Annotated in this window: 82 protein-coding genes, 4 tRNA genes and 6 rRNA genes (1 of these 92 only partly in view); 46 read left to right on the top strand and 46 right to left on the bottom strand. The window is 64.5% G+C overall.

The window, feature by feature from the left end:
* The first annotated feature begins 124 nt into the window (after positions 1 to 124).
* The gene (gene ybeY, locus N4261_RS23800; protein WP_261757713.1) at positions 125 to 571 is read left to right on the top strand and encodes an rRNA maturation RNase YbeY; all 447 of its coding nucleotides are present in this window, start codon (positions 125 to 127) and stop codon (positions 569 to 571) included.
* A gap of 46 nt (positions 572 to 617) precedes the next feature.
* Here ybeY and N4261_RS23795 read toward each other — a convergent pair whose 3' ends face one another.
* Positions 618 to 1,706 carry a magnesium transporter CorA family protein gene (locus N4261_RS23795; protein ID WP_261757711.1) on the bottom strand — a complete coding sequence of 363 codons (1,089 nt, stop codon included), beginning with the start codon at positions 1,704 to 1,706 and terminating at the stop codon, positions 618 to 620.
* A gap of 14 nt (positions 1,707 to 1,720) precedes the next feature.
* Positions 1,721 to 2,725, bottom strand: coding sequence for a porphobilinogen synthase (hemB, locus tag N4261_RS23790; RefSeq protein WP_261757710.1), 1,005 nt, complete (start codon positions 2,723 to 2,725; stop codon positions 1,721 to 1,723).
* Between the two features lie 232 nt (positions 2,726 to 2,957).
* On the opposite strand from hemB, the gene N4261_RS23785 reads away from it, so the two are divergent.
* From N4261_RS23785 to N4261_RS23755, 7 genes are all read left to right on the top strand, one after another.
* Positions 2,958 to 3,386: a CopD family protein gene (locus tag N4261_RS23785; RefSeq protein WP_261757709.1), complete on the top strand. Its 429-nt coding sequence runs from the start codon at positions 2,958 to 2,960 to the stop codon at positions 3,384 to 3,386.
* 7 nt (positions 3,387 to 3,393) lie between these two features.
* Complete coding sequence (locus N4261_RS23780; RefSeq protein ID WP_261757708.1) at positions 3,394 to 4,707, top strand: VanZ family protein; 1,314 nt, start codon at positions 3,394 to 3,396, stop codon at positions 4,705 to 4,707.
* Positions 4,704 to 5,027 carry a (2Fe-2S) ferredoxin domain-containing protein gene (locus N4261_RS23775; protein ID WP_261757707.1) on the top strand — a complete coding sequence of 108 codons (324 nt, stop codon included), beginning with the start codon at positions 4,704 to 4,706 and terminating at the stop codon, positions 5,025 to 5,027. The genes N4261_RS23780 and N4261_RS23775 overlap by 4 nt, the downstream gene beginning before the upstream one ends.
* Before the next feature lie 171 nt (positions 5,028 to 5,198).
* Complete coding sequence (locus N4261_RS23770; RefSeq protein ID WP_261757706.1) at positions 5,199 to 5,834, top strand: alpha/beta hydrolase; 636 nt, start codon at positions 5,199 to 5,201, stop codon at positions 5,832 to 5,834.
* A gap of 14 nt (positions 5,835 to 5,848) precedes the next feature.
* Positions 5,849 to 7,012 (top strand): D-alanyl-D-alanine carboxypeptidase family protein, encoded by a 1,164-nt coding sequence (locus N4261_RS23765; protein WP_261757705.1) that lies wholly within the window; start codon positions 5,849 to 5,851, stop codon positions 7,010 to 7,012.
* A 119-nt stretch (positions 7,013 to 7,131) separates the two neighbouring features.
* Positions 7,132 to 8,013 carry an aminotransferase class IV gene (locus N4261_RS23760; protein ID WP_261757704.1) on the top strand — a complete coding sequence of 294 codons (882 nt, stop codon included), beginning with the start codon at positions 7,132 to 7,134 and terminating at the stop codon, positions 8,011 to 8,013.
* A 22-nt stretch (positions 8,014 to 8,035) separates the two neighbouring features.
* Positions 8,036 to 8,326, top strand: a complete 291-nt coding sequence (locus N4261_RS23755) for a YbeD family protein (protein ID WP_261757703.1) — start codon at positions 8,036 to 8,038, stop codon at positions 8,324 to 8,326.
* Positions 8,327 to 8,561: 235 nt separating this feature from the next.
* On the opposite strand, the gene N4261_RS23750 is transcribed toward N4261_RS23755, so the two are convergent.
* Entirely contained in the window at positions 8,562 to 9,284 is a 723-nt protein-coding gene (locus N4261_RS23750; RefSeq protein ID WP_261760834.1) for a tetratricopeptide repeat protein, read from the bottom strand.
* A 233-nt stretch (positions 9,285 to 9,517) separates the two neighbouring features.
* Between N4261_RS23750 and lipB the strand changes: the two genes are divergently transcribed.
* The 3 genes from lipB (at position 9,518) to N4261_RS23735 (ending at position 12,090) form a co-directional block, all read left to right on the top strand.
* Entirely contained in the window at positions 9,518 to 10,186 is a 669-nt protein-coding gene (gene lipB, locus N4261_RS23745) for a lipoyl(octanoyl) transferase LipB (protein ID WP_261757702.1), read from the top strand.
* 23 nt (positions 10,187 to 10,209) lie between these two features.
* Entirely contained in the window at positions 10,210 to 11,229 is a 1,020-nt protein-coding gene (gene lipA / locus N4261_RS23740) for a lipoyl synthase (RefSeq protein ID WP_261757701.1), read from the top strand.
* A 72-nt stretch (positions 11,230 to 11,301) separates the two neighbouring features.
* Positions 11,302 to 12,090, top strand: a complete 789-nt coding sequence (locus tag N4261_RS23735) for a hypothetical protein (RefSeq protein ID WP_261757700.1) — start codon at positions 11,302 to 11,304, stop codon at positions 12,088 to 12,090.
* 196 nt (positions 12,091 to 12,286) lie between these two features.
* Here the strand turns inward: N4261_RS23735 and N4261_RS23730 are convergent, their stop codons facing one another.
* From N4261_RS23730 to N4261_RS23695, 8 genes are all read right to left on the bottom strand, one after another.
* Positions 12,287 to 13,687 (bottom strand): efflux transporter outer membrane subunit, encoded by a 1,401-nt coding sequence (locus tag N4261_RS23730; protein ID WP_261757699.1) that lies wholly within the window; start codon positions 13,685 to 13,687, stop codon positions 12,287 to 12,289.
* Between the two features lie 156 nt (positions 13,688 to 13,843).
* The gene (locus tag N4261_RS23725; RefSeq protein ID WP_261757698.1) at positions 13,844 to 17,032 is read right to left on the bottom strand and encodes a multidrug efflux RND transporter permease subunit; all 3,189 of its coding nucleotides are present in this window, start codon (positions 17,030 to 17,032) and stop codon (positions 13,844 to 13,846) included.
* Positions 17,029 to 20,205, bottom strand: coding sequence for an MdtB/MuxB family multidrug efflux RND transporter permease subunit (locus N4261_RS23720; RefSeq protein WP_261757697.1), 3,177 nt, complete (start codon positions 20,203 to 20,205; stop codon positions 17,029 to 17,031). The genes N4261_RS23725 and N4261_RS23720 overlap by 4 nt, the downstream gene beginning before the upstream one ends.
* Positions 20,206 to 20,221: 16 nt before the next feature.
* Positions 20,222 to 21,637, bottom strand: a complete 1,416-nt coding sequence (locus N4261_RS23715) for an MdtA/MuxA family multidrug efflux RND transporter periplasmic adaptor subunit (RefSeq protein ID WP_261757696.1) — start codon at positions 21,635 to 21,637, stop codon at positions 20,222 to 20,224.
* 1,258 nt (positions 21,638 to 22,895) lie between these two features.
* Positions 22,896 to 23,408, bottom strand: a complete 513-nt coding sequence (locus N4261_RS23710) for a TlpA disulfide reductase family protein (RefSeq protein WP_261757695.1) — start codon at positions 23,406 to 23,408, stop codon at positions 22,896 to 22,898.
* 150 nt (positions 23,409 to 23,558) lie between these two features.
* Positions 23,559 to 24,716 carry an ATP-binding protein gene (locus N4261_RS23705; RefSeq protein ID WP_261757694.1) on the bottom strand — a complete coding sequence of 386 codons (1,158 nt, stop codon included), beginning with the start codon at positions 24,714 to 24,716 and terminating at the stop codon, positions 23,559 to 23,561.
* Positions 24,717 to 25,112: 396 nt separating this feature from the next.
* Positions 25,113 to 25,889: an alpha/beta fold hydrolase gene (locus tag N4261_RS23700; protein WP_261757693.1), complete on the bottom strand. Its 777-nt coding sequence runs from the start codon at positions 25,887 to 25,889 to the stop codon at positions 25,113 to 25,115.
* Positions 25,886 to 27,151 (bottom strand): CaiB/BaiF CoA transferase family protein, encoded by a 1,266-nt coding sequence (locus tag N4261_RS23695; protein WP_261757692.1) that lies wholly within the window; start codon positions 27,149 to 27,151, stop codon positions 25,886 to 25,888. The genes N4261_RS23700 and N4261_RS23695 overlap by 4 nt, the downstream gene beginning before the upstream one ends.
* 145 nt (positions 27,152 to 27,296) lie before the next feature.
* Here N4261_RS23695 and N4261_RS23690 point away from each other — a divergent pair, with 145 nt between their 5' ends.
* The 3 genes from N4261_RS23690 to N4261_RS23680 all read left to right on the top strand — a co-directional run bounded on the left by N4261_RS23690 (position 27,297) and on the right by N4261_RS23680 (position 28,657).
* Positions 27,297 to 27,893 (top strand): hypothetical protein, encoded by a 597-nt coding sequence (locus N4261_RS23690; protein WP_261757690.1) that lies wholly within the window; start codon positions 27,297 to 27,299, stop codon positions 27,891 to 27,893.
* 87 nt (positions 27,894 to 27,980) lie between these two features.
* Complete coding sequence (locus tag N4261_RS23685; protein ID WP_261757689.1) at positions 27,981 to 28,391, top strand: PTS sugar transporter subunit IIA; 411 nt, start codon at positions 27,981 to 27,983, stop codon at positions 28,389 to 28,391.
* Positions 28,388 to 28,657, top strand: a complete 270-nt coding sequence (locus tag N4261_RS23680) for an HPr family phosphocarrier protein (protein WP_261757688.1) — start codon at positions 28,388 to 28,390, stop codon at positions 28,655 to 28,657. The genes N4261_RS23685 and N4261_RS23680 overlap by 4 nt, the downstream gene beginning before the upstream one ends.
* A 149-nt stretch (positions 28,658 to 28,806) precedes the next feature.
* On the opposite strand, the gene N4261_RS23675 is transcribed toward N4261_RS23680, so the two are convergent.
* The gene (locus N4261_RS23675) at positions 28,807 to 29,652 is read right to left on the bottom strand and encodes a GNAT family N-acetyltransferase (protein ID WP_261757687.1); all 846 of its coding nucleotides are present in this window, start codon (positions 29,650 to 29,652) and stop codon (positions 28,807 to 28,809) included.
* 175 nt (positions 29,653 to 29,827) lie between these two features.
* Between N4261_RS23675 and ptsP the strand changes: the two genes are divergently transcribed.
* From ptsP to rrf (N4261_RS23620), 11 genes are all read left to right on the top strand, one after another.
* The gene (ptsP, locus tag N4261_RS23670; protein ID WP_261757686.1) at positions 29,828 to 31,606 is read left to right on the top strand and encodes a phosphoenolpyruvate--protein phosphotransferase; all 1,779 of its coding nucleotides are present in this window, start codon (positions 29,828 to 29,830) and stop codon (positions 31,604 to 31,606) included.
* A 490-nt stretch (positions 31,607 to 32,096) separates the two neighbouring features.
* Positions 32,097 to 33,625: ribosomal RNA gene (locus tag N4261_RS23665) — 16S ribosomal RNA — on the top strand.
* Between the two features lie 180 nt (positions 33,626 to 33,805).
* Positions 33,806 to 33,882, top strand: a tRNA-Ile gene (locus N4261_RS23660).
* Between the two features lie 32 nt (positions 33,883 to 33,914).
* Positions 33,915 to 33,990: transfer RNA gene (locus tag N4261_RS23655), tRNA-Ala, on the top strand.
* A 318-nt stretch (positions 33,991 to 34,308) separates the two neighbouring features.
* Positions 34,309 to 37,188 (top strand): 23S ribosomal RNA (locus tag N4261_RS23650).
* 175 nt (positions 37,189 to 37,363) lie between these two features.
* Positions 37,364 to 37,476: ribosomal RNA gene (gene rrf, locus N4261_RS23645) — 5S ribosomal RNA — on the top strand.
* 370 nt (positions 37,477 to 37,846) lie between these two features.
* Positions 37,847 to 39,375: ribosomal RNA gene (locus N4261_RS23640) — 16S ribosomal RNA — on the top strand.
* Positions 39,376 to 39,555: 180 nt separating this feature from the next.
* A tRNA-Ile gene (locus N4261_RS23635) sits at positions 39,556 to 39,632 on the top strand.
* A 32-nt stretch (positions 39,633 to 39,664) separates the two neighbouring features.
* Positions 39,665 to 39,740 (top strand) — tRNA-Ala (locus tag N4261_RS23630).
* Positions 39,741 to 40,058: 318 nt separating this feature from the next.
* Positions 40,059 to 42,938, top strand: a 23S ribosomal RNA gene (locus tag N4261_RS23625).
* 175 nt (positions 42,939 to 43,113) lie between these two features.
* A 5S ribosomal RNA gene (gene rrf, locus N4261_RS23620) occupies positions 43,114 to 43,226 on the top strand.
* Together the 16S, 23S and 5S rRNA genes with 4 tRNA genes alongside form the textbook arrangement of a ribosomal RNA operon.
* Positions 43,227 to 43,633: 407 nt before the next feature.
* Here rrf (N4261_RS23620) and N4261_RS23615 read toward each other — a convergent pair.
* On the bottom strand, positions 43,634 to 45,328 hold the full coding sequence (locus N4261_RS23615; protein WP_261757685.1) for a long-chain-fatty-acid--CoA ligase: 1,695 nt from the start codon (positions 45,326 to 45,328) through the stop codon (positions 43,634 to 43,636).
* A gap of 430 nt (positions 45,329 to 45,758) precedes the next feature.
* Here N4261_RS23615 and N4261_RS23610 point away from each other — a divergent pair, with 430 nt between their 5' ends.
* Complete coding sequence (locus N4261_RS23610; RefSeq protein ID WP_261757684.1) at positions 45,759 to 46,457, top strand: esterase/lipase family protein; 699 nt, start codon at positions 45,759 to 45,761, stop codon at positions 46,455 to 46,457.
* Between the two features lie 150 nt (positions 46,458 to 46,607).
* Here the strand turns inward: N4261_RS23610 and hppD are convergent, their stop codons facing one another.
* Positions 46,608 to 47,732, bottom strand: a complete 1,125-nt coding sequence (hppD, locus tag N4261_RS23605) for a 4-hydroxyphenylpyruvate dioxygenase (protein WP_261757683.1) — start codon at positions 47,730 to 47,732, stop codon at positions 46,608 to 46,610.
* Between the two features lie 130 nt (positions 47,733 to 47,862).
* Between hppD and N4261_RS23600 the strand changes: the two genes are divergently transcribed.
* Positions 47,863 to 48,345: an Lrp/AsnC family transcriptional regulator gene (locus N4261_RS23600; protein ID WP_261757681.1), complete on the top strand. Its 483-nt coding sequence runs from the start codon at positions 47,863 to 47,865 to the stop codon at positions 48,343 to 48,345.
* A 79-nt stretch (positions 48,346 to 48,424) separates the two neighbouring features.
* Here N4261_RS23600 and N4261_RS23595 read toward each other — a convergent pair whose 3' ends face one another.
* From N4261_RS23595 to N4261_RS23575, 5 genes are all read right to left on the bottom strand, one after another.
* Positions 48,425 to 49,036 (bottom strand): TPMT family class I SAM-dependent methyltransferase, encoded by a 612-nt coding sequence (locus N4261_RS23595; protein ID WP_261757680.1) that lies wholly within the window; start codon positions 49,034 to 49,036, stop codon positions 48,425 to 48,427.
* A complete protein-coding gene (locus N4261_RS23590) occupies positions 49,036 to 49,911 on the bottom strand; it encodes an HDOD domain-containing protein (protein WP_261757679.1) in 876 nt (291 codons plus the stop codon). The genes N4261_RS23595 and N4261_RS23590 overlap by 1 nt, the downstream gene beginning before the upstream one ends.
* Before the next feature lie 120 nt (positions 49,912 to 50,031).
* Positions 50,032 to 50,292, bottom strand: a complete 261-nt coding sequence (locus N4261_RS23585) for a hypothetical protein (RefSeq protein WP_261757678.1) — start codon at positions 50,290 to 50,292, stop codon at positions 50,032 to 50,034.
* A gap of 1,025 nt (positions 50,293 to 51,317) precedes the next feature.
* A complete protein-coding gene (locus N4261_RS23580) occupies positions 51,318 to 51,893 on the bottom strand; it encodes a DUF6998 domain-containing protein (RefSeq protein WP_261757677.1) in 576 nt (191 codons plus the stop codon).
* Positions 51,894 to 51,961: 68 nt separating this feature from the next.
* Complete coding sequence (locus N4261_RS23575) at positions 51,962 to 54,193, bottom strand: CHAT domain-containing protein (protein WP_261757676.1); 2,232 nt, start codon at positions 54,191 to 54,193, stop codon at positions 51,962 to 51,964.
* Positions 54,194 to 54,577: 384 nt separating this feature from the next.
* Between N4261_RS23575 and N4261_RS23570 the strand changes: the two genes are divergently transcribed.
* Positions 54,578 to 54,976 (top strand): TIGR02391 family protein, encoded by a 399-nt coding sequence (locus N4261_RS23570; protein ID WP_261757675.1) that lies wholly within the window; start codon positions 54,578 to 54,580, stop codon positions 54,974 to 54,976.
* A gap of 861 nt (positions 54,977 to 55,837) precedes the next feature.
* Here the strand turns inward: N4261_RS23570 and N4261_RS26180 are convergent.
* The 6 genes from N4261_RS26180 to N4261_RS23550 all read right to left on the bottom strand — a co-directional run bounded on the left by N4261_RS26180 (position 55,838) and on the right by N4261_RS23550 (position 61,652).
* Positions 55,838 to 56,689 carry a TniQ family protein gene (locus N4261_RS26180; RefSeq protein ID WP_354005416.1) on the bottom strand — a complete coding sequence of 284 codons (852 nt, stop codon included), beginning with the start codon at positions 56,687 to 56,689 and terminating at the stop codon, positions 55,838 to 55,840.
* A gap of 77 nt (positions 56,690 to 56,766) precedes the next feature.
* Positions 56,767 to 57,705 carry a TniQ family protein gene (locus N4261_RS26175; RefSeq protein WP_354005383.1) on the bottom strand — a complete coding sequence of 313 codons (939 nt, stop codon included), beginning with the start codon at positions 57,703 to 57,705 and terminating at the stop codon, positions 56,767 to 56,769.
* The gene (locus N4261_RS23565; RefSeq protein ID WP_261757674.1) at positions 57,702 to 58,652 is read right to left on the bottom strand and encodes an AAA family ATPase; all 951 of its coding nucleotides are present in this window, start codon (positions 58,650 to 58,652) and stop codon (positions 57,702 to 57,704) included. Before N4261_RS23565 ends, N4261_RS26175 begins: the two co-directional genes overlap by 4 nt.
* A complete protein-coding gene (locus N4261_RS23560) occupies positions 58,642 to 60,654 on the bottom strand; it encodes a transposase family protein (protein ID WP_261757673.1) in 2,013 nt (670 codons plus the stop codon). The genes N4261_RS23565 and N4261_RS23560 overlap by 11 nt, the downstream gene beginning before the upstream one ends.
* Positions 60,590 to 61,267 carry a Tn7 transposase TnsA N-terminal domain-containing protein gene (locus N4261_RS23555; RefSeq protein ID WP_261757672.1) on the bottom strand — a complete coding sequence of 226 codons (678 nt, stop codon included), beginning with the start codon at positions 61,265 to 61,267 and terminating at the stop codon, positions 60,590 to 60,592. The genes N4261_RS23560 and N4261_RS23555 overlap by 65 nt, the downstream gene beginning before the upstream one ends.
* Before the next feature lie 145 nt (positions 61,268 to 61,412).
* Positions 61,413 to 61,652: a helix-turn-helix domain-containing protein gene (locus tag N4261_RS23550; RefSeq protein WP_261757671.1), complete on the bottom strand. Its 240-nt coding sequence runs from the start codon at positions 61,650 to 61,652 to the stop codon at positions 61,413 to 61,415.
* 304 nt (positions 61,653 to 61,956) lie between these two features.
* Between N4261_RS23550 and N4261_RS23545 the strand changes: the two genes are divergently transcribed.
* Both N4261_RS23545 and N4261_RS23540 read left to right on the top strand, forming a co-directional pair.
* Positions 61,957 to 62,742 carry a hypothetical protein gene (locus N4261_RS23545; protein WP_261757670.1) on the top strand — a complete coding sequence of 262 codons (786 nt, stop codon included), beginning with the start codon at positions 61,957 to 61,959 and terminating at the stop codon, positions 62,740 to 62,742.
* A 204-nt stretch (positions 62,743 to 62,946) separates the two neighbouring features.
* On the top strand, positions 62,947 to 65,028 hold the full coding sequence (locus N4261_RS23540; RefSeq protein WP_261757669.1) for a hypothetical protein: 2,082 nt from the start codon (positions 62,947 to 62,949) through the stop codon (positions 65,026 to 65,028).
* Positions 65,029 to 65,144: 116 nt separating this feature from the next.
* Here the strand turns inward: N4261_RS23540 and N4261_RS23535 are convergent, their stop codons facing one another.
* From N4261_RS23535 to N4261_RS23525, 3 genes are all read right to left on the bottom strand, one after another.
* A complete protein-coding gene (locus tag N4261_RS23535) occupies positions 65,145 to 65,378 on the bottom strand; it encodes a hypothetical protein (protein ID WP_261757668.1) in 234 nt (77 codons plus the stop codon).
* A complete protein-coding gene (locus N4261_RS23530; protein ID WP_067070534.1) occupies positions 65,375 to 65,752 on the bottom strand; it encodes a Tse2 family ADP-ribosyltransferase toxin in 378 nt (125 codons plus the stop codon). Before N4261_RS23530 ends, N4261_RS23535 begins: the two co-directional genes overlap by 4 nt.
* A 280-nt stretch (positions 65,753 to 66,032) precedes the next feature.
* A complete protein-coding gene (locus N4261_RS23525; protein ID WP_261757667.1) occupies positions 66,033 to 67,022 on the bottom strand; it encodes a lysozyme inhibitor LprI family protein in 990 nt (329 codons plus the stop codon).
* Positions 67,023 to 67,130: 108 nt separating this feature from the next.
* Here N4261_RS23525 and N4261_RS23520 point away from each other — a divergent pair, with 108 nt between their 5' ends.
* Positions 67,131 to 68,054, top strand: a complete 924-nt coding sequence (locus N4261_RS23520) for an IS30 family transposase (RefSeq protein ID WP_261757666.1) — start codon at positions 67,131 to 67,133, stop codon at positions 68,052 to 68,054.
* A gap of 721 nt (positions 68,055 to 68,775) precedes the next feature.
* On the opposite strand, the gene N4261_RS23515 is transcribed toward N4261_RS23520, so the two are convergent.
* The 5 genes from N4261_RS23515 to fusA all read right to left on the bottom strand — a co-directional run bounded on the left by N4261_RS23515 (position 68,776) and on the right by fusA (position 79,018).
* Positions 68,776 to 69,345 (bottom strand): LemA family protein, encoded by a 570-nt coding sequence (locus tag N4261_RS23515; RefSeq protein WP_261757665.1) that lies wholly within the window; start codon positions 69,343 to 69,345, stop codon positions 68,776 to 68,778.
* Between the two features lie 55 nt (positions 69,346 to 69,400).
* The gene (locus N4261_RS23510) at positions 69,401 to 72,370 is read right to left on the bottom strand and encodes a glycoside hydrolase family 48 protein (RefSeq protein WP_261757664.1); all 2,970 of its coding nucleotides are present in this window, start codon (positions 72,368 to 72,370) and stop codon (positions 69,401 to 69,403) included.
* An 88-nt stretch (positions 72,371 to 72,458) separates the two neighbouring features.
* Positions 72,459 to 75,419: a glycoside hydrolase family 9 protein gene (locus N4261_RS23505; RefSeq protein WP_261757663.1), complete on the bottom strand. Its 2,961-nt coding sequence runs from the start codon at positions 75,417 to 75,419 to the stop codon at positions 72,459 to 72,461.
* A 763-nt stretch (positions 75,420 to 76,182) separates the two neighbouring features.
* Positions 76,183 to 76,773: a hypothetical protein gene (locus N4261_RS23500; protein WP_261757662.1), complete on the bottom strand. Its 591-nt coding sequence runs from the start codon at positions 76,771 to 76,773 to the stop codon at positions 76,183 to 76,185.
* A 178-nt stretch (positions 76,774 to 76,951) separates the two neighbouring features.
* Positions 76,952 to 79,018, bottom strand: coding sequence for an elongation factor G (gene fusA, locus N4261_RS23495; protein ID WP_261760833.1), 2,067 nt, complete (start codon positions 79,016 to 79,018; stop codon positions 76,952 to 76,954).
* Positions 79,019 to 79,270: 252 nt separating this feature from the next.
* Here fusA and N4261_RS23490 point away from each other — a divergent pair, with 252 nt between their 5' ends.
* Positions 79,271 to 80,530 carry a PQQ-dependent sugar dehydrogenase gene (locus N4261_RS23490; protein WP_261757661.1) on the top strand — a complete coding sequence of 420 codons (1,260 nt, stop codon included), beginning with the start codon at positions 79,271 to 79,273 and terminating at the stop codon, positions 80,528 to 80,530.
* Between the two features lie 219 nt (positions 80,531 to 80,749).
* Here the strand turns inward: N4261_RS23490 and N4261_RS23485 are convergent, their stop codons facing one another.
* A complete protein-coding gene (locus tag N4261_RS23485; RefSeq protein ID WP_261757659.1) occupies positions 80,750 to 81,274 on the bottom strand; it encodes a GNAT family N-acetyltransferase in 525 nt (174 codons plus the stop codon).
* A complete protein-coding gene (locus N4261_RS23480; RefSeq protein WP_261757658.1) occupies positions 81,271 to 81,783 on the bottom strand; it encodes a GNAT family N-acetyltransferase in 513 nt (170 codons plus the stop codon). Before N4261_RS23480 ends, N4261_RS23485 begins: the two co-directional genes overlap by 4 nt.
* 55 nt (positions 81,784 to 81,838) lie before the next feature.
* On the opposite strand from N4261_RS23480, the gene N4261_RS23475 reads away from it, so the two are divergent.
* A complete protein-coding gene (locus tag N4261_RS23475; protein ID WP_261757657.1) occupies positions 81,839 to 82,585 on the top strand; it encodes a TetR/AcrR family transcriptional regulator in 747 nt (248 codons plus the stop codon).
* Positions 82,586 to 82,740: 155 nt separating this feature from the next.
* Here N4261_RS23475 and N4261_RS23470 read toward each other — a convergent pair whose 3' ends face one another.
* The 5 genes from N4261_RS23470 to N4261_RS23450 form a co-directional block, all read right to left on the bottom strand.
* A complete protein-coding gene (locus N4261_RS23470; RefSeq protein ID WP_261757656.1) occupies positions 82,741 to 83,373 on the bottom strand; it encodes a GNAT family N-acetyltransferase in 633 nt (210 codons plus the stop codon).
* 191 nt (positions 83,374 to 83,564) lie between these two features.
* Positions 83,565 to 84,746 (bottom strand): GGDEF domain-containing protein, encoded by a 1,182-nt coding sequence (locus N4261_RS23465; RefSeq protein ID WP_261757655.1) that lies wholly within the window; start codon positions 84,744 to 84,746, stop codon positions 83,565 to 83,567.
* Positions 84,747 to 84,970: 224 nt separating this feature from the next.
* A complete protein-coding gene (locus N4261_RS23460) occupies positions 84,971 to 85,498 on the bottom strand; it encodes a CreA family protein (protein ID WP_261757654.1) in 528 nt (175 codons plus the stop codon).
* Between the two features lie 194 nt (positions 85,499 to 85,692).
* Complete coding sequence (locus N4261_RS23455; protein ID WP_261757653.1) at positions 85,693 to 86,040, bottom strand: antibiotic biosynthesis monooxygenase family protein; 348 nt, start codon at positions 86,038 to 86,040, stop codon at positions 85,693 to 85,695.
* Positions 86,037 to 87,089 (bottom strand): cytochrome P450, encoded by a 1,053-nt coding sequence (locus N4261_RS23450; protein WP_261757652.1) that lies wholly within the window; start codon positions 87,087 to 87,089, stop codon positions 86,037 to 86,039. Before N4261_RS23450 ends, N4261_RS23455 begins: the two co-directional genes overlap by 4 nt.
* Before the next feature lie 73 nt (positions 87,090 to 87,162).
* Here N4261_RS23450 and N4261_RS23445 point away from each other — a divergent pair, with 73 nt between their 5' ends.
* The 4 genes from N4261_RS23445 (at position 87,163) to N4261_RS23430 (ending at position 91,595) form a co-directional block, all read left to right on the top strand.
* Positions 87,163 to 87,936 carry an ArsR/SmtB family transcription factor gene (locus N4261_RS23445; RefSeq protein ID WP_261757651.1) on the top strand — a complete coding sequence of 258 codons (774 nt, stop codon included), beginning with the start codon at positions 87,163 to 87,165 and terminating at the stop codon, positions 87,934 to 87,936.
* Positions 87,933 to 88,730, top strand: coding sequence for a DUF72 domain-containing protein (locus N4261_RS23440; protein ID WP_261757650.1), 798 nt, complete (start codon positions 87,933 to 87,935; stop codon positions 88,728 to 88,730). The genes N4261_RS23445 and N4261_RS23440 overlap by 4 nt, the downstream gene beginning before the upstream one ends.
* Positions 88,731 to 89,089: 359 nt before the next feature.
* A complete protein-coding gene (locus N4261_RS23435) occupies positions 89,090 to 90,301 on the top strand; it encodes a GGDEF domain-containing protein (RefSeq protein ID WP_261757649.1) in 1,212 nt (403 codons plus the stop codon).
* Between the two features lie 181 nt (positions 90,302 to 90,482).
* Complete coding sequence (locus N4261_RS23430) at positions 90,483 to 91,595, top strand: calcium:cation antiporter (RefSeq protein WP_261757648.1); 1,113 nt, start codon at positions 90,483 to 90,485, stop codon at positions 91,593 to 91,595.
* A gap of 1,118 nt (positions 91,596 to 92,713) precedes the next feature.
* Here the strand turns inward: N4261_RS23430 and N4261_RS26120 are convergent.
* From N4261_RS26120 to N4261_RS23405, 4 genes are all read right to left on the bottom strand, one after another.
* Positions 92,714 to 94,261: a methyl-accepting chemotaxis protein gene (locus N4261_RS26120; RefSeq protein WP_290428841.1), complete on the bottom strand. Its 1,548-nt coding sequence runs from the start codon at positions 94,259 to 94,261 to the stop codon at positions 92,714 to 92,716.
* Between the two features lie 87 nt (positions 94,262 to 94,348).
* Positions 94,349 to 95,563 carry a hypothetical protein gene (locus N4261_RS23415; protein WP_261757647.1) on the bottom strand — a complete coding sequence of 405 codons (1,215 nt, stop codon included), beginning with the start codon at positions 95,561 to 95,563 and terminating at the stop codon, positions 94,349 to 94,351.
* Between the two features lie 110 nt (positions 95,564 to 95,673).
* Positions 95,674 to 99,042 carry a fused isobutyryl-CoA mutase/GTPase IcmF gene (gene icmF, locus N4261_RS23410; RefSeq protein ID WP_261757646.1) on the bottom strand — a complete coding sequence of 1,123 codons (3,369 nt, stop codon included), beginning with the start codon at positions 99,040 to 99,042 and terminating at the stop codon, positions 95,674 to 95,676.
* Positions 99,043 to 99,286: 244 nt separating this feature from the next.
* Positions 99,287 to 100,570, bottom strand: coding sequence for a PEP-CTERM sorting domain-containing protein (locus tag N4261_RS23405; protein WP_261757645.1), 1,284 nt, complete (start codon positions 100,568 to 100,570; stop codon positions 99,287 to 99,289).
* Here N4261_RS23405 and N4261_RS23400 point away from each other — a divergent pair.
* The 8 genes from N4261_RS23400 to cobA all read left to right on the top strand — a co-directional run bounded on the left by N4261_RS23400 (position 100,569) and on the right by cobA (position 111,799).
* Complete coding sequence (locus N4261_RS23400) at positions 100,569 to 101,216, top strand: ANTAR domain-containing response regulator (protein ID WP_261757644.1); 648 nt, start codon at positions 100,569 to 100,571, stop codon at positions 101,214 to 101,216. The two genes, N4261_RS23405 and N4261_RS23400, sit on opposite strands and share 2 nt — an antisense overlap.
* Before the next feature lie 389 nt (positions 101,217 to 101,605).
* A complete protein-coding gene (locus tag N4261_RS23395) occupies positions 101,606 to 102,826 on the top strand; it encodes a CmpA/NrtA family ABC transporter substrate-binding protein (RefSeq protein WP_261757643.1) in 1,221 nt (406 codons plus the stop codon).
* Positions 102,827 to 102,862: 36 nt separating this feature from the next.
* Complete coding sequence (gene ntrB / locus N4261_RS23390) at positions 102,863 to 103,780, top strand: nitrate ABC transporter permease (RefSeq protein WP_261757642.1); 918 nt, start codon at positions 102,863 to 102,865, stop codon at positions 103,778 to 103,780.
* A gap of 415 nt (positions 103,781 to 104,195) precedes the next feature.
* Positions 104,196 to 104,996, top strand: a complete 801-nt coding sequence (locus N4261_RS23385) for an ABC transporter ATP-binding protein (protein ID WP_261757641.1) — start codon at positions 104,196 to 104,198, stop codon at positions 104,994 to 104,996.
* A 70-nt stretch (positions 104,997 to 105,066) separates the two neighbouring features.
* On the top strand, positions 105,067 to 107,562 hold the full coding sequence (gene nirB / locus N4261_RS23380) for a nitrite reductase large subunit NirB (protein WP_261757640.1): 2,496 nt from the start codon (positions 105,067 to 105,069) through the stop codon (positions 107,560 to 107,562).
* A gap of 8 nt (positions 107,563 to 107,570) precedes the next feature.
* Positions 107,571 to 107,951, top strand: a complete 381-nt coding sequence (gene nirD, locus N4261_RS23375; RefSeq protein ID WP_261757638.1) for a nitrite reductase small subunit NirD — start codon at positions 107,571 to 107,573, stop codon at positions 107,949 to 107,951.
* A gap of 18 nt (positions 107,952 to 107,969) precedes the next feature.
* Complete coding sequence (locus tag N4261_RS23370) at positions 107,970 to 110,921, top strand: nitrate reductase (RefSeq protein ID WP_435531974.1); 2,952 nt, start codon at positions 107,970 to 107,972, stop codon at positions 110,919 to 110,921.
* A complete protein-coding gene (gene cobA / locus N4261_RS23365; protein ID WP_261757637.1) occupies positions 110,918 to 111,799 on the top strand; it encodes a uroporphyrinogen-III C-methyltransferase in 882 nt (293 codons plus the stop codon). Before N4261_RS23370 ends, cobA begins: the two co-directional genes overlap by 4 nt.
* A gap of 244 nt (positions 111,800 to 112,043) precedes the next feature.
* Here the strand turns inward: cobA and N4261_RS26115 are convergent, their stop codons facing one another.
* Positions 112,044 to 114,017 (bottom strand): methyl-accepting chemotaxis protein, encoded by a 1,974-nt coding sequence (locus N4261_RS26115; RefSeq protein WP_290428840.1) that lies wholly within the window; start codon positions 114,015 to 114,017, stop codon positions 112,044 to 112,046.
* 162 nt (positions 114,018 to 114,179) lie between these two features.
* Here N4261_RS26115 and N4261_RS23350 point away from each other — a divergent pair, with 162 nt between their 5' ends.
* On the top strand, positions 114,180 to 114,959 hold the full coding sequence (locus N4261_RS23350) for a type III pantothenate kinase (protein WP_261757636.1): 780 nt from the start codon (positions 114,180 to 114,182) through the stop codon (positions 114,957 to 114,959).
* A gap of 296 nt (positions 114,960 to 115,255) precedes the next feature.
* Here N4261_RS23350 and N4261_RS23345 read toward each other — a convergent pair whose 3' ends face one another.
* Positions 115,256 to 115,343: the end of a nucleotidyltransferase domain-containing protein gene (locus N4261_RS23345; RefSeq protein WP_261757635.1), read on the bottom strand. Its footprint extends 704 nt past the window's final position; 88 of the gene's 792 nt are visible here — the last part of the coding sequence; its start codon lies off the right edge, out of view; its stop codon occupies positions 115,256 to 115,258.

Genomic DNA, 115,343 nt, shown 5'->3' with positions numbered 1-115,343 from the left:
GGACCTCAGGTCAGAAGACAGCTTCGGTCTCTTCAACGGCCGTCCGCTCGGGCCAACGGCCCCGCCAATCGGCGGTCGGGGCGCCTGCCCGTCGCAGCAAACCTACCGCCAAGGGAGCGGCTTGATGAGCCAGCCCGATCTCACGCTTTCATTGCAATTTGCCGACCCCCGTCACAAGGCCCTGCTGCCACGCCACAAGGTGATCCGCTGGATGCGTGCCGCGCTGGAGCGGCCTGGCGAGATCACGGTGCGCATCGTGGATGCCGAGGAAGGCCGCAGCCTCAACCACGACTTCCGCCAGAAGGACTATGCGACCAACGTCCTGACCTTCGACTACAGCCATGAGCCGGTGGTCGCGGCGGACCTGGTGATCTGTGCCGAAGTGGTCGAGCGTGAGGCCCGCGAGATGGGCCTGGACCTGGTCGCTCACTACGCCCACATGCTGATCCATGGCACCTTGCATGCGCAGGGCTATGACCATGAAGAGGACGACGAAGCCGCCGCCATGGAAGCACGCGAAAGCGAGATCATGCGCGACCTCGGTTTCGGCGATCCGTATCTGCGCCACTGACGGCGCGCCCGCTCGCCGAGCTCCCGTTTCTGGGCGAGCCGCCCAGCTACTGATGCGTGCTCAGGTAGCGCTTGCGCCAGAAGAAGCCGCCCAGGCCCAGCGCAATCATCACCATCAGGGCGACGGCGATCCAGAAGCCGGTATCCCGATGAATCAGCGGCAGGGTGTCGAAGTTCATGCCGAAGATCCCGGTGATCAGGTTCAGCGGCAGGAAGATCGCGGTGAGCACGGTGAGCGTGCGCATGATGTTGTTGGCGCGCTCGCCGGTCAGCGAGAAGTGCATCTGCACCACGCTCTCCGCCGAGGACTCCAGCCGCCGCACATGGGTCAGCACCCGTTCGATGTGTTCCAGCACATCGCGTGAGCGCACCCGCAGGAGTTCGCGCTCGCGCTCGGCATGCTCATCGCCGATCGGCCATTCGCCCAGGGCGTCGATCCATTCCTGCACGGCGCTGCGCTGATCCTCGCAGGTGTCCTCCAGCTTGGACAGCGCATCCCGGGCCACCAGCACCACCGCCCAGTCGCGGAACTGGCTGTGCCGGTCCAGCAGCAGTTGCTGCAGCGTGGTCAGCTGGCGGGTGAGTAGCCGGCGCAGGTCCAGGTAGCTGTCCACCATGTGATTCACCATGCGCAGCATCAGCTCCGCTGGGCTGGTGGGCAGCCGGGCGCTGCCGCGCAGGTCGCGGCCTTCCTGCTGCGCGCCGAGCTTGGTCGCGAAATAGTCGCGCAGGGTGCATTCGCCCGGATGGACGGTGATCAGCACCCGATCGAACACCGCAAAGCCCACCGGGCTGGTGTCGATCGCCTTGAGTGCGCGATCCACCACCGCCGCGGTGCGCGGCTCATCGTCGCCCGGCGTGGTGCCGGGCAGCGCGGCCAGGCGCCGGAACACCATCAGGTCGTACAGGCTGGTGTAGTCGAAGTGCGACGGCAACTGCTGGTTCATCAGGTCCGACACATGCAGGTCGAGCAACTGGGCACCGGTCCAGCGCAGCAGCCGCTGCTGCACGGTGCCCAGGTGCAGCTCGAACTCGCGGCGCGGCAGGCCGATCCAGAGAAAGCCGTCCGCCGGCATCGATTCCGGCAACTCGGAGAGCTCCTGGTAGCGGCTCTCGCTCAGATGAAAGATGCGCATGGGCCGGCCTGCGATCAGGCGTCCTTGAGCAGGCGCGCAGCCTCGAGCGCGAAGTAGGTCAGGATGCCGTCGGCCCCGGCGCGCTTGAAGGCGAGCAGCGATTCCAGCATCACCGCGTCATGGTCGAGCCAGCCATTGGCGGCGGCGGCCTTGACCATCGCATATTCGCCGCTGACCTGGTAGGCGAAGGTGGGCACGCGGAATTCATCTTTCACGCGGCGCACGATGTCCAGGTAGGGCAGGCCGGGCTTGACCATGACCATGTCCGCGCCCTCGGCCAGGTCCAGGCCGACTTCGCGCAGCGCTTCGTCGCTGTTGCCCGGATCCATCTGGTAGGTCTTCTTGTCCGCCTTGCCGAGGTTGCTGCGCGAACCGACGGCGTCGCGGAACGGGCCGTAGAAGGCGCTGGCGTACTTGGCGCTGTAGGCCATGATGCGGGTGTGGATGTGCGCGCCTTCTTCCAGCGCCTGACGGATCGCGCCGATGCGGCCGTCCATCATGTCGCTCGGCGCGACGATGTCCACGCCCGCGCCGGCCTGCACCAGCGCCTGCTGGCGCAGCAGTTCGACGGTGCGGTCGTTCAGGATGTAGCCGGCCTCGTCCAGCACGCCGTCCTGGCCGTGGCTGGTGTAGGGATCGAGCGCGACATCGGTCAGCACGCCCAGTTCGGGCACCTGTTCCTTCAAGGCCCGGACGACGCGCGGCACCAGGCCGTTCGGATTGGTCGCCTCGATGCCGTCAGGGGTTTTCAGTGACGCATCGATCACCGGAAACAGCGCGATCACCGGAATGCCCAATGCGACACATTCCTTGGCCACCGGGATCAGCCGGTCCAGGCTCAGCCGGGACACGCCAGGCATGGAGGCCACCGGCTCGACGCGGTTCTCGCCCTCATGCACGAAGACCGGGAGGATCAGGTCGTTGGCATGCAGGCGATGCTCGCGGACCAGGGCGCGGGTGAAGGCGTCACGGCGCAGGCGGCGGGGACGGCTGGCGGGGAAGGGGGCGGGCAACTGCATGGTTCTTCACGTATTCCGAGAAATGCCACCGAATTAAGGGGGGCTCTGCGGCAAATGAGCTGTGGATCGAAATTCGGCAGATCTGTTAAAGTCGCTCCTGAATGATAGCCGCTCGGTTGTCATTCCCTGCTTTTCCTCCCTGAGCAGGAGCCTTAACGTGATGACAGCGATAAGGCTTTCCAACCCCGGCTGTGAAGCCGGGGTTTTTTTTCGCCGCGTCGATAATGCACGAATGCTCTGGATCAAAGCGTTTCACATCATCTTCGTGTCGGCGTGGTTCGCCGGTTTGTTCTATCTGCCGCGGATCTTCGTGAACCTGGCCATGGTGCCGGCAGACAGCCATGCGGAACGTGAGCGCCTGTTGCTCATGGGGCATCGGCTCTACCGCTTCAGCACCGGCCTGATGCTGATTGCACTCGTGTTCGGCCTGACGCTGTGGCTGCATTACGGCATCGGTCGCGGCACGGGCAATGGGTGGATGCATGCCAAGCTGGCGCTGGTGGTGGCCGCGATCGGCTATCACCATGTGTGCCGCGCCACCCTGCGCCGCTTCGAGGTGATGGCCAACCGCCGCAGCCACCGCTGGTTCCGGGTGTTCAACGAGGTCTCGGTGCTGCTGTTCGCAGCCATCGTGATCCTGGTCGTGGTCAAACCGTTCTGATCTGACGATGGAGCGGCGCAGTTCCGCCACCTGGCTGGCCCTGTGCTACGGCCTGCTGGTGGTCTATGCCAGCCTGTATCCCTTCTGGCCCTGGCGCGTGCCGCCCAGCCTGCCGTGGCCCGGCATGGTGGGGCTGCCGTGGCCGCGCTACTGGGGACGGTTTGACCTCTGGGCCAATGCGCTGGGCTACTGGCCGCTCGGCTTGCTGGCGTTCGCAGCGGTCATCCGCAGCGGGGGCCGGACCGCCGGCGCGCTGCTGCTGTCGATGGTGGGCCTGCCGCTGCTGTCGTTCTCCATGGAGACGCTGCAGTACTTCCTGCCCGGCCGGGTGCCCTCGCTGGCTGACTTCCTGCTCAACAGCGCCGGTGCCTGGATCGGGGCACTCTGCGCCTGGGGCCTGCATCGTTTCGGCGGCCTGGCCCGCTGGACCGGCTGGCGCGAGCGCTGGTTCGTGCCTCACAGCGCGGGCGCGCTGGCCTTGCTGGCGCTGTGGCCGATCGGCTTGCTGTATCCCGCGCCGGTGCCGCTCGGCCTGGGCCAGTTGCTGCCGCGATTGCGTGAGCTCGCCGGCGCGATGCTCGAGAACACACCCTGGCAGATGACCGCCGACGAGGTGCCGCTCGATCTCCCGTTGCCGCCCGGCCTGGAGGCCATCGCCATTGCGATGGGCGTGCTGGCGCCGTGCCTGCTGGCGCTGTCCGTCGCGCGGCCCGGCAAGCGCCGGCTGGCGCTGGTGGTGGGGGCGGCCGCGCTTGGCATGCTCGGCACCGCCTGGTCGACGCTGCTGAATTTCGGTCCCGATCATGTCTGGGCCTGGCTGACCCCCGCCACCGGACCCGGCCTTGGCGCGGGCGTGGCATTGGCCTTGATGGCGGCCTGGATGTCGCGACGCGCCAATGCGGCCTGGGGTCTGGTGGTGCTGACCGCGCTCATCGCGCTGGTGGCCGAAGCGCCGGCGGATCCTTATCTGTTGGAGAACCTGCAAGCCTGGGAGCAGGGGCGCTTCGTCAATCTCTATGGATTGGCCCAATGGATCGGCTGGCTCTGGCCCTTTGCCGCGTTGGCCTGGCTGCTGTACGGTGTGACCCAGAGCGATCGGCCCCGCCAGGTGTTTCACTCGGTGCAGGACGTTCTGCCTGAGGACCTGCCGGAGCGCCTCCCCAAGCCCCTGTCCGAGGGGATGCACGATGACCGAGGCACCCCGGCGGTCACCCCCGGTGACTTCCACCCAGGCATGCCGATCGCCGAGCGCGTCGAGCCGCGTGACAGATCGCACACGCCGACCGTCGGTGAAAACCCCGAACCTACAATCAAGCCATGAGCTATTACCAGCGCCACATCTTCTTCTGTCTGAACCAGCGGGAAGGGGAGAACGCCTGCGCGCAGCATGATGCGCAAGCCTCCTTCGATCACTGCAAGAAGCGCGTCAAGGCCGAAGGCCTGGCCGGCAAGGGCGGTGTCCGGGTGAACAAGGCGGGTTGCCTGGATCGCTGCGCGGGCGGGCCGGTGGCGGTGGTGTATCCGGACGCGGTCTGGTACAGCTTCGTCGACCAGAGCGACATCGACGAGATCGTCGAGCGGCACCTCAAGCACGGTGAAGTCGTGGATCGGCTGGTGCTGCCGGATGCGGTCGGCCGCTGAAGGAGCGGTGCTGCTGCTCTCCGCGGATCAGGATCGCGCTCGCCGGCATGCGGGCATGCGCACCGTGCGCTGTCAAAAGGGGAGGCCGTTCGCTGCAGAGGGCCTCGTCCACCCTGCATTGCCCGATGATGCGGGCCTGATCGTCTCGTCTACTCTGCCCAAGACTTCCCCATGAACGCACACACTGAGCGCCGGCAGATCGCCGGCCCCGTCGGCGAGATCGAATGCGCCATCGATGAGCCAGCGGTCGATGCCGGCCCGAGGCGCGGCGTGGTGGTGATCTGCCATCCGAACCCCACCCAGGGCGGGACGATGGACAACAAGGTGGTGCAGACCATCGCCCGCGGCTTCGTTCAGCTCGGCTATCGCGCGGTGCGCTTCAATTTCCGCGGCATCGGCCAGTCGCAAGGCGGTTGGGACGAAGGCCGCGGCGAAGTCGACGATGCCCTGGCCGTGGTCGAGGCCTTCCGCGATCCGGCCCTGCCGCTGGCGCTGGCGGGCTTTTCCTTCGGCGGCTTCGTGGCCTCGCAGGCCGCGCTGCGACTGGCGGAGCCGGCCGAGCGGCTGCTGCTGGTCGGCCCGGCGGCCAGCCGCTTCGGCGTGGCCACCGTGCCCGCCGACACCGTGGTCATCCACGGTGAACAAGACGATGTGGTGCCGCTGACGGCGGTGCTGGACTGGGCGCGCCCACAGGCGTTGCCGGTCATCGTGGTGCCCGGTGTCGGGCATTTCTTCCATGGGCAGTTGCCGCTGCTCAAGAACCTGGTGCTGCGCAGCTGGCATTCCGCCGGCTCGGCGCGGGCCTGAGGAACTCCTCCGAAATGAAACGACTCTTCTCCCACGTGCTGGTCCTGGGCGCGGGCCTGCTGTTGTCCGTGGCTGCGCAGGCCCAGGCGCTGCAACCGCCCGAGATCGCGGCGCGCAACTATGTCCTGCTGGATCTGACCACGCATCAGACCCTGGCCGAACGCGAGGCCGATGTGCCGCAGGATCCCGCCTCGCTGACCAAGCTGATGACCGCCTACATCGTCTTCGATGCGCTCAAGGCCAAGCGCCTGACGCTGGAGCAGACGCTGACCGTGTCCAAGCGGGCCTGGGACGAGCGCAAGGGCGATCCGTCGCTGATGTTCATCGACACCACGATGACGCCCAAGGTGGATGAGCTGCTGCGCGGCATGATCATCCAGTCGGGCAATGACGCGTCGGTGGCGCTGGCCGAGGGCGTCGGCGGCACGGTCGAGCAATTCGTGTCGATGATGAATCGCCAGGCGCAGGCCTGGGGCCTGAAGAACACCAGCTTCAAGAACGTGACCGGCATCACCGAGCCCGGACACAAGACCAGCGCCCGCGACATCGCCGTGGTCTTCGCGCATGTCATCCAGGACTTTCCTCAGTACTACGCGGATTACTACTCCAAGCGCGACTACACCTACAACAAGATCCGCCAGCCCAACCGCAACCTGCTGCTGTCCCGCGATCCGAGCGTGGACGGCGGCAAGACCGGCTTCACCGACGCGGCCGGCTATTGCCTGGCCGCCAGCGCCCAGCGCGACGTGCCCAACGGCAAGCGCCGCCTGCTGAGCGTGGTGATGGGCACCGCCTCCAAGGAAGCCCGTGCGACCGAAAGCCAGAAGCTGCTGAACTGGGGCTATGCCGCCTTCGACGCGGTGAAGCTGTTCGAACAGGGGCAGGCCATCACCACCGCCAAGGTCTGGAAGGGCACCAGCGACGAAGCCAAGCTGGGCGCCGCCGGGCCGGTGTTTGTGGCGGTGCCGCGCGGCGAGGGCAGCAAGCTCAAGACCGAGGTGCAGCGCACCGACCCGCTGGTCGCGCCGCTGGCGCTGGGCCAGCGCGTGGGCACGCTCAAGGTCACGACCGCCGGAGGTGCGGCGGTGACCGAGGTGCCACTGGTGGTGCAGCAGGAGGTGCCGCTGGCCGGCATCTTCGGCCGCGCCTGGGATGCGATGCGCCTCTGGATCAAATAAGCGCTCGCTTCGTCGACATTCCAATCCGGCATGACCTGCGGCGGCTTAGGGCCGCCGCAGGGTGATCCCCAGGGCGCGGGGCGGCGTACAGTCGGCCTGTCGCTGTGCGGGAGATGCCGATGACCAGTTCCTGGAACGACTTGCCCTGCTACCTGAACGGGCACCTGAGCCGCCTCGGCGAAGCGCAGGTGTCGGTGATGGATCGGGGCTTCCTCTTCGGTGACGGGGTCTATGAGCTGATTCCGGTCTACGGCCGGCGGCTGTTCCGGGTGAGCGACCACCTCAACCGGCTGGCCCGCAGCCTCAAGGCGCTGCGCATAGAGGATCCGTACGAGCGAGAGGCCTGGCTGGATCTCCTGCGCAGCCTGGTGCAGCATCTGCCCGATGCCGAGGACCAGTGGATCTACCTGCAGGTGACTCGGGGCGTGGCGCCCCGCAACCATGTGATGCCGCGCGACCTCGAACCCACCGTGCTGGCCTACACCTCGCCGCAGCAGGCACTGACGACCGAGCAACGGCACCAGGGCCTGGCCTGCACCACGGCTCGCGATTTCCGCTGGCAGCGCGGCGACATCAAGAGCATCTCCTTGCTGGGCAACGTGCTGGCGCGGCAGATGTCTGCCGACCAAGGCGCCGACGAGACCTTGCTGATCCGCGACGGCTTCCTGACCGAGGCCTCATCCAGCAATGTGTGGATCGTGCGGGACGGTGCGCTGTTGGCGCCTGCGCCCGGCGAGCTGCTGCTGGAGGGCGTTCGCATCGAACTGATGCGCGAGCTGTGCGAGGAACTGGACATCGCCTACAACCTGTGCCCCATAGCCGAAACCGAGCTCGCCACCGCCGACGAGATCTTGCTGACCTCCGCGACCAAGGAGGTCGTCGCCGTCACCCGGCTGGATCACGAACCGGTCGGCCACGGGTCGCTGCGCGGCAAGCCCGGCCCGGTGTATGCCCGGCTCTATGAGGGCTACCAGCGCGCCAAACTCTTGCAAAGCATCTGACCATCTCCATCTGGCTTCCATCATGACCACCGCCTTCAATGCCCCGATTCCGCCCGATCAGTCGCTGATCGAATACCCGTCACGCTTCCCGATCAAGGTGATGGGCAAGCATGTGGAGGGCTTCCCGGCGGCCATCGTCGCGGTGGCGCGTCAGTTCGACCCGACCTTCGATGAATCAACGGTCGAGCACCGGCCCAGCAGCGGCGGCAACTACCTGAGCATCACCATCACCATCACGGCCACCAGCCGCGAGCAGTTGGATGAGCTCTACCGCACGCTGACCTCGCATCCGATGGTGCGGGTGGTGTTCTGAGGCTGTCTGCGGCGGGGCGCTGAGGCGCCTCGGTGTGACCGGACACGGCCAGTCTCACGACGATCCTCGCGAGGACCCTCACGTCAGGTCCATCGCACACGACGGGCGCCTTCGGGCGCCCGTTTCGTTGTCTGCGATCTCTGCGTTCTCTGCGTTGTCTGCGCGGTCCGTCCTGGCGCGGCGTCCTTGCTGTCGGTGCTGACCGCTCGCCGCCTGGGACCTGCGTTCTGCCCGATCACACCGTGCCGGCCGCCTCCGCCAACGCGGCGTCCACAGCCTTCAGCTTGGCCGCCGCGGCGATATCGCCGTTGCGCGCCGCCGCCTCGTACCAATAGCGAGCCAGCCGGAGGTCGCGGTCCACGCCCAGCCCCGTCTCGTACATCGAGGCCATGAGGTACTGCGCACCGACATCCCCGCCGTTGGCAGCTTCGCGATACCAACGTGCGGCCTGGGTCATGTCGAGCGCCGCACCGCGTCCCAGATAGAAGGCCGTGCCCACGGCGACCTGGGCGTCCACGCTGCCATGGGCGGCCGCCTTCAAGTACCACTGCTGGGCCTGGACCAGGTCCGGCGCGCCGCCTTCCCCTTGTTCATGGAACTGGCCGAGCGTGAGTTCCGCGCGGACCAATCCGCGGGACGCGGCGCGTTCCAGCAACATGCGGGCGGTCTGCTTGTCCGGGTGCGGCACTTCGTCTCTCAGATGCATCATCGCCAGGTTGTAGTCACCCAGCGCGAGGCCTTGGCGGGACAGCAGCCGGAATTGCCGCTCTGCGCCGCGCAGGTCGCCGCGCTCGTAGGCGTTCAAGGCGGTGGCCAGCGTGACGCGCGCGATCGGTGAGGCGACCGACCCACGTGCCGCCGCCGCAGGGCCCGAGGCAGCGGCCGATGCGGTAGCGGGTGCGCGGCCCGCGGTGTCGGCTGCGGTGGCGGGGGCTGGGACACCCAGCACCGTTCCCACTGCCAGCAAGAGGGCGGCGATCGGTGGCCGCGCCCGGAGGTCGTGACCGCCGCGCCTTCGATGTGCGCGGCGACCGGCAGGGGCAGCGGCCGGGGCAAGCGCCGGGGCAAACGCCGAGGCGGAGGCAGCGTGCGACGATCCCACAGGCGACAACGTGATTTCGGACGGCATGACAGTGCTCCGGAATGTCCCGACAGCGCTCATCCTAGGCCCATCGCCGCTAGCATGCCGACATGTTGATCAAGACCTTGGGCCGTGTCGATTACGCGGCCACCCTGGAGGCCATGCGCGCCTTCACCGACCAACGCGGGCCGGACACGCCCGATGAGCTGTGGCTGTGCGAATTCGATCCGGTCTACACCCAGGGCCTGGCCGGGCAGGCGGACCATGTGCTGGACGCCGGCGGCATCCCGGTGGTGCAGACCAACCGCGGCGGCCAGGTGACCTATCACGGGCCCGGGCAGGTGGTGGCCTATCCGCTGGTCGATCTCAAACGGCTGGGGATCTTCGTCAAGGAATACGTCTTCCGCCTGGAGACGGCGGTCATCCAGACGCTGGAGAGTTTCGGCATCACCGGCCACCGAGTCGCGGGTGCGCCCGGGATTTATGTGCGGTTGGATGATCCAGGTGCGCATGCCGCCCTGACCGGGCCGACCGATCCGGCCGATCCCTTCAGGGGCCTGGGCAAGGTGGCGGCGCTGGGCATCAAGATCAGCCGGCACTGCACCTATCACGGGGTGGCGCTCAATGTGGACATGGACCTGAAGCCCTTCCAGGGCATCAATCCCTGCGGCTATGCGGGGCTGGAGACGGTGGACCTCGGTACACTCGGGGTTTTCACGCAATGGGCCATGGTGGCCCGGCGGTTCGGCGAGCGTCTCGACGCCCAACTGAGCCCCTGAGCCTGCGACGGAGCACGCCTGCGATGGCAACCGAGAACATCACTCACGAAGCAAAGAGCGCGGCGGACTACGACGCCACCGCCAAGCAGAAGGCCCAGGCCAAGACCGCACGCATCCCCATCAAGATCGTGCCGGCGGAGCAGTTGAAGAAGCCCGACTGGATTCGCGTCAAGGCGGGTTCGCCCAGCACCCGCTTCTACGAGATCAAGCAGATCCTGCGTGAGCACAAGCTGCACACCGTCTGCGAGGAAGCCTCCTGCCCCAACATCGGCGAATGCTTCGGCAAGGGCACGGCCACCTTCATGATCATGGGCGACAAGTGCACCCGGCGCTGCCCGTTCTGCGATGTGGGCCACGGCCGACCGGATCCGCTGGATGCCGAGGAGCCGCTCAACCTGGCCAAGACCATCGCCGCGCTCAAGCTGAACTACGTGGTGATCACCAGCGTGGATCGCGACGATCTGCGCGACGGCGGTGCCGGCCATTTCGCCGAGTGCATCCGCCAGGTGCGGGCGCTGAGCCCCCGCACCCAGATCGAGGTGCTGGTGCCCGATTTCCGCGGCCGCATGGACCGCGCGCTGGACATCCTCAAGGCCGCCCCGCCCGATGTGATGAACCACAACCTGGAAACCGCGCCCCGGCTCTACAAGGAAGCGCGTCCGGGCTCGGACTACCAGTTCAGCCTGAACCTGCTCAAGCGCTTCAAGGAAGCGGTGCCCGGCGTGCCGACCAAGAGCGGCATCATGGTGGGTCTGGGCGAGACGGATGAAGAGATCCTGCAGGTCATGCGCGACATGCGGGCGCATCAGATCGACATGCTGACCATCGGCCAGTACCTGGCGCCGTCCGGCCACCATCTGCCGGTCCGCCGCTACGTTCACCCCGACACCTTCAAGATGTTCGAGGAAGAGGCCTACAAGATGGGCTTCACCCACGCCGCCGTGGGCGCCATGGTGCGCAGCAGCTACCACGCCGACCAGCAGGCCCATGCCGCGCTGGAGAAGGCCGGCCACGCTGAAGGTCAGGCCACCGCCGCCATCTGACGCGGGTCGGCCACGGCACGGATCGCCGATACCGGCGATCCGGCCACCGAGAACCACCGAGAACGCCCCACCTTGCAACGGCCCTTCACGGGCCGTTGGCTTTTGTCTTTTGGCTTTTGTCTTTTGGCGGGCGCCATTCTGGATGCGGGGCATACCGAACGCCCGAGGGGTGCCCACCAACTGACGGGCTTCGTCCCTCTCGCCCATGTTCAGATCATGTTCTCTCTGGACCGCTTCAACGCCACTGCCACCCACGCCATGTTCGTCGGGGAATCAGATGGCCCCGACCCGTTCTCGGACCCTCGACCATTGCTCGACAACCTTCAGCGCTGGCTGCAGGAGCCTCAAACGCAGGATGAAGGGCGCGAAATGGCGGCCGAAATCATCGAAGCCGCTTGGCGAAAGCAAATGAAGACGTTGGGCTTGCAGTGTGTGAACGTGAGCAACTTGCCGCGCCTGCCCGGCTTCGGGCATCTGGAGGACATTTATCTCAATGGGAACACCCTTCAACATTTTCCCGATGTGGAGGCCCCTCAGCTGGTGCGTGTCTGGGTGAGCGGGGCCTGCAATCGCGGCCTCGCCCATTGCCCATTGCCGCCCTCTTGGGAGGCCCTGCGCCAGAGAGGACGCTTGCAGATTGATGGAAACAGCTACCTGCTGAGGTCGGCACGCCCAGCCCACTCACGGACAAGCGTCGAGAGCCATGTCCGTCGCGTCAACACGATCGTGCGCAACGGCAGGCCCTTGGAGTGGTGTGTGGAACAATCCATTCCCCTTCATCCGGCCCTCATTGGCCAAGTCGTCGCTGCACGGCGCAGGCCTGAACCTGCGGCCACATCGGGTCAAGGGGGCGCACAGTGACCGAGGCCGCAAGGCGCCGGCGGGAACGGCGCGCGAACGTCGCGCGAGTGGCGCGGGCTGCGGAATCAGACTCGCGTGACGGTCGGCGCCGCCGTGCGCCGGCCCCGATCACGTCGGCGGGACACGCCGCCAAGGCGGGAGGTTCGTGCCGGTGTGGTGCCTGTCCGCTGCCCGGATCTCACTGCGATCCCCCGGATCATGCCGGCGTCCATCGCCCCGCGATGTTCTTCAGCAGCATGTTCACCGCAGCGAGCTGCCGGTTGCGCACCGACAGCAACGACGCCTCGGTGGTGAGGGCGCTGTTCTGGGCAGTGGTCACTTCCAGGAAGCTGACCGTGCCTGCACGGTATTGGTCGGTCACCAGCTCGACATTCCGACGTGCAGAAACCAGCGCTTCCTGCTGCAGCTCGGCCTCGCGGGCCAGGCGGTCGGCCAGGATCAGGTTGTCCTCGACCTCCTGCAGCGCGGTGAGTACCGCCTGCCGGTAGGTCGCCGTGGCCTGGTCGGCGCTGGCCCGGGCCTGCGCGCTGGCCAGACGCCGACTGCCGCCATCGAAGATCGAGGCCGCCAGCGACGGTCCGATCGACCAGAACAGGTTGGGCGCGCTCACCAGGTTCGACAGGGTGCTGCTGCGATAGCCACCGCTGCCCGAAAGCGTGAGCGACGGAAAGAAGGCCGCATCCGTGACGCCGATCTGCGCGTAGGCGGACGCCACGCGGCGTTGGGCCGCTGCAATGTCCGGCCGGCGCTCCAACAGTTCGGACGGCAGCATCGGCGGCACGGCCGGCGCCTGCGGCAGCACGGCCTGGCGCGTGAGATCCAGGGCGGACGGCGGCAAGCCGAGCAGCACCGCGATCGCATGCGCCAACTGGGCGCGGCTGGCCTGGGTTTCCAGCAACTGCGCCTGGGCGGATCGCAACTGGGTCTGCGCCTGCAGCACATCGCTGCGGGCCGACACGCCGCCCTGGTAGCGCGCCTCGGTCAGCGCCAGCGAGCGTTCGTAGGCTTGCACGCTGCGCTCATAGAGCTGTTCCTGCGCCTCGGCGGTGCGCAGCGAGAAATAGGTCTGCGCCAGCGTGGCCTGCGCGGACAGACGAGCTGCCGCCAGATCGTCCGCGCTGGCCTGCAAGGTGGCTTGCGCGCCCTCGCTGGCCAGTCGCAGCCGGCCCCACAGATCGGCTTCCCAACTGGCATTGAGCGAGAGCGACACGCTGTTGGTCGCCCCGCGGCTGATCGAGCCGCCGCTCACATTGCCGTCCGGACTGGCGCTGCGGGTGCCGGAGAACCCGGCCGAGAGGGTCGGGAACATCACCGTTCGACTCGCGTCGACCGCCGCCCGCGCACTGGCCACCTGCGCGATCGAAGCCTTCAGATTCTCGTTGCCGATCACCAGCCGCTGCTGCAGATCATCCAGCACCGGGTCGTTGAACAAGGTCCACCACTGGTCCGGCACGGTGGCCGGCGCGGTGCCCGGCTGTGCCTTGCGCCACAGGTCGTCCTGCTTGAAGGCGGTCGGCGCGGTCACCGCCGGGGGCGGGTCCTGGCGGGTGACGGCGCAGCCGCTCAGCGCGCCGAGCAGCACGACGGCCAACGCCATGGCGGCGCTGGACCGGGACCGCAGGGGCGCGCCGGGGTCGGTGCGGCAGCCAGTCCCTGGGGCGGTCCGTGAGCCGGTGAGGGCAGCGAGGTCGGCGAGCGCGCCGGTACGCCGTGCGGGAGGCAGATCAAAACAAGAACGAGGGATCGACATGGCTCAGCCCTGCGGAGAGTTCATCGGCGAGCCGGAGGCCGCCGGCGACGCAGCGGTCGGGGCGATTCCGGTGTCCGTGGGAGACGTGGTGGCCTTGGCCTTGGCCGCATGGCGACGACGCTGCGCACGCAGCCGCAGCCGCTCCATCAGCACGAAGACCACCGGCGTGGTGTAGAGCGTCAGCAACTGGCTCAGGATCAGCCCGCCAACGATGGCGATGCCCAGCGGCTGCCGAAGCTCGGCGCCGTCACCGCTGCCCAGGGCCAGCGGCACCGCGCCGAAGATGGCGGCGAAGGTGGTCATCAGGATCGGCCGCAGCCGCAGCTTGGCGGCGCGGAAGATGGCCGCACCGGCGGTCAGTCGGGCATCGGTGCGCTGCCGGGCGATGGCGAAGTCGATCATCATGATCGCGTTCTTCTTCACGATGCCGATCAGCAGGATCACGCCGATCAACGCAATGATCGAGAACTCGGTGTTGAACATCATCAACGCCAGCAAGGCGCCCACGCCGGCCGACGGCAGTGTCGAGAGAATGGTCACCGGATGCACCAGGCTCTCATACAGCATGCCCAGCACCAGGTAGATGGCGATGATGGCTGCCCCGATCAACAGCGGCTGCGACTTCAGGGCGTCCTGGAAGGCATTGGCGGTGCCGGCAAAACTGCCGCGCACCGAGACCGGCACGCCCAGTTCCGCCATGGCGTTATGGATGGCGTCGGTGGCTTGCGACAGCGACACCCCTTCTGGCAGGTTGAAACTGATCGTCGACGCCGGTGCGCCGCCCTGGTGGTTCACCGACAACGGCGTGTTGGTCGTCTCCACCCGGGTGAAGGCCGAGAGCGGAATCTGGGTGCCGCCGCTGCCGATCACATAGAGCTTGCTCAGCGTCTGCGGCCCTTGCAGATATTCAGGCGACAGCTCCATCACCACCCGGTACTGGTTCAGCGGGTTGTAGATCACGCCCACCTGGCGTTGGCCGAAGGCATTGTTCAAGGTGGTGTCGATGGTGCTGACAGTCACGCCCAGCCGGGCAGCCGCATCACGGTCGATCACCAGCGAGGTCTGCACGCCCTTGTCCTGCTGGTCGGTGTTGACGTCGGTCAGCTCCGGCAGTTGCGACAGCGCACTGCGCACCCGCGGTTCCCAGGTGCGCAGGTCGTTGAGGTCGTCCGCCTGCAGGGTGAATTGATACTGGGCATTGGCCTGACGGCCGCCGATGCGGATGTCCTGCACCGGCACCAGGAACAGGTTGGCGCCGGGCTCGTGCGACATCTTCTCGCGCAGCCGGTTCACCACGCCGTCGGCCGAGATCCGGCGTTCGGCCAGCGGCTTGAGCGTGATGTAGAAATTGGCCGAGTTGCGCTGGCCGCCGCCGGTGTTGCCGTTGACGTTCTGCACCGCCGGGTCGGAGAGGATGATCTCCATGAAGCGGTCCACCCGCGCCTTCATCATGTCGAAGGAGCTGCCCTGATCGGCCTGCACCCCGCCGATCAGCACGCCGGTGTCCTGCTGCGGGAAGAAGGTCTTGGGGATCGCACCGTACAGATGGACATTGAGCGCCACCACCGCAACCAGCGAGGCGATCGCCACCGGCTGATGACGCAGCGTCCACATCAGCGAGCGCCGGTAGCCCCGCACCAGGCCGCGATTGAAGCGGTGGGCCTGGCGCGTGATCCAGCCCGGGCGCTGGGCGCTGCCGGGTTCGGGTTCGCGACGGGGTTTCAGCACCCGGGAGGCCATCATCGGCGTGGTCGTCAGCGACACCACCATCGACACCAGGATCGCCGACGACAGCACCACCGCGAACTCGCGAAACAGCCGTCCCACCACGCCGCCCATCAGCAGAATGGGAATGAACACCGCCACCAGCGACAGGCTGATCGACACCACGGTGAAGCCGATCTCCCGAGCGCCTCGCAAGGCGGCCTCGCGCGGCGTGGCGCCTTGTTCGATGTAGCGGGTGATGTTCTCCAGCACCACGATGGCGTCGTCCACCACGAAGCCGGTGGCCACCGTCAGCGCCATGGCCGAGAGGTTGTCCAGGCTGTAGCCGCACAAATACATGACGCCGAAGGTGCCCGCCAACGAGACCGGTACGGCCACCGCCGGCAGCAGCGTGGCGCGCCAGCTGCGCAGGAACAGCAGCACCACCAGGATCACCAGCCCGACAGCGATCGCCATCGCCCGCTCCACTTCCTCCAGCGAGGCGCGGATGGTGGGCGTGCGGTCGCTGATGACCTTGAGCTCGATCGCAGGCGGCACCGACGCCTGCAGCCGCGGCAACAGCTCACGGATGCGCCCCACCGTCTCGATGATGTTGGCGCCGGGCTCTTTCTGGATGAACAGCAGGATCGCCGGCTGACCGTTCGATGCCCCGTAGTTGCGCACATCCTGGACCGAGTCCACCACCTGGGCCACATCGCGCAACCGCAGGGCGGCGCCGTCGCGGTAGCTCAGCACCACCGGCGCATAGTCCGCCGCGGTGCGGGCCTGGTCGTTGGCACCGATCTGCCAGTAACGGCCGCTTTGCTCCACCGAGCCCTTCGGGCGGTTGGCATTGGTGTTGGCGATCGCTTGACGCACCGTGTCCAGCGCAATGCCGTTGGCCGCCAGCTTGTCGGGATTGAGTTCCACCCGTACCGCCGGCAGCGCGCCGCCGCCCACATTCACCTGGCCCACGCCGCTCACCTGCGCCAGGCGCTGGGCCAGCACGGTGGAGGCGGCGTCGTACATCTGGCCGCGCGTCAGGGTCTGCGAGGTCAGCGCCAGGATCATGATCGGCGCATCGGCCGGGTTGACCTTGCGGTAGGTCGGATTGCTGGGCATGCCGCTGGGCAGCAGCGTGCGGGCGGCATTGATGGCGGCCTGCACATCGCGGGCCGCGCCGTCGATGTCGCGGCTCAGGTCGAACTGCAGAGTGACATTGGACGAGCCTTGCGATGACCGCGAGGTGATCTCGGTCACGCCGGCGATGCTGCCCAGGGCGCGTTCCAGCGGCGTGGCCACGGTGGCGGCCATCGTGTCCGGGCTGGCGCCCGGCAACGACGCCGACACCGAGATGGTCGGGAAGTCCACCTGCGGCAGCGGCGCGATCGGCAGCAGCCGATAAGCCAGCAGGCCGGCCAGCGCAATGCCGATGGTGATCAGCGTGGTCGCGACCGGCCGGTTGATGAAGGGGGCCGAGATGTTCATGGCCGTTCCGCGACGTCCGGCTCAACCGTGCGCGCGCTGTCCGACGGCACGCCCTGGCGGCGTTGCTGTCGCTCGCGCCAGCGTTGCGAGAGTCGGGCAAAGCCCAGGTAGATGACCGGCGTGGTGAACAGTGTCAGCAGCTGGCTCACGATCAGACCGCCGACCATGGTCACCCCCAGCGGATGCCGCAGCTCATGGCCGACGCCGGTGCCCAGCATCAGCGGCAGGGCGCCCAGCAGGGCGGCCATCGTCGTCATGAGGATCGGGCGGAAGCGCAGCAGGCTGGCCTGATGGATGGCGGCGCGCGGTTCCAGGCCTTGCTCGCGTTCGGCTTCGAGCGCGAAGTCGATCATCATGATCGCGTTCTTCTTCACGATGCCGATCAACAGCACGATGCCGATGATCGCGATGATCCCCAGATCCAGCCCGCCCACCAGCAGCGCCAGCAAGGCGCCGACCCCGGCCGACGGCAGCGTCGACAGGATGGTCACCGGATGGATGTAGCTCTCATACAGCACGCCCAGCACGATGTACATCGTGACCACCGCGGCCAGGATCAGGAACAGCGTGCTCGACAGCGAATTACCGAAGGCCTCGGCCGCGCCCTGGAAGCTGGTTTCCACGCTGGCCGGCAGATCCAGCTTCGCCTGCTCCGCCTTGATCGCGTCCACCGCGTCACCCAGCGCCACGCCGGGGGGCAGGTTGAAGGAGAGGGTGGCGGCGGGGAACTGCGCCACATGGTTGATGGCCAGCGCGGTCGGGCGCTCGCTCACCTCCGCCACCGAATTCAGCGGCACCTGCACCGTGGTGGTGGTGCTCGTGCCGTTGGCATTGGTGGTGGTCGTGCTGCCGGGCACATACAGCCCTTCGAGCGCGCGCGGACCGGTGCGGAATTCGGCACCGGCCTCCAGCACCACCCGGTACTGGCTGGACTGGGTGTAGATGGTCGAGATCAGCCGCTGCCCGAAAGCGTTGTAGAGCGCGGTGTCGATGGCGGCCACAGTGACGCCCAGGCGGCCGGCGGCCTCCCGGTCGATCTGCACCCAGGCCTGCAGACCCTGGTTCTGCAGGTCGCTGGCGACATCGGTGAGCTGCGGCAAGGTGCGCAGCCGCGCCAGCAGCGCTTCGTTGGCCTGGGCCAGGTCGGTGGCATCCGGCGAGCTGAGCAGGAACTGGTACTGCGTCTTGGACACCCGGTCCTCGATCGTCAGGTCCTGCACCGGTTGCATGTAGGCGGTGATGCCGGCGACCTGGCGGTTGGCCTCGGTCAGCCGGGCAATGATCTCGGTGGCGGAGCTGTGCCGGGTGGCAAAGGGCTTGAGCGTGATCTGCATCCGGCCGGTGTTGAGCGACGCATTGGCCCCGTCCACGCCGATGAACGAGGCGATGTGGTCCACGTCCGGGTCCTGCAGGAAGACCTCGGCCAGCTGGCGCTGGCGCTCGCCCATCGCATCGAACGAGGTGCTCTGGGTGGCTTCGGTGATGACCTGCACCAGCCCGGTGTCCTGCACCGGGAAGAAGCCCTTGGGCACGAAGACATACAGCAGCGCCGTCAGGCCCAGCGTCGCTGCGAAGCCCAGCAGGGTGAGCACCGGTCGGTCCAGCACCCAGTCCAGGCCGCGGCCGTAGGCCTGGATCATCCGATCGAAACGGTCGCCGAACCAGGCGCCCAGGCGTGAATGCGATTGCTCCGCTTCCGGCTTGAGCAGCCGCGCGCTCATCATCGGGGTCAAGGTCAGCGACACGAAGGCCGAGATCAGGATGGCCACCGCCAGCGTGATCGCGAACTCATGGAACAGCCGGCCGACCACATCGCCCATGAACAGCAGGGGAATCAGCACCGCGATCAGCGAAACCGTCAGCGAGATGATGGTGAAGCCGATCTGCTTGGAGCCCTTGAAGGCCGCCTCCATCGGCGAGTCTCCTTCCTCCACATAGCGGGCGATGTTCTCGATCATCACGATGGCGTCGTCCACCACGAACCCGGTCGAGATGGTCAGCGCCATCAGCGTCAGGTTGTTGATCGAGAAGCCGGCCATGTACATCACGCCGAAGGTGCCCACCAGCGACAGCGGCACCGCCACACTGGGAATCAGCGTGGCGCGGGCGCTGCGCAGGAAAACGAAGATCACCGCCACCACCAGCGCGATGGCCAGCAGCAGTTCGATCTGGGTGTCGTCGACCGAGGCCCGGATGGTGGTGGTCCGGTCGGCCAGCACCTGCACATCAACCGAGGCCGGCAGGGTGGCCTGCAACTGAGGCAGCAGGGCCTGGACGCGGTTGACCGTCTGGATCACGTTCGCGCCGGGCTGGCGCTGCACATTCAGGATCACGCCGGGCGTGGTGTCGGCCCAGGCGGCCAGGCGCAGGTTCTCGGCATCGTCGACGATCTCGGCCACATCCTTGAGCCGCAGCGGATTGCCGTTCTTCCACGCAATGATCAGGTTCTGATATTCGGCGGCGGACTTGAGCTGATCGTTGGCATCGATGGTGGAGGCGCGCTGGGCGCCGTCGAAGCTGCCCTTGGCCTGGTTCACGTTGGCCGACGCAATGGCGCTGCGCACATCGTCCAGCGACAGGCCCAGGGCCGCGAGCGTGCGCGGATTGGCCTGGATGCGCACGGCCGGACGGCGTCCGCCCGCAATGCTCACCAGACCCACCCCGTCGACCTGCGACAGCTTGGGCGCCAGCCGGTTCTCGACCAGGTCATGCACCTTGATCACCGGCAGCGACGGCGAGGTGATGGCGATGGTCAGCACCGGGGCATCGGCCGGATTCACCTTGCTGTAGACCGGCGGCATGGGCAGGTCGCTGGGCAGCAGATTGGAGCCGGCATTGATGGCGGCCTGCACCTCCTGCTCGCCCACGTCCAGGGACAGTCCCAGCGAGAAGCGCAAGGTGATGACCGAGGCACCGCCGGAACTGCTGGAGGTCATCTGGCTCAGCCCCGGCATCTGGCCGAACTGGCGTTCCAGCGGCGCGGTGACGGTGGTGGAGATCACTTCCGGGCTGGCACCCGGATACAGCGTGGTGACCTGGATGGTGGGGTAATCCACCTCCGGCAGGGCCGACAGCGGCAGCAGCCGATAGGCCAGCAGGCCCGCCAGCAGGATGGCCAGCATGAGCAGCGAGGTCGCGACCGGCCGCTCGATAAAGGGACGTGAGGGATTCATCGCCTGGGGTCCCGGCTCAGTTGCCGCCGCCCGAGGCGCCGGCGCCCGGCGCGCTGGCGCCGCGGCCGCGTCGACCGGCCGGCGCATTGGCGCCCGCACGTTGCTTCGGATCTGCGGCGATCACCTCCACCTTGGCGCCTTCGCGCAGGCGGTCCACGCCGTCGATCACCACCCGTTCGCCAGCCTTCACCGGGCCGGTGATGGCCATCCAGTCGCCATCCACCGCACCGGGCGTGACCACCCGGGTGGCGACACTGCTGTCGTCATTCACCACATACACATAGAAGCCTTGCGAGCCGCGCAGCACGGCTGCGGCGGGCACCGAGAGCTGGCGGTCCAGCGTGGCGAGCTGCAGGCGCACGCTGACCGACTGGTTCGGGAACAGGGCGTCGTCGTCGTTCTGGAACAGCGCCTTGAGTTTGATGGTGTCGGTGCTGACGTCGATGGCGTTGTCGGTGGTGGCGACCTTGCCGGTGGCCAGCCGGGTCTTGCCATCCCGGCTCCAGGCCTCGACCGTCATCGGCGCGTTGCCGCGCAGGCTGGCAGAGATCTGCGGCAGCAGCGCCGAGGGCACCGCAAAGGTCAACGCGATCGGACGGGTCTGGGTGATCGACACCACGCCATTGGTGTCGCTGGTCTGCACCACATTGCCGATATCCGCCTGTTTGAGGCCGACGCGACCGCTGATCGGCGCGATCACCCGGGTGTAGGTCAATTGCAGCCGTGCGCTGTCGACCGTCGCCTGATCGGCCTTCACCGTGCCTTCGAGCTGGCGCACCAGGGCTTCCTGCGTATCCAGCTGCTGCCGGGCGACGGCGTCCTTGGCGACCAGGTCCTTGTAGCGTGTCAGGTCGATGCGGGCGTTGTCCAGGGTGGCCTTGTCCCGAGCGAGCTGGCCCTCCGCCTGGCCCAGCGTGGCCTGAAAGGCGCGCGGATCGATCTGCGCCAACGGCTGTCCTGCCTTGACCTGCTGACCTTCCTTGAAATGAATCGCCTGCAGCACACCGCTGACCTGCGCCCGCACCACCGCGGTATTGGACGCGCTGATGGTGCCGATGGCCGATGCCGTCTGGCGGATGTCCTGCAACCGCGCCTGCGCGACCGACACCGGCTGCACCCGGTTCGCAAACCGTCGGTTGCCGCCAGGACCGCCGGCGCCAAGGGTACCCGGCGCGCCCGGGCCACCCACCCCACTGGCCTGACTGGCCGGCCGAGGCACCCCGCCCCCGGCGAGTTCCGCCGCCTGTCGGCTCTTCCACCACCACCAGCCGCCCCCGGCGGCGGCCAACACCACCAGCGCGAGGATCCAGGGCGTGGCCTTGCCCGCTTCGTGCTGATCGCGGCGGGCTTGCGCCGGGACATCGGTCCGGCGGAGGCTGGGGAGGGGCAGAGAGGCGGCCGTCGAGCGGGAGGTGATCTTGTTCGTGTTCATGCGGGACAGGCGAATGAATCCGGAGGCAAACCCTCGCTCGACACGCCGGCGGATCGAGGCGGCGCGAGGGGAGGGCAGGGAATTTCAGGTGAGGCAGCCCAGGGCGAGGCCGCGAACATCCCTCGGGACGGCAGGGAGGTACGGGCCGGCGGGGCCATGTCGACACCCTAGTATCAGGCGGCAGCGGTCCCGTGTCCCTCAGGAAAAGAATCGCAAAGCGGGGGCGGTTGGTGGGTTTGTGCGTTTGCCACTGCAGGGGGATGGCGGTGCCTTGGGTCAGGGCTTTGGGCGGGTGAGCGGAAGGCTGCGGTTGGATTCGGGTTTGCGATGGCTGCAGCGGTTGGCGCGGCACCGCGAGGACCGGCAGCCCTGTTCGCTCAGACGCTTCGCATTCGCTCCCAGGGCCGCCGGCCCTCACGGTGCGAGACACCGAGGCGATCCGTCGGCGCGTCTCCGATGATCTCGTTGTCGTTCGCAGGTTGCGGTGCGGTGTGATGCTCGACGCTGGATCCGTGCTGAGGATGCGGGTGGACTGCCTCCTTCTGCGCGGCACCGCGAGGGCCGGCAGCCCTGTTCGCTCAGACGCTTCGCATTCGCTCCCAGGGCCGCCGGCCCTCTCGGTGCGAGACACCGAGGCGATCCGTCGGCGCGTCTCCGATGATCTCGTTGTCGTTCGCAGGTTGCGGTGCGGTGTGATGCTCGACGTTGGATCCGTGCTGAGGATGCGGTTGGACTGCCTCCTTCGGCGCGGCACCGTGAGGACCGGCAGCCCTGTTCGCTCAGACGCTTCGCATTCGCTCCCAGGGCCGCCGGCCCTCTCGGTGCGAGACACCGAGGCGATCCGTCGGCGCGTCTCCGATGATCTCGTTGTCGTTCGCAGGTTGCGGTGCGGTGTGATGCTCGACGTTGGATCCGTGCTGAGGATGCGGTTGGACTGCCTCCTTCGGCGCGGCACCGTGAGGACCGGCAGCCCTGTTCGCTCAGACGCTTCGCATTCGCTCCCAGGGCCGCCGGCCCTCTCGGTGCGAGACACCGAGGCGATCCGTCGGCGCGTCTCCGATGGTCTCGTTGTCGGTCGCAGGTTGCGATGCGGTGCGAGGTGATGCGATGCGATGCGATGCGTGACGTTGCACCCGCGCTGCGGAAGCGGGTGGACTGCGTCCTTCTAAGCGCTGACCGTGAGGCACCCAGTCAAAGGGGGCGGCCCTTCAAGCAGAAAGCCGCCTGGAGAGGCGGCTTCAGTGGGCGGGTGTTGGCTTCAGCTTTCGGCCAGCAACTTTTCGATGGTCTGGTGCAGTGCGGCGAAATCAGGCGCGCCGACGAAGCGCTTGACGATCTCGCCGCGCTTGTTGATCAGGAAGGTCGTCGGCGTCAGTTGAACCTTGCCGAAACGCTGGGCGATTTCGCCGGTGTTGTCGATCGCAACGCCAAACGGCAGTTGGCGAGATTCGGCGAAGTTGGCGACATAGGCCGGCGGGTCGTAGCTCATGGCCACCGCCAACGTGTCGAAGCCCTTGTCCTTGTACTTCTGGTGCGTCGCAATCACTTGCGGCATCTCATGGACGCAGGTGGTGCAGGAGGTGGCCCAGAAGTTCACCAGCATCACCTTGCCCGGCCAGGCCGCGCTCGAGTTCTTCGTGCTGCCGTCCAGCAGCACATAGTCGACCTGCGGCGCCACATCGCGCCGGGTCAGGCTTTGATAGGCCAGGCCAGCACCCGCGCCAAGCACGGCAACCAGCAGCACAGGGGCAATCCAACGAGGCAGCTTCATGGCGACCAAGTGTAGGCCAGCACCCCGTCGCCTTCCAGCCGGTGAGGGCATACCCGACCGTTCGCGATGCCCAGATTGCCCGAAATCATGTTCTGCCCCCCCCCGTCTCAGCGCTTGGGCGAAAGCCGCCCGGCGGGGAGGGCGTTCAGGTCAGAGCGCCTTGGACAGTTCGAACAGCAGCACCGACGGCATGGCGTCCGGCAGGTTTGCCCGCGAGATGCGCGCCATCCGGTCCTGGGTGGCGGTCGAGAGCTGGGTTTGTTGTTCACCCTCTCTCACCTCGATGAAAGCGAAGTGCGGAACTTCGCCAGTGATGTCGGCATAGAGCCGGTCAAAGTCAGCATCGCGCAGCGATTGTTCGAAGGCAATGCCATGCGGAAGGCCCTCCTCGCAAAAGCGCAGCGCCTCTTCCATGGACGACACCGCATCCACGATCAGCCCCATGTGCCGGATCGAGGCCTGGATCTGCTGACGCAGCTCACGCCTGGGCGAGACGATCAGCAGATGGCATCCGGCCAGCGGCTTGGAGTTGTGCGAGGGCAGCGGATCATCACGGTCCAGGTGCGCGGGAACGGGCGGCGACGGCAGACTGGGGTCGTCGCTGACGATGTGCGGAAACTCCAGGGTCAGCCGCGTGATGCCGGCGTCGTCCTCGCGCAGCGGCAGCACGCCCAGGGTGAGCGCGGTCTGCTCGATCAGTCGCCATTTCAGCGAATTGAGGGATTCGGGCAGTTCGGCAATCGCCGCGGCCGGCGCACTGCCCAGGTCCAGGGACCGATGCGCAAAACGGCACACCAGGCGGGCCTTGGTCGGCCAGGCCGTCATGTCCAGCCGCATCTCGAGCGAGGAATGGGTGTTGACCAGCGCCCAGTCCATGACCGCATTGAGCAGTGAGAACAGCAGCGAGGCGTCGCTCATCACCTCGATCGGCTGCAGCAGTTGGCGGATCTGAATGCCCCGGGCCTGCGTCTCCCGACTGCGCTGGGCGAGAACGCCACGCAGCACCTGGGTCAGATGCACCCGCTCCCGGGACAGCCGCAACCGCCCGGACGCCAGCCGCGACAACTGTTGGGTGGCCATGCCCGCTTCCCGCGCATGGACCACGGATTCCCGCAGCGCCCGCAGACCCTGCCGGTCGATCTGGCCGGTGCTGATCAACTGCTGGATGCGTTCCAGCGCATGACTGAGCGGGCCGGCGATCTCCGCGCCCAGCTGCTGAACGATCTCCCCCCACTGCGTGTCGCTGATCCGCGGTGCCATGTCATTCGCGGCGGTCGGTGCGTCGTCGGGCGAAGTCTGGCTGGGCATGGGTTCTCGGGTTCGTCGCCCCGCAGTCGTGCGCCGCGGTGGAAGGTCGCCATGGTTCCGAGCCCCCCCGGTAGCGTCCATCCCCCGACTTGGGGGCGAAGCGGGCACCCCGCTGCAGTCGTGAAATGCCTCACGAATTGAAACAATTTGTGTGCCAGTTTCGCGCCGGCTTTGATTGCGACGGTGCCAGGTCGTTTCGGGCCGGCCTTTGGGTGCGTCCCAACGCGGGCATCCGCAACATCGAAAGGGGACGATCTGGTCGCCAATGCTGTGCAACGGGGGGAGCCACCTACCGGTTGCTGGGCAGCCCCTGAGGGTCACGTGTTGCGGTCAGCCTGCCGCTTCGGCGACGTGATGCATGGCCAAGACCTGGGCCCGTGTTGATCTTCTCAGCGATCAGGACGCTGCCGTGCCCTGAGACGGTGCGGTGCTCGCCGCCAACCGCAGCAGGATGTCGAGCAGCGCCTGATCCGCGGAAATCATCGCGTTATGCCCGGTGGGGATCTGATGGAGGTCCCAATCCCCTTGCTGGCGGACCCGTTCACGGGAGCCGGCGATGGTGAGCAGCGCGGGGCGATTGCAGTCAATGAAGGTGCGCGGCAGGCGTCGCCAGGCGTCGGCGTCGAACTGCAGCGGACTGTCATAGACCCCACCGGGATGGGGGCGCTGGCGGCGCGCCACCCAGTCGAAGTCGTCGGCATTCAATCCCATGCCGGTGGGCGGCGCGGGCGGCAGGTGGCCGTACCGGGCGATCAGGTCGCGTCGGTCGACCTGGGTTTGCGGCGTGTGACGGCTGGACCACGCTTCACCAGGCAAGGGCACCACGGCATCCAGATAGACGAGCCGCGTCATGCGGTCCGGCATCTGGTCCGCCACGCCGGTGATCACCATGCCGCTGTAGCTGTGCCCCACCAACAGCACGCGCTGCAGTTCCTCGCACTCGATCACTGCTTTCACATCATCGATGTGGGTCTGCAGCGTGAGGTCCCGGTGCGACTGATGCGCGCGCTCGCCGGTGCCGCTGAGGGACACGGTGAACACCCGATGGCCAGCCGCGCGCAGCGGTCCCAGCACCCGCCGCCAGACCCAGGCACCCCCCCAGGCGCCGTGCACCAGGACGATGTTGGTGCCTGCTTCGGAGGCGTCGTGCGTCGCGTCGTCCGGGAAAGTCATGCGATCACTCCTGCCGCGCGCCAGGCGGCGATGGCGGTAGGGTCATGGCCCAGTTCGGCCAGCACCTCGTCCGTGTGTTGTCCCAACAGAGGCGGCGGCAAACGGTAGGCCACCGGGGTGGCGGAGAGCTTGATCGGGCTGGCCACCAGGCGGAGTTGATCGCTGAGCGGGTGATCCATGGGCACCACCATGTCGCGTGCGCGCACCTGCGGATCCTCAAAGACCTCCGCCAGGTCGTTGATGGCGCCGCCCGGCACCTTGGCTGCTTCCATCGCCTCCAGCCAATGCTGGCGCGGCTTCGCAGCGATCCGCACGGCCAGCAAGGGGACCAGGTCGTCCCGATGGCGCACCCGCTGGGCATTGGTCGCATAGCGGGGATCCAGCGCCCAGGCCGGTTCGCCAAGGATCTCGCAGAACTTGGCGAACTGCTTGTCGTTGCCGACCGCGACGATGAGATGGCCGTCGCTCGCCTGGAAGACCTGATAGGGAACGATGTTCTGGTGCGCATTGCCCATGCGCCGCGGCGTCTGACCGGTGCACAGATAGTTCGCGCCCAGATTGGCAAGCATCGCGACCTGAGTGTCCAGCAGCGCCATGTCCACCACCTGGCCCTGTCCGGTGGCATCCCGGTGCCGCAGCGCGGCCAGGATCGACACGGTGGCATACATGCCGGTGAACAGATCCGCCACGGCGACGCCCACTTTCTGCGGGCCGCCACCAGGCTGGGCATCCTGTTCGCCGGTGACGCTCATCAGACCACCCAGGCCCTGCACCGCATAGTCGTAGCCCGCGCGGTCGCGATAGGGGCCGGTCTGGCCGAATCCGGTCACTGAACAGAACACCAGCCGGGGATTGAGTTGCAGCAAGGTGGCGGCGTCCAGTCCATAACGGGCGAGGTCACCGACCTTGTAGTTCTCGACCAGCACGTCCGCCCGCAGGGCGAGCGCCCGGATCAAGGCCTGACCCTGCGCGCTGGCGATGTCGACCGCGATGGAGCGCTTGTTGCGGTTCGCGCCCAGGTAGTACGCTGCCTCGGACGAATCCTGGCCGTTGCGATCCTTCAGATAGGGCGGTCCCCAGGCACGGGTGTCGTCCCCGCCAGGGTGGCCGCGTTGCGGGGGGCGCTCCACCTTGATCACATCGGCGCCGAGGTCGGCCAGGGTCTGGGTGCACCACGGGCCGGCGAGGACACGGGACAGGTCCAGCACACGCACGCCCTGCAGGGCCATGGCGGAGGAGGGGAGGGAGGTCGCTTCGCTCATGCGGCATTGTGGTCGATCGAACACCCATAATCGTCCGATGCAAGTGGTCATGGCAACAACGCGGCACCTGCGGATCAGGGCGATGAGATGGTTCGCAAGCGCGAGCGCGCCGCGAGGGGCGCTTGCCTGCGCTGGGGCCTGTGCGATGGGCCTCACCGCCTGCAGCCCCGCGCTGAACTGGCGCGAGATCAGCCCCGATGGCGCTGCGCTGCAACTCATGTTCCCCTGCAAGCCGGATCGGGAGGAGCGGCAGCAGCCGGGTCCCGGCGGACGGTCGCTCAGCCTGCACACGCTCAGCTGCGAGGCGCGGGGCTGGCAGTTCTCGCTCACCTGGACCGATCTGGGCGATCCCTCCGCCGTCCCACCGGCGCTCCGACGGATGACCGAGGGACTGGCGCAGCAGCTGTCCTCTCAGGCGTCCGCCCCGTTGGCGCTTCGCGGCATGACGCCGGATCCCTCATCACGCCAGCAGACCTTGGTCGCGCGTCCCGGGCAGCCCGCGCAGGTGGTCCGTCAGGCCGTCTTTGCTCGCGGCGGTCGCGTCTATCAATTGCTGATGCAAGGCCGGCAGGCGGGGGCGGGCGTCACGGGTCTGCCTGCGAGCGGAGCGGGCGGCTACGTCCAGAGCGGTGAGAGTGGTCCGAGCGGCCAAAGCGCGAAGACGTCTGCGGGCAAAGGCGTCGCCAGCGAAGCGGATGAGGCGTGGGATGTCTGGCTGGGCTCGATCCGCCTGCCAGGCTGACGCCTGACGCCTGACAACGGGACGGTCGGATGAGGGGAATGTGCGAGCCGCGCCCGCGCGGCGTGGCGGCGCACGATAATGCCACCCATGTCCGGCTTGCTGTTGATCGCTCACGCCCCGCTCGCTTCTGCATTGAAGCAGGTGGCGGAACACACGTTTCCGCATTGCTCCTTGCAGTTGAGCGTGCTGGATGTCACGCCCGAGATGGGTGCGGACGAGGTAGAGTTCCGGGCGCGCGCGTTGATCGAGGCGTCCGGCCATCTCCAAACCCTGGTGCTGACCGATGTCTATGGCGCCACACCGACCAACGCCGCGCTGCGCCTGCAGGGTGAGCGGGTGAAGGTGCTGTCCGGCGTCAATGTGCCGATGCTGTGGCGGTCGCTGTGTTATGCCGGCGAGGGGCTCGACGCCCTGCTGCTGCGTGCCAGCCAGGGGGGCGCCCAGGGCATCGTGTCTGAACAGTCGCCCAATCTTCCGCCTGAACGTTCCTGCTCATGATCAAGTCCACGCTCACCATCAGCAACAAGCTTGGGCTGCATGCCCGTGCATCGGCCAAACTGACCAAACTGGCGGGCGGGTTCAAGGCGGAGGTCTTCATGACCCGCAATGGCCGCCGCGTGAATGCCAAGAGCATCATGGGCGTGATGATGCTGGCCGCCGGATTGGGCTCGGAGGTCGAGCTGGAAACCGAGGGCGAGGACGAGCAGGCCGCCCACGACGCCATCACGGCGCTGGTCAACGACAAGTTCGGCGAAGGCCAGTAAGCGTCACGCCACCGGTCGCATCGACGGCGACCCCAGCGCGGCCTTGGCAGCATTTTCGCTCCATCGAGTCCTTGCAGAGCGGGCCGCTGCCGTTCCGCGTCTGCTCGCGTGATGCGCCGTCCGGGGCTGGCAACGGCGCATCCGGGCGCTCAGCGACCCAGGAAGTGACGGCGGTATCGCGCCGGCAGGTCGGCGATGCGCATCATCATCGGCAGGTCGGCGGTATTGAAGTCAGGATCCCATGCCGGCCGGCCCAGGATGCGGGCGCCGCAGCGCAGGTAGCCCTTGATCAGCGGGGGCGGCTCGGCGACCAGGTCCTGGCGCAATTCGTCCACCGGCAGCGGCAACCGTGGGCGAACCTGCCATTCGATGTCCGCCATGTGGCTGTCCGACAGCTGTCGCCACAGGCTGGCGGCGTAGTGACCGCCGTCCCGCATGCTGATGCTGGCGCAACCGATCATGGTGTCCAGATCATTGCGCACCATGAATTCCGCCAGGGCGCCCCACAACGCCATGATCGCGCCGCCGTTGCGGTGGTCCGGGTGAACGCAGGAGCGACCCAGCTCCACCATGCGGGGCCGGAGGGCGCGCAGTCGGGTGAGGTCGAATTCGGTCTCGCTGTAGAGGCCGCCGGCGCGTCGGGCGGCTTCCGGCGTCAGCACCCGGTAGGTGCCGATGACCTCGGCCGGACGGTTGTGCTTGTCCAGCACCCGGACCAGCAGATGCTCGCAGAAGGGGTCGAACAGGTCGACGTCATGCCCGGCCGGCGCGCCGGCGGGGGGGCTCAGGCGAGCGCCCATCTCGTCCACGAAGATCTGATACCTCAGACGCTGGGCCTGGCGGACTTCCTCCGCGGTATGCGCCCAACCCACATGGAAGCGAGTGCGCGAAGCGTCGACAGCCTCGGTGGTCGGGCCTGCTGGAAGTGACCTCCGGGACGCCTCAGCCGGGCGCAGATCGGAGAAAGGCAGGGTGGGCAGCGGCAGATCCCTCATGGCAAGGCCTCACGGAAGGTGGTGTCGCCATCCTCAGCGGATGGGGTGACGCGTCCGTGACCGACACATGAACGAATCGTGACGAGGGCAGCCATGGCGTCAAGGAGGGCTGCCTGCATGCGGGGAGCGCAGCACGTCTCCCGCGCGGGGCGGAAGGCGCTGCTAAAGTCGGCGCATGAGCTTCCAGGTCTTCGGCATTCCCGTCTCTCGTGGCGTCGCCATAGGCCGCGCAGTGTTGGTCGCGTCCAGCCGTGTCGACGTGGCCCACTATTTCATCCCCGCCACCGAGGTGGATCAGGAATACGAGCGCCTCATGCGCGGCCGCGACGCCGTCACGCGCGAGCTGCAGGCCTTGAAAACCGATCTTCCGCCCGACGCGCCGCATGAACTGGATGCGTTGCTGGACGTCCATCTGCTACTCCTGAACGATGACGCCCTGGTCGACGCCGCTCGACATTGGATCGAAGAGCGCCACTACAACGCCGAATGGGCGCTGTCGGCGCAGCTCGAAGTGCTGGCCCGCCAGTTCGACGAGATGGAGGACGAGTATCTGCGCGAGCGCAAGGCCGACCTGGAACAGGTGGTCGAACGTGTGCTCTCTGCCTTGGCCGTGGCGCAGGATGCCGCGCTTCCGGGCGGCGCCGCGGCGGTCGTGGCGCGCGACTTCGCCGGGGAGGACCCCTTGCTGCTGGTTGCGGCGGATATCGCGCCGGCCGACATGATCCAGTTCAAGCGCAGTGTCTTCCAGGGCTTCATCACCGACATCGGCGGCAAGACCTCGCACACCGCGATCGTTGCCCGAAGCATGGACATCCCTGCGGTGGTCGGTACGCGCGAGGCCTCGCGCCTGATCCGTCAGGACGACTGGGTCATCATCGACGGCGATGCCGGCACGGTGATCGTCAACCCATCTCCCATCATTCTGGAGGAGTACCGCTTCCGCCAGCGGCAGTCTGAACTCGAGCGCGCCCGCTTGGCGCGGCTGCGCCATACGCCTGCCATTACGCTGGATGGGCAACGCATTGAACTGCACGCCAACATCGAGCTACCCGGCGATGCGGTCGCCGCGCTGGCCGCCGGCGCGACGGGCGTGGGGCTCTTCCGCAGCGAGTTCCTGTTCATGAACCGTGAAGGTGAGCTGCCCAGCGAGGATGAGCAGTTCGAGGCCTACAAGGCGGCCGTGGAGGCCATGCGCGGCATGCCGGTGACGATCCGCACAGTGGATGTGGGTGCGGACAAACCGCTGGACCGGATGAGCGTCAACGAGCTGCGACACGAGCATGTGCTCAATCCGGCCATGGGGCTGCGGGCCATCCGCTGGAGCTTGGCGGAGCCGAGCATGTTCCGCCAGCAACTGCGCGCCATCTTCCGCGCCAGTGCGTTCGGCCATGTCAAGCTGCTGGTGCCGATGGTGGCCCATCTCAGCGAGATCCGTCAGGTGCAGGAGGCCGTCAAGCGGGTGAAGCAGCAACTGGATGACTCGAAACAGGCCTACGGCGAGATTCAACTCGGCGTGATGATCGAGGTGCCCGCAGCCGCATTGATGCTCCCGCAATTGCTCAAGCATGTGGATTTCATCTCGATCGGCACCAATGACCTGATCCAGTACACCTTGGCCATTGACCGCGCTGATGAGGCAGTCGCTCATCTTTATGATCCCTGGCATCCGGCGGTGTTGCAACTACTGTCCAGCTCCATCGCCCAGGCACGGGCAATGGGCAAGGAAGTCAGCGTGTGCGGGGAGATGGCGGGCGACGCCGGCTTCACCGATCTGTTGCTCTCGATGGGGTTGAACTGCTTCTCGATGCATCCGTCGCAGATTCCGTCGGTCAAGCAGCGCGTGCTCCGCGCAGATGCGCACCGACTGGCGACGGCCCTGCCGCGGATCCTGGAGAGTGAGGATCCTGCCAAGACAGCCGCTGAAGCGTTCGCCCCGCACCAGCGATTGCATTGAAAGAGAGAGGCCTCGAGCGTCTGTTGCGCACGTTTGCAAAAGCGTGCTACAGTCGCGCTCTTCGCTGAACGACAGACGTTGTTTCAGCAGCTGCCGGAGGAACTGCTGGCGGTAGTCAAATGAATAAGCCAGATGGCTCGACAGATACTCGGAAGCGAGTTTGTCAACGACTTGGCACCCAGTTGATCTGATTCGATTCTCTGGTTTCATTTGGCGGCGAGATTCTCGCAGTCGACGATAAAAATAATTCGCTGACTGCTTGACGGATTCGAAAAGAATCGTTCATAATCTCGCTTCTGCGCTGCTGACAAGTCAGCGACGCGAAACAAGACGACGCAAGTTGTTTTGATGTTCTTTAAGAATTTGCAGCCGATAAGCGTGGGCGTCTGGACCGAGCGACCTGAGAAGGTTAAATCGAAAAGACGCTCACGGAAAGAGAATGAAGCTATGTAAATAGTCTTTGTTCAATTCCGTTGAGTAAATCAAGATCGAACTGTAGAGTTTGATCCTGGCTCAGATTGAACGCTGGCGGCATGCCTTACACATGCAAGTCGAACGGTAACGCGGGGCAACCTGGCGACGAGTGGCGAACGGGTGAGTAATGTATCGGAACGTGCCCAGTTGTGGGGGATAACTGCTCGAAAGAGCAGCTAATACCGCATACGACCTGAGGGTGAAAGCGGGGGATCGCAAGACCTCGCGCAATTGGAGCGGCCGATATCAGATTAGGTAGTTGGTGGGGTAAAGGCCTACCAAGCCGACGATCTGTAGCTGGTCTGAGAGGACGACCAGCCACACTGGGACTGAGACACGGCCCAGACTCCTACGGGAGGCAGCAGTGGGGAATTTTGGACAATGGGGGCAACCCTGATCCAGCCATGCCGCGTGCGGGAAGAAGGCCTTCGGGTTGTAAACCGCTTTTGTCAGGGAAGAAATCCTTTGGGTTAATACCTCGGAGGGATGACGGTACCTGAAGAATAAGCACCGGCTAACTACGTGCCAGCAGCCGCGGTAATACGTAGGGTGCAAGCGTTAATCGGAATTACTGGGCGTAAAGCGTGCGCAGGCGGTTATGCAAGACAGATGTGAAATCCCCGGGCTCAACCTGGGAACTGCATTTGTGACTGCATGGCTAGAGTACGGCAGAGGGGGATGGAATTCCGCGTGTAGCAGTGAAATGCGTAGATATGCGGAGGAACACCGATGGCGAAGGCAATCCCCTGGGCCTGTACTGACGCTCATGCACGAAAGCGTGGGGAGCAAACAGGATTAGATACCCTGGTAGTCCACGCCCTAAACGATGTCAACTGGTTGTTGGGAGGGTTTCTTCTCAGTAACGTAGCTAACGCGTGAAGTTGACCGCCTGGGGAGTACGGCCGCAAGGTTGAAACTCAAAGGAATTGACGGGGACCCGCACAAGCGGTGGATGATGTGGTTTAATTCGATGCAACGCGAAAAACCTTACCTACCCTTGACATGTCAGAGATCCCAGAGAGATTTGGGAGTGCTCGAAAGAGAATCTGAACACAGGTGCTGCATGGCCGTCGTCAGCTCGTGTCGTGAGATGTTGGGTTAAGTCCCGCAACGAGCGCAACCCTTGTCATTAGTTGCTACGAAAGGGCACTCTAATGAGACTGCCGGTGACAAACCGGAGGAAGGTGGGGATGACGTCAGGTCATCATGGCCCTTATGGGTAGGGCTACACACGTCATACAATGGCCGGGACAGAGGGCTGCCAACCCGCGAGGGGGAGCTAATCCCAGAAACCCGGTCGTAGTCCGGATCGCAGTCTGCAACTCGACTGCGTGAAGTCGGAATCGCTAGTAATCGCGGATCAGCTTGCCGCGGTGAATACGTTCCCGGGTCTTGTACACACCGCCCGTCACACCATGGGAGCGGGTTCTGCCAGAAGTAGTTAGCCTAACCGCAAGGAGGGCGATTACCACGGCAGGGTTCGTGACTGGGGTGAAGTCGTAACAAGGTAGCCGTATCGGAAGGTGCGGCTGGATCACCTCCTTTCTAGAGAATGACAAAGCCAATGATCAACTTCGGTTGAGCGTTGAGCGGCGTCCACATAGCTCAGTTCAGTGCGCCCACACTTATCGGCTGCAGACACAACAGTGAGTGAGAAAACACGTGAGCCTGGCAAGCTGGCCTTGAAGGGGCGAGCGCTGAGGACAGGGTCACGCCAGAACGCGTGGGTCTGTAGCTCAGTCGGTTAGAGCACCGTCTTGATAAGGCGGGGGTCGCTGGTTCGAATCCAGCCAGACCCACCACGGACAGTGAGGCGAGCGCGCCGAACTGGAAAGGGGGATTAGCTCAGCTGGGAGAGCACCTGCTTTGCAAGCAGGGGGTCGTCGGTTCGATCCCGTCATCCTCCACCAATTTCTCACTCCTGAAGGGTTGGCAAACCACAGCGTCAAGCGATTGATGCTGTGGTTTGCCAGTCTCGGCTTTGAAAGAAGTCGGCTGTTGTTCTTTAACAATTCGTAGAGTCGAATCAGCGTTGCTGGCGGAAAGCTGGTGCTCGTAAAGGGGCACTCGGCACCGTGCCGCCAGCGACATTTGATTGCGTCACCAAACTTCAACTCTGGACAAGTTCAGAGAAGAAATGAAGAACGGCGAAACGCGTGATACTCAATTGAACGCTCAGGAAGCTGAGCGTCTGTCCTTGACGACATCTGCGGATGTCAAAGTTATAGGGTCAAGTGACTAAGTGCATGTGGTGGATGCCTTGGCGATTACAGGCGACGAAGGACGTGATAGCCTGCGATAAGCTTCGGGGAGCTGGCAAATAAGCTTTGATCCGGAGATTTCCGAATGGGGAAACCCACCTCTTTAGAGGTATCGCATACTGAATACATAGGTATGCGAGGCGAACCGGGCGAACTGAAACATCTCAGTAGCTCGAGGAACAGACATCAACCGAGATTCCGAAAGTAGTGGCGAGCGAAATCGGAGTAGCCCTCGTGATTTAGCATTTGGCATATCAGAACGGAATGGAAAGTCCGGCCATAGCGGGTGATAGCCCCGTATGAGAAATGTCTTTTGTGGAACTAGGCACGAATAGAGTAGGGCGGGACACGTGAAATCCTGTCTGAATATGGGGGGACCATCCTCCAAGGCTAAATACTCGTAATCGACCGATAGCGAACAAGTACCGTGAGGGAAAGGCGAAAAGAACCCCGGGAGGGGAGTGAAATAGATCCTGAAACCGCATGCATACAAAAAGTAGGAGCCCGCAAGGGTGACTGCGTACCTTTTGTATAATGGGTCAGCGACTTACATTCAGTGGCGAGGTTAACCGAATAGGGTAGCCGTAGAGAAATCGAGTCCGAATAGGGCGAATTAGTCGCTGGGTGTAGACCCGAAACCAGGTGATCTATCCATGGCCAGGATGAAGGTACCGTAACAGGTGCTGGAGGTCCGAACCGACTAGTGTTGCAAAACTAGCGGATGAGCTGTGGATAGGGGTGAAAGGCTAAACAAACCTGGAGATAGCTGGTTCTCTCCGAAAACTATTTAGGTAGTGCCTCAAGTATTACCTTCGGGGGTAGAGCACTGTTTAGGCTAGGGGGTCATGGCGACTTACCAAACCTATGCAAACTCCGAATACCGAAGAGTACAGCTTGGGAGACAGAGCACCGGGTGCTAACGTCCGGACTCAAGAGGGAAACAACCCAGACCGCCAGCTAAGGTCCCTAAAATTGGCTAAGTGGGAAACGAAGTGGGAAGGCTAAAACAGTCAGGATGTTGGCTTAGAAGCAGCCATCATTTAAAGAAAGCGTAATAGCTCACTGATCGAGTCGTCCTGCGCGGAAGATGTAACGGGGCTAAGCCAGTTACCGAAGCTGCGGATGCACAGTTTACTGTGCGTGGTAGGAGAGCGTTCTGTACGCCTGTGAAGGTGGGTCGTGAGGCCTGCTGGAGGTATCAGAAGTGCGAATGCTGACATGAGTAGCGTTAAAGGGGGTGAAAAGCCCCCTCGCCGTAAGCGCAAGGTTTCCTACGCAACGTTCATCGGCGTAGGGTGAGTCGGCCCCTAAGGCGAGGCAGAGATGCGTAGCTGATGGGAAACAGGTCAATATTCCTGTACCGATCTGTAGTGCGATGTGGGGACGGAGAAGGTTAGCTCAGCCGGGTGTTGGATGTCCCGGTTCAAGCATGTAGGCGTGCCCTCTAGGCAAATCCGGAGGGCTTAGCTGAGGTGTGATAACGAGTCTGCTTGCAGACGAAGTGAGTGATACCCTGCTTCCAAGAAAAGCCACTAAGCTTCAGCTACAGACGACCGTACCGCAAACCGACACTGGTGCGCGAGATGAGTATTCTAAGGCGCTTGAGAGAACTCTGGAGAAGGAACTCGGCAAATTGACACCGTAACTTCGGAAGAAGGTGTGCCTTTAGTAGGTGAACCATTTACTTGGGGAGCCCAATGAGGCCGCAGATAATCGGTGGCTGCGACTGTTTATTAAAAACACAGCACTCTGCAAAGACGAAAGTCGACGTATAGGGTGTGACGCCTGCCCGGTGCTGGAAGATTAAATGATGGGGTGCAAGCTCTTGACTGAAGTCCCAGTAAACGGCGGCCGTAACTATAACGGTCCTAAGGTAGCGAAATTCCTTGTCGGGTAAGTTCCGACCTGCACGAATGGCGTAACGATGGCCACACTGTCTCCTCCAGAGACTCAGCGAAGTTGAAATGTTTGTGATGATGCAATCTCCCCGCGGAAAGACGGAAAGACCCCATGAACCTTTACTGTAGCTTTACATTGGACTTTGAACAGATCTGTGTAGGATAGGTGGGAGGCTTTGAAACCTGGTCGCTAGATCAGGTGGAGCCAACGTTGAAATACCACCCTGGTGTGTTTGAGGTTCTAACCTTGGCCCGTTATCCGGGTTGGGGACAGTGTATGGTGGGCAGTTTGACTGGGGCGGTCTCCTCCCAAAGTGTAACGGAGGAGTTCGAAGGTACGCTAGGCACGGTCGGAAATCGTGCTAATAGTGCATAGGCATAAGCGTGCTTGACTGCGAGACTGACAAGTCGAGCAGGTACGAAAGTAGGACTAAGTGATCCGGTGGTTCTGTATGGAAGGGCCATCGCTCAACGGATAAAAGGTACTCTGGGGATAACAGGCTGATACCGCCCAAGAGTTCATATCGACGGCGGTGTTTGGCACCTCGATGTCGGCTCATCTCATCCTGGGGCTGTAGCCGGTCCCAAGGGTATGGCTGTTCGCCATTTAAAGAGGTACGTGAGCTGGGTTTAAAACGTCGTGAGACAGTTTGGTCCCTATCTTCCGTGGGCGCTGCAAGATTGAGAGAGCCTGCTCCTAGTACGAGAGGACCGGAGTGGACGCACCTCTGGTGTATCGGTTGTCACGCCAGTGGCATCGCCGAGTAGCTAAGTGCGGAAGAGATAACCGCTGAAAGCATCTAAGCGGGAAACTCGTCTCAAGATGAGTCTTGCCGGGGCCTTGAGCCCCCTGAAGGGTCGTTCAAGACCAGGACGTTGATAGGCTGGGTGTGGAAGCGCAGTAATGCGTTAAGCTAACCAGTACTAATTGCCCGTGAGGCTTGACCCTATAACTTTGACACTCAAAACGTCAAGGTGTGTGGTCACGCAGATCTCCTCCCCCTGCAGGGAGAGATCAACAACCGTTCTTCATTCCTGAAGACGCAATCAAAAGCTGATTTGACTCTACCGAATTGGGCTCGTTGTCCCGTCCCCCAAAGACAGACAGCAGCCAACCAGTTAAGCCTGATGACCATAGCGAGTCGGTCCCACCCCTTCCCATCCCGAACAGGACCGTGAAACGACTCAGCGCCGATGATAGTGCGGATTCCCGTGTGAAAGTAGGTCATCGTCAGGCTAATATCGAGGAGACGCCCGGTCGTGTGACCGGGCGTTCCTATTTTTACCCGTAGAGATGAGTGCTTGTGATGAGTGCTGATCTCTGAGGGTGAGACCAACACCTGCAGCAGGTTCTTGAAGAAGTTGCTGCAAAGGGGTTGACAAGTTCTAGCGAACTTGTTTATAGTCTCATCTCTTCGCTGCTGACAAGTCAGCGACGCGAAACAAGACGACGCAAGTTGTTTTGATGTTCTTTAAGAATTTGCAGCCGATAAGCGTGGGCGTCTGGGCCGAGCGACCTGAGAAGGTTAAATCGAAAAGACGCTCACGGAAAGAGAATGAAGCTATGTAAATAGTCTTTGTTCAATTCCGTTGAGTAAATCAAGATCGAACTGTAGAGTTTGATCCTGGCTCAGATTGAACGCTGGCGGCATGCCTTACACATGCAAGTCGAACGGTAACGCGGGGCAACCTGGCGACGAGTGGCGAACGGGTGAGTAATGTATCGGAACGTGCCCAGTTGTGGGGGATAACTGCTCGAAAGAGCAGCTAATACCGCATACGACCTGAGGGTGAAAGCGGGGGATCGCAAGACCTCGCGCAATTGGAGCGGCCGATATCAGATTAGGTAGTTGGTGGGGTAAAGGCCTACCAAGCCGACGATCTGTAGCTGGTCTGAGAGGACGACCAGCCACACTGGGACTGAGACACGGCCCAGACTCCTACGGGAGGCAGCAGTGGGGAATTTTGGACAATGGGGGCAACCCTGATCCAGCCATGCCGCGTGCGGGAAGAAGGCCTTCGGGTTGTAAACCGCTTTTGTCAGGGAAGAAATCCTTTGGGTTAATACCTCGGAGGGATGACGGTACCTGAAGAATAAGCACCGGCTAACTACGTGCCAGCAGCCGCGGTAATACGTAGGGTGCAAGCGTTAATCGGAATTACTGGGCGTAAAGCGTGCGCAGGCGGTTATGCAAGACAGATGTGAAATCCCCGGGCTCAACCTGGGAACTGCATTTGTGACTGCATGGCTAGAGTACGGCAGAGGGGGATGGAATTCCGCGTGTAGCAGTGAAATGCGTAGATATGCGGAGGAACACCGATGGCGAAGGCAATCCCCTGGGCCTGTACTGACGCTCATGCACGAAAGCGTGGGGAGCAAACAGGATTAGATACCCTGGTAGTCCACGCCCTAAACGATGTCAACTGGTTGTTGGGAGGGTTTCTTCTCAGTAACGTAGCTAACGCGTGAAGTTGACCGCCTGGGGAGTACGGCCGCAAGGTTGAAACTCAAAGGAATTGACGGGGACCCGCACAAGCGGTGGATGATGTGGTTTAATTCGATGCAACGCGAAAAACCTTACCTACCCTTGACATGTCAGAGATCCCAGAGAGATTTGGGAGTGCTCGAAAGAGAATCTGAACACAGGTGCTGCATGGCCGTCGTCAGCTCGTGTCGTGAGATGTTGGGTTAAGTCCCGCAACGAGCGCAACCCTTGTCATTAGTTGCTACGAAAGGGCACTCTAATGAGACTGCCGGTGACAAACCGGAGGAAGGTGGGGATGACGTCAGGTCATCATGGCCCTTATGGGTAGGGCTACACACGTCATACAATGGCCGGGACAGAGGGCTGCCAACCCGCGAGGGGGAGCTAATCCCAGAAACCCGGTCGTAGTCCGGATCGCAGTCTGCAACTCGACTGCGTGAAGTCGGAATCGCTAGTAATCGCGGATCAGCTTGCCGCGGTGAATACGTTCCCGGGTCTTGTACACACCGCCCGTCACACCATGGGAGCGGGTTCTGCCAGAAGTAGTTAGCCTAACCGCAAGGAGGGCGATTACCACGGCAGGGTTCGTGACTGGGGTGAAGTCGTAACAAGGTAGCCGTATCGGAAGGTGCGGCTGGATCACCTCCTTTCTAGAGAATGACAAAGCCAATGATCAACTTCGGTTGAGCGTTGAGCGGCGTCCACATAGCTCAGTTCAGTGCGCCCACACTTATCGGCTGCAGACACAACAGTGAGTGAGAAAACACGTGAGCCTGGCAAGCTGGCCTTGAAGGGGCGAGCGCTGAGGACAGGGTCACGCCAGAACGCGTGGGTCTGTAGCTCAGTCGGTTAGAGCACCGTCTTGATAAGGCGGGGGTCGCTGGTTCGAATCCAGCCAGACCCACCACGGACAGTGAGGCGAGCGCGCCGAACTGGAAAGGGGGATTAGCTCAGCTGGGAGAGCACCTGCTTTGCAAGCAGGGGGTCGTCGGTTCGATCCCGTCATCCTCCACCAATTTCTCACTCCTGAAGGGTTGGCAAACCACAGCGTCAAGCGATTGATGCTGTGGTTTGCCAGTCTCGGCTTTGAAAGAAGTCGGCTGTTGTTCTTTAACAATTCGTAGAGTCGAATCAGCGTTGCTGGCGGAAAGCTGGTGCTCGTAAAGGGGCACTCGGCACCGTGCCGCCAGCGACATTTGATTGCGTCACCAAACTTCAACTCTGGACAAGTTCAGAGAAGAAATGAAGAACGGCGAAACGCGTGATACTCAATTGAACGCTCAGGAAGCTGAGCGTCTGTCCTTGACGACATCTGCGGATGTCAAAGTTATAGGGTCAAGTGACTAAGTGCATGTGGTGGATGCCTTGGCGATTACAGGCGACGAAGGACGTGATAGCCTGCGATAAGCTTCGGGGAGCTGGCAAATAAGCTTTGATCCGGAGATTTCCGAATGGGGAAACCCACCTCTTTAGAGGTATCGCATACTGAATACATAGGTATGCGAGGCGAACCGGGCGAACTGAAACATCTCAGTAGCTCGAGGAACAGACATCAACCGAGATTCCGAAAGTAGTGGCGAGCGAAATCGGAGTAGCCCTCGTGATTTAGCATTTGGCATATCAGAACGGAATGGAAAGTCCGGCCATAGCGGGTGATAGCCCCGTATGAGAAATGTCTTTTGTGGAACTAGGCACGAATAGAGTAGGGCGGGACACGTGAAATCCTGTCTGAATATGGGGGGACCATCCTCCAAGGCTAAATACTCGTAATCGACCGATAGCGAACAAGTACCGTGAGGGAAAGGCGAAAAGAACCCCGGGAGGGGAGTGAAATAGATCCTGAAACCGCATGCATACAAAAAGTAGGAGCCCGCAAGGGTGACTGCGTACCTTTTGTATAATGGGTCAGCGACTTACATTCAGTGGCGAGGTTAACCGAATAGGGTAGCCGTAGAGAAATCGAGTCCGAATAGGGCGAATTAGTCGCTGGGTGTAGACCCGAAACCAGGTGATCTATCCATGGCCAGGATGAAGGTACCGTAACAGGTGCTGGAGGTCCGAACCGACTAGTGTTGCAAAACTAGCGGATGAGCTGTGGATAGGGGTGAAAGGCTAAACAAACCTGGAGATAGCTGGTTCTCTCCGAAAACTATTTAGGTAGTGCCTCAAGTATTACCTTCGGGGGTAGAGCACTGTTTAGGCTAGGGGGTCATGGCGACTTACCAAACCTATGCAAACTCCGAATACCGAAGAGTACAGCTTGGGAGACAGAGCACCGGGTGCTAACGTCCGGACTCAAGAGGGAAACAACCCAGACCGCCAGCTAAGGTCCCTAAAATTGGCTAAGTGGGAAACGAAGTGGGAAGGCTAAAACAGTCAGGATGTTGGCTTAGAAGCAGCCATCATTTAAAGAAAGCGTAATAGCTCACTGATCGAGTCGTCCTGCGCGGAAGATGTAACGGGGCTAAGCCAGTTACCGAAGCTGCGGATGCACAGTTTACTGTGCGTGGTAGGAGAGCGTTCTGTACGCCTGTGAAGGTGGGTCGTGAGGCCTGCTGGAGGTATCAGAAGTGCGAATGCTGACATGAGTAGCGTTAAAGGGGGTGAAAAGCCCCCTCGCCGTAAGCGCAAGGTTTCCTACGCAACGTTCATCGGCGTAGGGTGAGTCGGCCCCTAAGGCGAGGCAGAGATGCGTAGCTGATGGGAAACAGGTCAATATTCCTGTACCGATCTGTAGTGCGATGTGGGGACGGAGAAGGTTAGCTCAGCCGGGTGTTGGATGTCCCGGTTCAAGCATGTAGGCGTGCCCTCTAGGCAAATCCGGAGGGCTTAGCTGAGGTGTGATAACGAGTCTGCTTGCAGACGAAGTGAGTGATACCCTGCTTCCAAGAAAAGCCACTAAGCTTCAGCTACAGACGACCGTACCGCAAACCGACACTGGTGCGCGAGATGAGTATTCTAAGGCGCTTGAGAGAACTCTGGAGAAGGAACTCGGCAAATTGACACCGTAACTTCGGAAGAAGGTGTGCCTTTAGTAGGTGAACCATTTACTTGGGGAGCCCAATGAGGCCGCAGATAATCGGTGGCTGCGACTGTTTATTAAAAACACAGCACTCTGCAAAGACGAAAGTCGACGTATAGGGTGTGACGCCTGCCCGGTGCTGGAAGATTAAATGATGGGGTGCAAGCTCTTGACTGAAGTCCCAGTAAACGGCGGCCGTAACTATAACGGTCCTAAGGTAGCGAAATTCCTTGTCGGGTAAGTTCCGACCTGCACGAATGGCGTAACGATGGCCACACTGTCTCCTCCAGAGACTCAGCGAAGTTGAAATGTTTGTGATGATGCAATCTCCCCGCGGAAAGACGGAAAGACCCCATGAACCTTTACTGTAGCTTTACATTGGACTTTGAACAGATCTGTGTAGGATAGGTGGGAGGCTTTGAAACCTGGTCGCTAGATCAGGTGGAGCCAACGTTGAAATACCACCCTGGTGTGTTTGAGGTTCTAACCTTGGCCCGTTATCCGGGTTGGGGACAGTGTATGGTGGGCAGTTTGACTGGGGCGGTCTCCTCCCAAAGTGTAACGGAGGAGTTCGAAGGTACGCTAGGCACGGTCGGAAATCGTGCTAATAGTGCATAGGCATAAGCGTGCTTGACTGCGAGACTGACAAGTCGAGCAGGTACGAAAGTAGGACTAAGTGATCCGGTGGTTCTGTATGGAAGGGCCATCGCTCAACGGATAAAAGGTACTCTGGGGATAACAGGCTGATACCGCCCAAGAGTTCATATCGACGGCGGTGTTTGGCACCTCGATGTCGGCTCATCTCATCCTGGGGCTGTAGCCGGTCCCAAGGGTATGGCTGTTCGCCATTTAAAGAGGTACGTGAGCTGGGTTTAAAACGTCGTGAGACAGTTTGGTCCCTATCTTCCGTGGGCGCTGCAAGATTGAGAGAGCCTGCTCCTAGTACGAGAGGACCGGAGTGGACGCACCTCTGGTGTATCGGTTGTCACGCCAGTGGCATCGCCGAGTAGCTAAGTGCGGAAGAGATAACCGCTGAAAGCATCTAAGCGGGAAACTCGTCTCAAGATGAGTCTTGCCGGGGCCTTGAGCCCCCTGAAGGGTCGTTCAAGACCAGGACGTTGATAGGCTGGGTGTGGAAGCGCAGTAATGCGTTAAGCTAACCAGTACTAATTGCCCGTGAGGCTTGACCCTATAACTTTGACACTCAAAACGTCAAGGTGTGTGGTCACGCAGATCTCCTCCCCCTGCAGGGAGAGATCAACAACCGTTCTTCATTCCTGAAGACGCAATCAAAAGCTGATTTGACTCTACCGAATTGGGCTCGTTGTCCCGTCCCCCAAAGACAGACAGCAGCCAACCAGTTAAGCCTGATGACCATAGCGAGTCGGTCCCACCCCTTCCCATCCCGAACAGGACCGTGAAACGACTCAGCGCCGATGATAGTGCGGATTCCCGTGTGAAAGTAGGTCATCGTCAGGCTAATATCCCGCTCAACCCCTTGAACCAATCGGTTCAAGGGGTTTTTGCTTTTGGGGATTCGTTAGTCGTCGCAATAGCTGGCACGGTTTAGCGCGGGAGCGTCACGCTCGATGCGGCGAAATACGGCAGTTGGCGATGTGATGGCGCTTGAGCATGATGGAGTGACAGCCCCCTCGACGCGGCGGCTTTGCTTATCGCCGGGGCAGCTGTGCCTGCATGGATGACTGATCAGTGGGCTTGCCGCCACTGGAATCCTATATGGCGCAGGATTGGGACGCCTGTGTCACCATCCTCATCGCGCGCTCACGCACCTCGGGCGAAAACATGTTCGACTTGCTCATGGCTCAATCCTCTTAGAGTGTTGAGTCTCCTGAAAATCCAGGGCGGTTCACGGGGTGGTCACCATCTCAATGGCGTAGCTCTCGCCTCAAAATTTTGCCCACATTGGTCTTCGGCAGGTCATCCCTGAACTCGATGTATTTCGGCCGCTTATAGCCGGTGAACTGGGCGTGGCAGAAGTTGCTCAGATCTTCTTCAGCAAGTGTGGGGTCCTTCTTGATCACGTAGAGCTTCACAGCCTCACCGGAGTAAGGATCAGGCACCCCGACGGCGGCACACTCAAGAACTCCTGGATGCAGGTTAACGACCTGCTCAATCTCGGTCGGGTACACGTTGAATCCGCTCACGAGAATCATGTCCTTCTTTCGGTCTACGATTCTTGTGAAGCCTTTCGTGTCCATCACGCCAATATCCCCGGTCTTGAAGAACCCATCCGCCCCGATCGCTTGGGCCGTCTCCTCCGGCCGGTTCCAGTAGCCAGCCATGACCTGCGGTCCACGGATGCAGATCTCCCCGCGATCACCTAAGGGCACTTCCAACCCCTCGTCGTTCCGGATGGAGATTTCAGTTCCCGGCACCGGCAATCCAATAGATCCGTTGAACTCCGGGAGGTCCAACCGATTGATGGTCGCGACGGGAGCGGTCTCGGAAAGGCCATAGCCCTCGACGATGGCGCAGCCGGTAATCTTTTGCCACTTCTCAGCAGTCGCTTGTTGAACGGCCATCCCCCCACCATTGGAGATCACCAACTCGCTGAAATCAACGCCAGCGAAGCTTGGATCATTTGCCAAGGCATTGAATAAGGTGTTCACGGCGGGAAACATATTCACTCGGTAGCTTTTGAGCGTCGAGATGAATCCAGGAATATCTCTCGGGTTAGGGATGAGTAGATTCATCATGCCTAATCGAGCGCCCAGCATGTAGCAGGCCGTCAGCGCGAAGATGTGATACAGCGGCAGCGCGCAGACGATGGTCAGCGGCTTGTCTCCCACCTTGGAGAGCATGGGCTTGAACCACGCTTCACTCTGCAAGATGTTGGCGACCACATTGCGATGGAGCAGGGTGGCACCCTTAGAGAGTCCGGTCGTGCCGCCGGTGTATTGAAGAAATGCCGGGTCGTCTGGATGAGGTTTGACGGGCCGCAATGCCAGGACCGCGCCTTCGCGCAGAGCGACATTGAACCGCGTGACGCTACGCCCGTCGTTGAGTGGCAGACGAAACTCCGGAACCATCTTCTTGAGATGGCGCACCGCGAAGTTGATCACCGGTCCCCGCCACCAGCCCAGCAGGTCGCCCAGTGACGTCAGCACGACGTGCTGCACCTGCGTTCGGTCGATCACCTCCGACAAGGTTTTCGCGAAGTTCTCCAGAACGATGATGGCTTCCGCTCCCGAATCCTTCAACTGATGTTCAAGCTCTCGGGGCGTGTACAGGGGATTCACATTCACGACCACATAGCCCGCGCGAAGCACCGCCGCGATGGCGACCATGTACTGCAGCACATTCGGCATCATGATCGCCACCCGAGACCCCGGTGCCAGCCCGCGATGCTGAAGCCATGCGGCGAGGGATTTGGAGAGCGCGTCCACTTCACCAAATGTGATCCGGCGGTCCATGCAGACCGCTGCATCCCTCGCAGCGTACTTGTGGAAAGCCTCCTCCAGCAGGGCCACCAACGACGGATACACGTCGGTGGGAAGGTCAGCGGCCACGCCAGGGGGATAGCTGGCCAGCCAAGGCTTGTCTGCATAGGTCACGTTCATGTCTCCTCGTCGCTTTGAGTGATGGGCCTTGAAGGCGCCGCGATCCATCGGTCACTCATGCTGGCCGTAGGCGCTGAGACGACGTAGGGGGGTTGCCCTAGGACCTCGTCACTTGGGAGACAACGTGCAGGTCGACACGCGGTCTTTGCTGCAGCGCATCGTGATTGCACCGATGGTTTTGCCGAGCACCTAAACTGCCGCGGGCGTCCACGATGGAGATTGATGAATGAATGGCCGTATCCAACGGATCACGACCTTGCTACGGGTGTTCGGCGGTATCGCTTTGGCCGTTTGGGCGGGATGGACCTGGGGCCCTTGGGCCGCGCTGGCCGTGGTGGTGCTCTTTGTCGCCGGCCCGGCTTTGGTGATGCTCCCAAGCTTCCTGGTCCTGCGCTTTGTGCCTCCCGCGCCGGGTCTGCCGGTGGCGCCGTTGGGCGACCTGCTGCAGGCCTGGTGGCGCGAGGTGGTCGCGGTGACGAAGGTGTTCAATTGGGAGCAGCCTTGGGCCGAGCACCATCAACCCGACCATCTGCCGGCCGATGCGCACGGCCGCCGTGGAATGCTGCTGCTGCACGGATATAACTGCAATCGCGGGTTGTGGAACAGCTGGATGCCGAGACTGCGGCGCTTGAATGTCCCGCACATGGCGCTCACGCTCGAGCCCGCATTCGGCTCCATCGATGCCTACGCCGCCGACATCGACCGCGCCATGCGAACCCTTCAGCAACTCACCGGCGTACCGCCGTTGATCGTGGCGCACAGCATGGGCGGCCTCAGCGCACGTGCCTGGTGGCGAAGCCAGGGACATCCACAGGACCGGATCCATCACATCCTCAGTTTGGGAACGCCCCACCACGGCACATTGCTGGCGCGACTGGGAACCACGATGAACGCGCGACAGATGCGCGGCGACTCCGAATGGCTGAACCAGTTGGCACGCGAGGAACCACCCGTCCTGGGCCAGCACTTCGACTGCCTCTACGGGCACTGCGATCAGGTCGTGTTCCCGGCCGAGACGGCCGTTCTGCCTGGCTCGCGGGTTCTGCACCTGCCGGCACGTGGCCATCTGCAACTGATGTTCGAGCCACAGGCTTTTGATCGAGCAATTTCGCTTCTGAACGCGGATTGAGCATTCAGCCTGGCGTCCATCGACGGTCATCCCGAAAGCACACGCCCACGAAAGCCGCGCGAGGATTCAGATGAACCAAAAAAATGGCCCTGGGCATACGCCTCAGGGCCATTTCCTTTTGCGAAACGTGCGGCGCGACCGCCGCGTCGATCAGGCCTCTGCCTTCAGCACGCCGCGGCGAATCTGGTCGAGCTCGATGCTCTCGAACAGCGCCTTGAAGTTGCCTTCTCCGAAGCCTTCATTGCCTTTGCGCTGGATGATCTCGAAGAAGATCGGACCGATCACTTCCTTGGTGAAGATCTGCAGCAGCAGCTCATGCGGCGCGCCCTGGTGCGCCGCGCCGTCGATCAGGATGCGCAGCCGGCGCAGTTCATCCAGAGGTTCGTTGTGCTCGGGCAGGCGCTTGCTGACGAGGTCAAAGTATGTGTCGATGGTGTCCTGGAACACCACGCCGGTCGCCTTCATGCCTTCGACCGTCTTGTAGATGTTGTCGGTGCCCAGCGCCACGTGCTGGATCCCCTCGCCGTGATAGAGGTCCAAGTACTCCGCGATCTGGCTCTTGTCGTCGCTGCTCTCGTTGATGGGGATGCGGATCTTGCCGCAGGGGCTGGTCATCGCCTTGGACTTCAGGCCGGTCAGCTTGCCTTCGATGTCAAAGTAGCGGACCTCGCGGAAGTTGAACAGCCGCTCATAGAACTCCGCCCATTCCTTCATGCGACCGCGGAACACGTTGTGGGTCAGATGGTCGATGTAGGTCAGGCCATGGCCGCTCGGGCTCGACTCGACGGGCTTTCCTTGTGCATCCATCAGCGGCACGAAGTCGACGTCGTAGATGCTGATGTTGCCGATCTCGCCGGGTGCCGCGCCGTTCTTGCCCTGCCAGCGATCGACGAAGTAGATCAGCGAGTCGCCGATGCCCTTGATGGCCGGGATGTTCAATTCCATCGGACCGGCCTTGTTGTCGAAGCCCCAGGCCCCGAGTTCCAGTGCGCGACGATAGGCGAAGGCCGCATCCTTCACGCGGAAGGCGATGGCGCAGATCGACGGCCCATGCAGCCGAGCGAATCGCTGTGCAAACGCATCCTGCTCCGCGTTGATGATGAAGTTGACCTCGCCCTGTCGATACAGCGTCACGTTCTTGTGGCGATGCCTTGCAACGGCCACGAAGCCCATCGAGGAAAACAGCGCGCCCAGCGCCGCGGGGTCGGGAGCGGCGAATTCGATGAACTCGAACCCGTCGGTCCCCATGGGGTTGTCCCAGGGAATGAAAGCCATGTCTGTCTCCGAAGCCTCTGTGTCGAGGCAGCTATCGATGCCGCCACTGTAGAGGCGCCACCCCGCAGGATTCCTGCGATGGCAGGCGCGAGGACGGATCCTCGCGCAGGATTCTTGCGACAATTCCGGCATGGACAAGAAGATCGAGCTCGATGCCATCGACCGGCGCATCCTCCACGCCCTGCAGGCCGACGGCCGGATGACCTACGACGCGATCGCGGCGCAGGTGAATCTCTCCTCATCTGCCGTCTTGCGACGCGTGCGCCGACTGGAGGAATCGGGTGTCATCGCCGCGTACGTGGCGCTGCTGAACCCGGAGCGCGTCGGCTTGGGCCTCACCGCCTACATCAACGTACGGCTCGAAAAGCACACCGAAAGCCACAAGCGCAATCCGATGGATCTCTTCCGCGCGGCGGTGCAGACCTGGCCGGAGGTCGTCGAATGCTCGGCCCTGACCGGCGAGATGGATTACCTGCTGCGCGTTCTGGTCGAGGACATGGGACATTACGCGCGATTCATCACCGAAACCCTGCTCAAGCATCCCAGCGTCCAGGATTGCAAGACCAGCTTTGTCCTCGATCGATTGAAGAACACCACGGCCTTGCCGGTCTGACACGCCTTTCGCCTCCCGCGCCGTGGTCACGCAAGCCAGTGTGGAGTCTCGCAAGACCTGACCCCGCGTGGCCTTTCACTCAGCGGCGCTCGAGCACCACCGCCAGCTCGAACCATCCGCGGTCGTGTCGCCGCTGCACATACGGCGGCGCAGGCCATTTCCAAAGCGCCAGCGGAAACAGCGCCCGCATGGCGTGAATGTCGCAATGGTAGGGCGGGCCGATGATCTCGCCCTGCTCTGACGCGTCGTGCCGAGCCTGCATGAACAGGGCCAACAGCCGACCGCCCGGCTTGAGCCAGCGCTGCAACTGTTCGGCATAGGCCGTCCAATGATCGGGATGCAGCGCACACAGGCAGGTCTGCTCATAGACCAGGTCGAGCGCATGATCCGGCCGCCAAGCCAGCACGTCGACCTGCTCCACGCGGCCGGCAAGATGAGCCTCGGCCAGCGTCGCGCGGGCAATCTCCACCGCGGCGGGGGTGTAGTCCAGTCCGGTGACCTCAAGCCCTGCGCCGGCCAGCACCACGAGCTCATGGCCGCGGCCACAACCCGGCACCGCGATGCGATCACCGGTCCGAAGCAGCCCGGCCTCCAGCCAGGCCGTCAACTGCGGATGAGGGCCGCCACGATCCCAGCCGGTCTGGCCAGTCTCGAAGCGTTGCTGCCAGAACGCCGAATCGGGGCCCGCCATCAGATCACGCCGTCCAACTCGTGGACCAGCTTCAAGGTGTGCGCGGGCGAGAGATTCAACAGCGACCCGATCTCGACCAGATCATCCGGGACGGCGGGATTCTCCCAACGCTCCGACGTGTGCCGAGCCAGCCGGACGGCCAACGTCACGCAGCGGACCTGCGGGTCATTGCCCTTCTTGTCGTCGGTAATGTGGGTCAGCAGTTCGGGCAGGCGCCAGGCCTTCATCAGCGTCTGTTCCAGATCGCCCAGCTCCACATGCAGCACCTCCCGCTGCACCGCCACGCTGCGCAGGGTCGAATCCGCCTGCTGGCGATGCAGCACTTCCAGCGCCAGGTCCGGCGCTTCGCACCACATCAGCATCTCGGAGAAGTCATGCAGCAGCGCGGCGCTGTGGATCACCTCCGCATCGGGATCGGCGCGATGCGCCGCGAAACCCAGCGCGAATCGGGCCGCGCGCTCGGCACGGTGCAGAACACGTTGCAGACCGGCCATCGCATCGGGGCGATCGGCCAGTCGGTCCTCGACCGTCGGTTGCGGCCCGAACGCTTTGAAGAAGGGGGTGATGCCCAGCAGCACCAGCGCGGCGGTGACCGTCTCGGCGTCGGTCAGCAGCCGGCTGGAGCGCTGCGACGCCGCATGCGCCAGCAGCTTCAGGGTCATCAGTGGATCCTTGTTGAGGATCTCTCCGAGCAGATGGGCATCGGCGGCGTCCTCATTCGCGCGCCAGATTTCCAGCTGCTCGGCGGTGCTCGCCAGCACCGGGATCTCCATGCCGCGGAGATGCGAGGTCCAGGCCGCCAGATCGGGCAGTGGCCGGGTCAACGCCTGATGCGGACGGGGCACAGATGCAGGGGCAGTGGGCTGGTCGCTCATGGGTGTCGCAGACGATCAAGGAACGGCTGCCCGGAGGTGGGTGTCGTTCATCGTATATCGGCTCCGCGTCGGCAAGCTTGATGCCCGCGATGACCATGACCAGCGCCATCCAGATCGGCATCACAGCCGTTGCACACCCGCGAGGGTGCCCAGCAGCTGTCCGTTCAGATAGAGCGCGCCGTCGGGCCGACCGGCCTCGCAGCAGAACTCCAGCTCGATCGCCGCAGGCGCCTTGTCCGCCGCCGGTGCGGGCGCCAATTGCCAGGCCCAGCGGATCCACTGACCTCCCCAGGCCAGCATGTGGCGTGACAGCCAGTGCCGCCAACTGCTCGCGCTCACCGAACCGCCGCTGCGGTCCGGCATCCAAGTGATTCCTTGCATTTCTTCTCTCCCTGGGCGGCCTCGCGCGCGCTCAGGGCCGACCCTGAGGCGCCGCGGGCGCGCCGGTCACGGACTCAGTTCATCCCACCTCTGAAGCGCGCGCTTCAGCGACTGTTGCGCCTGCTGACGGCGGGCGCCGTTCGTGGGGCCGTGGCGGCCGGCTGCACGTTGCAGGCTGGGCGCCACATGCGGATTGCGCGGCTTTCGTAGGGCCGGCTTCGCTGGGCTTGGACGGGGTGAAGTGAACTGGGCCATGGCAGCCTCCTGAGGTGATGACAGCGTCGAGAGTCAAGCGCGCACCGATTCAGCGAAGGCCTTTGCCAGGCGATCCATTAGGGCGATGCGTTTGGAATTGCGCAGATGATAAACATTCGATTATCAAGCGCAAGTGCTTTTTATCTGACGTTGTCCCGTGCCGACGGGACGATGAAGCCGCTGCTGGCAGGCCACTTGTCGAAGTTCATTCAACTCAGAACTTTGGTTCGCTCAACTCAGAACTCGCACGCCACGCCGTGGCGGACGCCATCGCCACTGGCTTAGGCATCTCTGGGGTGAAGGGTGCGCCGATGTGCGAAGGGGACTCGGCGGACAGGGCCGCCGTTAGAAGTGCGCCGACACACGAGTGACTTGGATCAGTGCATCAAGCACAAGCCTGTGAAGCTGGGCAAGAGTTCTTGCTCAATAAGGGCGATTGCGGCTTGGGCGACCTGTCTTGCCCTTTTCGACGGATGCTAAGCGGATCACGAGGCTTGGCCAGTGGCACTTGTTAGGTGAGCATCGCCGCAGTGTTTTCCCATTCTGTGTGAGCAGCCTCGCCTATGCCCGGCCGGAGCTCGGGGCGCAAAAAAGGAGCGCGGGGCCATGGTGCGGATTCCGGTCGACTTGACCACCTGTGCCGGTTCAAGTTGACCGGGTCAGGGCTGGCCGGTTTAGGCTGATTGCTGCCGGTCAGTTTTGTCAGGCCTACGACGGCTGTGGCCGAAACCGGTCAGTGCGCATTTCGTGGCCGGATGATCGTCAGGCTCCTACATCCGTGCTCTGAGAAACTTTCCCCCGCCGTCAGCGAGCCTGCTTCGCTCAATCAGCTTGCCCGTGAACTGGAAGTCTTCGTTGATACGGACGATCAGCAACTGCTCGAAATCGCCTTGACGCTTGACGAGCACGTGGTCGTTGCCCTTCTCGGGCGAGATGGTTTTGACCTCGACGCGCTTGCCGGCGATGGTGCCATCAGACCCGGCCTGATGGGTTCCGTGGCGGCGAAGCCCGAACTTGAGCTCCGCGTAGATCTCTCCGAGCTCGCCCCACACCTGAAGGTATCTGCCAGTATTGCTGAAGTGGCGCGCAGCGCAATCCACCAGGTCTTCGAAGATTTCGGCCTGCTTCAGCACCGAGTACGGGAATCCATCCCTGCTTCGAAACTGTTCTCGCGGCTCTACTGAGTTGGCGTCGTCCGGCAACTGGTCTTCGAGTTCTGAGTCGATCCACTCCTTGCTCAGGTAAGCCTCATCCCAAGGTGCATACCCGACGGCGGCCGCGTCGGCGATATCCTCGGCGCTGTAGCCCTTGTCGCGCATCTCATGCAGAAAATCCCAGTCACTCATGGTTCCTCCTGTTCAGCGTCATTCTTGCATCCCGGTGCCCCCTGCCTCCGTCTTTCAGCCGAATTTCTCTAGGGTGTGATATAGATCCGCTCAGGGATGCCAAGCTGGACGTACCTCATCGACTCGGTAAGACCGACGTGCTTGACAAGTAAGGCCTCGATCTCGCCAGGCGTCCGCTGAGCTTCAGCTGCTATCGCCTCAATCCATTTTCTGTGCCAGGCAGGGTTCCAGGAGTTGATCGTGTTGTTTGCGACCAGTTGAATCCGCCGGAACGCGCCCTCTGTCAGGCCGAGATGCGCACGCTTGTCGAGCGACCTCGCGGATTCTGTCGTGTGGCTCATCCGGAGCATGCCTGACACTACGTGGCGCCACGTGAGCATGGGGAATATCTTGACCGCGAAGGGAAGGAACGCGTCTAACCGGTAGAGGGTTCGTGCCAGCATAAGGGCGGAGTCCTTGGCGTTGACCGGAAACATGGTCGCCAACACGGCCCTGGCGCCGCACGCTAGCGCAGCAGTCGCGACGGAGCTATGGCTACCATCGATGGGTTGGGTATCGCATGCGCTGAACATGACCACCGGCGGCAACTGGCACTTGCGCTTGAGAGCCCACATGTCCAAGGGTGCCCCACCGACGACTAGGCTTCCCATCCCAAGGTCGGTGTCATAGCGACCATGCCCGTCAAAAATCATGACAGCACCGTCGAAAGCCTGAATCGTCTCTATGAACTCGGCCTCAGTGCTGACGTCTACGAAGCGGTACTTCACATGCGTGAATCCGCCACCGGCAAACGTCTCCAAGGCCTGTTCAAGCACACAGCGGATAGGGTCGTCATCGCTGAACGATCTGATGATCAGCACGTTATGGAAGGCCGAGACCGGGAGATGCACCGGTGGGGCCATGTTCGTACCCCAGAACAAGTTGCCGGGGAACGGCGAAAGCCGAGACGTGTCGAACCGCAGACCAATTGGAATTCCGTTCGACGGCATGAGCTCCAACGGTAGGTCTGTGACGAGCTTGATGCCTTCGATGCAAGCCTTCTCTGGCGCGTCGATTCGCTTGAGAAATTCTTCGTTGACAAGCGAGCGCGCCTTCGCGCCAAGACGTTCTGTCAGCCGCGCAACCTTCCACGCATGGTGTGTGCCAACCTGCGCTCGAATGCAATGGGCCAAGGCAATGACGTCGCCTCTGACCTGATTCAGTCGTGGCTCTAGCCGCACGACCGGGCAGAGCGTTGCGCTGGACATGAGGCCTAACGCTGCCGTGAGTGCGTTCAAATCAGTGGCCCACATCGAGCTCAACATTCGCTGATATCGGGAGATGACTGGCTCGTGGTCCTCGTCAAACTGGATCTGCTGGAAGTAGGTTTGCGCTTGGATGACGGATGCGAGCGCGCGGCGGAACTCGTGGCGGTCGGTTGCATCGACGCTACGCGCCAGTTGCCTCCACTGTCTGAAATGCCCCCAGTACGTGCTGGCGACGGCCAAGATCAACCGGTGATCAACAAGACCAGGCACCTTTGCGCTGAGCAGTTGATCGCGCTCGGCAAGAATCGCATCCGTCGAGGTGCAAATCGCCGTCACGTAGCGTTTCGTTGGATCGCCATCAAGCTCCTGAATTGGCCGAGAGATCGCGCGCTCGCGGGTAAACTTGTAGCCGAAGGCGGCCAGGGCAAGCTCGTTAGGCGCGGTGACGTTGTGATGGCCGACACACAGGTAGTGTTTCTTCGGCTTCCGACGCGGGGCCTGCGTGAGCATCGCTCTGGTGGCTTTGACGAAATCCTTGCCTTCCCCTCTCGCGGAGAGCGAATCGAGAACTTGCCTCACGTACTCAGCGATCACTTCCGCCGTGACACCGGCTAGCGGCTTACGGCCCGGCGCGCCGACGGAAGAAATGTGGAGAACTGGTGTGCGTCGGCCAGCGAAGATCTGGTCGGTCACGAGCGCGACATCCGGATCGGTTGTGACACAGACGCAAAAGACGGCGGCCAGCAGATCCAGGGCCGCTGCAAACGAGTCGATCTGGATTGGGATCAGCGTCGGCCACGTAATACCGCCAAGGCGGTTCACCAGGACGTCGGTCACGCTCGAGTGGGGTTCTCGAACATCCATCGGCATCGCACTGATCAGCCTGAACGGACCTGCAGCGTCAAGCAGGCCCGGTGAGTACCACCCGAGCGGGCTATTCCGCTGCATGTCCTGCACTGCATGCGGGAAGAAGTAGTAGATCCGCGTCAGCTTCGCCGCTGCTATGGCCGCTCGGACATCTTCTACATCTTGTGTGGCTTGAGGCGTCGTCAAAAGTCGTCTCGTTATGGTGCGTACACGATCCGGGCCGGCGGAAAACCGGTGTGGGCGCTGCTGAAGCGCCGCGCTCCCTACAAGCTTATTCGATGCACAGTGCGGGCCAGAGAGCATTCCGCGCGGGGGATGGGGGCGGGACGAGCGGCCGACTAGGGCGCTCCGTGTCGATAGCTGCGGGGCCCGCCGTACGACAACGCCTATTGCTCGGAAGCGACTCCGAAAAGGCGGTAGCCCATCCGAAGGGTAGTTGGTGCCGGCTTGTTGGCGTTCAATAGGTGATTTGGCGGCCCGCGCTTACTGCCTGCAGCGCCGATTTGAGACTGTCCGGAGCGCCGAATCTAGGGAGAGCCTCGCATACTTTGAAATTTGTAGGAGGGAGTTATGGCAGAACAATTGTTTGCGCAGAGCGAGCTGGAGGCCGTCCTGCGCTTCTGCCGTGCGGAGTTCGTCGCCGACAACTACTTCCATGCCGTGCTGGAGGCGGCCAAGAGCATCGCCGACAAGCTGCGCACTACGACTGGCCTGACCGACGATGGCGGAAAACTGGTGGACGCCGCGCTAGGTGGTTCGACACCAGAGCTAGCGATAAATGGGCTTGAGACCGACAGCCAGCGTAGCGAGCAGGCAGGGTTCGCGAATCTGATCAAGGGTACGTTCGGGATGTTCCGGATCCCTGTCGCGCACGAGGCATGGATTTTGTGGACTATGAGCAAAGAGGGCGCCGAAGACCTCCTGTCGCTGGCATCACTGATCCATCGGCGCCTTGACGCCGCGCGCTGAGCTGAGGAGAGAAATTGCCAGCCGCATAGACATTCCATGGCGGCAATCGCGACTCAATGACATCGAACTGGCCGACAGCGGCCGCTCCAGATTGGAAGCACGACCGTCTGCAAACGCTGCGGAGCCGCCTTCCGGTCAGGACCAGCAAGGCGGTCAGGGCGGGCAAGCGCGCCGGTCAATCGTGATCAGCGCCCGCAGTCATGGGACGCTCACAACGACTTGACGCTGGCGCAAAGCAGGCCGGGCATGCCCGGCACGCCCGGCACGCCGGTAGCCTCCGCAGCTAGTTATGGAAATCGCTTATGACTTTGACGAGTACCGAGCTGTCAAGGCATCTCGAAGTGCCGCGTCCGTCGCAAGGCGAGCCATGTTTTCGGTCAAACCTTTGCCGACCTGCCATGAGATGCGCGCCGCAGCGTCGCGACATGCCAGCTCTGATATCTCGGCGTGGTCTTCGTCGAGGGCTCGTTCTTTCGAGCTTGCGGTAGGCGGGTTTGTGGCGGAGCTTGCCATTGGAATTTCTCCTCGTAGGACTCTGAACGGCAGATTCGCGACGGCTGATGGAGGCAGCCGAAGCCGAAGGCGCAAAAACGGGCTTCATCAAGATCATCACGCTCACAGTGCTGCGGCGGCCATCGTCCGAGAATCGCTGCATTGAGCTCTCCGCGAGCACTACGCCACCGGCTGCGAGATCACGGGCGCCACCGGCTGGGGAGAACAACGGCCCGGAGGCTGCAATCGTGCCGTTAATCCCCGCGTTGATTTCGACCGTTTCGATGAAGGATCAGCTCAAGGAAGTTGCGTGGGTTCCGCAGTGCAGGCACAGCAGCTTAGCCAGAACAGGTCCTGTCGTCACGCTCGTCAAACAGTCCGTCTTGGAAGTCGCACTGGATAGGGAAGACTGTCGAGCAGCGACTTGGATGGTCGGCTTGGTTGCTTGGGCCGTGTCGACTTTTCCTTGATTGGTGGGCTCTCGTACGGAAGCTCTAGATCGATCGGAAGACTATCCGTGCAAAGAAGTCGATGGATCTTGGTGCTCGCATCCCACCAGCGCTGAAGCGTGTCGTCTGAGCACTCGGCCTTCTGCGGTTCATTCGGACTGTGTCCTGAATGCGGAAGCAGCGACGCGCCGCATCGGCGGCAGTACGCCAGGCTGGCCACACGCGCCGTCTGATAGGAGCTTGTTATGCTGACTATCGTTGGGCTGACTGGGAGCATGACTAATGCGCTGCAAGCCTGGCACCGATCCTCTAGCAGGCATCGGTGGTGAACACACATGCGGTATACGCGGAAGCGCCAATGCGCAGGGAACGCCCGGCTGGAACACTGTGCCAAGCACTGAGGACAAAATCGGTAGACAGCCCGTGATCGCTCTCCTGATGCGCACGGATAGAGGAGATGGCGAGAGGTCTTCCGTCGAGGCTCATGGAGTGCCCAGAAAATTGCAAGAGATGGCGGGAGCGCTCGCAGCGTTTGAGAGTCCTTGGGGGCGACTCCTACAGATTGCGCGAAGTGGAGATCAAAGTCTCCTACCCGTGACGATAAATTCAGTGACCGCGAGAGAGCTTGAACGCTGACGCCTTGCGATAAGGCGATGCGTGTGAGCCAAGAGCTAGGTGACTCGAACGGCGCCGGCTTTGGGACGGCTCCGAGCTCTCGCAGCAACTGTCGGATCGAGTCCGCCGTTGATCCAGAACCGTTCGACCGCTCCATGTTCGTTGAGCTGCCCGCGCCTTCCCCAGAGCTTGAGCTGTCTGTGTAGGTGACGATGGTGGACTTATGCGTCTGCATCAAGGGCGCTCCGGATCAAATAGGCTGAGTTGGGATGCGGCGCGCGACCCATCAAGCCTGCGGCGCGGGCGCAGTGCCAAACGGGATAGCTCCTTTCCCGCGATCGCTCGGTCCCAATGGGTGATGCCCGCCAACTGCTGTTCCGCAAGGGCGTCAACGATGGCCTGTCGTTCCGAACTTGGCCGCGGGGTCGTCCGACGAAGGCCATCCAAGCCGCGATGGATAAGGTCGTGCGCCGCTGACGAAGGGAGCCAAGATCTCTGCGAGGCTATGAGGGCATGGCGGAAGGCCTGGTCCCCTCCTGCGAACGCTAAAACAAGCCGATATGCACCATCAGGACTCGTGCCTCCGAACCATCTTTCGAAGCCGAATGGGTCTGCTGAGGCGCAGTGGAACTCGAGCTCTAGGGCCGAGGCCATCCTTGCGCACCAGGCCACGACATCGGGTGCCGCAGGAACGGACTCGGCGTCGGCGTAGCCAAGAACCGCCCCGCAACTGCAGACAGCCAACGCAGGGCGATCGTCTCGGATCGCTCCGCCGCAGCGGATGCATCGGTCCTGCAGCACGACGTGGTGGATGTGGCACGCTGGATATGCAATCAAGTCCCATGCCCTGGACGCGAAGCCGCGCTCTGACAAGCAGGCTGCGCACACTTGATGCCTTGTCCCTCTCAATAGCCATGGTTCGCGCCATCGCATACCGAAGATCTCGACCTCAAGCCAGCCGTCACTGATCAAGGCGGTCGGCAGTCTGTGCCGAAACCACTCAGGCGCGACTCCGGCCAAGCTGGCCAGCTGGGATGACAGGTCGCTTGAGGTGACGCTTCGGTTAGCGCGCAGTTCGCGAAGAGACGCGCCATTGGCGGCAAGCAACCGGAGCATGTAGCCCGCTGCAGACTCCTCGTTGGCCGGTGGCGGCTTTAGCGGAAGGCCCGTCACTTGTCCCTCCAAGGGTTCGCTAGGCCCTGTAGCCCGGCAAGCGCTCGATCAAACGCTGCCCGCAGATCTTCGTCGGCGAGTTCCGTCCTACCCTTGTCCGTAGAAATCAGGACGGCTTCGATGACAAGCATCTTCAACCAACGCAGGCTTCCGCGGGTCGCACGTTGCAGGCGGTCCGAATTGGCGTGCGACAGCAGCGTCGCCATGCCGTGCTCGGGGCATTGAGACACCAATTGACTGATGACGCTCATCCAATCACGGTCGTAATCGAATCGCTTGAATTCGACGGCCGACGCGCAGCGGCTATGCAAGTACTTATCGCGATCCTGAAGCTGTAGCAGCCCTGCTCCGCCGCAGAGCACAAGCCCCACTCGATGGTCTACGATCTGTCGGAGATATTCGGTCACGGGCGTTCCCTCGTCACCACATGCCCCCTTGGAAGTTGTGGGGCGACAAAGGTTGTGGGCCTCGTCAACGAGGAGGACATGCGTGCGGTACTGCCGCAGCGCGTCTAGTGAGTTCTGGCGCTTGATAGCGATCTGGGCGTTGTTTGTCTTCGGGAATGGGTAGCGAAGGGCAGAAAGGATCGCCTCAATCGTCGAACCGAGAATGGGACTCTTCGGCATGCGAATGCGGATCGCACCGCGTCCAGCCTCGAAGAGGTCGTTGGGTGGCAAAGAGGCAAGGAAGTACTCCAGCAAGGTGGATTTTCCAACCCCAGCAGGGCCGACGATGCAGACGCCCGTCGGCGTTGACAAGGCTCGGCCGAGCTGGAATGCCCGATCAATAGCATTGAGTCCAGCTAGGAACTGAGGGTGCATTGCGATGGCCTCATCCACGGCCGCTCCGCGCCTCAGCGCTTCCGCGGAGTACAAGGATTGGCGGCGGGCGACGGCATCTCTGAAATGCTCGTCCTCACGGTCGTCTTCATTTTTTTTAGCGCGCATCACGACGACGGAGGGCTATAGGTTCGAACGTAGGGATGTCCGTTGGCATCGGCCTGAGCTCAGACTCGGTGATCAAGCGCGGCTGAGAATCACCTCCGGCCAGACCGCGCTCTGGCTTTGGTCCTAGAACGTGCCCGGAAGTCAGTTGCGCGAGACCACGCAGCTGGGTTGGCTTGAGCCGCCGTCCTCGGATGTGCTGGGTGTTCCATTCGTCTATGAGCTCGAGCTTCGATCGGATCAGCATCTCATCGGCGTTCCTTTGGTTGAGATCACCTTTGACCCTTGCTCGGATGGCCTTGTGCTGCACGATGGACAGACCAGTCGTGTACTCCGGGCGGCAACTGGGTACGCAAAGCCAGGCGCCAGACACCGGATCCCTGACGTACAGCTTGCTGATGTCGTTGGGATCCAACTTGATGGTTGTCGAGAATTTGGCCCCCGTAGCGCGTTGTAGGTCCCTAAGGCCATCGGAGTGGTAGCGCAGGTAGTTTTTGACGACCCCTTCATGGTTGACCGTGGCTGTGTCGGACTGCGCCACGATCAGATTCAGCTCCTCTGTGCTTGTCGGAAGAGATGGCGGAAGCAGTCCCTCCATGCCTTCCGAGAACTTCTCGAACGGCCTGCACAGCGTCCTTGCATTGCGCTCAAACGGAAGGATTTCTACAACCGCCTTCAAGATCCCTCGGCACAGTGCCCCAAAGGTGATGGCCGCAGTCTTGTCGGCCCTAAGCGGGAGGTAGTTGTTTCGGGGCTTCTCCACGCGGCCGGACGCGGGTAGGTAGAGGTTGAGCGTTCCAAGCGTCCGCTCAACAACTGGTTTGAACCACGGCTGCCGAGTCGGGCAGAACTCAAGGTCGGTCCCCAGATGCATGGCGACGGCGTGGAACTGCGGCGAGTGGAACTCCAGACCGTTGTCCGCCACAATCAGCATGGGAATTCCGTAGGGCAGCCATGGTTGGCCAAGACCCTGGTCGGCTGTCACATCGTGCTTGGGAGCGATCGCTACTTTGAGGGCAGCAAGCGCTGAGGCGAGGCCCGCGCCCCAGAAGCTGATGAAAAAGCCGGCGACGTACCCGCTGAAGGAATCAACGATGAGTGTGATGGTCGGCCGCCCAAGCGGCATACCTGACGTATCGTCAATGACAACCACGTCGAGGATGGTGTGGTCGATTTCATAGCGCTCCAACGGACGGGTGACTCTCAGACCAGCGAGCGAGTAGCGCCATTTATTCTTCGCGTAGGCTGGGCCGAATCTGGCCACGTCTCGCTCAAATGGGGGAACCGCCAGCACCATGCGTTTGACCGTCGACATGCTGATGCGGGCTTCGTCATGCGGAACTTCGCCCGCTTGCGCGAGCGCCGACAGCTTGCGATCGATGAGAAGCTTGGTCTCAGTCAGCACGGGCCGTTTTCTTTGGAGATAGTGGTCGCCGATCAGATCCTGTGCGGCCTCCCTGACCCGAGGGTTGGCGCGTGGGCCGGAGATTCGGATTGAAGATCGATGGACAAGTGCCGCGAGATTTCCTCCGCTCAACTCCGAGCGACGCATCCAGTCCATGACCGCCGAGGCGCTTGGCGGCCTGGGATCCAAGGCTTCCTTGCCCGCCGCTTGGAGCGGCAGCTTGCCTGCAAGACGATCGATCGCCTGGGTAATGCGCTTCCTCTGCCCACGCGTGATGCCGAGCTTCCTGAGGTAAAGCAAATAGCGATGCCGACGCTCTATCTCAGCCCTGACGTCCGGCCTCAGGTCTTCAACGGTCGAGATCAGAGCGGCGGGTCGTCCTGTAGTTCGCAGCAGCGAGGGCGAATCGCCGCGGTCGACGCTCAGCCGGCCGGAGTCCACCAGGCGGTGCAGCTCCGCCAGGGACATGGTGCGAGGTGCGTGGGTCAGTTCATCGAGAAAGACGACGGTCTTTCTCTCGTCGTCGAGAGCGCGTTCAAAGCGCCATGTTCTCTGTCCATCGCGCACTACCAAGCCAACTGCTACAACATAGATCCCCATCTTCCGGCTCCATGAGTTGGAGCCAATTCACAGATGCCAGATCCAACTCGGGGCCGACGGTCAGCAGGCGCCTTCCGACTGCGTGCATGACGACTCTGAGATCGATGCCCGCTTCAAGCGACTCGCCGATCTGGAGCCGGCCGGCCTCTTGAACCCATCGAAGAAGGGTCGACACCGCCTCTGGCGGTGCGGCGCGTCGGGCGGCATCGCGAAGTGCGCAGGCACGCCCGATACGCTCGTCGTCGAGGGACAAGTCGGTGCACACGAAGAAGTCGATTCCGCCGGACAACAACTGAGATGCACACCGATCAAACTTCCCCCGGTGCTCATCGACGAAGCGTTCGGCTTTGACCTCGACCACGATCTCCTGCCCATCGACAAAGGTGACCTGAAAATCGGGGGTGTACCGGTGAAGGCCACCATCGAGCTCGTAGTTCAAGGTCATGGGTTGATGGCGGATCTGCCTGGCCATAGGCATCAGCAACATCACTTCCACGGCCCCCCTCTCCAGATCGGATTCGTAGTGAATCGGCTCGGGCTGAAACCAGGGCGCGTGGATAGCCCCGACCTTCCGATGGGGGCTTCTGTGAATGACCGTGCGCGCGGGTTTCATCTGTGAAAAGGCAATAGTTTCCCAAACCCAGCATCGCTGGGGCTTGACGGGAGCCGGAGAGGGGTAGAAACTAATGCCTGCTAGGGGGTTGTTTCTACAGCCTCGGAACGCCGGCCCGTCGCGAGATTGGTCGGTGTTCTTTTTTCTACATGGTGCTCTCCTGCTGTTGTGGAATTTCTGTGTTTCCTAGCAGGCTCGCCTTGAGGCCGAGCGCCACGGCGACGCGGTGACCGTCGCCGTGCAGAGCTTGGCAACTGCCGCGAAGCACGTGATACACGATGTTTGCGGAGAATCCATGCCTGCGAGCCCAGCCCGCGACGGTCTCACCTCGCAGATAGAAGTCTTCTCTCACGCGAGCAAGGTCGTTGGTGGTGAATCTGGGCATGGCGGCAATCCTGCAATTGCTGCCGAATATAGCGGCATCTTGCAATACTTATCAACGTGAATTCTTTATTGCAGAGTAATGCCGGGAGGGGGTTGTTGTGTTCCGCCATCAAAACTACTTTTAATATAGCAGTTTTGGGAGGTGGGTGATTTTGCACATGCGGATTTAATGTGCACTGGGCGCCGCTTCACCCTGAATCAAGCAGCCGCCTTGTAATTGCGGGTCAAGTTGGCATCTAGGACGCTAGTGGCATACGTCGCTAGTGAGCCGGCCCTGTCCCTGACAACCAAAGGATCACGCGTCCATGGCTCGACTCTCCATCCGCACCAATGACCTGAGAGCACTGTTTGCGCGTTCAGGCAACCGATGTGCGTTCCCTGGTTGCGCCGCGCCGCTGGTCAGTGAGAAGAATCTTTTCATCGCCCAGGTCTGCCACATCGAGGCGGCCGAGCTCAAAGGAGAGCGGTTCAATCTGCAACAGACCGATGAGCAGCGGCGGGCCTACGACAACCTCATCTTGCTGTGTTACCCGCATCACGTCGAAACAGACGATGCGGCGTTGTATCCGCCCGATCGGCTGCGCGCGATGAAGGCCGATCACGAAAAGGCGTTCGGGCAAAAGCTCTTTCAGATCGATGAAAGCTTGCTGCACAAGGTCAGCGCGGAGATGTCGCAGTACTGGAAGGACATCGCGCACCAGCACCGAGAGCACCACGTGGTATCTGAGCTGGCCATTGAGATCGACGTGAGCGCGTCGTACACGACGCTGGCTGATCAGGCCGCGGCCTTGGCGACTGATCTTTCGGAGATCCAAGACTATCTCATCGAATCGGAGCGGCTCCGAGCCGATCCCGAGGCCAGCCAACTCCTCACGCAGGCTGTAGCGTGTTTCTCCAACGACTTCGAGGTGTTGCATCTGCGCATGACCAACACCGTGACCAAGCTCTCGGTGACCCTGGTACAGATGGAGATCCGGTATCTGGAGGAGTTCGTCAAGCTGAACCCGTCTGACTTGCCTGCCCGTCAGCGGCTGGACGAGCGAAAGACGGAGTTCGCGAGTATTGCGACGAGTGTGGGCTACGTGGACTGAGCGGATCGCCTCGGCCATCGCCGGACGCCTCTGGACGCATGTGGCGACTGTTGCGGCGCCCGTCGCGGTCACACGTTGTTGACGCGAGAATTGGTGTCTCAGCCAAGGCGGTCCTGCGTTCCCGTAAGCCCCCCGGTCGGCAAGCTGATTCGTCCCGCACGGGTGTCCGACGGCGCATGGCGTCCCTCGCGCTTACCAGTCTCTATGTCACTTCACAACTCACTGCCCCAGGAATGGCCAGACTACCTCCACGACGACGCGGAAGTCCAGCCTGCACTGACTGTGCCGCCCGCGGGCCGCTACGTCCTCGATTTCGCTTCGCTGCAACCTCTGGGCTTCGAACAGTTCTGCTGGTGGCTGCTGCGCAAACATCGCAGGCTGGTGGGTTGCAAGCGCCTCGGCGGGCCCGGGCTCGCACAGGGAGGAATTGACCTTTTCGCATTCGATGACGTTGCGCCGGACCAATTGGTTGTCTTCGAATGCAAGAGCGGTGAGGGCTTTTCGGCGAGTAGCCTGACGAAGGCGATGGAGAAGTTCGACGAGGGATCGTGGAAATCGTCGACCCGAGAGTTCTACTTGGTCCTCGCGAAGTACGAGATCGAACCACCCCTTGCGGAACGGTGGAGACAGGTGAAGAGGGACCTACGCGAGAAGGGAATCCACGGCGCACTGTGGACGGCACACACGCTGACGGCGATGGTGCAGGAACACCCGGACGTCCTGTCCAAGTTCTTTCCGACGTACCCGATCGAGCATTTCGGCAACAAGTGGATGCAGCGTGTCGGGTTCCACGAGGCGTTCAACAAGGCCTTCTTTGATCCGCGTGAGCACGTGCGGGCTCAAGCGTTCGCTTTGGCTCAACAGGGTGAGCTTGAGATGTCAGCGCCGGCCGATGCCCCGTTGAACGAACCATCAACCGACGCATCATTGCCGATCCTGGAGCCAGAAAGTTCCAAGGAGTTCAAACGCATCGGCTACAACTGGTCGTACCGCGGGCCCTGGTTCTCTATCAGCGCCATCCTGCCGGGCCCACAGTTCAACCACCCCTCGGCCGCCATCGACTTCAACATTGCCAACCTCACTGGTTTGACGCTGGCGCTCGGCGGACGGTGGCTGCATGACAAGATGCTGTTCGCTACAGGTTCGCCGATCACGCACGAGCATCGCGGCTTCGTGGTGGGACCAGTTCCTGGGCTGGAGGGCTTGGTGATAGACCTCTCATCGGCCCGCCTTCGGTTGCCCGACGACGTGGTGGAAGAGCTGGCGAGCGTTGCCGATGCGTTGACGGATGCCGTCCAAGATGCGTATCTGGAGCTGGAGTCGAGGTGGGGGAGCGCCGGATTCCCATTCGTCAACTGGTCCGGAAATCGGGTGGTGCTCGGCGCCATTGACCGCCGAGGCTGGCACGAGATCATCGCGTTCGCACGTGCCCACGACGTCAGTGCTGGCGATCAGCCATGGTGCATGTTCGACGCCGCGCAAGACGTCTTGAAGCCGTATGTCATCCAGACGGAACGCCATAGCGGGCGGTTCGACCTTGGCTATCACGGCATCTTCTACGCGAGCGCGGATGTTGAGATTGACCTGGCCGAGGGGCACTTGGCCATCATGTGGCAGCCGCCCGATGCCCACTCGAATGAGGAGCTTTCCGAGCGAGGCTGGTGGCCAGTGGAGTTCGCCCATCGCTGGCTTGACGATGAATTGCTTCCTGAGGTGCGGCGATGGGTATTGCAGCGCGAGTTCCCATCGTGGATCGGTCGGCTGGCCCGTCGTAACGCGCTATCGCGCTTTCAAGGCATCTTGGAGGCGTGCATAGACTTGCGCGATCTTCGCCGCCCGTCGCTGCTAGATGAGGATCGACTCGTTGTGCCCACGCGTGGCGCTGTGGAGCGCATGCAATCGTTCTTCAGTGCAGCACACAACCGACCTCATGCGTTCGTGAGTGCGCCCGTCGTGGAAACGCTATTCGCGGCGTTGGCCATGCTCACTCGCCTGCAATATGGGCACGTTAGGTACGTGGTGGGGAGCCTGAGTCTGGCCGGGGCGCCAAAGACACATGCTGAACTGGAGATGGCAATCTTGGCGCGTGTCCGCGAGCACAAAGTTGTGCCAAGCACCTCCGGGATCGACTACGCGCTGCGAGCCTTCTTGGAGCTTCTACCTGCGGACGACACGCTGGTTCCTCGGGCGATGGACGACGTGCTCAGGGCTGCACTCGTACCGTTGGCACGCGTTCACGACGCCGCACAATTGGCCCGCCGGCATGAGCCGCCCACCCAAAGATGATCTGCTGAGTCCCTGGCCGGAGCCCTCAGCGGGCATCGAACGCCTCAGGCCTGAGACTGCACTTGCGCTACCGTGCCGAGGCCGATATGGGCACCCACCGAAGTTGAGCGTGGCGGCTACAGCGGCGTTCGATCAAAGTTCGCGACCCCAGGCCCGAACTCGGCGATCGCCTTTTCTTTCACCGACTTCAACGTCAGGCGGAGCTCGATCAGGTCATTGCCATAGTCGGCGACCTCATCCTCGTCTTGCGAGGTCTGGCAGATGTTTGCCCACTTAGCGTCCAGCTCGGTGAGCGCTTCGAGAATGCAGTGCGCTTCCCAGCGCGTCAGGTCCAACGTCAGCGATTTCATGCTTGTTTGCCTTGCTTGAAGAACACACGGAACGCCTTCATCCCAAGCTCCTCCAGCAACCCCTTGTACTTATCGAGCGGCATGTTAACCGTCGGTGCAATCGAGTAGTGGCCGGGGCGATCGTGAACGAGCTTCAGCCCTTGAGGCATCGGCGTGGCGGCGTTGAACTGCCAGACCCAGCCGCTCATGTCTCGCTCGGCCAGTCCTTGCTCGTTGAACACGCTGACGCCGGCGTTGTTCGCGATGACCACAACGATGTCGTTCACCTTTGTCAGGTCGACATCGCGTGGTCTGATGTTGCTGAGCCTTGGGCTGCCTGCGTTGCCGAGGCGGAAGACATCTTCGGGACAGATGTAGAACGAGTTGGGGAACATGAACCTCTCCTGATGAGAGGCCAGTGGACCGCCCAGCTGCGGCCCTGCCTAGTGACGTAAGCCACGTCAACTGTGCCGGCGCCGAAGTCGTAAGGCTCTGTACGAAGCGGCTCAGAAGCGCTGAACGAAGCAGAGAATGCGAGCAGCAGCATTCGCGGTTCCGCAGACCTTAGCGCCCGCGAGTTGCGGTTCCTAGGGGCAATGACGGCGGCCGTTGAGGTGGATGTTGCTTGCGCTATGGCCGTGTTTGACCCGGGTCATTTCCATGGAAACTGACGGGTCAGCCGTCCGTCGGGCGCATCAGGCTCAACCAGCCTCGAACAGCTTCCCTTCTGGCATGCAACGCCCGTTCGCGAGAATTCGCGGCAATCATTGGCCGAATGGACCCCATAGCAAACGCTTCGTCTTCCCATGCCAGCCACCGCTTGTTGAATTCTTTCCACGCTCTATGCAGTTCGCGAAATCGTGCTCGCTCGCCCATCTCGGTTGCAGCAGTCAGAGCTATTCGGATTTCCGCGGCCAGCGCCTTTCTTTCGGCCCTGCAAGAAGACCAGGCGTCGACATTCATCTCGTACTGTGTCAGCGGCAGGTCTTTCCAGATCGTGGTCCACATGACGGCGTCCAAAGCGCTCACAAACGCCGCGCATGAATTGACAGCATCCCTCGCCTCATCGAACGAGAGGTCGAACTTAGTCGCCGCCTCGTGAGCCAAGATGTGTCGCCTCTCGAATGCCAGAGCCAGCCCGCGCCACAAGTCATCTACCGACACCACCAGGAGTTCCGCTGCGCCCACCCCAGTACTCCGCAGGCGATAGGGATCGCGCGCCTCAGCAACCAAGTTCTTAATATCGGCGCCGAGGAGCATGCTAAATGCGACCTCAAGACTGGAGACTGAGTTGAATGGAATGACGTGCGCTACAACTTCACCGATCGTCACCGCCTTTCGATGAAGCAACGGAACAACGTCTACTGCTGATTTCAGTCGATCCTTCGAGAGTGCAAGCCCTCGTTCAAGATATGGCGAGCCTGCATTGACGATGGAAGCCACCGCAGCTTTAAAGTGGCTCTCAAGAACCGCAACTGCGGCGACGGGAAAATGCCGGAAGAGTTCTGCATCGCCCGTGGAACCTACGCTTTGCAAGCTACGATCTAGTTGGTTCAAGCGTGCAGTTGTCTCGAACAGTTCCACTCCATCGATTCGGCCAAAATGCATTCTGGCGCGGATGCTTTGCACCTGCGACTCAATCTCTGTTCCAAATCCTTTTGCCATCCTTCCAACTCCCCATTATCCGAGGACACATTCTCGGCCTACAACACAAACGCACGGCCGGCTCAAGGTTGAAGTGCGACACCCCGCATCTTGTAAGGTGTCGCGAAAATGGGAACTCACTACTCGCACTTGAGCCAGACGGATCGCGTCGCGATTCAGTTGCTGCTCCAAGCCGGATGTAGCCGACGTCAGATTGCAGACAAGCTCGGCTTCAGTCCCTCCATCATCTGTCGCGAAGTCATTCGCGGCAAGTCTTCTCCGACGGCTCTTGCCCGCAGCTATCGGGCTGCCCCGGCCCAATGCCGCAGTGTCGAGCGACGTGCAGCGGCGGGTGCCGCGCGGCGAAAGCTTGGCCTCGATCTCAAGACGCCTCTTTGGCGGACCGTGCTCGGTGGACTGCGGTGCCGTTGGTCGCCCGAACAGATCGCGTGCAGACTTCGCGAGATGAAACCAGCTTCGACTGCCCCTGCTTGTGCTCCCCTGGCCGTATCTCACGAGACCATCTACGGGGCCATCTATGCCATGCCGCGCGGCACGCTGCGTTCTGAACTGGTCGAGCTGCTGCGCCAGAGCCACAAGACGCGTCTGCCTCGTAGCCGAGGCACCGAGCGCAAGGCACGCCTACCCAACATGACCTCCATCGCTTTGCGCCCCCCAGAGGTGGCCGCGCGGATCGTGCCTGGTCACTGGGAAGGGGATCTGATCAAGGGGGCCATGAATCGCTCCTCCGTCGGAACCCTGGTCGAACGACTGAGCCGCTACGTCATGCTGGTCAAGCTCGAAGGCAACACCGCCGAGGACATCCTCAACGGCTTCCGACGGCGCCTCAAAAGCGTCCCTGAGAGCCTGCGCAAGACCATGACCTACGACCAAGGCTCGGAGATGGCGATGCACGAGAATCTCAGCGCCGACTTGAACATGGACATCTTCTTCTGCGACCCACATAGCCCATGGCAACGCGGATCGAATGAAAACGCCAATGGGCTTGACCGCCGACGGGCTTCAGCGCTAGAACCACCATCGACCACATGAAGCGATGGGGCGCGTGCCGCCAGTCGAGTACCGTATGAAACGATTCCCTGACCTCTACTTCTGACTGGCACAGGAAATCAAGGAGGCTTCACAGCCACTGCGGCGCGACATGCAGGACGTGGGGACAATTCCGGCGGGGCGGTGCCTGCGGACCTCTTCCGTGCCTCTGCTGAAGTTGTCGCCTGCTCGGTCAGCGGCGTCCGAGACGGTGGACCTCACCCAAACTCGCCGAGTTCAGTGTTCAATGGTCGAAAGCGCTGAAAGTTCAGCGTTGAGTGAGCCACCGATTCCAGGTTCACTGCTCATCGGTTCTGTAGGTGGTTGATCGCGCTCAGCCTGTCTGTTCGGGGCTGAGTGGCTTCCGACACCACTGGCTCGTTGCCCAGGATGGGCATGCAGCCCTTCGGCCGTGTCGTTGTGAGGCGCGCTGCGGCGTGTGGTCGCAGACGCGCCGGCGCCATGCGTGGGACCAGGACCTCGCGCCGATCGCAGGGTGCAAGGCGCGTCGAGGTGTCCCGCAGCGGCATGCAAGGTTCGGTTCGGGGCGGCTCGTCGAGCGGTCGTCGAGCTCTCGTCGACGAAGGCGTCGGAATGCGGTGGGCTTGAGGGGTCGGCGGCCCGGGGGCCGAGCCTGGACCTCAGACGGCCCGGCGGGCGGGATGCTCACGCATCCCTTGATCATCGGTCTGCGCGTGTGTGGCGCGCGTGAGGGGCGGCGGGCTCAACCCCGTTGGCCGGCGTAGCGAACGAAGTCAGGACGCTCTTGATAGCCGAGCACCGCAGCAGCGATGCCGCGCGGCAACTGCTGAACGCCTCGGTTGTAGGCGACCAGGGCCTGGCCATAGCGTTGCCGGGCCGCATCCACCGAGGACTGCCCCTGGGTAAGCGACAGGAACAAGGCCTGCACATGGCTGTCTGCGGCCAGCGACGGATCGCTGCGCAGGTTGGCCAGCAAACGGAACAGCGCGCCGGTGCATTCGGCGCGCTTTTGCTTGTAGTGGTCGAAGCGTTGAGGGTCGTCGAGCAGGGTGGTGTCCGTGTCGAGTTGCGCGAGCAGGCCGCATTGGGCGCGGGCGCTGGCGCGCGCTCGGGCATCGATCCCGGGCTGGCGATCGGCCAGAGCCAGCACGGCGGGCACCTCGGCCAGTTGGGCCCGTTCCGCGGCGTGCACATCGGCCCAGCGGGTGAGCACCGTCTGTTCGTCGTGCCGCAGGTCCTGCGCGGACACGGTCACGAAGCCGGCCACGCCGACGGCGGACAGCAGTGCGAAAGTGATGAGGGTCTTGTTCATGGCAGTCGCCTTGAAGGAGGACCGGGGCGACGCACGCGCCGCCCCGGCAGTCGGCTTACTTCACCGTGATGTCGCAGGTCCGGTTGGCCCAGCTGACGTTGGTGGGCACAGGCTTGGCCCCCGAGTAGCTCAGCTGCATGCCCAGCTCCACCGAGCTGTTGGGTGCGATCGTCCCGTTCCACGCGGCCGGCGTGATGGTGACGGTGCGTCCATTGACCGAGAAGGTCCCGCTCCACGAGTTGGTCAACGTGAACGCGTTGCTTTCGGTGAAGCTGAGCGACCAGCCCGACAGCGGCGTCGTGCCCAGGTTGCTCAGCTTGATGCTGGGCACCTGGCCGCTGCCCCAGTCATTGGTGGTGTCGACCACCACGGCGCAGCTCTTCACGTCGTTGTCCACCTCGGTGGCTGCCACGGTCCGCGTGGCCGCATTGGCCGCGCTGATGCTGACCGTGGCCACGCCGTTGGCCGAGTCGGCGTCCTTGGCCGCCGCGAGGGTCACGGTTTGCGCCGTGTTCCAGTTCGCCGGCGTGAACACCAGGCTGGCACCGGAGGAGACCGCGATGTCGGTGTCGCCCGCCGAGCGCGCGACCGTGACGGCCACATTGCCCGTGGGCGCCGACGCCAGTTTCACAGTGAAGCTCTGGCTGCCGGTTTCAGGCACCGAGACGGCCGTGGCGGACACCACCAGCACCACCGGCACCACGACGTCCGAGTCCCTCTCGGTGGCGACCACGGTGGCGCCGGTCAGGCCGGTGGCGCTGAGGGTGAACGTGGCGGTGCCGTTGATCGCGTCGGCATCCCGCGCCGCCGCCACGGTCACGTTCTGTGCCGTGGCGTAGGTGGTCGGCGTGAAGACCAGCGAGGTGGTGGCCGTCGTGAGATCCGCATCGCCGCCGGCCGTCTTGGCCAGGGCCACGGTCACGTTCGCTGCAGGCTTCTCGGACAACGCGACACGGAAGCTCGCCGAAGCGCCTTCCGGCACGGTCAACGCAGTGGAGGAGACCGCGATCGCCGGCCCGGTGTTCGGGAAGAGGCGGCCATAGTCCGCCTGTGCCAGCGCGATGTCGGCCTGCGCCCAGAAGCGGTGGTAGGTCCAGCTGGGCTCGGCGCCACCGGCGAGGTAGGCGCTGAGCTTGGCGAAGTCCGGATCCTGCTTGTACTTGGGACGGATGCTCAGGAAGGTGGCATTGGAATCAATGACCGCGCCTTGCGCATTGGTGCCGGTCCAGCCGGACGGCACATAGACGCCGTCGCCCGTGGCGGCGTTGTAGGTGTCGTCGAAGCGCAGGTAGTCCTTGCGCTTCTCGGCCACAGCCACGCCCTTGGTGTCCTGGTACTTGGCCCACATGCGGTCCAGGAGCTCGCGGGCGGTCGTCTTGGCCGCCGTGTTGCCGGCCTTCGCGGCGTAGTAGCTCAGCGTGCGCGCATAGGCCGCAGCCACGCCGACGTCGTTGGTGAACTCGGTCACCTTCACCCGCAGGTTGGCATTGGCGCCGGGGTTGGCCGGATTCCAGGTATCAGGCTTGCCCGACCACTGCAGCGTGTTCGGGATCTCGTAGGAGCCATCGGCCAGCAGTCGGGTGTTGGCCAGTGCCCACGGCACCCACTTGTCCAGAAGCGCCTTGGCCTGCGCATCGTTGCTCACGTAGTACAGCTCGGCCACACGCTGCATGGACCAGACCTGGAAGCCGAACCAGGTGTTGGAGGCCGGGTCGTGATAGACCGGGGCCTCGTCATAGAACATGCCGTAGAAGGTCGGCGTGCCGGCCGGCGGCTGTTCATGGTTGCCGTTCCAGCTGTTGGTCGCACCGCCTGCAATCGCGCCATCGGCGGACTGCAGGAAGCGGTAGAACTCCATCTGCCGCTTGAAGCTCTTGCCCCAATCGCCGGCGGCCGACGGGGACAGCGGCTTGAAGGCGGCCTGGGTGGACAGCGTCCAGGCGACCATCGGGTTCTGATAACCGAAGTGGTTGTGCGAGGAGCTGATGCGCCATGCCCATCCGGCGGATGCGTCCACCGCGCCGCCCCAGGCGTAGTACCAGGACATCAGGTAATGCTGGTTGTCGCGCAGGCCGTTGCTGTCGGCCGCGCCGCTGCCGCCCGGGCAGGTCGTCGCGCCCACGCAGTTGCCGATGCGCTTGAAGTACTTGTCGAACATCGCATAGCGCAGGAAGTCGCCCATCTTGGCGGCCTTCTTCACCAGGTCGGCCACGGCGGCGCCCTTGCCCTGTTCGGTGGCCCAGATGTTGGCCCAGTAGATCGCCTGGATGGCGCGACCGTCCGCATCCGGTGCGTTGGTGTAGCGCCATTGCTTGGCGTAGTTGGAGTCGCCGGTGAACAGGCTCAAGAACCCCTGGTTGTTGCCGGTGCGTCCCCACTTGAAGGTCTCGCACGAGGGGTGGGGCACGGTCTCCCACACCGATTCCTGTGCGCCGCGCTGGAAGGTGTTGATGTAGGCCGGCTTGGTGACGCCGTCACCGCAGAAGCCGTAGCCGTACCAGTTGTCCACGTCGATCAGCCAGTGCATCCCGTAGATGTCGCGGCTGCCGTAGGTGGACGCCAGTTCGTTGCCGATGGGATCCTGACCGACCGGCGTGCTGAACTCCAGCGGCGACGGATAGTTCTTGGGCAGCGCGTACTCGCCCGCATACGACGCCGGCTTGTTGGCGTTGTAGAAGCTGTTGGTGGGCTGATCCCGCGTGCCGGGAATGATGTACTTCTCCATGTTGGCCCAGGCGGCGTTCAGCGGACCCCAATCGCCGGTGACGCGGCCGTACTGGGCCTCCATCCAGAGCCAGAAGCTATAGGCCTCGGAGGTGGTTTCGTGGCCGTGGTCGGGCGCTTCCACGATCAGCGTCTCGACCGAGTGATAGGGCACGCCTTCGGCGCTGAAATAGCCGTTGGCGGGGTTTTTGATCTTGTTGTATTGGGTCAGGAACCGCTGGTTGTAATCGGTCTGGGCATGAGCGCCGAACGCGCAGGCCAGCAACACGGCCAGTGCGGCCTTGCGAGGGAAACGAGACATGGGCTTCTCCGGTGACCCGCAAAAATGCGGGCGTGAGTAACCCCCGGCCCGCACCAATGGCGGGCTTCAGGGGCGATCGAAAAATGGGTTACTTGACGACGACGGTGCAGCTCGCGCCGGTCATCACGACGGCGCTGGGCGTGGGCTTGGCCCCGCTGTAGCCCAACTGCATGCCAGCATCAATGCTGGCGCCGGCCTGCACGGTGCTGTTCCAGCTGGCCGGGGCGAAGGTCACCTTGTTGCCGGTGACGGCGAAGGTGCCGCTCCAGCTGTTGGCGATGGTGATGGTGTTGCTCTCGGTGAAGCTCAGCCCCCAGTTGGTGATGGGCGTCGTTCCCGCATTGCTGAGCAGCACGCGCAGCACCTGCCCGCTGCCCCAGTCGCTCGTGGTGTCGAGCGTCAGGGTGCAGTTGGTGGTGCCACCACCGCCACCACCACCACCACCACCTGCGCTGGGCGTGGCCGAGACCGGGTCGGACAACGTGACCCCGGCCGTGTTGCGGGCGCCCACCTTGTAGAAGTAGGTGCTGCCGTTGGTGAGGCCGCTGTCGGCGTAGGTCAACGCGGTCAGGCCGCTGGCCAGTGCGGTGTAGCCGCCGGTGGCGCTGGTGGCGCGCGAAACCTCATAGCTGGCGGCACCGGTCACGGCGGGCCAGTTGAGGGTCACCTTCGCATTGCCGGCGGTGGCGGTCGGCGCGGGCGAGGCGGGCGCGCCGACGGGCGTGCTGGCCCAGACGGCGTCGCTGGCCGCGCTCTCACCGGAGTCGTTGCGGGCGCTGACGGTGTAGTAGTAGCGGGTGCCGCCTGCCAGACCACTGTCCACATAGCTCGTGCCGGCGGGCGAGGCCACCAGCGCGAAGCTGCCGGCCGTGCCGCTGGTCGAGCGCTTCAGCGAGTAGCCGGTGGCGTTGGTGGACGCCGCCCAGCTCAGGCTGATGCTGCCTACGCCGGCCGTCGCCGCGAGGCTGGTGGGCGTGGCGGGCACGGGCAGTGCCACGCCGCCGCAGGCCGCCGGCTCGTTGCCCCAGACCTTGCGGCCGTCGTCATAGAGCGTGATGTTGGACACCTTGACCGCCGCGGTGCCGGGCGCGCCCAGTCCCGCATAGGACGGATCGTTGGCCGGGTTCCAGTAGGTCGTGCCGTCCGGCGCGGCGATGCGGATCTGGATCTCCTTCTTGTAGGCCGACTGGCCGCCGGGGTAGATCTTCGTGCCGCTGAAATCGCCGGTGACGTAGTAGAGGTTGCTCGCACCGCAACGCACCAGGCCGCGGGCCACGCCGCCCTCGTTGTAGTTGGAACTGACCTTGAGGTCCGCCGCGCTGCGGCCGGCAGCGATCACCTCGCTGAGGTCCAGGTAGTAGCGCAGGCTGAGCTTGTCGGCCACACGGGCCGGCCAGCCGCTGCGGTTGTTCACCACCGCCTTCACCTCGGTGTAGGTGTTGCCGGTGCTGTTGAGCGCCGCTTCGACGAAGTACTGGTCGTCGGTCGGCACCTCTGCCTGCGGGAAGTTGGCCAAGGGCACGCTGCCCGGGAACAGCTGCTGCGCACCGGCGAGCACGCCGACGACGGCGGCGTTGTAGTCGATGGCGACTTCGTTGGAGACGTAGTCGTTGATCGAGTCGGTGTAGCCGTCGGTGGCATTGGGTCCGCCCACCATGGCGCCGTAGAGCACGTGCCGATGGTTGGTCGGCAAGCTTTGGCTGTCGGACCAGGAACCGTGTGCGGTGCGATGGTGCGGATGCTGAGGCGAGTTGGCGCCGAAGCCGATGAGGTAGCTGCTGCGGCGCGGATTGCTGCCCAGCGCGTAGTTCAACTGCTGCATCGCGAAGTCGCGATAGCGCTGCTGCTTGGTGGCATCGGTCACATCCTTGGCATAGGCCAGGGCGATGAACGATTCATTGAGCGCATAGCGCAGCGAGCCCCATTGCGACAGCCACGCCAGGCCGCCCGGTGTGTAGGTCACGCGCTCGCCTTCGGGCGTGCCGGTCGTCCAATAGGCCAGGTTGCGCTCGATCGCGTCCTTGTACTTCTGCTTGCCGGTCAGGCGTGCCAGCAGCAGGTAGCTGCCGTAGTGTTTGCTGTCCCAGTCCTGCGTCCACTTGTAGGGCAGATAGGCCGTCTGACCTTCGCTGCCGAAGCCGCCGGCGCCGGTCGTGACGAAGCTCTCGGCCTTGGTCAGGTAGGCGGCCTCGCCGGTGGCGCGGTAGAGCCAGATGGCGCCCCAGGCCAGTTCGTCGGAATAGCCCGACCACGAGTTGTAGTAGCCCTGCGCATCGGTGATGCACTCGACGTACTTCTGGCGCTTGGTGTCGGCCAGCGTGTAGAGCTGTCGGGCATGGGTCAGCAGCGTCGCCGCATAGGTCGGATCGCTGGACTTGAACACCATGGAGGCGGCGGCCATGGCGGCCGCGGTCTCACCGGCGAGGTCGGACCCGCCGCAGGTCGCATCGATCTTGTAGGCCGGCGCTTCTTTGGGATAGACCTCCACCGGACCCCACCAGCTGTGGTCGGTGCTGCCGTTGCCGACCTGGCCGTAGAACACGTTGGCGCTCGGATGCGCCTTGATGAAGTAGTCGTTGATCCAGCGCAGGTTGCGCAGCAAGGCGTCGTGCTGGCCGGCGTCCTTGTGACCCGCCTCGAACTCCAGCGCGCCCCAGGCCAACTGGGTCGCGGTCGAGGCGGCGGGGAAGCCGAACTTGACGTGGTCGCCTGCGTCGTACCAGCCGCCGGTCAAGTCCAGACCGACGTCGCTGCCGTCGGTCAGGCGTGAATCGCCCCGCCAGCTCACGCGGTTCCAGTCGGGCTTCTTGCCGGACTGCTGGGCCTCGTAGAAGAGGATGGCCTTCTGCAAGGCCTCGGCGTAGTTGTACGCCGGTGCCGCAGCGGCCTTCGTCACCGCCAGCGCGTTCGCGTTGGAGCCTGCGTCGGCGCTCATCGGATTGGCTTTCTGCTGTGCGGTCTCTCCGCCTCCGCAAGCCGCCAGGCTCAGTGCCAACAGGGGGGCGGCCCAGCGCCCTCCCAGTCGGCGTCCATCAATCAATCTGCTCATACCGTTGTCTCCGGGTTGGGTATGGATCTGACGGCCGCAACACATCCATGCGGCTGCTCGCCTGGGCTCCTTTTGAAGGAGCTCCTGGCCTGACTTTCCCGATCAATCTCGTTTGGTGTGCTCGTTGTAGACAACGCTGTCAGGTTGATGCCCAAAAAAGGCCAATGGACTTGGCCCCTCAACCGCGCGTTGCTGTTTTTTCTGCCGAGGTCAACGTCGAGCACACGAGCCTCAGCACATCAGGACCTCGCTGATGGACGCATGGCCACCGCGATTCCCTGTCATCGATTCACGGCTGTCAGAGTCGTGAATCCATGTGGGGCATGCTCGTCCGAATTGGGGCGATCGTCAACCACCGTACTGCGAAACATTCGGTGTCAGTGGCAATTGGGTGCGCCCCAGGAAACAGGGGCGCGAATCCCATGGACAGGCGCTTATCGCGGCCCCGTGGCGGGTCGTCCCGGCAGGACGCGCGACATGGCGCCGCGCGTTTTCAACATGTCCACGCAGGACGTTACACAGGCACGGTCATGGCCGTCGCCTGGATCAGTGACGTGCCAGGCAACACCTGGCCCCGTGTGTGCAGTGACAGATCCGGGAGCGGTCACGCGCGCATCAAGCGACGTGTTGCGAGCTGTTGCGAGGCGAGTGACGCAGGGGCACTCAAGGGCACGCAGAGCGATGCAGGTCGACGTGTCGCGGCCCCGGTGCGTGACTGCACGGTCGCCATCCATTCCGAATGAATGGAATGACTCATCAGCGCTCAGCGCTTCTTCGGTTTCAGCGGCGCAATGCTCTGCTGCAGCTTGCGCCACTCGTCGACGGGGGCGGTGGGAGAGGGGGCAGCCTTGGCCACTGGTGCGGGTGCGGTGGCGGGCGTCGTGGGCGTCAGCACCTCGCCGAGCAGGTCAAGCAAGCGGGTGCGTGCACGCTGGGGATGGCGTCGGTAGTAGGTCAGCACCAGGCCGACGATGAATCGCTCATCCTCGTCCTGCGGCAGGTGCGAGGGCGGCTCGGCCGAAGGCGCCATGGTGGAGGCCGATGCCGCGCCGGGCACTGCACCCGGCGTCATGGTGGAAGCGGCCGAGACGCCATGCGCCTGGTCCATCCAGCCCATGGGCTTGTGACTCAGCTGTTCGAACTGGCGGGCCAGGCGCTCACCGATCTGGCGGGAGCGGCTCTTGATCTGGCTCCAGTAGCTGGGTTGAATCTGCAAGCGCTCCGCAAAACGCCGCTCCAGCCCACGCAGGGCAGCGGCATCGGGATGCTTGACGGTGGCAGCAACGAACTCTTCGAACAGGCGCATCGCGTTGTCCAATCGGATCTGCGCGACGTCGCGGGAGGCGGAATACATGCCCCCATGATAAAGCTTCGTTCATCCGGAGCGATTCGGCGGCGCCCACCGGCCGCGCTCCCCCCGGGTCTTCCCTCGCGTCTTTCCACGCGTCGTCCACCGGAGACTCGCCCGCACGGGATCCCCCGGCCGGAACGACGGCGGCCCCGATGGCCATGGCACGCCGCCCACCGTTCGCCTAGTCGTCGTCCTTGAGCTGATAGCTGGACGACAGCTGTGCCTGCGTGCTGGGCGGCACCGCCTCGTAATGGGACAGCACCATGCTGTAGCGCCCCTGGCCGCTGGTCATGGCATTGAGCCGGTTCTGATAGGCGGTGAGCTCGGCCAGGGGCACCAGTCCTTCCACGCTGATCTGTCCGGGCACGCTGCTGCGGGTGCCGCTGACCTGGCCGCGCCGCGAAGCCAGATCACCGGTGATGTCGCCGGTGGCGGATTCCGGGGCATGGATCTCCACCTGCACGATGGGCTCCAGCACCAGCGGACGCGCCTCTCTGACCGCCGCGACCAGCGCCTTGCGTCCGGCGGCGATGAAGGCGACTTCCTTGGAGTCCACCGAATGGTGCTTGCCGTCGAACACCGTCACCCGCAGATCGACCAGCGGATAGCCCGCCACCACGCCCGCCGCCAACGCCTGACGCACGCCCTTTTCCACCGCCGGCATGAACTGGCTGGGCACGGTGCCGCCCTTCACCTCATCCCGAAACTCGAATCCGGCGCCGCGCTCCAGGGGCTCGATGCGCAACCACACCTCACCGAACTGACCCGCGCCGCCGGTCTGTTTCTTGTGGCGATGGTGGCCCTCGGCGGCGGCGGAGATCGTCTCTCGATAACCGATGCGCGGCGGCTGGGTCTGGACATCGAACTTGTAGGTCTCTCTCAGGCGATCCAGCAGCACCCGCAGGTGCAATTCGCCCAGGCCGTAGATCAGTGTCTCGCCGCCCTGGGCCCCGATGCCGGCCTGATCGCCGCCACGTTCCAGGCGCAGGCAGGGATCCTCCTCCACCAGGCGCGCCAGCACCTCCCACAGCCGCTGTTCGTCGCCATGGCGCGTGGGTCGCAGGGCGAGTCCATGCACCGGCGTCGGCAGCGTGACCGGCGCGAGGTGCAGATGCTCGTCCTCGGGGGCATCGTGCAGCACCGCGTCGAAGTGCAGTTCGTCCAGCTTGGCCAAGGCGCACAAGTCGCCGGGCAGCGCCTGCTCGATGTCGACATGCTCCTTGCCCTGCAACATGAACAGATGCGCCACACGCACCGGCTTGCGGGCATGGCCGACGTAGAGCTGCGCATGGCGGCGGAGCGTGCCCTGATGGACCCGAACCATCGCCAGTTTGCCGAGGTAGGGATCCGACTGGATCTTGAACACATGCGCCACCACATGCTGGTCCGGATCCATCACCACCTGCAGCGGCTGCGCGGCCTCGCCTTCGCCCCTCAGGAACTGCGGCGGATTCGCCTCATACGGATTCGGCAGCAGCTTCTCGATGACGTCCAGCAGTTCGGCGATCCCCGCGCCGCATTTCGTCGACACGAAGCACACCGGGATCAGATGGCCTTCGCGAAAGGCCTGCTCCAGCGGCGCATGCAGTTCGCTGGCGGGGACATCGCCGTCGTTCAGATAGCGATCGACAAACTCAGGATCGACCTCCACCACCTGCTCGACCAGGGCACGATGCGCCGCCTCGACCGAGCCGAAATCGCTGGTCCCGCTGCAACCGAAGAAGCAGTCCTGCACCCGCGTGCCCTGGGCCGCGGGCAGATTCAGCGGCAGGCATTCGCGGCCGAAGGTCTCACGCAGTTGGTCCAGCAGCGCAGCGAGGTTCACGCCGGGCGCCTCGATCTTGTTGACGATGATCAGGCGCGTCAGTCCACGTTGCGCGGCTGCGGCCATCATGCGTTGGGCCATCAGCTCGATGCCGGCCTGCGCATTGATCACCACGGCCACGGTCTCCACCGCTTCCAGCGCCGGCAGCGCCTGTCCGATGAAGTCCGGCGCGCCGGGCGTGTCCAGCAAATGGATGCGCAGGCCGCCATGCGCGATGTGCATCAGCGTGGTCTGCAGCGAGTGCTGCATCCGTTTCTCGAGCGGGTCGTGGTCGCTGACCGTATTGCCTTTCTCCACCGCACCGGCAGTCTTGATCGTGCCGGCCTTGAGCAGCAGGGCCTCGGCCAGCGAGGTCTTGCCGGCGCCGGCCGGACCGGTGAGGGCGAGGGTGCGGATCGCCGCAATCGCAGGATTCACCGGCATCACCGGTGTGGCGACGTCGGCAGGTCGCCCGGTGCGCTCGGTGGGCGCGTCGGGTGGGGTCGGGCGGGTGGACATGGGCTCGCTCCTCTCATGCGTGACGGAGGTGGGGACGTGGGGACGGAGCCGGACTGCGGCCAGCGTAGAGGAAGCGACTCACCCGCACAAGGGCCGATGCCCGAGGCAGGGCCTTCCTGCGGGTGCCGCCGCCCTGGGGCGTCTAGACTCCGACGTTCTGAAATGAAGGGGTGGGCGATGGGTGTGAGCAAGGGGAAGACGGCCTGCGGCTGGGGCGTCACGCGGTGGGCGGCCTGCGTCGTGGCGATCGGCATGAGCGCCGGTGGCGCCGGGGCGGCGGATGGGACCGCGACGCCGACGGCCACTGCGGCAGCGGCTGCGGCTGCGATGCAGTCGGGCACGGCACGGCCGGTCGACCGCATGGCGCAGACCGACACCGTGGCGGAGAACGCGCCCCCGCTGCAGACGCTCAGCACCAGCCTGGATCGACCATGGGGCATGGCGCAACTGCCCAGCGGCGATTTGCTCATCACCCAGAAGGGCGGCACCTTGGTGCGGGTGTCCACGGCCGGCAAGCTGCTGGCGACCGTGAGCGGCGTGCCCAAGGTGCTGGATGTCGGCCAGGGCGGCCTGCTGGGCATTGCGATCGACCCCGACTTCGCTGCCGGCGAGAACTGGGTCTACCTGTCCTATTCCGAACCCGGCACCGGCGCCGAGGCCAGGCTGGCAGGCACTTCGGTCGCGCGCGGCCGCCTCAAGGGCGACCAACTGGTGGACCTGCAGGTGATCTTCCGTCAGCAGCCGAAGGTCGACAGCGTCGGACATTACGGCTCGCGGATCGTCTTTGCGCGCGACAAGACCGTGTTCATCACCACCGGCGAACGCATGAAGGGTCAGCCGTCGCAAGACCTGGCGCAGACGCTGGGCAAGGTGATCCACCTCAACCGCGACGGCAGCCTGCCATCGAACAACCCGTCACTCGGCGCCACGGCCAGGCCCGGCATCTGGAGCTACGGCCATCGCAACATCCAGGGCGCGGCATTGCATCCGCAGACCGGCGAACTCTGGGTCAGCGAGCACGGCCCGCAAGGCGGCGACGAGATCAACATCGCCCGCGCCGGTCAGAACTATGGCTGGCCCGTGCGCAGCTATGGCTGCCCCTACGGCTCGCCGGTCGGCGAGGCCTGCCGCCTCGGCGGCGGCAAGCAGGCGCCGGAGTTCGTCGAGCCGCTGACCACCTGGGTGCCGCTGTCCATCGCCCCGGCGGGGCTCGTCTTCTATACCGGCACGATGTTCCCGCAGTGGCGCGGGCAGTTGTTTTCCGGGTCGCTGGCCGGTCAGGCCTTGTGGCGGCTGACGCTGGACGGCGATCGGGTCGTGGCCCGCGAAAAGATGTATGGCTCGCTGGGCGAGCGCTTCCGCGATGTCGTCCAGGCCCAGGACGGCGCGCTGCTGATGGTTACCGATGGGGGCAAGTTGCTGCGCCTGGCCAAGTGAGGTCGCCGTAGGGGCTCGGTAAGACGCGTCACGCTCATCCAGCGAAGATCATCCAGCGAAGATCTTGCAGAGAAGAGCGAACGACAGGCCGTCGTGTGAGGTCGGCCGTGAAGGCCCACGTGCGGACGACCAGGCCGACTCACTTCCGAGGCAACAGGAGGGTCAGCCTGTGACGCCCCCCGAACGGCTTGGAAACGCCGCTTGGGCCCGCGCCACCGCTCAATCCAGCCGCTTCCAGTAGAGGGCGGTGGGCGCGAGGGTGCCATCCGGATTGGCGGCGAAATGCGGGATCTCTCCCACCCGCTGCCAACCCAGGGATTGATAGAACGGCTCGGCGGCGGACTGGGCGGTGGTGTCCAGCACCAGCAGCGACAGGCCCTGCGCGCGTGCGCCGCCTTCGGCGGCCGCCATGAGCCGGGCGGCAATGCCACCGCGACGCGCATGGGGATGCACCATCAGCTTCTGCACCTCGGCACGGTGGCGGCCGTTCGGCTTGCTGCACATCGACAGCTGCACCGTGCCCAGAACCCGCCCGCCCTGATGCACGATCCACAACCGCTGGCGCTCGCCCAGCGCGTCGAAGACGCCTTCCCAGTACTCGCGCATCTCGCCTTCGCCCACCTCGGCCAGGAAGCCCAGGGAGGCGCCGTCATCGACCACGTCGAAGAACAGTTCTCCGAGGGCAGTGAGCCAGTCGCGATCGTGGCGGGTCAGTTCAAGCGGGGCGGGGTGTGCGGCGGTCATGATGGGATCCTGTGAAGGGGGCTGAAGGTCGGGACGGGCAAGCGCTTGCCCAGGCAGATCGCGTCGGTCCTGCCGACGTACCCACCGTAGTTCGGGATCTCTCGGTAGCCATGCCGCTGATAGAACTGCAGCGCCCGCAGATTGATGCGACGCGTCTCCAGCCACAGCGCGCGATAACCCATGACCTGCGCGGCCTGCTCCAGTCGAGCCAGCAGCGCCGCCCCCACCCCGCGGCTTCCGGCACGTGCATACATCCGCTTCAACTCGGCGACCGGCGCATCACCGGCCTCGGCCAACGGGCGCAGGGCACCGCAGCCCACCAGTTGACGATGCGCGTCCCGTGCGACCAGGAAGATCGAGCGGCCAGGCACCATCTGGTCGATGCGGAAGCCGGAGGCGCCGGAGTCGCCGCTCAACTCGGCCAACCGTTGGTTGAGTTCTTCCATCATCCGCCGCGCGTCCGGATGATCCGCAGCGACTTCCTCAAGGACGATGGACTTCTCAATCATTGACGTTTGTGGCATCGTCGTCGGCTTGTGGCATTGATGGATGAAATACTAACCAATGGTTAGCAAACCAACAAGTCCGGATCCGAGACCGAGCGGTCCCAAGGGTCTGCACCGCAGCGCAGGCGTGGTGCAGGAGGCGCCGACAGACGCCGACACCCGTCCGCTGGCCAAGCCGCAACCGCGCGTTCGTCAGAAACTGGTCAAACCGGAGGGGCCGCTCAAGCGCCAGGCGCAGCGCAAGGGCGCAGAGGCCGATCCCTCGCGCTCGACGGGCACCGCCGCCCAGCAACGCCGGGCCGCACAGAAGCAGGCGCTGGAGGCCGGCATCCTGGCCGCGGCCCGCGATCTGTTCGCGGCCCGAGGGCCAGAGGCGGTCACGCTGCGCGAAGTGGGTGCGGCCGTCGGCTATTCACATGCGACGCTCTACAGCTTCTTCGCCGACAAGAACGAGCTGCTCACCCGCCTGGCTCAGGACAGCCTTCAGACCCTGCTGATCCGCTTGCAGGGCGCGCTCGATGGTGCTGAGCCTGGCGCGGAGCCCGCTGCCGTCGCGCGCGCCTTCGTGCAATGGGGCTTGCAGCATCCCCACGACTATCGATTGCTGATGCTCGACACACCCTTGGCATTGCGGTCCGCGGTCATGGCGGGCCTGGGCGAGGCGCTGCCGCTGCCCGCAGAGCGAGGCGCAGCCTTGTGGGCCGGGTTGCACGGCCTGGTGATGCTGGAGCTGGGGGGGCTGGCTGCGCTCGGTGGTGAGCTGCCCCGCAGCAAGCGGCTGGCGGCCTTGCTGGCCGGACTCTGAGAGGCGCAGGGCGGCTTGTTGCCCGTCGTCCGCCCAGAGGGCAGAGCGGATCGCGCGTCGGGGGCGCGGCCGAGTGATCGGGCGGGTTGCTCGATGCGGTCGGCACCGGCATCCTGACGGGGCTTCGCGCCGCTCGGCGCGAGCCCCGGCGCCGCTCACACCAGATGCGGCAGCCGCTTGTAGTAGATCGCCACGCTCTGCAGTTGACCTTCTGCGCCGTGGCAGTGGTCAGGAATCTGGCCGGCACGTTGCCAGCCGAGATGGGCAAAGACGGCCTCGGCCTGTGAATCGGCGGCGGTCTCCAGTTGCAGCAGGTAGCGGTTCTGCGTGGCGGCGGTGCATTCCAGGCGGCTCATCAACTGACTGGCCACGCCGCGTCCGCGTTCCTGGGTGTGCACCATCAGCCGTTGCACTTCCCCACGGTGGTGCGCGTTGGCCAGCGGGCACAGCGACAGCTGCACCGCGCCGAGCAGTCGGCCCGGTCCGTCGGATTCGCAGGCGATCCACAGGCTGTGATGCTGCCCCAGACGGGCGAACACGCCGTGCCAGTAATCCAGCGCCGCATAGCGCGACAGCGGCGCCAGGAAGCCCACTGTCGCGCCCTGGTGGACGTTGTCGATCAGCAGATTCGTCAGGGCCGGCAGCCATTGAAGATCGCGCGAGCTGAGCTTGACGACCTCGATCGGCGCACGCTGCAGGGACGGGGCGGCGGCGGTGTCCGCCGCCAGAGCGGTGAGGGCGCGCGGAGCGCGGGCAGGAACGGCCGTAGGGCTGAGAGCGACATACATGGGTGGAGTACTCCAGGTCTTGACTGCTTCACCGTCATGCGGACGGGACCTGGAAAACCCTGATGCAAAGCCTATGCCAGCCGACCGCGACAGCGACTCGCGCGGGCGATTGGCGTTCTTTTCGTCACATTTGGCTTCATGGCGCCGACCGGGCACAGCGCGTGGGCTCCGAAGGTCGGACGGACCTCGCCTCAGGCCGATGCGGCGACGCTCAGCTCGGCTTCCAGCCCCGGCTCGGCACACAGCCGATCCCGGCCCTGACGCTTGGCCGCATAGAGCGCGGCCTCGGCGCGACGCAGCAGGTCTTCCACATTGCGATCACCCGAGCGCAACTTGCCCCAGCCTGCCGAATAGGGCAGCGGGAAACCGAGAGTGTGCGGGCAGGCCGCGAGCAACGCATCGCGCAGGCGGCGATCCAGCGCGGGAGGGCCGACCAGGTCGGAGCGCGCCATCAGCACCGCGAAGCGTTGGCCATCCAACCGGGCGACCAGGTCGCCCAGGCGCTTTTGCTCATCCAGGCAGCGGCCGAACAGCGCGATCGCGGCGTCGCCCTGGGCATCGCCGTGCCGGGCGTTGATGGCCTTGAGCCCGTCCAGGTCCATCACCAGCAGCATCAGCGGCTCGTTGTAGCGGCGTGCCATCGAGATCATGTCCACCGACCGTTGCTGGAAAGCGCGTCGGTTGGCCAGTCCGGTGGCCGCGTCGACCTGCGCGAGACGGCGGAGCTCGGCCTCGCTTTCGCCCCGCCAGGCCACCAGGATGGCAATCGCTGCGGCCACGACGCACACATTCGCCGTCACCGCGAACGCCATGTTCAAGGGATGCTCGGCATCGAAGCTCGGCAGATGGGGCGTGTCAGTGCCGGCCAGGTAAGCGCGCGCCAGATTCAGCAAGGCCAGCAGGCCCAGGCTGGCCGTCAGCAGCCAGCGCCAGCGCAGATGGCCGATGGGGCCGTGCTTGACGCGCTGCAGCAGGCTGCCGCACAGCGCCAGCAGTTGAAGGCCCAAACAGCCATTCGACCAGGCCAGCCGAAACCCGTAGTCGGCAGCGCCCAACCCGTAGCCCACCATCACCACGGCCGGCATGCCCCACTGCAACCAGCGGCCGGTGCGTCCGGGCAGCCAGCGATCGACCGCCATCCACAGCAGCGTCAGGCTGCCGCTCAGACAGCCGAGTGCGACCGTCGCCAGCAGTCGATGTCCCTCGCCGGGCAACAGCAGCAGCGCCCAGCCCGCCGCTTGAGCCGCCGCGCTCAACTGCGCCATGCGCGCGCCTTGGCTGTCGCACCAGCCCAGCAGCAGGGGCAGCAGCACGGCCAGCGCGGCCGACTGGATCAGCAGCAGGCTGAAGAGGGTGGGAACGTCGAAGCGCATCGTTGCGGTGTGGCCTGGCGACGGCGGTGGCGATCGGACGATTGTGGCCCGCGCCCCGCGCGCGCCGGGGGGCGGCAGGACAAAGGCTGGTCGTAGCGTACCAACTCGGTGCAGCGCGTCCATCCGGTTCGGTGCCGGTGTCCCCCACTTCGCGTTCAGCGTCCCGTTGGGAGGGGGTGTCCGCGAAGGGGCGTGCCTGCGAGGTCGCCAGGTCGCCGCTTGCGCTACTTCAACGGAATCGGCGTGGCGCGATCCACCGGCACCGCCGTCACGCTGTTCTGCGGCGAACCTTCGATGACCCGGTCGGAGTAGGTCAGATAGACCAGGGTGTTGCGCTTGGGATCGATCATCCGCACCACCCGCAGCCGCTTGAAGACGAGCGAGCGCCGTTCGGAGAACACTTCTTCCTTGCGCGGCAGGGGCTTGGGGAAGCTGATGGGGCCGACCGCGCGGCAGGCGATGGAGGCTTCCGACTTGTCTTCCGCCAGTCCCAGCGCGCCCTTGACGCCGCCGGTCTTGGCACGCGAGACGTAGCAGGTCACGCCGACCACGCCGGGATCGTCGTAGGCATCCACCACGATCTTGTGATCCGGTCCGATCAGCTTGAAAACGGTGTCGACTTCGCCGATGGCGTCGGCCTCGGCGGCCTTCACCGCCGGGCTCGCCAGTCCCAGCGCCAGGGCGGCGATGGCCACGAACGGACGAACCACGGCGCCTGGGCGGCGGCTGAAAAGCGAGGACAGGTCATGCATGTTGCGGGCTCCTTGTTGCCGGCGTTGTAGCACGCGCCGGCGTCAGGAACGGCGAGGGGATCCAGCGGTCACGCCATTGCAGGAACGGGCGCTCGACCCGTCAATACGCCGTCGACACGCGCGGTCCGGCCGCCCCTTCGATGGGTTGACCTTGGGCTGATCTTCCATCGCATCTCATTCAATGCGGCACTTGGTCAGATGCCATGCCGGGCGCGGCTGTCGGCGGGGGCCTGGTCGCGTGCGTGCAGGCCGTAATCGCGCACGACGGTCGCCACCCGAAGCCGATAGTCGGCGAACACGCCGGCGCGTCCCTCCGACTGCGCCGCGCGATGCGCTTCTAGTCGGCGCCAGGCCAGCACGGCCGCTTCATCGCGCCAGAAGGACAGCGACAGCAGCCGCGTGGGATCCGTCAGGCTCTGGAAGCGCTCGATGCTGATGAAGCCGTCGATCTCCTGCAGCAGCGGCTTGAGGGCGGCCGCGAGTTCCAGATAGCGGTCGCGGCCACCATCGCTGGGCGTGACTTCGAAGATGACAGCGATCATGGGGCGGCCTCGTGAGGGTGCATCGTCATCGCCAACGGCGGAAACTGCGGGATCTGCATGTTCGGCAAGGACAGGGGGTCAATCGGCGCGGGCCAGCGCAGTCCAGGCTGCTCACAGAGCCAAGCCAGCGCGGCATGAATCGAGGTGAGCGCCAGTCGCTGACCCGGGCAGCGGTGCGGGCCGTCGCCGAACGGATGCTCGGTGCCCGCCAGCGCGACGGTGACAGCCTCACCAACGGTGGGTGCGGCACCAGGCCCGAGGCCGCGGGCGATGGGGTCCTCGGACGCTGGGTCGGAGGCGCGGTCCGTGCCTCGCCGAAAGCGGCGGGTATGGCGCACCGCGCCACCGTCGCGGGCGATGGCCATCAAGCCGTCCAGCGATGGGGCTTGGGCACCCGAATGCGGCGTGATCCCCGCCCGCATGGCGAGCAGGGCGTGCCCGGTCAAGGCGGCGCCGGCTTCGTGGCTTTGCCAGATCAACGCGAGTCGGTTGGCATTGAAGACGGTGCGATCGGTCCACTGCGACGGTGGCGCGTGCACATGCAGCAGCGCTTGCAGCGGCGCCTCGGGCGACTGCTGCTCCGCGGCATCAAGCGCGCCCAGCAGCGCGTCGACCGCTTCACCGGCGAGCTGCACCGCCCCGGCATCGGCATCCGCCGCCAAGCCGGCTGCGATCGCACGAAGCGCGTCGTGCAGACGGCGTTGGTCCTCCAGCCGCGTTATCCGGAGCCCGGACAGGCTGGCGACGGTCGATGCCGGGACGGCCCAGTGCCAATGGGACCATCCGCCTTGTCGCGCAATGGCCGCTTGTCGGCGGGCATGGGTGCGGATCTCGTCCTCGGTCAGGGCGTCCAGTGCGAGCACCAGCAGGGCCTTTTCGGGCCGGTGCTGCGGATCGTCGCGTTGTCGCAACCATCGCTGGAAGACGTCGGCCAGCGGCCCGCCCTGCGAGGCCAGGGAGGGCGGCAGCGGCTCGCCCGGGGGGCGCATCAGCAGGTCGGGGTCGTGCAGCGGAGCTGTCGTGGTGGGTGCGGGCATGGGCGTGGGCATGGGCCTGTAATCCGGATCGATGGAGCAGATCTTCGTGGTGGCTGCTCGGGCACGCTTCGCTTAGCATCGAAGCATGACTGACAGCGCCCGTCACCGCCCGGTTCCGCGTCGAAGGCCGACGAGTGCCATTGCCGAGGAAGGCGCTGCGCCGCCCAGCGCCGATCGGGCGCTGGCCGATGTGGCCGCGAGCATTGCCGAGCCGGTGCGGGCCCGGATGCTGTGCTGCCTGATGGATGGCCATGCACGCACTGCCACCGAACTGGCGGCGGTCGGCGAGGTGGCGGCGTCCACCGCCAGTGCCCACCTGTCGCGGTTGCTGGGGCAGGGGCTGGTGACCTGCCTCGCTCAGGGCAAGCATCGCTACTACACGCTGGCAGGCACCACCGTGGGCCAGGCCCTGGAAGCCCTGCTGGTACTGGCCGGCCGGCCGCGACCGCAGTTCGAGCCGACCACACCGCCGGCGCTGCGCCAGGCGCGACGCTGCTATGACCATCTCGCCGGCCACTGGGGCGTGCGCCTGCATGACCATGCCCTGCGACAAGGGTGGATGGTCCCCGCCGCCGACGAGCCCGGTGCCTACCGGCTGAGCGAGACCGGTGCCGCCGCGTTCGCGCGGCTCGGTGTGGATGTGGATGCCGCCACGCAGGCGCGACGACGTCGCCTGGCCTGCGCCTGCATGGATTGGAGTGAGCGCCGACCGCACCTCGGGGGCGCTCTGGGCGCGGCCTGGTTGCAGGCGATGCTCACCCAAGCCTGGCTGGATCCGGACCTGGACAGCCGCGCGCTGCGACTGACCCGGCGGGGTCAGACCCAACTCAACCGTCTTCTGGAGGACACGAACTCATGAGCACCGCGATTCGAGTCGGCATCGGTGGCTGGAACTTCGAGCCCTGGCGCGAGACCTTCTATCCCAAGGACCTGCCTGCGTCCCGGGAGCTGGAATACGCCAGCCGGCGACTCACCGCCATCGAGGTCAACGGCACCTACTACAGCACCATGAAGCCGGCGACCTTCGCCAAATGGCGTGACACCGCGCCGGAGGGCTTCGTCTTCTCGCTCAAGGCCAACCGCTTCGCCACCAACCGGCGGGTGCTGGCCGAGGCGGGCGAGTCGGTGCAGCGCTTCATCGACAGCGGCGTGGCCGAGCTCGGCGACAAGCTCGGACCCATCGTCTGGCAACTGGCGCCGACCAAACGCTTCGATCCGGCGGACATCGACGCCTTTCTCCAGTTGCTGCCGGCGAAGGTGGACGGCGTGCCGCTGCGCCATGCGCTGGACGTCCGGCACGAGAGCTTTCGGACCGACGACTTCCTGGCGCTGGCCCGGCGCCACCGCGTGGGCGTGGTTTTCACCGAATCGGAGGACTATCCGCCGATCCCCGACATCACCGCCGACTTCGTCTACGCCCGGGTCATGCGGACCCGCGCCGACCTGCCCACCGGCGTGGACGACACCGTGCTGGACCAGTTGGCCGCTTGCGCCCGTCGCTGGCAGACAGGCGGGCAGCCGGACGGCCTGCCGCTGGTCGGGCCCGAGCGGACCCCCGAGGCCGCGCCGCGCGACGTGTTTCTCTACTTCATCAGCGGCGCCAAGGAGCGCGCGCCGGCGGCGGCGATGGCCCTGATCGACCGGCTGCGCTGAGCGACGGCGCGGCCGCCGGCCATCGGCATCTGGCGTCGGGCGTCGGGCGTCGGGCGTCGGGCGTCGGGTGGAGGCGCTTCTGCCGAACGCCGCGCCATCCGGCCGGCCGGCCGGCACGGCCAGGCGTATCGGGGCCGCAGTCTGCCTCTGTTGGGATCCGGCGAGGCCATGTGAAGGTCGCCCGTTGACGCCATGGGCGACTCCGCCTGCCGACCCCGGGACGCTTGGCCGTCCGGCAGCGGGGCGACCTCGCCGTGGCGTGTCCGCCGTTGTTCTATTGACGACTTGCCGCTCCAATCAGCGTCGAGGCAGCGATTTCCCCACTGGCGGATGCCGTAGGCTGCCTACACTTTGGGCGTATGCCGCCCATGATGATCCACATCCCGACCTTGATGCTGGCTCTGCTGAGCGGCTTTGCCATGCTCGGGTTGCAACTGTGGATGGCCCAGCGGAGCCGGCTGCAATTCCTGGACCTGGCGATCTGGACCTGGGGGTCGTGGTCGCTGCTGGCCGGGTTTGCCTTGCTGGCGGGGCGGCTGGTCTTGCCGCTCTGGATCTCGGCGCTGTTTGGCAATGGTCTGATCGCCCTGGGTCTGGTGATCTACAACGAGGCCATCTACCGGCATGTCCTGGGACGTTCGCTGCCGCGCTGGGTGTGGTGGTTCGCGCCGGGGGTGGCCTGGATCATGACGGCGTGGATGCTGAGTTGGCCGCTTGCGCTGCGCACCAGCGCCATCTCGCTGGTGTTCGCCGCGCTGCTGATGCCGGCCATCGTCGTGCTGCTGAGCAAAGGCTGGCGGGCGGAACACTTGCTGCGTTCCGTGGGCGTGACGCTGGTCGCCGCGGCGGTGAGTCTGATGCTGCGGTCGTACCACGCGCTGATGCACCCGGACGAGTACCTCGACATCATGCAGAGCAGCCTCGGCCAGGGCCTGACCTTCCTGTTCAGCTTCATCTGTCTGATCGGCGCGGGCTTCGGGTTCGTGCTGGCCAACTTCGAGCGCATCGCCCGCCGGATGGAGGACATGGCCTGCACCGATGCGCTGACCGGCTGCCTGAACCGCGGCACCGCCGATGCCTTGCTGCGCCACGAGCTGGAGCGTGGCCGCCGGGAACGCACCCCGGTGGCTTTTGTGCTGCTGGACCTGGATCACTTCAAGCAGGTCAACGATGCGCATGGTCATCGCGCCGGCGATGCGGCGCTGCGTGCCTTCGCTCAGGAAGTGCGGCAACGTCTGCGCGCCTCCGATGTGGTTGGTCGCTGGGGCGGAGAGGAATTCGGACTGGTGCTGCCGGCGACCGATGCCGCCGGCGCCAGACAGCTTGTTGACCAGATCCGCATGGCCGTGGCGGCGCTGGCGCTGAGCGACGAGGAGGGCCGTCCGTTCGGACTCACGGTCTCTGCAGGCATCTCTGTCGCCTCGGCCGACACGCCATTGACGGCCGACCTGCTCTTCAGCCTGGCGGACCGAGCGCTCTACTGCGCCAAGGACGGCGGACGCAACCGCGTCCATGTCTACGAGGGGCCGACGCACCTCGCACCCGGCACGGCGCCGGGTGCCGCCTGCTGATGCCCTGGTGCTGCCCACTGATCGACGTGGCGCGAGTGATCTCATCGAGCCATGCGGGCCCGCATTCAAGTGAGGCGAAGGGTTCAGCTTGAGGTGGGCTGGCGGTCGGTTTCTTGGCCGTGCGGCAGAGGTTTGACGAGGGCCGGCGGTCGGGCGAAGTTGGTCGTCTATGCTTGGTCCCATGCAAGCCAAGAACTCACGCCCGATGTCGTTCCGCCTGCCGGCGGCTCTTCCCCTATGGACCCTGCTGGCGCCGGTTGCTGCGATCGGCGCCTTGCTCGGCCTGGCCGATGGCAGCGGCGCACTGGTGCTGTCACTGGTCAGCGCGCTGTTGATCGGCGCGGTGCTTGCGGCGGTGCACCATGCCGAGGTCGTGGCGCATCGCGTCGGTGAGCCCTACGGTTCGCTGGTGCTGGCGGTGGCGGTGACCATCATCGAGGTGGCACTCATCGTCTCGCTGATGCTGGCGGGCGGCGAGGCCACCAACACGCTCGCGCGGGACACCGTGTTCTCCGCGATCATGATCGTCTGCAATGGCGTGCTCGGCCTGTGCATTCTGGTGGGCGGACTCCGGCACCAGGTGTTGGCCTTCCGGGTTGAGGGCACCAGCCCCACGCTGGCGGTGCTGGCGGCACTGTCGGTGCTGACCCTGGTGCTGCCGGCCTTCACCACCAGTTCCGCCGGGCCGACCTTCTCACGCTCACAGTTGCTGTTTGCGGGCGTGGTCTCGCTGGTGCTCTATGGCGCCTTCGTGTTTGTGCAAGCGGTGCGCCACCGTGACTACTTCCTGCCGGTCGCTGGCATGGACGATCAAGACATCCACGCCGATCCGCCCAGCTGGCGCGTCGCCGGCCTGAGTGTGATGCTGTTGCTGGGTTGCCTGGTGGGCGTCGTCGGCCTGGCCAAGCTGCTGGCACCGACGATCGAACGCGGCGTGCATGCCATTGGCGCGCCGCCGTCGCTGGTGGGCGTCATCGTGGCGCTGCTGGTGCTCTTGCCTGAAACGCTGGCGGCGGTGAGGGCCGCGCTGCACAACCGGCTCCAAACCAGCCTGAACCTGGCACTCGGCTCCGGGCTGGCCAGCATCGGCTTGACGATTCCCACTGTGGCGGTGCTATCGCCGTTTTTCCCGCACTCCCTGGTGCTGGGGCTCACGCCGGTCAGCATGGTGCTGCTGTTCCTCACCTTCGTCGTGGGTGGCCTGACCCTCGCCGGTGGCCGCGCAACGGTCCTGCAAGGGGCGGTGCACCTGGTGGTGTTCGTGGTGTTCCTTTTCCTGGCGATCGTGCCCTGACCGACTTGGACTTCAACGCCGATGTCGACGTCGATGTTGGTTTCAGCTCAACCGACAGTGACTGCACCCATCGCTGACTGGCAGTCAGACAACGTCTCGGGACGGAGAAGCCCGTGGCCCGCGGAGCGAATGCGGAGCGTCTGAGCGAAGCGGGCCATGGGCTTCTCCGTCCATGCTCGGTGCCACGAACAGCGGTGCCACGTCTTGAGCGGTTGCGGAAGGTGTCGGCCCGCCTGTCCGTTCAGGCGCTCCGCATTCACTCCCAGGCGGGCCGACACCTCCCGCTCGAATCACCGAGCCAATCGGGCCTTTGCGGGTGCAAGCGAAGGGCTCGATTGGGATGGCGACTTCAGTCTCCGACTTCTGTTTCCAACTTCGACTTCCATGTCGGTTTCAGCTCAACCGACAGCTGCCGCACCCATCGCTGACTGGCAGTCAGACAACGTCTCGGGACGGAGAAGCCCGTGGCCCGCGGAGCGAATGCGGAGCGTCTGAGCGAAGCGGGCCATGGGCTTCTCCGTCCATGCTCGGTGCCACGAACAGCGGTGCCACGTCTTGAGCGGTTGCGGAAGGTGTCGGCCCGCCTGTCCGTTCAGGCGCTCCGCATTCACTCCCAGGCAGGCCGACACCTCCCGCTCGAATCACCGATGGAATCGGGCCTTTGCGGGTGCAAGCGAAGGGCTCGATCGGGATGGCGACTTCAGTCTCCGACTTCTGTTTCCAACTTCGACTTCCATGTCGGTTTCAGCTCAACCGGCAGCTGCCGCACCCATCGCTGACTGGCAGTCAGCCAACGTCTCGGGACGGAGAAGCCCGTGGCCCGCGGAGCGAATGCGGAGCGTCTGAGCGAAGCGGGCCATGGGCTTCTCCGTCCATGCTCAGTGCCACGAACAACGGTGCCACGTCTTGAGCCGTCGCGGAAGGTGTCGGCCCGCCTGTCCGTTCAGGCGCTCCGCATTCACTCCCAGGCGGGCCGACACCTCCCGCTCGAATCACCGAGCGAATCGGGCCTTTGCGAGCTCTGTCTTGGGCATCGATGGAAGATCGGAGATGGTGGGCGGCGATCGGCGATCGGCGATCGGCGACCGGCGATCGGCGATCCGCGATGGTCCATTGCGTCAAGCCAAGCGGAAGGTACTGACCAGTTGGTTGAGGTTCTCTGCCTGCGTCCGCAGCGAGCCCGCCGCAGCGGCGGACTCTTCGACCAGCGCAGCGTTCTGCTGCGTCATTTCATCCAGCCGCTGAACCGCCACGTTGACCTGCCCGATGCCGTCGTTCTGCTCCGACGCGGCAGTGGCGATCTCCCCGACGATGTCGGCCACGCGCCTCACGCCCAGGACGATCTCACCCATGGTGTCGCCCGCGTTGCGCACCAGGCGGGTTCCGGATTCGACGCGAGAGACGTTTTCGCCAATCAGCGTCTTGATCTCGCGGGCGGCTGAGGCACTGCGCTGCGCGAGGGCCCGCACTTCCCCAGCCACCACCGCAAAGCCTCGGCCTTGCTCGCCAGCGCGGGCTGCTTCGACAGCGGCATTCAGCGCCAGGATGTTGGTCTGGAAAGCAATGCCATCAATGACGCCGATGATGTCGTTGATGCGCTTGGAGCTGCTTTCGATCTGCTCCATCACCGCGACCACCTCGCTCACCACCACACCGCCCTTGGACGCCGACTCCCGGGTCGCGCTCACCAGTTCATTGGCTTGCTGCGCCGAAGTCGCCGTGTGCGCGACGGTACCGGTGAGCTCTTCCATGGACGAGGCGGTCTGTTGCAGATTGGACGCCGTGGCCTCGGTGCGCGCTGACAGATCGTGGTTGCCGGTGGCGATCTCCTGGGTGGCCATGTTGATGGTCTCGGTGCCTTCGCGCACCTGGCTCACCATCCGGCGCAGCCCGTCCTGCATCAGGCTGAGTTGCCGCAGCAACACACCGATCTCGTCGCTGCGCTCGATGTTGATGTCCTGACTGAGATCCCCGCTGGCGATGGTTTGCGCCACCTGGCCCGCCTGCACCATGGGCGCGCGTACCGAGCGAGTGATGCGCCACGCAATCAGAGCACCCAGGGCAATGGCCAGGCCGGTCAAGGTCATCATCGTGACCGCCGCCTGCGAGGCCTGCGCGCGTTGCTCTGCCGCAAAGGCGTCGGCGTCTTCGGAGATCATTTCCACCAGCTTGCGCACCGTGGCGAGGTAAGCCATCGCGGCGGGCGCGAGGGTTTGGTCGACCTGCTGGGCGCCGGCCACCGGATCCTGCTTGATGGTGTCCATCACACCCTTGCGGATGGTGACGTAGCGTTGTCGCGCTTCAGCGATCACCGGCAGTTGGGTCTTTTGGTGAGAGTCGGCAATCGACGTCTCAAGCGCTTCCTGCAGCTTGTTGATGCGTTCCGTGGTCTGCGCCATCAGCGGCGTGACATAACTGCTCAGATCGGCGTTGCCGCCCGATTTGGCCATGCCCATGACCCGAGTCAGATTGAGTTCGGTCGCACCGAGCCATTGGGTGGCCATGAGCCGGCGTTGCTCCTGGACACGGAGTTCGTCACTCAGTCGAACCATCTCGCGCAGCTTGTAGACCCCCACGCCTGTCATCAGCGCCGCCATCACCAGAACGGCCGCGAAGCCGATCTGCAGCAGCGTGGTGATCCTCATCCGGTTCAGTGCCTGAAACATGGCGATCCCCAACAGCGTTATGTGCTGTTGATTATGGGAGTCGGTCTTCCTGGCAACAAGTGGTTCGGCGCAGTGTCATGCCCTTGTTCATGGGTGTTCAGAGGGAGAGTGAGCAGAAGTGCCGACATCCGGTGAAGCGTCCGAGGCGCGATGTCGGCTGGTGGGGCGGATCTCCGTCGTTCGCTGCTGCAGTCGTCCGGAAGAGGTTCTGTCCAGGAAGACAGTACGAGGCAGCGGGACAGGACGGCCCAGGGAGCGGGCCCGCGCCATCGCGTCGAACTGCTCCTTGCGCTTCTTCTCGAAGATGGTCACCGGACGCTCTCGCCAAGGCTGTGCATTCATCAGTGCCTTGGCCTGGACCTTCTGCACCTGCAACAGTTCCTGGATGCGTTTAATGCCGTCATTGCCCAGCGAGACGTGGCGGTTGTCGAGGGCTTGATCGAGATGACGCAGGAGGCGCTGGACGGTTGTCGAATCCCGCTTAGGAAGCAACTCGTAAGGCACATGCATCAGCGCGCGGCGCAGGTCGCGTATGTCCTCGTCCTTCATGCGGTATTGAGGTGCAGGGGAGGCCCTGCGTGCTGCCGACAATTGCGCGTGAGTTTGAACGGCCTTGTCGCTTTGATCCTTCATGAATCGGAGCCGGTCATGGCAGACTTTGAAGTCGGCCTCATCCGCCAGCACCAGGCGGCACCCGTTTCGATCAAGGTGATCGAGCAGGCAGAGCGGCCAATGGTGGAGAGCCTGTGCATCGGCGTCATGTCCCGTGGCCCCACGACCACCGGCGATGGTGTCACCTTGCCGCTGCGACAACCGTTGCGAGGCCGCCCGGGGCCAGCAGTCCTCCAGCGGGCTGATCAGCATGGGAACGCTGCCCGAAATCGGCAGCGCACTGTCATAAGTGGTGTGATAGAGCCGGAGACGATGCGCAGGGCGGAGATCGATGAGCAGGTTGTTGTCCTGGCGCTGATCCGGCGCACTCAATACCTCCAGGGCGGGCATGTGGCGGATGAGGTAATCGATCAGGATGGGCGGACATTGCGGGGGCAGCAACAACTGAGTCAGATTCTGAGAGATGACCTGCCAGTCGAGTTGATCGCAGGACACCTCCTGCATGCGGCTGCTGGGGATGGTCCGCAGATCCGCCACCGTGCCCAAACGGCCGCTCAGTTGATCGGTCAAGGTCTGTGACGTCTCGCCATAACCCGCCGGCGGCCGCAACGGCAAGGGCGGCGGTTCGCCATGGGGGAGGTCCGTCGCCGGGATGGGCAGGGGCAGGGAAGGTGTGGTGAACGACGGCATCCGGGATCCTTGAAGGCACTTGCCCGGATCAGTGCGCAAGCCCCGCCGCCCTGTTCTGTCGGACCGTCATCCGGCGCCGTGGTGAGCGCGCGCCGCCCGCACCGAACCGGCTACATGCTGCGCCGGTACTGCCCACCGACCTCGAACAGCGCTGCCGTGATCTGACCCAACGAGCAGACCCGCACCGCGTCCATCAGGACCTCGAACACATTGCCGTTGTCGATCACCGCCTGCTGCAGGCGCTGCAGCATGGCTGGCGCCTGATCAGCGTGCGCAGCATGGAAGGCAGCGAGGCGCGAGAGCTGGCTCTGCTTCTCGTCATCAGTGGAGCGCGCCAGTTCGATGTGCTCGGACACCGGGTCGCCGTGGGGATTGCGGAAGGTGTTGACGCCGATGATCGGATACTCGCCGGTGTGCTTGAGCATCTCGTAGTGCATCGACTCCTCCTGGATCTTGCCGCGCTGATAGCCCGTCTCCATCGCGCCCAGCACGCCGCCGCGCTCGGCAATGCGTTCGAATTCGGCCAGCACCGCCTCCTCGACCAGCTCCGTCATCTCCTCGATGATGAAGGCGCCCTGGCTCGGATTTTCGTTCTTGGCCAGGCCCCATTCGCGGTTGATGATCAGCTGGATCGCCATCGCACGGCGCACCGACTCCTCGGTCGGCGTGGTGATCGCCTCGTCGTAGGCGTTGGTGTGCAGCGAGTTGCAGTTGTCGTAGATGGCGATCAGGGCTTGCAGCGTGGTCCGGATGTCGTTGAAGGCGATCTCCTGCGCATGCAGGCTGCGGCCCGACGTCTGGATGTGATATTTCAGTTTCTGGCTGCGCTCGTTGGCGCCGTACTTGTCGCGCATCGCGACGGCCCAGATGCGGCGCGCCACGCGTCCCAGCACGGTGTATTCCGGGTCCATGCCGTTGCTGAAGAAGAAGCTCAGGTTGGGCGCGAAGTCGTCGATGTGCATGCCGCGGGCCAGATACGCCTCGACGAAGGTGAACCCGTTCGACAGCGTGAAGGCCAGTTGCGAGATCGGGTTCGCCCCCGCCTCGGCGATGTGATAGCCGCTGATCGACACCGAGTAGAAATTGCGCACGTTGTGATGCACGAAGTACTGCGCAATGTCGCCCATCACCTTCAGCGAGAACTCGGTCGAGAAGATGCAGGTGTTCTGCCCCTGGTCCTCCTTGAGGATGTCGGCCTGCACGGTGCCACGCACATTCGCCAGCACCCAGGCGCGAATCTTGGCGGTTTCGTCGGCGGTGGGATCGCGACCGTTGTCGGCCTTGAACTTCGCCAGTTGCTGGTCCACGGCGGTGTTCATGAACATCGCCAGAATGGTCGGCGCCGGGCCGTTGATCGTCATCGAGACCGAGGTCGTCGGATGGCAGAGGTCGAAGCCGTCGTAGAGCACCTTCATGTCGTCCAGCGTCGCGATGCTGACGCCGGAGTTGCCGACCTTGCCGTAGATGTCAGGCCGCGGTGCGGGGTCGGCGCCGTAAAGCGTCACCGAGTCGAAGGCGGTGGACAGCCGCTTGGCCGGCAGACCTTCGGAGACCAGCTTGAAGCGGCGGTTGGTACGGAAGGCATCCCCCTCGCCCGCGAACATGCGGGTGGGATCCTCGCCCTCGCGCTTGAAGGCAAACACACCGGCGGTGTAGGGGAAGCTGCCGGGGACGTTCTCCAGCATCAGCCACTTCAGCAGCTCGCCTTGGTCCTCGTAGGTCGGCAGCACCACCTTGCGCACCTTGGTGCCCGACAGTGAGGTCGACACCAGCGCGGTACGGATCTCCTTGTCGCGGATCTTCACCACGTATTCATCGCCGGCGTAGGCCTGCTGCATGTCCGGCCACTGCGCCAGCAGTTGGCGGGCATCGGCATCGAGCCGGGCCTGCCGGGCGGTGGCGAGGGCCGTTAGCGCAGCGATCGGGGAGGTCGATGCGGCGGCCGCAGTGCCCGCAGCGTGTGGGTCCGTTGGGACCGAGGCCGGGTCCGCCTCGCTCAGCATGGCTGCGCTGGCGGTCAGTTGCTGGATCTCCCGTGCCAGTCGGGCCTGGGCACGTGCGCGGCGCTTGTAGGCCCGCACGGTGTCGGAGATCTCCGCCAGATAACGTGCGCGGGCGGGCGGCACGATGGGCGTTTGATGGGTGCTGAAACGGGTGGCGGCCGACGGCAGCCGGCCCTCGCGCAGCGACAAGCCCAGCTCGGCCAGACGTGGTTTCAGCGCTTGATACAGCGCGGTCACGCCGTCGTCGTTGAAGCGGCTGGCCATGGTCCCGAAGACAGGCAACTCCTCGGCCCGCTTGCCCCAGGCTTCCTGGTTGCGCTGCACCTGCTTGGCGACATCGCGCCAAGCGTCGGCCGCGCCCTTGCGATCGAACTTGTTGATGGCGACGAACTCGGCAAAGTCCAGCATGTCGATCTTCTCGAGCTGGCTGGCCGCGCCGAACTCGGGGGTCATCACATACATCGGCACATCGACATGCGGCACGATCGCGGCGTCCCCCTGGCCGATGCCGGAGGTCTCCACGATCACCAGATCAAAGCCCGCCACCTTGGCCGCGGCGATCACATCGGGCAGCGCCTTGGAGATTTCGGACCCGAAATCGCGCGTGGCCAGCGATCGCATGAACACCCGCTGCCCGCCGAGCACCGCGCCGGAGGCTGCGTTGCGCATCGATGTCCAGGGCGCGATGGCATTCATGCGGATGCGGTCGCCGAGCAAAGCGCCGCCGCTCTTGCGCCGCGACGGATCGATGGAGATCACCGCGATGCGCAGCGCATCGTCCTGATCCAGACGCAGTCGGCGAATCAACTCGTCGGTCAGGCTGGACTTGCCCGCGCCGCCGGTGCCGGTGATGCCCAGCACGGGTGTGCGCAGCGTCGCAGCGCCTTCGCGCAACGCGCGGGTGAAATCGGGATCGGCCCGGCCATTCTCCAGCGCGGTGATCGCGCGAGCGAGCGAGCGCCAGGCGGCTTCGGTGTGGCCTTGCAACGCATCGAGTTGGGTGGGGGCGTCGGCGCTGAGGTCGCGGTCGCAGCGCATCACCATCTCGCCGATCATGCCCTGCAGGCCCATGCGCTGGCCGTCTTCCGGGCTGTAGATGCGCACGCCCTGATCGCTCAGTTCGCGGATTTCCGCCGGCACGATGACGCCACCGCCTCCGCCAAACACCTGAATGCCTTCGCCGCCGCGCTGACGCAGCAACTCCACCATGTACTTGAAGTACTCGACATGGCCGCCCTGGTAGGAGCTCACGGCAATGCCCTGGGCGTCCTCCTGGAGCGCGGCGGTGACGACTTCATCCACCGAGCGGTTGTGGCCGAGGTGGATCACCTCCGCGCCCATGCTTTGCAGGATGCGCCGCATGATGTTGATCGCGGCGTCATGCCCGTCGAACAGGCTGGCGGCGGTCACGAAGCGGACCTTGTGGGTGGGACGGTACTCGGCCAGGGCCTGGTACTCGGCGGACATCTCGGTCATGGCATGTCTCCAGCGGGATCGCCTGCAGGCCGGGTCGGCCGCGGTGCCCTTTGTTCTCGAACGATCGGTCAAGCGTCCGTCGATTCTAGGCGCCGGTTGACGTTAACGTAAACGGGAGTTGGGTGACGTGGACGACGCGTGGGGCGGGGCGCCCGTTGACTACGCGTTTACCCTTGGTGGAGGGCTTGCCGCTGGCGCAGAGGGTGGCGATAGACGCCGCCGCGATGGATCACTCAAGCTTGCCTTACGCCGCCGAGGCGCTGGAGGGCGAACCGGTCTCCAGTGGCGTGCCTTGCCGGCGTCTGCGGGCCACGAGAGACAGCAGCGCCACGCCCGTGCCCATCAGCAGCCAGGTTCCGGGCTCGGGCACGGCGGCCACCGCGAAGCTCTGGGCGTAGTCCAGACCATTGGCGTTGCGAGCGACATAGCCAGAGACCGGCTGATAGCTGCTGTCCAGCACGGTGATCCCATCCCAGATGAAGGCGTGCGCAAGGTCGACCTGGCTCATGGACCATCCCGAGACGACGCCGGCCGATGGTGATTGGCTCAATGGAAGCACCATCGCCAGGGTGTTGACGGTGGCGCTCCATTGGAAGTCGACGGGCTGGCCGAAGACGAACGCCACCGTGAGGGACTCCGGTTCTTCAAAGTACCGGCCCTCCTGATCAGTCCCATCGTTGTCATGGAAATCGCGCTCCCACATGGATCGACTGATGGAGGATGGATCAGGTGAAGGGTACGGATCCGGTGATGGTTCCCACGGCACGTTCTGAGCTTGCATGGAGAAAGACGTTCCCCAGCCTGCCGATCCGAAAAAACGGGTGTTGTCGCTGGCCGACGGAGGCACCTGAGCCTCGAGCTGATGCTGGCCGTCGAAGCGCAATTTCACGGTGAGCCAGCCGACACTGCCGACGACGCACGTCGGACAGCTGACGATGAAGCGGTCAGCGATCGTGGCTGACGCTTCTCCCCAGACGCCGACGCTCTGGTCGTACTGCGGCGTGGTCAACGATGCCGTGCTTTGCGTGAAGAGCCCCATGCGGCCCGGCGCCATCGTGACGCTGATCGACGTCAGTCCCTGAGCTTCACCGTCCAGGTCCTCCGGCCTGGCGACCAGACGCTGTTGGTCGACCAGGGCCCCAGCTTGCGTGTACGGCTCGCTGCGACGGACGACCGACTGTCCTGGAACATACACATCCACCACCGTGTAGGCATCGAATGTCTGGGCCGACAGCCCCATCGACGTGGACAGACTTCCCGCCAGGACCAACGCCAGCGCCTTGCCCTGACGCCTTCCTCTGCTGCGGACGATCGTCCCGGTGGTGGGGAGCGGGCGGGGCGTGATCGAGTGGCTCATGGGAACTCCTCGCACCGTACGGTGTCGGTGCAGCGCGACCTTATGCCGATTGACAGCGCATCGCCGCCCCCTGAAACCACGACCTGTGATCGGTAAATACTGCGGTTTCAGGCGCATCGATTGCTCCTCGCGCGCAGCCCCGGCCAGCGCACTTGCGCCGCCCAGCGGCATGAAACTTGCGCTCCACCACCGCGTGACCCCACCGCCCGCTTCCCCTCCCACACTGCCCACGGCCGGCCTGCGCGTGCTGCTCATCGACGACGGTGCCCACCGCGTCGACCTGCTGCGCGATGAGTTGGCGCGCCAGGGCTGCGAGGTGGTGGGCGTCGTCGAGCAAGCCACATTGATTCATGACTGCGTGCTGCGCCTGCAGCCCGATGTCGTCATCGTCGATGCGGAATCACCGACCCGCGACACCCTGGAGAACCTGGCCACGCTCTCGGAACGCCTGCCCCGGCCGGTGGTGGTCTTCGCCGAGGACGCGGACCAGGCCCCGATGCGCCGCGCGATCAAGGCCGGCGTCAGCGCCTATGTGGTGGCGGGTCTGCAGACCCAACGTCTGGCGCCGGTGCTGCAAGTGGCCATCGCGCGATTCGAGCAGGACCTCGCCCTGCGCGAGGAGCTCAGCAAGGCGCAGGCGCAACTGGCTTCACGCAAGACACTCGACCGCGCCAAAGGCATTCTGATGCGCGAAATGGGCCTGGATGAGGAGAAGGCCCATCAGCGGCTGCGCAAGCTCGCCATGGACCGCGGCGAGACGCTGGCGCAGGTCGCTCAGCGCGTGATCGACGCCAACGATCTGCTGCGATCGGGTTGAGCGTCCCGCCTCGCTGCCGTGGTGCAGCGTGCACCACCAACCGCACCGTGATGGCGCGCTGCTGCGATGAGACCGTGCAGCCCCAGCGCTTCAACAACCCGTCGACTTGAGCGTTCCTCTCTGAACGCCGGGACGCGGCCCGATTGGCACGCTTCATGCAACTGATTCATCGAGGTCCACAACGGCGTGGGCCTTCAGCCAGCAACTGGCAGGACAAAGGCGTCCGATCCGGTGTGTGCAGCGCGTTGCGCTCATGCATCCGATCGTGACGCCTTTTTTGTTTTCCGCTCGGTCCAGGCCGGGCTTCGGCGGACAGCGGCGCGGGCCGTCCCGCGCGTCATCGGAGATCTTGAATGCACAACGGTTCTCGTGGGTCCAAGGAGGGGTTGATGAGTGCGGAGCGTCGCAGGTTGCTCGCCGCGGGTGCGGCCCTCTCCGGCGTCGGGACGCTGCCCGGCGGGGCGTGGGCCGCCGGGTCGGACAAGCCGGAAAAGCAGGAGGTCCGCATCGGCTTCATTCCGCTGACCGATTGCGCCTCGGTGGTGATGGCGGCCGCGCTGGGCTTCGACAAGAAATACGGCATCAAGATCGTGCCGACCAAGGAGTCCTCCTGGGCCGGCGTGCGCGACAAGCTGGTCAACGGCGAGCTGGACATGGCGCATGTCCTCTACGGCCTGATCTACGGCGTGCACCTCGGCGTGGCCGGTCCGAAGAAGGACATGGCGGTGCTGATGACCCTCAACAACAACGGCCAGGCCATCACCCTGTCGAAGAAGCTGGCCGATGCCGGTGCGACGGATGGGGCCTCGCTGGCCAAGGTCATGCGCACCGACAAGCGCGACTACACGTTCGCCCAGACCTTTCCCACCGGCACCCATGCGATGTGGCTGTATTACTGGCTGGCCGCGGCGGGTGTGAATCCCTTGAAGGAGGCCAAGGTCATCACCGTGCCGCCGCCGCAGATGGTGGCCAACATGCGGGTGGGCAACATGGATGGCTTCTGCGTGGGCGAGCCCTGGAACCATCGCGCGATCATCGATGGCATCGGCATCACCGCGGCCACCACCCAGGACATCTGGAAGGATCATCCCGAGAAGGTGCTCGGCACCACCGGCGACTTCGTGAAGCAGTATCCGAACACCGCCCGCGCCGTGATCATGGCGGTGCTGGAGGCCAGCCGCTGGATCGATGCCAGCCTGTCCAACAAGCAGAAGATGGCCGAGACCATCGCCGACAAGGCCTATGTCAACACCAGCGTCGATGCGATCAACCAGCGCATCCTGGGCCGCTACCAGAACGGCCTGGGCAAGACCTGGGACGACCCGAACTACATGAAGTTCTTCAACGACGGCCAGGTCAATTTCCCCTGGCTGTCCGACGGCATGTGGTTCCTGACTCAGCACAAGCGCTGGGGCCTGATCAAGACCCATCCGGATTACCTGGGCGTGGCGCGCCAGATCAACCAGATCGAGCTCTACAAGCAGGCCGCGTCGGCGCTGGGGGTGAGCGTGCCCAAGGAGAGCCTGCGCAGCACCAAGCTCATCGACGGCGTGGTCTGGGATGGCAAGGACCCCGCGAAGTACGCCGACAGCTTCAAGGTGCGCGGTTGAACGGTCGGGCATGCCCCGTCATCAAAGGAGTTCGACATGGTGAGTGCAGTCTTTCATTCCCCAGGTGACCCGCCGGTGGAACCAGCCGCAGCGGCTGTGGCCGCGTCCGGAGCCACCCCGCGCGACGCCACGGCCGGGCCGGACAGGATCTCGCCCCGGGCCGACCCCGCCAAGGCGCCTCGGGTGCCTGTGGACTGGCGCGCCGTCTGGATGCGGGTGCTGCCGCCGGCGGCCGGCCTGGGCCTGCTGTGGTTGGTGTGGTTCCTCGCGACCTTGAAGGGCGGCGCTTTCCCCACGCCCGGTGCGACCTGGGAGGCGGCGGTCAAGCTGTTCGCCGATCCGTTCTATCGGAACGGGCCGAATGACCAGGGCATTGGATGGAACGTGCTGTATTCGCTGCAGCGCGTCGGAGTGGGCTTCGGGCTGGCCGCGGCTGTTGGCATTCCGCTGGGCTTTGTGATCGGCCGTTTCGAATTCGCCAGCCGCATGCTGTCGCCGTTGATCAGTCTGCTCAAGCCGGTCTCGCCGCTGGCCTGGCTGCCCATCGGGCTGCTGGTGTTCAAGAGCGCCAACCCGGCGGCCATCTGGACCATCTTCATCTGCTCGATCTGGCCGATGGTGGTGAACACCGCGGTGGGCGTGCAGCGGGTGCCGCAGGACTATCTGAATGTGGCCCGGGTGCTGCAGCTGTCCGAGTGGAAGCTGGTGACGCGCATCCTGTTGCCGGCCGTGCTGCCCTACATGCTGACCGGCGTGCGGCTGTCGGTGGGCACCGCGTGGCTGGTGATCGTGGCGGCGGAGATGCTGACCGGCGGCGTGGGCATCGGCTTCTGGGTGTGGGACGAGTGGAACAACCTCAATGTGCAGCACATCATCATCGCGATTTTCGTGATCGGCATCGTCGGCATGCTGCTCGAATGGGTGTTGATCAAATTGATCCCCCCTACCGGTTGATTGGTACCCCCCTACCGGCTGGCGCCGGCCCCCCAGGGGGCGAGCAGCGAGCCCGGCAAAGCCGGATCTCGTTGCTCTGCTGGATATGTCGGCCTTTGGCCTCCTCTCTGGGTGGGTGATGGCCCCCCCTACCGGCTGGCGCCGGCCCCCAGGGGGCGAGCAGCGAGCCCGGCAAAGCCGGATCTCGTTGCTCCGCTGGATATGTCGGCCTTGGGCCTCCTTTTTGAGCGGGGTGACGGCCCCCTACCGGCTGGCGCCGGCCCCCGGGGGCGAGCAGCGAGCTCGGCAAAGCCGGATCTCGTTGCTCCGCTGGATATGTCGGCCTTTGGCCTCTTCTCTGAGCCTCTCTGTCGGTGGGCTTCGGGGGGAGTGGATCGTGTGTCGGCCTTGGGCCGGTTGAAGTGAGGTCACTGTGATGAGCGTTCCTTTCATCCGCATTCAGCAAGCCGAGATGGTGTTCTCGTCACGGCAGGGACGATTCCATGCGCTGCGTGAGATCGATCTCGACATCGATCGAGGCGAGTTCGTGACGCTGATCGGCCATTCCGGCTGCGGCAAGTCGACGCTGCTGAACCTGATCGCTGGGCTGCTGCGGCCAAGCGCCGGCGGACTGCTGTGCGACGGTCGCGAGATCGCCGGGCCCGGGCCCGAGCGCGCGGTCGTGTTCCAGAACCACTCGCTGCTGCCCTGGCTCTCCTGCTTCGACAACGTGCGCCTCGCCGTGGAGTCGGTGTTCGGTCGCCACGAGTCCAGGCACCAATGGGACGCACGCACCGAGGCCGCGCTGCAGCTGGTCGGCATGGGCCACGCCATGTTCAAGCGCCCGCACGAGATCTCCGGTGGCATGAAGCAGCGCGTCGGCATCGCACGCGCCCTGGCGATGGAGCCCAAGGTGCTGTTGATGGACGAACCCTTCGGCGCACTGGATGCGCTCACCCGCGCCCATCTGCAGGACGAGCTGCTGAAGATCGTCGCCAGCACCCAGAGCACCGTCGTCATGGTCACCCATGACGTGGACGAGGCGGTGCTGCTGTCCGACCGGGTGGTGATGATGACCAACGGCCCCGCCGCCACGATCGGCGAGATCCTGAAGGTCCCCCTGCCACGACCCCGCGACCGCGTCGCCCTGGCCGAAGACCTCGGCTATGTGCACGCCCGCAAGGCCGTGATCGACTTCCTCTACACCCGGCATCGCCACAACCAGGCCGCCGCCTGATCCCCGTCGCTCCCCGCCGCCGGCCCGCACGCGCCCGGCGTGGCGGAGCGCTGCCCAAGGAGACCCGCACATGAGCACGACACGGATGAAACTGGTGATGGTGGGCAACGGCATGGCCGGCGTGCGCACGATCGAGGAACTGCTCAAGATCGCGCCCGATCTCTACGACATCACCGTCTTCGGCGCCGAGCCGCATCCCAACTACAACCGCATCCTGCTCAGCCCCGTGCTGGCCGGCGAGCAGACGCTCGACGAGATCATCCTCAATCCGCTGTCCTGGTACGACGAGCACGGCATCCGTCTGCATCTGGGCAAGACCGTGACCGAGATCGATCGCGTGCGCCGCCAGGTGGTGGCCGCCGACGGCACCACCGCCGCCTACGACCGCCTGCTGATCGCCACCGGCTCCAACCCGTTCATCCTGCCCATCCCCGGCAAGGACCTGGCGGGCGTGATCGGCTACCGCGACATCACCGACACCCAAACGATGATCGACGCCGCCACCCGCTATCAGCATGCGGTGGTGATCGGCGGTGGGCTGCTCGGCCTGGAAGCGGCCAACGGACTGATGCGGCGCGGCATGCAGGTCACCGTGGTGCATCTGAACGACTGGCTGATGGAGCGCCAGCTCGATGACCAGGCCGGCGCGCTGTTGCGCCAGTCCTTGCAGGATCGCGGCCTGCGCTTTCGCATGGGCGCCCAGACCGAGGCATTGATCGGCGATGCCGATGGGCGCGTGATGGCCGTCCGCTTCCGCGGCGGCGAGGAGATTCCGGCGGATCTGGTGGTGATGGCCGCGGGCATCCGGCCCAACACCGCGCTGGCGGAGCGCGCCGGCCTGCATTGCCACCGCGGCGTGGTGGTGACCGACACGCTACAGACGGTCACGGATCCCCGCATCTATGCCGTCGGTGAATGTGCCGCCCATCGGGGCATCGCCTATGGGCTGGTGGCGCCGCTGTTCGAGCAGGGCAAGGTCTGCGCGAACCATCTGGCCCAGTTCGGCATCGGGCGCTATCTGGGCAGCCAGACCAGCACCAAGCTCAAGGTCACCGGCATCGATCTGTTTTCCGCCGGCGACTTCATGGGCGGGCCGGGCACGGAAGAGATCGTGATGAGCGATCCCTTCGCCGGTGTCTACAAAAAGCTGGTCATCAAGGAGGACCGATTGGTCGGCGCATGCCTGTATGGCGACACCGTGGACGGCAGCTGGTATTTCAAGCTGCTGCGCGAGGGCCGCCGGATCGCCGACATCCGCGACAAGCTGATGTTTGGCGAGAGCAGCCTCGGCGATGTCGGCCATGAGGGCCACCACAAGGCCGCCGCCATGGCCGACAGCGACGAGGTCTGCGGCTGCAACGGCGTCACCAAGGGCGCCGTCTGCAAGGCGATCAAGGAGAAGGGGTTGTTCACGCTGGAGGAAGTGCGCAAGCACACCAAGGCCAGCGCGTCCTGCGGTTCCTGCACCGGCTTGGTCGAGCAACTGCTGATGTTCACCGCTGGTGGCGACTATTCGGCCACGCCGAAGAAAAAGGCGATCTGCGGCTGCACCGAGCACAGCCATCAGGAAGTGCGCGACGCGATCGTCGACCACCACCTGGTGAGCATGGCCGATCTCTTCCGGCACCTGGACTGGAAGACGCCCAACGGCTGCGCCACCTGCCGCCCGGCGCTGAACTACTACCTGATCTCGACCTGGCCGAAGGAGGCGGTGGATGACCCGCAGTCGCGCCTCATCAACGAGCGCAGCCATGCCAACATCCAGAAGGACGGCACCTATTCGGTGATTCCGCGCATGTGGGGCGGCGAGACCTCGGCCGATGAACTCCGCCGCATCGCCGATGCGGTCGACAAATACCGGATTCCCACGGTGAAGGTCACCGGCGGCCAGCGCATCGATCTGCTGGGTGTGAAGAAGGAGGACCTGGTCAGCGTCTGGAAAGACATCGGCATGCCCAGCGGCCATGCGTATGCGAAGGCGCTGCGGACGGTGAAGACCTGTGTCGGCTCCGAGTGGTGCCGCATGGGCACGCAGGACAGCACCCAGATGGGCAAGGACCTGGAGCGCGCGATGTGGCGCATGTATGCGCCGCACAAGGTGAAGTTCGCGGTCAGCGGCTGCCCGCGCAACTGCGCAGAGGCGGGCATCAAGGACGTCGGCATCATCGGCGTCGACTCCGGCTGGGAGATGGTGATTGCGGGCAACGGCGGCATCAAGACCGAGGTCGCCCAGTTCTTCACCAAGCTCAAGACCGCCGACGAGGTGCTGGAGTACACCGGCGCCTTCATGCAGCTCTATCGCAAGGAAGGCTGGTACCTGGAGCGCACCGTCCATTACGTGGCGCGTGTGGGCCTGGACCATGTGAAGCGTCGCATCCTGGAGGACCACGAGGGGCGCAAGGCGCTGTGGGCCGAGCTGCAGTTCGCGCTCGATGGCGAGCCTGATCCGTGGTTCGAGTTCAGCAAGGCTCAGGTCGACCTGCGGCAGTTCGAGGCCTTGTCGCCGCCAGCGCCGGCTGCCGGCGCGCAGACGGCGCCCTCCCTCCCTGTCCGCGTCAACGTTTGAGGTCCGCCATGCCGAACTGGATTGCTGTGTGCATGCTCTCCGACATTCCCGTGCTGGGATCGCGGCGTGTCGCCCGCGACAGAGGGCCTCAGGTCGCGTTGTTCCGGACCGCCGACGACCGTGTCCATGCGCTGCTGGATCGTTGCCCTCACAAGGCGGGGCCGCTCAGCCAGGGCATCGTGTTCGGTGATGCGGTGGCCTGTCCGCTGCACAACTGGACGATCGCGCTGGACACCGGCTGCGCCCGCGAACCGGATGACGGCCGGACCCCGGTGTTCCAGGTAAAGCTCGAGGAGGGTCAGGTGATGCTCGACCGAGACGAGCTGGACACCGTCGGCATCGACCTCCCGCCGGTGGCGGCGGGGCCCTGCACCCGTGCCACCTGCTGACGTGAGGCCCGTCGTCCGATGACCATGCCCGTCGTTCGCACCACACGCTCCACCTGCCCCTACTGCGGCGTCGGCTGCGGAGTGCTCATCGACAGCGAGGGCACGGGTGCCGAGGCCCGCATCACCGGCGTGCGGGGCGATCCGGCGCATCCCGCCAATGCGGGGCGGCTGTGCACCAAGGGCTCGACGCTGCACCTCACCGCGACGCCCGGCGTGCGGCAGCGGCAGCGCTACCTGAATCCCGCCTGGCGCGCCGCCCGCGGCGAACCACTGCAGCCAAGCGACTGGGAAACGACCCACCGACAGGTCGCCGATCGGCTGTTGGCCCTGCGCGCGGCGCACGGGCCCGACGCCATCGGCTTCTACATCTCCGGCCAGTTGCTGACCGAGGACTATCACGCCTTCAACAAGCTCGCGCGCGGGTTGGTCGGCACCAACCACATCGACAGCAACTCCCGGCTGTGCATGAGCGCCGCGGTGGCCGGCTACAAGCAATCGCTGGGGGCGGATGCGCCACCCACCTGCTACGAGGACCTGGAGCAGGCCGACTGCCTGTTCATCGCCGGCGCCAACACCGCCTGGGCGCATCCGATCCTGTTCCGCCGCATCGAGGCGGCACGGGCGCAGCGACCGGGCATGAAGATCATCGTGGTCGACCCACGCCGCACCGAAACGGCCGAGTTCGCCGACCTGCATCTGGCGCTCAAGCCCGGCACCGATGTGGCGCTGTTCCACGGCATGCTGCACGCCTGCATCTGGGAGGGTTGGATCGACAGCGCCTTCATCGAGCGCCATACCGCCGGGTTCGAGGCGCTCAAAGCACTCGTCCGCACCATGACGCCGGCGGAATCGGCCCGGCTGACGGGGCTGGCGGAGTCCGAGATCCTGCAGGCCGCGCAGTGGTTCGCCCAGTCGCGGGCGGCGCTGTCGCTCTACTGCATGGGCCTGAACCAGAGCAGCAGCGGCACGGCCAAGAACACGGCGCTGATCAATCTGCATCTCGCCACCGGTCAGATCGGGCGGCCGGGCGCCGGGCCGTTCTCTCTCACCGGACAGCCCAATGCGATGGGCGGCCGCGAGACCGGCGGTATGGCGACCTTGCTGCCCGGGCATCGGGATCCGGCGGATGCCGCGCACCGCCAGGAGGTGGCCGACCTGTGGGGCGTGCCGCACTTGCCGGACCGGCCGGGAAAGACGGCGATCGAGATGTTCCAGGCGGCGGCCCGCGGCGAGATCAAGGCGCTGTGGATCGCATGCACCAACCCCGCTCAGTCGCTGCCCGACCAGGCCTTGGTGCGCGCCGCGCTGGCCCGCTGCGAGTTCGTCATCCTGCAGGAGGCGTTCTCCGGCACCGAGACGGCCGCGTTTGCCGATGTGATCCTGCCCGCAGCGACCTGGGCCGAGAAGGACGGCACCGTCACCAACAGCGAACGGTGCATCAGCCGGGTGCGCGCGGCGTTGGCGCCGGTGGGCGAGGCGCGGGCGGATTGGTGCATCGTGCGGGACATCGCCCGGCGCATGGCCCTCACGCTGCGGCCCGAGGGGCCGGATCTGTTTGCCTGGGACGGACCGGAGGACCTCTGGATGGAACACCGCGAGGCGACCCGTGGACGAGACCTGGACATCACCGGTCTCAGCTATCCGATGCTCGACCAATCCCCAAGGCAGTGGCCCTGGCCGGAAGGGGCCACCGCCGCCACTGCACGGCTGTATGAAGACGGCCGCTTCGCCCATGCGGATGGGCGGGCACGGTTCATCGCCAAGCCCTTCATGCCGACGGCCGAGACCCAGGACGCCCGCTACCCGATCGCGCTCAGCACCGGTCGGCTGCGCGATCAGTGGCATGGCATGAGCCGCACCGGCACGGTGGCCTCCCTGTTCGCCGGTGAACCCGCCCCGTTGCTGCGCATGCATCCGGCGGACATGGTCCGACGTCGGCTAGAAACCGGATCGCTGGTGCGGGTCCAATCGCGCCGCGGCGCGCTCATCGTGGCCCTGGGCGCGGATGAGCAGGTGGGCCTGCAACGCGCTTGGTTGCCGATGCACTGGGGCAGTGAGTTCTTGGGCGGTCGCGGCCTGCTGGGTATCAATGCGCTGACGCAGCCGGCATTCTGCCCGGACGCGCGCCAACCCGAGCTCAAGTTCGCCGCCGTGTCGGTGGAGGCGGTGGATCTGCCATGGCGAATCGTGGGGGCGGCCTGGGTGCCGCCCGGAGAAGCCGTCATCCTGCGGAGTCAACTGCGCGCACTGATGGCCGAGGCGGACTACGCCTGCTGTCTGCCAGTACCCACGCCCGTGAACGCGAGTGCGACGGCGACGGCGAACGCCAAGGCCAAGGCCAACGACAACGACAACGACAACGACAACGACAACGACAACGCAGTTGCGACCACGCCGGACGAGCGCGAGGGCTGGAGCCTTGAACTGGCCTTCGCCGAGCCCCCGCCCGCATCGCTGGTGATGGCGTTGTCCACGGTGCTGGGACTGACCGGCAGTGGTGTGCTGCGTTATGCCGACGGTCGACGCGGTCGCAGTCGCGCGCTTCGACTGGAGGGTGAGGGCGATCAGGCCTGTCTGCAGGCGCTGTTGCGCATCGGGGAAGGCCGCGAGGCGGCGTGGCTGGACGCCCTCTGGCGGGAACGCACGCCCGTGGCGCCGTTCGGCCGTCGCCTGCTGGCACCGGACTCGGCGCAGTCGCTGCCCCATCTCAGCCCTCAGGTCTGCAACTGCTTCAACCTGCGCGAGGACGCGATCCGGGCCTGCCTGCAGCGGTCACCGGTCGGCACCGATGAGGCGCAGCGCCTGGCCGCACTTCAGGCCGAGCTGCATTGCGGCACCCAGTGCGGTTCCTGCCTGCCGGCACTGCGGCGCCTGGTGCGCCTAGCTGCGCCGTCACCGTCACCATTGCCGTTGCCGTCGCCTTTGAACCCGTCCCCGACATCGGATCTGCCAGCGAAGGAGTCTTCATGAACCTCATCGATGCCAAGCTGAATGCGCCGCCGGGCGCGATGCGGGGGCCGGTCGAGCAGGGTGGGGCCGGAGGGCCGATCGTGTCGTTGGTGGGAGCTGGGCCAGGGGATCCCGAGTTGCTGACGGTGCGCGCGCTCAGGCGTTTGCAGCAGGCGGAGGTGGTGCTGACGGATGACCTGGTGGATGCGCGGGTGCTGGCCTGCCTGCCGCCGTCCGCCCGCGTGCTGCGTGTGGGCAAGCGCGGGGGCTGTGTCTCGACCGAGCAGCGCTTCATCCATGAGCTGATGATCCGTGAGGCCCGCGCCGGGGCGCGGGTGGTGCGGCTGAAGGGGGGCGATCCGTTTGTCTTTGGTCGCGGCGGAGAGGAAGTCGATGCGCTGCGGGAGGCTGGCATCGAGGTGGAGGTGATCAACGGACTGTCCGCCGGGCTCGCGGGGCCGGCTGCGGTCGGCGTGCCGGTAACCGATCGTCGTTGCACGCCGGGCGTGGCCTTGGTGACCGGGCACAACGGCGAGCACGGCCAGGCGCCGGACTGGACGGCCCTGGCCAGGAGCCGATTGACGCTGGTGGTCTACATGGGCCTGGCGCGGGCGTCGTCGATTGCGCAGTCGCTTCAGGACGGCGGGCTGGCGGCCGACACGCCGGCGGCGGTGATCAGTGCGGCGCATACGCTGCATCAGCGGGCGTGCTTCACCACACTGAGCGACCTGGCGGCCACCATCGAACGGGAGGGGCTGCAGAGCCCGGCGCTGCTGGTGATTGGTGAGGTGGTGGCGTTGTCGGCGCAGTGGCGGCAGTCGCTGGGTCTGGCGGCGTGGCCGTGCGCAGATCCGCACGCCGCGTCGGCAGGTCTGGGTATGAATGTCGGGCAGGCGTAGCGGCCCGGGAGCAACGACCGGGCGTTCGGCATCCGTGTGTCACCGCAAAACGGTGCCGCTGCGCATCAGCCGGCCGGCGCCGGTCTGCCGGCGTGCGCCGGCGTGAGGCGACGCGTCCGGGAAGGGCAGTGCAAGGCTCATGGAGAGGCTCCGAAACAGCGGGAGCCATGCAGGTTAAAACGGCCTCGGCTCATCGGACTTGCGCGAACTCACGAGCATCTGACAACTCCGCCCCCGAAGTGTTTCAGAACGTCTCCCAGTCGTCACCCGGGGCGCTGCTGGCGCTGGGCACCTTGGACGCCGAAGACGATGACGCGGACGAAGTCGAGGGCGCCGCAGCATCGGTCGACATCGAGGGCCTCGGCGCGGACGTCGCCTTGGCTTTGAGACCGCTTGCCCCGAGCCCACTCGTGGCGCGGGACGCCGCCGGCTTCGCGGACGACATCGGTTTGGCGGCGGTCGCGCCCGCCTTCGCAACCGGACGGGAGGCTGCCTTGACCGGCGCGGTGGAGGCCCTCGTCGTTGACGGTCTCATCGGAGACGTCGACGCCTTGGAGGCCGACGAAAAGCGCGACGCTGAGCCGCTCGATGCGGACGTCGCGGCGGCACGCGTCGCGGTCGCGGTCATTGACGCGGGCGTGCCGCTCGATGCCGCCAGTCCGATGCCGGCCGGTGTCGAGCCTTCGTCGAGGCGGAATCGCGCCACCAGGGCCGTCAGCTTGCTGGCCTGATCGCTCAGTGATTCGGCCGCCGCCGCCGATTGCTCCACCAGTGCCGCGTTCTGCTGGGTCATCTGATCCAGTTGCGCGACCGAGCCGTTGACGCTGCCGATGCCTTGGCTCTGCTCCACCGTGCTGGCGCTGATCTCGCTGATGATGTCCGACACCCGCTGCACGCTGGCCACGATCTCGTTCATCGTGGCGCCCGCATCGCGGACCTGCTGCGAACCGGTTTCGACCTTGGTGACGCTGTCGCCGATCAGGGACTTGATCTCCTTGGCCGCCTCGGCGCTGCGCTGGGCCAGTGCCCGCACCTCGCTGGCCACCACCGCAAACCCGCGACCCTGTTCACCGGCACGTGCCGCTTCCACCGCCGCATTCAGCGCCAGGATGTTGGTCTGGAAGGCGATGCCGTCGATCACGCCGATGATGTCGTTGATGCGCTTGGCGCTGGCATCGATCTCGTTCATCGTGCCCACCACCTCGCCCACCGCCGCGCCGCCGCGTCGGGCGACCTCGGCCGCCGTGCCGGCCAATTGGTTGGCGGTGCGGGCGCTGTCGGCGCTCTGGGTGACGGTGCCGGTCAGCTGCGACAGCGACGAGGCCGCCTGCTGCAGATTCGACGCGGTCTGTTCGGTGCGATGGCTCAGGTCGGTGTTGCCGGTGGCGATCTCCAGACTGGCGGTCTGCATGCTGTCCACGCTGGTGCGGAACTCACGGATCACGCCGCGCAAGGACGCCTTCATCTGCGCCAGCGCCCGTTGCACATCGCCGATCTCGTCGCCGCGCGGCTGCACGCCGTCGTCGCTCAGGTCGCCCTGGCCGATGCGTTCCGCCTGCCCCACCAATTGCTTGAGCGGGCTGGAAATGGTGCGCACGAAATAGAGGGTCGCCAGCGCCAGCAGGCCGACGATCAACGACATCACGCCCGCCACGCCCCAGACGGTGCGCATCCGCTCGGCGCCGGCTGCCTCGCGCAGCGCGCTGGACTTGTCCTGCTGAAGCTTGATGAAGTCCTGCTGCGCGGTCAGGTACTGCTCGATCGCCGGCACCACCTTCTGGCTCAGCGCGGCACGGGCGGCGTCGACCTGGCCCGCGGTCTTGAGCTTGCTGGCTTCGTTGCGCGCGGCGATGTAGGCTTGCCGACGCTCCGCGATGCGGGTCATCGCGGCCTTGTCGGCCTCGTCCTCGGCCAGGGCTTCCAGTTGCTTCTGGATCCCGGAGATGGTCTCGGTGGTGCGGGCAATGTCGGCCTTCAGCGCGTCTGCCACGCTGTTGTCGCCGGCGGCCAGGCCGCCTTGGACCCGGCTGGCATTGGCTTCGGTGAGGCCGCGCCATCGCAGCGCCAGTTCGAAGCGCTGCTGCTGCTTTTCCTGCGTGGTCTGGGCCACGGCCAGCAAGGCGCGGGTGCGCGACGCGGCACCGAGGGACATCACGAGGGTCATCGCAGCCATCACGACGACGGGGATCCAGAGGCGGGTAGCGATCGAGAAGGTCATGGGCGCATGTCCTTGGCAGGGGTCCGTCGTCAGGCCGCCCCGGTGTGGTGCGCCGGCAAACCGGCGGGGTGGGGGACCCTTCCTAATTCGGCCCATCCTCGCACCGTCTTGAGGAGAAACACTGCTAACCTGCCGCCTGTCACAGCGCAGTCGCGTGAATTCATGAGCTTTTTGGCGATCGATATCGGCAACACCCGCCTGAAATGGGCCCTTTATGCGGCACCCCAGCCGGGCAGCCCCATGCTCGCTCACGGCGCGCAATTCCTCGAGAACATCGAAAAATTGTCCGAGCATGACTGGGCGTCGCTGCCGGTCACGCCCGGCAGTCTGCTGGGTTGCAACGTCGCCGGCGACGGCGTGCGTCACCGGGTGGAAGAGCAACTGGAGGAATGGGACCTGGAGCCCCGCTGGGTGGCCTCCACGGCGCAGGCCGGTGGCGTCGTCAATGGCTATGACCACCCGACCCGCCTGGGGACCGATCGCTTCGTGGCCCTGATCGGTGCGCGCCAACATGTGCTGGCCCGTATGCACGGCCATGCGCCGCGGCCGGCGCTGGTGGTGATGGTGGGGACTGCGGTGACGGTCGATGCGCTCGACGCCGACGGCCGCTTCCTCGGCGGCCTGATCCTGCCCGGCCACGGCATCATGCTCCGCGCCCTGGAAGGCGGCACCGCCGGTCTGCGGGTGCCCACCGGCGAGGTGCGCGAATTCCCGACCAACACCTCCGATGCGCTCACCAGCGGCGGCAACTATGCGATCACCGGCGCCATCGAACGCATGCATCGTCACCTGGTGAAGCGCTGCGGTCAGGAGCCGGTCACGCTGATGACCGGCGGTGCGGGCTGGAAGGTGTCGCCGTCCCTGGACATTCCGCATGAGCTGATCGATTCGCTCATCTTCGACGGGTTGTTGTCCCTACAGGCGCATCGACTGGCGTTGTAGCCCCCTGGATGCAGGGACTGTTGCGAGGACCCCCAAGTCCTCGCTGCCGGTGGCAACTGGTTGCAGTCCTGCGACGTGACGTCGGGAAGAATCCGTCGGGTCCTCTCTGCACGACGTCGACGCCCGGTGCGCGACGCAGCCCGTCCATGATGTTGTGTTCCCGCCGCCCTGTCCGTGACGTCGCCCCGTGCGTGGCCGCACAGGTGACGCCTTGAGGCCCGCGAGACGGCCGCCGCGCGATCACGCGGGTCGGCCTCAGGCCACGCCGCCCTGCGGGCCGGTTCAGCGGACTGCGCTCAGGCCCAGGTCTCGCGCAGTACGGCGCGAAACAGCTCGGACAGCAGCGGCTCGACCTCAGGCCGAGGCTCCTGCTTCGGCGGCTCG

The organism is Roseateles amylovorans (assembly GCF_025398155.2).
Classification (GTDB): Bacteria; Pseudomonadota; Gammaproteobacteria; order Burkholderiales; family Burkholderiaceae_C; genus Roseateles; species Roseateles amylovorans.
The sequence above is the reverse complement of the archived record's forward strand: the minus strand, read 5'-3'. Positions and strand labels throughout refer to the sequence as shown.

Excerpts from the sequence above, each read along its gene's own strand:
- N4261_RS26180 (WP_354005416.1), bottom strand. The coding sequence starts at position 56,689 with ATGGAGCGGTCGAACGGTTCTGGATCAACGGCGGACTCGATCCGACAG.
- N4261_RS23595 (WP_261757680.1), bottom strand. The coding sequence starts at position 49,036 with ATGGCGGGCCCCGATTCGGCGTTCTGGCAGCAACGCTTCGAGACTGGC.
- N4261_RS23520 (WP_261757666.1), top strand. The coding sequence starts at position 67,131 with ATGGGAACTCACTACTCGCACTTGAGCCAGACGGATCGCGTCGCGATT.
- N4261_RS23475 (WP_261757657.1), top strand. The coding sequence starts at position 81,839 with ATGGTTAGCAAACCAACAAGTCCGGATCCGAGACCGAGCGGTCCCAAG.
- lipB (WP_261757702.1), top strand. The coding sequence starts at position 9,518 with ATGTTGATCAAGACCTTGGGCCGTGTCGATTACGCGGCCACCCTGGAG.
- N4261_RS23515 (WP_261757665.1), bottom strand. The coding sequence starts at position 69,345 with ATGAACAAGACCCTCATCACTTTCGCACTGCTGTCCGCCGTCGGCGTG.
- nirB (WP_261757640.1), top strand. The coding sequence starts at position 105,067 with ATGAGCACGACACGGATGAAACTGGTGATGGTGGGCAACGGCATGGCC.
- ybeY (WP_261757713.1), top strand. The coding sequence starts at position 125 with ATGAGCCAGCCCGATCTCACGCTTTCATTGCAATTTGCCGACCCCCGT.
- N4261_RS23350 (WP_261757636.1), top strand. The coding sequence starts at position 114,180 with ATGAGCTTTTTGGCGATCGATATCGGCAACACCCGCCTGAAATGGGCC.
- N4261_RS23460 (WP_261757654.1), bottom strand. The coding sequence starts at position 85,498 with ATGCATGACCTGTCCTCGCTTTTCAGCCGCCGCCCAGGCGCCGTGGTT.
- N4261_RS23415 (WP_261757647.1), bottom strand. The coding sequence starts at position 95,563 with ATGCCGTCGTTCACCACACCTTCCCTGCCCCTGCCCATCCCGGCGACG.
- N4261_RS23535 (WP_261757668.1), bottom strand. The coding sequence starts at position 65,378 with ATGAAATCGCTGACGTTGGACCTGACGCGCTGGGAAGCGCACTGCATT.
- N4261_RS26120 (WP_290428841.1), bottom strand. The coding sequence starts at position 94,261 with ATGTTTCAGGCACTGAACCGGATGAGGATCACCACGCTGCTGCAGATC.
- N4261_RS23510 (WP_261757664.1), bottom strand. The coding sequence starts at position 72,370 with ATGTCTCGTTTCCCTCGCAAGGCCGCACTGGCCGTGTTGCTGGCCTGC.
- N4261_RS23560 (WP_261757673.1), bottom strand. The coding sequence starts at position 60,654 with ATGGGGATCTATGTTGTAGCAGTTGGCTTGGTAGTGCGCGATGGACAG.
- N4261_RS23400 (WP_261757644.1), top strand. The coding sequence starts at position 100,569 with ATGAAACTTGCGCTCCACCACCGCGTGACCCCACCGCCCGCTTCCCCT.
- N4261_RS23545 (WP_261757670.1), top strand. The coding sequence starts at position 61,957 with ATGGCTCGACTCTCCATCCGCACCAATGACCTGAGAGCACTGTTTGCG.
- N4261_RS23600 (WP_261757681.1), top strand. The coding sequence starts at position 47,863 with ATGGACAAGAAGATCGAGCTCGATGCCATCGACCGGCGCATCCTCCAC.
- N4261_RS23785 (WP_261757709.1), top strand. The coding sequence starts at position 2,958 with ATGCTCTGGATCAAAGCGTTTCACATCATCTTCGTGTCGGCGTGGTTC.
- N4261_RS23690 (WP_261757690.1), top strand. The coding sequence starts at position 27,297 with ATGGGCCTCACCGCCTGCAGCCCCGCGCTGAACTGGCGCGAGATCAGC.
- N4261_RS23695 (WP_261757692.1), bottom strand. The coding sequence starts at position 27,151 with ATGAGCGAAGCGACCTCCCTCCCCTCCTCCGCCATGGCCCTGCAGGGC.
- N4261_RS23525 (WP_261757667.1), bottom strand. The coding sequence starts at position 67,022 with ATGGCAAAAGGATTTGGAACAGAGATTGAGTCGCAGGTGCAAAGCATC.
- N4261_RS23565 (WP_261757674.1), bottom strand. The coding sequence starts at position 58,652 with ATGCGCGCTAAAAAAAATGAAGACGACCGTGAGGACGAGCATTTCAGA.
- N4261_RS23440 (WP_261757650.1), top strand. The coding sequence starts at position 87,933 with ATGAGCACCGCGATTCGAGTCGGCATCGGTGGCTGGAACTTCGAGCCC.
- fusA (WP_261760833.1), bottom strand. The coding sequence starts at position 79,018 with ATGCCGGTGAATCCTGCGATTGCGGCGATCCGCACCCTCGCCCTCACC.
- N4261_RS23580 (WP_261757677.1), bottom strand. The coding sequence starts at position 51,893 with ATGAGTGACTGGGATTTTCTGCATGAGATGCGCGACAAGGGCTACAGC.
- ptsP (WP_261757686.1), top strand. The coding sequence starts at position 29,828 with ATGAGCTTCCAGGTCTTCGGCATTCCCGTCTCTCGTGGCGTCGCCATA.
- N4261_RS23490 (WP_261757661.1), top strand. The coding sequence starts at position 79,271 with ATGGGTGTGAGCAAGGGGAAGACGGCCTGCGGCTGGGGCGTCACGCGG.
- N4261_RS23680 (WP_261757688.1), top strand. The coding sequence starts at position 28,388 with ATGATCAAGTCCACGCTCACCATCAGCAACAAGCTTGGGCTGCATGCC.
- N4261_RS23720 (WP_261757697.1), bottom strand. The coding sequence starts at position 20,205 with ATGAATCCCTCACGTCCCTTTATCGAGCGGCCGGTCGCGACCTCGCTG.
- N4261_RS23685 (WP_261757689.1), top strand. The coding sequence starts at position 27,981 with ATGTCCGGCTTGCTGTTGATCGCTCACGCCCCGCTCGCTTCTGCATTG.
- N4261_RS23430 (WP_261757648.1), top strand. The coding sequence starts at position 90,483 with ATGCAAGCCAAGAACTCACGCCCGATGTCGTTCCGCCTGCCGGCGGCT.
- N4261_RS23405 (WP_261757645.1), bottom strand. The coding sequence starts at position 100,570 with ATGCCGCTGGGCGGCGCAAGTGCGCTGGCCGGGGCTGCGCGCGAGGAG.
- hemB (WP_261757710.1), bottom strand. The coding sequence starts at position 2,725 with ATGCAGTTGCCCGCCCCCTTCCCCGCCAGCCGTCCCCGCCGCCTGCGC.
- N4261_RS23760 (WP_261757704.1), top strand. The coding sequence starts at position 7,132 with ATGACCAGTTCCTGGAACGACTTGCCCTGCTACCTGAACGGGCACCTG.
- N4261_RS23585 (WP_261757678.1), bottom strand. The coding sequence starts at position 50,292 with ATGCAAGGAATCACTTGGATGCCGGACCGCAGCGGCGGTTCGGTGAGC.
- N4261_RS23700 (WP_261757693.1), bottom strand. The coding sequence starts at position 25,889 with ATGACTTTCCCGGACGACGCGACGCACGACGCCTCCGAAGCAGGCACC.
- N4261_RS23715 (WP_261757696.1), bottom strand. The coding sequence starts at position 21,637 with ATGAACACGAACAAGATCACCTCCCGCTCGACGGCCGCCTCTCTGCCC.
- icmF (WP_261757646.1), bottom strand. The coding sequence starts at position 99,042 with ATGACCGAGATGTCCGCCGAGTACCAGGCCCTGGCCGAGTACCGTCCC.
- N4261_RS23455 (WP_261757653.1), bottom strand. The coding sequence starts at position 86,040 with ATGATCGCTGTCATCTTCGAAGTCACGCCCAGCGATGGTGGCCGCGAC.
- lipA (WP_261757701.1), top strand. The coding sequence starts at position 10,210 with ATGGCAACCGAGAACATCACTCACGAAGCAAAGAGCGCGGCGGACTAC.
- N4261_RS23530 (WP_067070534.1), bottom strand. The coding sequence starts at position 65,752 with ATGTTCCCCAACTCGTTCTACATCTGTCCCGAAGATGTCTTCCGCCTC.
- N4261_RS23555 (WP_261757672.1), bottom strand. The coding sequence starts at position 61,267 with ATGAAACCCGCGCGCACGGTCATTCACAGAAGCCCCCATCGGAAGGTC.
- N4261_RS23500 (WP_261757662.1), bottom strand. The coding sequence starts at position 76,773 with ATGTATTCCGCCTCCCGCGACGTCGCGCAGATCCGATTGGACAACGCG.
- N4261_RS23755 (WP_261757703.1), top strand. The coding sequence starts at position 8,036 with ATGACCACCGCCTTCAATGCCCCGATTCCGCCCGATCAGTCGCTGATC.
- N4261_RS23470 (WP_261757656.1), bottom strand. The coding sequence starts at position 83,373 with ATGTATGTCGCTCTCAGCCCTACGGCCGTTCCTGCCCGCGCTCCGCGC.
- N4261_RS23725 (WP_261757698.1), bottom strand. The coding sequence starts at position 17,032 with ATGAACATCTCGGCCCCCTTCATCAACCGGCCGGTCGCGACCACGCTG.
- N4261_RS23540 (WP_261757669.1), top strand. The coding sequence starts at position 62,947 with ATGTCACTTCACAACTCACTGCCCCAGGAATGGCCAGACTACCTCCAC.
- N4261_RS23775 (WP_261757707.1), top strand. The coding sequence starts at position 4,704 with ATGAGCTATTACCAGCGCCACATCTTCTTCTGTCTGAACCAGCGGGAA.
- N4261_RS23570 (WP_261757675.1), top strand. The coding sequence starts at position 54,578 with ATGGCAGAACAATTGTTTGCGCAGAGCGAGCTGGAGGCCGTCCTGCGC.
- N4261_RS23795 (WP_261757711.1), bottom strand. The coding sequence starts at position 1,706 with ATGCGCATCTTTCATCTGAGCGAGAGCCGCTACCAGGAGCTCTCCGAG.
- N4261_RS23615 (WP_261757685.1), bottom strand. The coding sequence starts at position 45,328 with ATGAACGTGACCTATGCAGACAAGCCTTGGCTGGCCAGCTATCCCCCT.
- N4261_RS23765 (WP_261757705.1), top strand. The coding sequence starts at position 5,849 with ATGAAACGACTCTTCTCCCACGTGCTGGTCCTGGGCGCGGGCCTGCTG.
- N4261_RS23395 (WP_261757643.1), top strand. The coding sequence starts at position 101,606 with ATGAGTGCGGAGCGTCGCAGGTTGCTCGCCGCGGGTGCGGCCCTCTCC.
- N4261_RS23710 (WP_261757695.1), bottom strand. The coding sequence starts at position 23,408 with ATGAAGCTGCCTCGTTGGATTGCCCCTGTGCTGCTGGTTGCCGTGCTT.
- hppD (WP_261757683.1), bottom strand. The coding sequence starts at position 47,732 with ATGGCTTTCATTCCCTGGGACAACCCCATGGGGACCGACGGGTTCGAG.
- N4261_RS23450 (WP_261757652.1), bottom strand. The coding sequence starts at position 87,089 with ATGCCCACGCCCATGCCCGCACCCACCACGACAGCTCCGCTGCACGAC.
- N4261_RS23730 (WP_261757699.1), bottom strand. The coding sequence starts at position 13,687 with ATGGCGTTGGCCGTCGTGCTGCTCGGCGCGCTGAGCGGCTGCGCCGTC.
- N4261_RS23505 (WP_261757663.1), bottom strand. The coding sequence starts at position 75,419 with ATGAGCAGATTGATTGATGGACGCCGACTGGGAGGGCGCTGGGCCGCC.
- N4261_RS23780 (WP_261757708.1), top strand. The coding sequence starts at position 3,394 with ATGGAGCGGCGCAGTTCCGCCACCTGGCTGGCCCTGTGCTACGGCCTG.
- N4261_RS23705 (WP_261757694.1), bottom strand. The coding sequence starts at position 24,716 with ATGCCCAGCCAGACTTCGCCCGACGACGCACCGACCGCCGCGAATGAC.
- N4261_RS23485 (WP_261757659.1), bottom strand. The coding sequence starts at position 81,274 with ATGACCGCCGCACACCCCGCCCCGCTTGAACTGACCCGCCACGATCGC.
- nirD (WP_261757638.1), top strand. The coding sequence starts at position 107,571 with ATGCCGAACTGGATTGCTGTGTGCATGCTCTCCGACATTCCCGTGCTG.
- N4261_RS26115 (WP_290428840.1), bottom strand. The coding sequence starts at position 114,017 with ATGACCTTCTCGATCGCTACCCGCCTCTGGATCCCCGTCGTCGTGATG.
- N4261_RS23550 (WP_261757671.1), bottom strand. The coding sequence starts at position 61,652 with ATGCCCAGATTCACCACCAACGACCTTGCTCGCGTGAGAGAAGACTTC.
- N4261_RS23480 (WP_261757658.1), bottom strand. The coding sequence starts at position 81,783 with ATGATTGAGAAGTCCATCGTCCTTGAGGAAGTCGCTGCGGATCATCCG.
- N4261_RS23675 (WP_261757687.1), bottom strand. The coding sequence starts at position 29,652 with ATGAGGGATCTGCCGCTGCCCACCCTGCCTTTCTCCGATCTGCGCCCG.
- N4261_RS23590 (WP_261757679.1), bottom strand. The coding sequence starts at position 49,911 with ATGAGCGACCAGCCCACTGCCCCTGCATCTGTGCCCCGTCCGCATCAG.
- cobA (WP_261757637.1), top strand. The coding sequence starts at position 110,918 with ATGAACCTCATCGATGCCAAGCTGAATGCGCCGCCGGGCGCGATGCGG.
- N4261_RS23435 (WP_261757649.1), top strand. The coding sequence starts at position 89,090 with ATGCCGCCCATGATGATCCACATCCCGACCTTGATGCTGGCTCTGCTG.
- N4261_RS23445 (WP_261757651.1), top strand. The coding sequence starts at position 87,163 with ATGACTGACAGCGCCCGTCACCGCCCGGTTCCGCGTCGAAGGCCGACG.
- ntrB (WP_261757642.1), top strand. The coding sequence starts at position 102,863 with ATGGTGAGTGCAGTCTTTCATTCCCCAGGTGACCCGCCGGTGGAACCA.
- N4261_RS23770 (WP_261757706.1), top strand. The coding sequence starts at position 5,199 with ATGAACGCACACACTGAGCGCCGGCAGATCGCCGGCCCCGTCGGCGAG.
- N4261_RS23385 (WP_261757641.1), top strand. The coding sequence starts at position 104,196 with ATGAGCGTTCCTTTCATCCGCATTCAGCAAGCCGAGATGGTGTTCTCG.
- N4261_RS23370 (WP_435531974.1), top strand. The coding sequence starts at position 107,970 with ATGACCATGCCCGTCGTTCGCACCACACGCTCCACCTGCCCCTACTGC.
- N4261_RS23465 (WP_261757655.1), bottom strand. The coding sequence starts at position 84,746 with ATGCGCTTCGACGTTCCCACCCTCTTCAGCCTGCTGCTGATCCAGTCG.